This is a genomic window from Cupriavidus sp. GW821-FHT02F09 (genome assembly GCF_059421605.1).
Map to the genome: position 1 here is coordinate 205861 of NZ_JBWKVH010000002.1, position 114295 is coordinate 320155.

A 114295-nucleotide genomic window follows, 5' to 3' on the forward strand; every position below is an offset into this window, starting at 1 on the left:
TCCGCGCCGTTTCACCCCGGGCGAAGGCCAGGATCGGCCTCGCCGCTTTGCTGGCGAAGGCAACGACCGCCCGCGCAATTTCGGCTCCGGCGAAGGCCAGGACCGTCCGCGCCGTTTCACCCCGGGTGAAGGCCAGGATCGCCCCCGCCGCTTTGCTGGCGAAGGCAATGACCGCCCGCGCAATTTCGGCTCCGGCGAAGGCCAGGACCGTCCGCGCCGTTTCACCCCGGGCGAAGGCCAGGATCGGCCTCGCCGCTTTGCTGGCGAAGGCAACGACCGCCCGCGCAGTTTCGGCTCCGGCGAAGGCCAGGACCGTCCGCGCCGTTTCACCCCTGGCGAAGGCCAGGATCGCCCCCGCCGCTTTGCTGGCGAAGGCAATGACCGTCCGCGGCGTTTCGCCCCAGGCGAAGGCCAGGACCGTCCCCGCCGCTTTGCCGGTGAAGGCAATGATCGTCCACGCAATTTCGGCCCAGGCGAAGGCAACGATCGTCCACGCCGCTTCAGCCCCGGCGAAGGCCAGGACCGTCCGCGCCGCTTTGCGGGCCAGGGCGACGACCGCCCTCGCCGTCCCGCTCACGGTGGCGACAATGACCGTCCGCGCCGCGCCGGCGATGCCGGCCAGCGTGACTACCAGGGCGCCCGTGCGGAACGTACGGAACGTGGCGCACCCGTACAGAACGCGCCCCAGCCCAGCTCGGATGGCCTGGTACGCCTGTCCAAGCGGATGTCGGAACTCGGCCTGTGCTCGCGCCGCGAAGCCGATGAATGGATTCCGCGCGGCTGGGTACTGGTCGACGGGCAGCCCGTCACCGAACTGGGCTCGCGCATCAGCCCGGACGCCAATATCGAGATCCACCAGGCTGCACGCTCCGAGCAAGGCGAACGCGTGACCGTGCTGCTGCACAAGCCGGTCGGTTACGTGTCGGGCCAGGCCGAAGATGGCTATGAGCCCGCCGCCGTGCTGTTCGCGCCGGAAAACCAGTGGGAGCTGGACCCCACCCGCAAGCGCTTTGCCCCGTGGCAGCGCAAGAGCCTGGCACCTGCCGGCCGGCTCGACATCGACTCCACCGGCCTGCTGGTGCTGACCCAGGACGGCCGCGTTGCGCGCCACCTGATCGGCGAGGATTCGACCGTCGAGAAGGAATACCTGGTGCGGGTGAGCTGGGATTCGCCGGAAGGCCTGGTCGAGCGCGACATCTCGCACGTGTTCCCGGTGGAACTGATCGAGAAGCTGCGCCACGGCCTGTCGCTGGATGGCGAAGCGCTCAAGCCGGCCAAGGTGAGCTGGCAGAACGAGGAGCAATTGCGCTTCGTCCTGCGCGAAGGCAAGAAGCGCCAGATCCGCCGCATGTGCGAACAGGTTGGCCTGCGGGTCGTGGGACTGAAGCGCGTGCGCATGGGCCGCATCGTGCTGGGCGACCTGCCGGTGGGCCAGTGGCGCTTCCTCGGCGCCTTCGAGAAGTTCTGAGCGCCAGGCGAAAAAGCAAGCTGGCGGCCGCCATGGCCACCAGCGCGCATCTGCCGAGCCGCATACTCACCGGCTCGATCGCATGATGCCACGCGCCGTGCCATTGCCAGGCACGTGGCACTCGACACCCTAGCATCGCTTGCCCGGTCTGGCCGCCGGGACAAACCCAGCGGCCTCGCATAGCCAATGCCTCAAGCCATGCCTCAAGCGGGCGCCCTGCCCTGCGCCAATCGCTTCACAGCCGCGGCGCACGGCAAGCCGCGCCGTCCGCATTGGCCGTCTCCGCCAGCCCGAACACTGCCTTGGCGCCGCATTGCGAGCCAAGCATCCGGTGCTGGTTGTGCCCGACGCCTACCACCTCGAACGCCTGGTGGCGCACCGGCGGGCGCTGGCTGCCCATCGGCGCAGCAAGGTACTGCGCGTAGCGCAGGTAGCCGCGCGCGCGCTCCAGCCGGGTCGGGCCTTCGGCCTCGGCGCCGCAGGCCTTGTCGAGCACGCGGTGGTTGGGGTCGTTATCTTCCGAGCCCACAAGGTAGGTCACCTGGCGCTGGAGATAGCGGCGGAACAGCGCATCGCCGGTCGCACCGCGCGCATAGGGCACCATGTCGCGCATGCCGTAGCGGTATTTGTCGTAGTCCGCGCAAATGGCCGTGTCATAGGGCGCAAAGCCCTTGCCGCGTGGGCGCTCCGGCGTGAAATACAGATACGACGAAGGATTCGCCACTACGTAGCGCAGATCGATGCCGCCCGCGCGGATACGCTCGTCGACATTGTTCAGCACCGCATAGCGATGCACCAGTTGCGCGCCACCGGAGTGGCCGGCCACCGTCACGCGGGTCACCGCCGGAAAACGGGCCTTGTTGGTCACCATGCCGACGAGATCGTCCAGCACCTGCAGCGAGCTGACCGAGAACGGCGGGTTGACCGCATCCTCCCCGCTCATCCAGCCCTGCACGCTCCATATCGGCATGCCGTCGAAATGCTTGCCCTTGGCCGCATCCGGCGTGCCGGGGAAGTTCGGCGCGATGAGCAGCACCTCGTCGGGATTGCGCCCGGTTTGCTTGAGCAGCGCCGCGCCGGCCGCGAAGTAGTCGTCGCCGTTACGCTGCAGCCCGTGCTGGACGAAGATCACCTCGCGGATGCCGCGCAGGTCCGCGTCCAGCGGATGGTTGGCGTAGACCGGAAAATCGTAGGCGCCAGCGCCCGCGCCGAGCCTGACCCGCTGCCATTGGGGCGCGGCAGCTTGCGCCGCCGTGCCGGGCGCCGGCGCGGCCTGCTTCGCGCTCGCGGCACTGTCCACGCCCGGGGCGGCGCAGCCAAACTGGGCCGCCCCGGCTAGCGCAATCAGTGCAATCGATGCGCAATGCGCAAGGCGAAGTGTTTTCATGTCCTGTCTCCCGGTGCTCGATGCGGCGCGCCGCCTGGCGCGCGCCCGTGTTTTCGTTCGTAAAGCCGTGTCATCCTAGGCTCCCGCGACCTGGATGTAAAATATATGCCACAGTGGAAATACATATCGAAAAGATATGCCTTCTACAGCGCCCGGCCCGCAAAGACACCATGGAACTGAGACACCTTCGCTACTTTCTCGCGGTAGCCGAAACCGGCCACATCACGCGCGCCGCCGAGCAGCTCGGCATCCAGCAACCTCCGCTGTCGCAACAGTTGAAGGCGCTCGAGACGGAGCTAGGCGTGATCCTGTTCGAGCGCCAGCCGCGCGGTGTGGCGCTCACCGCCGCCGGGCACGCGCTGCGTACCGACGCGCTAGACATCTTCGCGCGCCTGGACCAGATGCGCCAGCGCATGCAACGCATGGCGCGCGGCGAGCAAGGCATGCTATCGGTCGGATTCACCAGCTCGGCAGCCGCGCATAAGCTGACGCCCGAGGTACTGCGCGCCTGCCGCCGCCGCTTTCCCGGCATCGCGCTCAAGCTCAGCGAGAACAACGCCGCCGAGGTCATCGAGCAACTCACCGCGGGCACGCTCGATGTCGCACTGCTGCGCGCGCCGGTGGGACGCCCCGAAGGCCTGCGTTTCGAGTTGCTGCTGGAAGAGGAAATGGTGATCGCGCTGCCGCTGGACCATCCGCTGCTGCGCAAGCGCGGCGCGCCGGCCCACGCTGCAGCCCAGGAAGCCATCTCGCTGCGCGCGCTGGCAGACGATGCGTTCATCCTGGTGCGGCGCCCGGGCGCGCCGGGCATGTATGGCGATCTGCTGAAGGTGTGCGAGCGGCTGGGCTTCACGCCGCGCGTGGGCGCTGAAGTCGAGCGCATGCTGAGCAACCTGAACCTGGTAGCCGCCGGCGCCGGCGTGACCGTGGTGCCAGCCTCGATGGCCGGGCTCAACCCGCACGGCGTGGCTTATCGCCGCATGGAAGAAGCCGACCAGCTGCGCGCGCCGCTGACGCTGGCTTACCGGGAGCGCGACGACAATCCCGCCTGCGCGGCACTGGTCGCCCTGACCCACCGCATCGCGGCACGCCATCGCCGCCAGGGCAATCGCTGATCAGTCGTCGCGGGTCAGTCGTCGCCAGTCAGTCATCGCTATTCGGAGGCAGGTCGGGGAACAGCACATCGGTAAATCCGAAGCGCGTGAAGTCCGTCACCCGCATGGGATAGAGGATGCCCTGCAGGTGGTCGCATTCATGCTGCACCACGCGCGCGTGGAAATCCTCGGCCACGCGCTCGATGCGCCCGCCCATCAAGTCAAAGCCGGTGTACTTCAGGCGCGTGAAACGCGGCACCACCCCGCGCAGCCCCGGCACCGACAGGCAGCCTTCCCAGGCTTCATCCTGCTCCTCGCCAAGCGGCGTCAGCTCGGGATTGATCAGTACGGTCTTGGGCACGGTGGGGGCGTCGGGATAGCGCGGATTGCGGTCGAAGCCGAAGATCACCACCTGCAGGTCCACGCCGATCTGCGGCGCGGCCAGGCCAGCACCATTGGCGTGATCCATGGTGTCGAACATATCGTCGATCAGGATGCGCAACTCGGGCGTGTTGAAGCGCGTGACAGGGCGCGCTACCTGCAGCAGGCGCGGGTCGCCCATCTTGAGAATGTCACGGATCATGCTTGATCTCCGGTATTAAGCTCGGCCAGCAAAGCCAGCAAGGCGGCCTCGTCCAGCACGGGCACGCCGAGCGCCTCGGCCTTTTCCAGTTTGCTGCCGGCTTCCGCGCCAGCCACCACATAGTCGGTCTTCTTCGACACCGAGCCGGCCACCTTGGCGCCGGCCGCTTCCAGCTTTTCCTTGGCGTCTTCGCGCGACAGCGTGGGCAGCGTGCCAGTCAGCACGAACGTCTTGCCGGCCAGCGGCGCGGGCGCGGCGCGCTCCGCCGGCTCGCTTTCCGGCCAGTGCACGCCGGCTGCACGCAGTTGCTCGATGACTTCCACATTGTGCGGCTCGGCCAGGAAGTTGGCGATGGACTGCGCCACCACCGGCCCCACGTCGTTGACCTCCAGCAAGGCGGCCTCGTCGGCTGCCAGCAGCCCATCGAGCTTGCCGAAATGCTTGGCCAGGTCCTTGGCCGTCGCTTCGCCCACATGGCGGATGCCAAGCGAGAAGATAAAGCGGTTGAACGTGGTCTCGCGCGACGCCTCGATGGCTGCCACCAGGTTGGTGGCCGACTTGTCGGCCATCCGGTCCAGCGCGGCCAGCTTGGCGACGCCGAGCTTGTAGAGATCGGCCGGCGTGTGCACGATAGCCATGTCGACCAGTTGCTCGACCACCTTGTCGCCCAGGCCTTCGATATCCATGGCGCGGCGCTGCGCGAAATGCAGCAGCGCCTGCTTGCGCTGAGCCGCGCAGATCAGCCCACCAGTGCAGCGCGCGATCACCTCGCCTTCCAGCTTCTCGATGTGCGATCCGCACACCGGGCATGCGGTGGGCATGACGAAGGCGCGTGCGTCGGCGGGCCGGCGCTCCGGCACCACCGCCACCACTTCGGGAATCACGTCGCCCGCGCGCCGCACAATCACGGTATCGCCGATATGCACGTCCTTGCGGCGGATTTCGTCCTCGTTGTGCAACGTGGCATTGGTCACCGTCACGCCGCCCACGAACACCGGCGCCAACCGCGCTACCGGCGTGATGGCGCCGGTGCGGCCAACCTGCACCTCGATGTCTTCAACCACCGTGGTCATTTCCTGGGCCGGGAACTTGTGCGCCAGCGCGAAGCGCGGCGCGCGCGACACGAAGCCAAGGCGCTCCTGCTCGGCCAGCGCATTGACCTTGTACACCACGCCGTCGATGTCGTAGGGCAACGCCGCGCGCCGCTCGCCCACGCCGCGATAAAAGCTCAGCAAGCCGTCCGCGCCCCGCACGACTTCGCGCTCCGTGCAGACCGGCATGCCAAACCCGGCGAACCAGTCGAGCATGGCGCTGTGCGTCTCGGGACGCGGCGCGCCTTGCAGCTCGCCCAGCCCGTAGGCAAAGAACGACAACGGACGCTTGGCGGTGATGCGTGGATCCAGCTGGCGCAGGCTGCCGGCGGCGGCATTACGCGGATTGACGAAGGTCTTTTCCCCGGCCTCGGCCTGCCGCGCATTGAGCTTGTCGAATTCGCGGCGATACATGAAGACTTCCCCGCGCACTTCCAGCACCGCCGGCAAGGCCTCAGCTTCCCCGCGCAAGCGCAGCGGAATCGCCTTGATGGTGCGCACGTTGACGGTCACGTCCTCGCCGGTTTCGCCGTCGCCGCGGGTGGCGGCCTGCACCAGCCGGCCGGCCTCGTAGCGCAAGGACATGGCCAGGCCATCGAACTTCAGCTCGCAGGCATACTCCACCGCCTCGGCGGCGCTGAACAGGTCGGCCGCGCCCTCGGCTGGGGCGGCACGCCCCAGCCCCTGCGCGCAACGACGGTCGAAGGCCAGCACATCCTCATCCTCGAAGCCGTTGTTGAGCGACAGCATCGGGATGGCGTGGCGCACCGTATCGAAGGCTGACAGCGGCTGGCCGCCCACGCGCTGCGTGGGCGACTCAGGTGTCAGCAATTCGGGATGCCTGGTCTCGATGTCCTGCAATTCGCGGAACAGCGCGTCGTACTCGGCATCGGGCACCGACGGCGCATCGAGGACGTAGTACTGGTAATTGTGGCGCTCCAGCTCGGCGCGCAGCCAGTCGGCGCGCGCGGCGGGAGAATCGCTGACAGGCGCGGGGGCTTGCGCCGCCGCACCTTCTGGTTTGGTGCTCATGCTGAAGGGCTGAATCCGTTGTCGTCGTTATCGTCGATGCCGAACTGGCGTATCAGAGACTGAACAAACGTAGCGTCACCGGCGAGCCCGCGGGCATGCCGCGGGCTTCCAGCTTGTCGTAGAGTGTTTGAAGCTGGCCGAAGATGGCGACGAAGGACGATTCGCTCAACGGCCGCATATTGTCGTCGACCAGTTGCGCGCCCATGCGCTGCGCCAGGCTGTAGCCGTACTCGCACACGGTCTTGAACGGCTTGGTCGCCTGCGCCGCGGACGGCACATCGAGCAGCAGCGTGATCTGGCGGCCGGCCTTGGCCGTGAGGTCATCGCGCAGGAAGTTGGTATCGCCGAACTGCAGCGTAAACAGCGCCCGCTGCACGCCCTCGGCGTTGGCCTGATAGCGCGTGAAGCGAGTGCCGTCCCGCGACAGGACCAGCCCGTCCTGGGTCGCCACCGTCTGCACATAAGCGGCCGACCACGGCGCGCCGTCGGAGATCACGTTGACGCCAAGCTGCACATCGCAACTGGCGGCAAACGCATCCAGCTCGCGGCCGTTGGCGACCGTCTCGGTCATGTCGGGCAGATCGGCCGAGGCGTCGAGCGCTTCTGCCAGCGCTTCCACCGCATTGACGAACTCCGAAAACTCGAGCGCATTGAGCGCGCCGCCGCGGTTGGCAAGCTGCACCGCTACCTGCAGGTCTTCGTACTGATGGCCGGCGGTGACCGGCTCCCAGGCATTGGCTTCGCTGCGTAGGCCTTCGATGTGCACCTGCTTGGTCCCCGCACGGCGCAGGCGGCCGGTGAGCGGCAGGATGCGATCGCCCGAGCTTTTGCGCTCCAGGTGCAGCGGCACGATGCAGTCGATCAGCGGATCGATGACGGCCGGTGTGGGCTGGCCATCGAGCGCAACGGCCTCCAGCTGCGCTGCCTTGGCAGGCGCGGCCTCTTGCTTGGGCTTTATCTGTTCGGTTCGTTCCGCGTGCTCCGCATGTTCTGCGTATTCTTCATGGTCTGCAACGTCATGCGATTCGGCGGGCCCGGCAGACTCTCCCGCCTCCTCGGCATGCACGGGCTTGCCGGCAGCCGCATGGGGCGCATGGACCGACGACGGCGCCGCGGCAACGGCGACTTCATCCGCCAGGGCTTCGTCGGCATCGGCTGAGCTGGCGGCCATGCCAGCCGCCACGGCGGCGGCGTCCAGCGGCGAAGCCGACAACGTGGGCTCGCGCCGCTCGACCTGATGCTCGGGCAATGGCTCGTGCAGCTTGGCGCTGACTTCCGGCTTGACCACCGGGCTTACCACCGGCTCGCGCATCGGCGGCAGGTCGTCTTCGGGCTGCAGCGCGCGCGGGCGGCGCGCCTTGCGGATCTGCCACTGGTTGTAGGCGACTACCAGCAGCAGCAGGACAATGCCTGCAACGATCAGGGCGGTCTGGAGCGTCATGCTGCCTCCGCCATCGAGAGCGCTGCGTCCATATCCACGGCGACGATACGCGATACACCTTGCTCTTGCATCGTCACGCCAATCAACTGGTGTGCCATTTCCATTGCGATTTTATTGTGGGAAATGAAGACGAACTGGGTCTTGTCCGACATGCGCGCCACCATATTGGCGTAGCGCTCCGTATTGGCATCGTCCAGCGGCGCGTCCACCTCGTCGAGCAGGCAGAACGGCGCCGGGTTGAGCTGGAACATGGCGAACACCAGCGCGATGGCCGTCAGGGCCTTCTCACCGCCCGACAGCAGGTGGATGGTCGAGTTCTTCTTGCCTGGCGGCTGCGCCATCACCTGCACGCCGGCGTCGAGGATTTCGTCGCCGGTCATGATCAGCTTGGCTTGCCCGCCACCGAAGAGCGACGGGAACAGCTCGCCGAAGTGATGGTTGACCTGGTCGAAGGTCCCTTGCAGCATCGCGCGGGTTTCCTGGTCGATCTTGTGGATCGCGTCTTCCAGCGTGGTGATGGCGTCGATCAGGTCGGCCGACTGCGCATCGAGGAAAGTCTTGCGCTCGCGCGCCGCCGCCAGTTCGTCCAGCGCGGCCATGTTCACCGGCCCGAGCGCGTTGATGGCGTTGTTCAGGCGCGTGACCTCACCCTGCAGGTAGGAGGGCTTGAGATCGGGCGTGAGCTTCTCGGCCAGCACTGCCTCGTCCACCTCGGCGGTCGTCAGTTGCTCGCTGAACTGCTCCTGGTTCAGGCGCGCGGCCTGTTCCTTCAACTGGTACTCGGTGATGCGGTCGCGCAGCGGCTGCAGGCTACGCTCGGCGGCCAGGCGCTGGTCGTCGTACTGGCGCAACTGCGCCGACAGCGCATCGAGCTCGGTGCGGGCGAGCTGGAGTTTTTCTTCCTTCTCGGCACGGCGCTCCAGCGCATCCTGCAGGCCAGTGTGGGCGGTCTGCTCATTGATGGTTTCCAGCTCGACGCGGGCATCTTCCAGCGACTGGGCAAGACGCTCCGACTGGTCGCCCGCGGTCTGGATATTGCGGCGCAGCTCGTCGATGCGGTTAGCCAGGTTGCGCTCGGCGAACAGCGCTTCCTGCGCCGCGCGCTCGAAGTCGCGCAGCTGGTGCCGCGCCGATGACAGCTTGCTGTCCAGCGCCTCGAAGGCCATCTGGTGGTCTTCGTGCGTGGACTGCATCTCCGCCAGCGCGGCGTCGTGCTGCTCGAAGCTGGCTTCGGACTCGGCGCGGATGGCGCGCTGCTCTTCGATCTGCGCGGCGATTTCGGCCAGTTCCTCACGGATCTGGCCGCTGCGCGCGGCGTAGCGCTCCATGGCCTGCGACAGCTTGAGCACATCCATCTGCAGCGCGTGCACGCGGCGTGTGGCCTGCTCGCTGCGTCCGCGGGCCTCGGTGAGCGCGGCGCTGGCCTGGGTGTAGGCAGCCTCGGCGCGAACCGCCTGGCTCTTGGCTTCGTCGGACAGCAGCAGCTGGGCGCGCGCCTGCTTCTGCAGGTTTTCGATTTCCTGCTCGCGGGCCAGCATGCCGGCCTGTTCGGAATCGGCCGCATAGAGGTGGACCGAGCTGCGGCCCACCAGATGGCCCTCGGCCACGACGAACGACGCGCCTTCGGGCAGCGTGGCACGCTGGGCCAGCGCCGACGCCATGTCGGTGGCGATGTAGATATCGGCCAGCCAGTCCTGCATCACGGCCCGGATGCCGGGCTCGGTGATCTGCACCAGCGCCATCAGCGGACGCATGCCGGCGGGGATTTCCTGCGGGCGCGCGGCCGGCGGCGGCGAGTAGAAGGCCAGCTTGGCGGGCGGCGCGTCGGACAGGAAGGACTTGATCCAGTCCAGGTTGGAGACTTCGAGCGCGCCGAGCTTTTCGCGCAGCACGGATTCCAGCGCGCTTTCCCAGCCCGGCTCGATATGGAGCTTCTTCCACAGGCGCGGCAGTTCGGCCAGGCCGTGCTTGGCCAGCCAGGGCTGCACCTTGCCTTCGGTCTGCACGTTTTCCTGCAACTGCTTTAGCGCGGCCAGGCGCGCTTCCAGCGATCCGATCGCGGCGGCCTCGCGCTGCACGCGTTCCTGCGCGCTGCGGCGCTCGCCGTCCAGGCGCGGCACGCTGTCGGCGGAGTCAGCCAGGATGGCCTGCGCCTCTTCCAGCACGGCTTCCTGTTCGGCCAGCTCGGCGCGTTGCTCTTCCAGGCGGGTTTCATCGGGGCGGTCCAGCCCCTTTTCTTCCCCGGACAAGCGCTCGCGGCGTTGCTCCAGCTGCTGCAGCATCTGGTCGGCGCTGCGCTGCTGCGCGGCCTCCAGCTTGAGCGCCTGCTCAGCCTGCATGATGCTGGCGCGCTGCTCGTTGGACAGCACCTGGGCATCGCGCCACTGGGCTTCCAGCGTGGGCAGCTCATCGGTCTTGTGCGCCACGGCCTCCTGGGCTTCGATGGTGCGGCCTTCGGCCACCGCCAGCTCTTCCTCGGCCTGCGCCAGGGCATCGGTAGCCTGCTCGGCCTTGCCTTGCCACTGCTCGCGCTGCGCCGTCAGTGCGGCGATCTGCGCCTGCACACGGTTGCGCGACTCCACCACATAGCGGATCTCGGCCTCGAGCTTGCTGACCTCGGCATTGGCCTCGTACAAGCCGCCCTGCGCGGTGTGCATATTGTCAGAGGCGGCGTAATGCGCTGCGCGCATGGTCTCGAGCTCGGCCTCGACGTGACGCAGTTGCGCGGTTTGCGCTTCCAGGTCGATCTGTGCCTGCTCGATGGCACGCGTGTGCCGCTCCTGCTCGGCCTGGGCCTCGCGCTTGCGCAGCAGCCACAGCAGGTGCTGCTTTTCCTCGCCGTCGGACTGCAAGGTCTTGAAGCGCTGGGCCACTTCGGCCTGCCCTTCGAGCTTGTCCAGGTTGGTGCCGAGCTCGCGCAGGATGTCTTCCACGCGGGTCAGGTTCTCGCGCGTGTCGGACAGGCGGTTTTCGGTTTCGCGGCGGCGTTCCTTGTACTTGGACACTCCTGCGGCTTCTTCCAGGAAGATCCGCATGTCATCGGGCTTGGCCTCGATGATGCGCGAGATCATGCCCTGCCCGATGATGGCGTAGGCGCGCGGCCCCAGGCCGGTGCCCAGGAAGATGTCCTGGATATCGCGGCGGCGCACGGCTTGGTTATTGATGTAGTAGGAGGACGTGCCGTCGCGGGTCAGCACCCGCTTGACGGCGATTTCGGCGTATTGGCTCCATTGCCCGCCGGCGCGCCCCTCAGGGTTGTCGAACACCAGTTCGACGCTGGCGCGGCCAGCCTGTTTGCGCGCGGTGGAGCCATTGAAGATCACGTCCTGCATGGACTCGCCGCGCAGCTCGGAGGCGCGCGACTCGCCCAGCACCCAGCGCACCGCATCGATGATGTTCGATTTGCCGCAGCCGTTGGGACCGACGATGCCGACCAGTTGGCCGGGCACTTGAAAATTGGTGGGATCGACGAAGGACTTGAAGCCCGCCAGCTTGATCGAGGACAGTCGCACGGTTGGTCGTGGGGTATCTAGCGTAATGCAGCGTTCAGGAGAGCCGGGCCCCAACGAGAAGCGGGGCCGACGCGTGCCGGTTGCGCCCCATGCCTTCTCTCTTGTGCCCGATAGATGGCGCTAATCATACCATCGCGCCTTCGGCGTCCGGGCGCTTTCCGGGCTAAGCGCAAGCCATTTCCCCAAGGGAGTTTGGGCCGCTTCCGATACACCCCGTGCGGTTCACGCCCCACACTTGCGGCGATGCTGCCATGCGGCTAAAGACCACCACCCTGCGCTTAACGTCGTCGCACTTCTTGGCACCGGCGGGAAACTTCCAAGGGTTAGTGCTAGTCTCTTATTGTCAGCGTGATCCTTGAGGCCCATTGCACCTGCCGCCCCGTTCCCGGCGCAATGGCTGCCTCCGGCCAACACGGAACCCGGCTTCGCGACCCTTCTGGGAGTGTCCAGCATGACCGCCTTCTTACCGGCGATATCCGACAGCAGCTTGCCCGGCCAAGATGCCGTGAATGTGCCCAAAACGCCACAATGGTCCTTGAGCGACATCGATTTCCAGGCCATCGACACCGCCCTTGTCCGGCCCGATCGGGAGTTGTTCTACCTGCTGGTGTCGGCGTCCTTTGTCGAAAGCGGCTCGGACACGTACGCCGGCAACCTAGCCAACTACTACGCCGCCAATCCCGAGGCCTCCGGCTGGCTGTCCGAACACTGGGAGGCGGAGGAGCTGCAGCACGGCCTGGCCCTGCGGCGCTACGTGGAACATGTCTGGCCCGAGTTCGACTGGGAGCGCGGCTATGCGCGGTTCTTCGACGAATACCGCCATACCTGCTCGATCGACAATTTCGAACCCACGAAAGCCCTTGAGATGGCAGCGCGCTGCGTGGTCGAGACGGGCACCGCAGCCCTCTACCGCTCTCTGGAGCAAGCCAGCGACGAGCCGGTGCTGCGCAACCTGACGCGGCGCATCGCTGACGACGAGGTGCGCCACTACAAGCACTTCTACCGCTACTTCAACACCTTCAACGGCGTGGAACGGCTCGGCCGCCTGCGCGTACTGGGCGCCTTGGTGCGCCGCTTGCTGGAAATCAAGAACGAAGACGCGGAGATCGCGCTGCGCAATGTGCTGCGCATCGAGCGCGGCACCGAGGATATCCCGCAACGGGACGTGCGCAAGCTCAACTCCCGGGTGAGCGCCGTGATCCGGCGCAACCTGCCGATCGAGATGACGGTCAAGATGCTGCTCCGCCCGCTGCACCTGCATGCCGGCGTGGAACGCGCCATCCGCAAGCCGCTGGTGGCGGTGGTGTCGCGGGCGATGCTTTATTGAGGCGCGGCGCCAGCTATTGCGGCTGTAGCGCCTGGTCCGCCGCACCGGCGGCATCGTTGCCGCGACGCGCCTTGGTGCGGTGCACCAGCCCCGACAAGGCGCCAGCCGCCACGATGCACAGGCCGCCGGCGGCCTCCTTCCAGCTCAGCGTCTCGGTCGCCAGCCACCACGACGACACCGCCGCGATCACGATCTCGAACAGCATCAGCAGCGATACCCGGTTGGCCGGCAGGCGCTGCAGTCCGTACTGGACCACCGAATTGCTCAGCACCAGCGTGGCGGCGAGGCCCAGCATCAGCGCCACGCCGCCCCAGCCGATCACCGGCGCCAGCGCCACACCGCCCGGCTCCAGCAACAGCGCGCACGGCAGGCCGACCGCGGTGCAGCCCACGTAGACCATCACGGTGCGCAGGCGCGCATCCATCTCCGGGTAAAGCTGCCCGGCCCGGCGCGACAGCACATTGTTGACGGCAAAACCCATGCCGCCGATCAGGCCGGACCATTCCGCCGCGTGCGTTGGCAGCGGCAGGCCCACTTCCGGCGTCCACAGCATCAGCCCCGCGCCAAACAGCGCCAGCACCACCAGCAGCAAGCCGGATGCCGACAGTTTCTCGCCCAGGAAGACGCGGGCAAACAAGGCCGTCCATACCGGCGTCAGGTAGAACAGCAGCAACACCCGCATCACATGGCCGTTGACGCTGCCCCATACAAAGCCGGCGTTGGTCACACCCGCCGCCAGCCCGATCGCCACGAACAGCCACGACCAGCGCAGGCCGCCCAGGTGGCGGGCGAAGGCCACCAGGGCGATCAGCGCGGCCATGGCGCTCACCAGCGCGGCTGCCGTCATGCCACCCAGCCCCCAGCCGGCGAGCAGCCGGTAGGGGAACCAGGCGATGCCCCAGACCGAGGCGCCCAGCAGGATGGACAAGGTGGATTTGAAGGCATGCGGGTCGGCCGGGGCCGAAGCGGTGGAAGTGACGGGCAGATTGCTCATGGGAAAACGGTTAAGGCTGCCACTTGGGCAGCCAGTCAGCATTCGGTATCGGAAAAGCACCGCGGCGCGACCGGGGCCGGTCGCGGACGGCCGGGGATAGGCAGGGACAAGCCGGCGCGGCGTGCCGGCAAGGCCTTGCCGGCACGCGGGAATGCGCGGCAATCCTTTATAATGACCGGCTTTGAGCTTGGCCCTACCGGCCTGAACCCGATCGTGAATCCCCGCCTCGACCTGCTCCAGCCCTATCCGTTCGAGAAACTGCGCGCGCTGCTGGCTGACGTCAAGCCAAACGGCGCGCTGCCCGCGATCAGCTTCGGCATCGGCGAACCCAAGCACCCCACGCCCGAATTCATCAAGACAGCGCTGTCAAACGCGCTGCAAGGGCTGGCGAATTATCCCACAACGGCCGGATCGGATGCACTACGACAGTGCATGGCCACGTGGATCCAGCGCCGCTACAACCTGCCGGCGGTCAATGCCGCCACCCAGGTGCTGCCGGTCACCGGCTCGCGCGAGGCCTTGTTCGCCTTCGCCCAGACCGTGGTCGACGCCAGCCAGCCCGGCGCGCTGGTGCTGTGCCCCAACCCGTTCTATCAGATCTATGAAGGCGCGGCCCTGCTGGCCGGTGCCACGCCGGTATTTGCAAACAGCGATCCGGCGCGCAACTTCGCGCCCGCTTTCGACCGCATTAGCGCCGAGACCTGGGCCAAGGTGCAGCTGGTCTTTGTGTGCTCTCCGGGCAACCCGACCGGTGCCGTGCTGTCGCTGGAAGACTGGCGCGAGCTGTTCGCGCTGTCCGACCGCTATGGCTTCGTGATCGCCTCGGACGAGTGCTACTCCGAGATCTACTTCAAGGAAGGCGAGCCGCCGCTGGGCGCGCTGGAAGCCGCGCACAAGCTGGGCCGTGCCGAAGGCGCCCATCCCTTCGAGCGCCTGGTGATGTTCTCCAGCCTGTCCAAGCGCTCCAACGTACCGGGCCTGCGCTCGGGCTTCGTGGCCGGCGATGCCGCCCTGCTGAAGAAATTCCTGCTATACCGTACCTATCACGGCGGCGCCATGAACCCGGCGGTGCAGACCGCCAGCATGGCGGCCTGGAACGACGAGGCCCATGTGCGCGACAATCGCGCCGCCTACGTACGCAAGTTTGCCGAGGTCACGCCGATGCTGGCCGAGGTGCTGGACGTGGCCTTGCCCGATGCCGGCTTCTACCTGTGGGCGGATGTCTCGCGCACCGGCCTGTCCGACACCGAGTTTGCCGCGCGGCTGCTGGCCGAGCAGAACGTTACCGTGCTGCCGGGCAGCTACCTGGCGCGCGAGGCCGACGGCATCAACCCGGGCGCCAACCGCGTGCGCATGGCGCTGGTGGCCACGCCCGAGGAGTGCCTGGAAGGCGCGCGCCGCATCGTCGCCTTCTGCAAGTCGCTGGGCTGAAACCAGCGGATGCGGGCAAAGTGCACCGCGCCGCACACACCGTATTTTGTTGTAGACAACGATCAACCACTGAAAACACGCATATGACGCAAGCACTGCAAGCCCTGATCGACCAGGCATGGGAAGACCGCGCAAGCCTCTCGCCCAAGTCCGCCCCCAACGACATCCGCGAAGCCGTGGCCAACGTGATCGGCCAGCTCGACACCGGCGCCCTGCGCGTAGCCGAGAAGCAAGGCAAGGAATGGATCGTCAACCAGTGGATCAAGAAGGCCGTGCTGCTGTCGTTCCGCCTGGAAGACAACGCGCCGATGTCCGCTGGCGGCTTCGCCCAGTTCTACGACAAGGTCCCGACCAAGTTCGCCAACTGGACCGCTGACGACTTCGCCAAGGGCGGCTTCCGCGTGGTGCCCCCGGCGGTCGCCCGCCGTGGCTCGTTCATCGCCAAGAACGCCGTGCTGATGCCTTCGTACGTCAACATCGGCGCCTACGTCGATGAAGGCACCATGGTCGACACCTGGGCCACCGTCGGCTCGTGCGCCCAGATCGGCAAGAACGTCCACCTGTCCGGCGGCGTCGGCATCGGCGGCGTGCTCGAGCCGCTGCAGGCCAACCCGGTCATCATCGAAGACAACTGCTTCATCGGCGCGCGCTCGGAAGTGGTCGAAGGCGTGATCGTGGAAGAAAACTCGGTGATCTCGATGGGCGTGTACCTCGGCCAGTCGACCAAGATCTATGACCGCGAAACCGGCGAGATCCACTACGGCCGCGTGCCGGCTGGCTCGGTGGTGGTGGCGGGCAACCTGCCCTCCAAGGATGGCAAGTACAGCCTGTACTGCGCCGTGATCGTCAAGAAGGTGGACGCGCAAACCCGCGCCAAGACCAGCCTGAACGACCTGCTGCGCGGCGACTGATCTCGCCCGCTGCATCGAGGGGAGCGCCCCTGGCCCGCAAACGTGCGCGTGCACGGCCGGCCTGAACCGGAATGCCGGATCAGAACGCTAACGCTCCCCTCACCCCTTTTTCCTTTTCCCTTTTCCCGCTCTCCAACGGTTCCCGCTCAATGGATACCGCCGCCGGCCGCCGCTGGCCCGCCCTTCGCAAGCGACTCATGGCCCTGGACCCGACCACTGTCACCACCGTTCTCTCGCTGCTGCCCACGATCCTCGAACAGGCCAACAAGACCATCGAGAAGATCAAGAAAGGCAAGCGCCGCGATGGCAGCGCCGACATGCCCGGCCAGGACGCGCGTGACCCTGCCGCGCGCATTGCGGAGCTGGAGAACGCCGCCATGCAGCAGGCCGAGGCCGTCAAGCTGCTGGCCGAGCAACACGCCATCACCATCGAGGCCCTGCGCCGCGAAGCCGCACGGCTGGACCGCCGGCTGCGCCTGATGACGGCGGTGGCCATGGCTGGTTTCGCGCTGGGCCTCGCCGGCCTGGTGGTCGCCCTCAACCTCTTGCTGCGCTAGCCCCGGCTGGCCCCGAATTCGCCATGACTGTCCTGCTCTACGGCATTCCCAACTGCGATACCGTCAAGAAAGCCCGCACCTGGCTGGAATCCAACGGTGTGGATTACACCTTCCACGACTTCAAGAAGCAAGGCGTGGACGAAGCCATGCTGCGCGGCTGGCTCGCGCATGTGCCGCTCGCCACCCTGCTCAACCGCAAAGGCACCACCTGGCGCGCGCTGTCCGACGCGGACAAGGCGCTTGCAGAACAGGAAGCCGGCGCGATTGCGCTGATGCAGCAAAGCCCGTCGCTGATCAAGCGGCCGGTGCTGGCCCACAAGGGCAGCGTCAGCGTGGGGTTTTCACCGGATAATTACGCCAGCCTTTTTTAAGCCCGATGGCAGCGCCAGGACATGCGCGCTGCCAGGACGCAAGACTCGAACCATGCACCCCGCCGGACTCCGGCGCCACGCGCCTCCTCGCTGCCACCATGAACCCCACCCTCGCCCTCACCGAAGACCTGATCCGCCGCCGCTCCGTCACGCCCGCCGATGAAGGCTGCCAGGCCGTGCTGGAAACCCGCCTGAAGGCGCTGGGCTTCGCCTGCGAAGCCATCGTCAGCGGCCCGGACGACTTCCGCGTGACCAACCTGTGGGCCGTCAAGCGCGGCACGCGCGGCCAGGACGGCAAGCTGCTGGCCTTTGCCGGCCACACCGACGTGGTGCCCACCGGCCCGCTGGAGCAATGGGGCTCCGACCCCTTCCTGCCCAGCCACCGCGACGGCAAGCTGTACGGCCGCGGCGCCGCCGACATGAAGACCTCCATCGCTGGCTTCGTGGTAGCGGTCGAAGAATTCGTGCAGGCCCACCCGGACCACGCCGGCTCCATCGCCTTGCTGATCACCAGCGACGAGGAAGGCCCCGCGCACGATGGCACCGTCAAGGTGGTCGAAGCGCTGAAGGCGCGCGGCGAGCGACTCGATTACTGCGTGATCGGCGAGCCCACCTCGGTCGACACGCTCGGCGACATGGTCAAGAACGGCCGGCGCGGCTCGCTCTCGGGCAAGCTCAGCGTCAAGGGCGTGCAAGGCCATATCGCCTACCCGCATCTGGCCAAGAACCCCATCCACCTGGCCGTGCCCGCATTGACCGACCTGGTGAACGAGCGCTGGGACGAAGGCAACGAGTACTTCCCCGCCACCAGCTGGCAGATGTCGAATATCCACGGCGGCACCGGCGCCACCAACGTGATCCCCGGCCATGTCACCGTCGATTTCAATTTCCGCTTCTCCACCGCCAGCACGCCCGACGGCCTGAAGGCGCGCGTGCATGCCATCCTGGACCGCCACCAGCTCGACTACGACCTGGACTGGACCCTGGGCGGCGAGCCCTTCCTGACCGCGCGCGGCGACCTTTCCGAAGCGCTGGCTGGCGCCATCGCGGCGGAAACGGGCATCAAGACCGAGCTGTCCACCACCGGCGGCACCTCGGATGGCCGCTTTATCGCCAAGATCTGCCCGCAGGTGATCGAGTTCGGGCCGCCCAATGCAAGCATCCACAAGATCGACGAGCACGTGGAAGTGCGATTTATCGAACCCCTCAAGAACATTTACCGTGGCGTGCTGGAACGCCTGATCGCCTGATCGCCGCGGACCAGAAAAAGACGTTATGGCAACCTCCTCCCCCCTGCTCACCGTGCGCGACCTGCTGCGCTTCGCGGTATCGCGCTTCACCCAGGCCAAGCTGTCCTTTGGCCACGGCAGCGCCAATGCCTACGACGAAGCCGCGTACCTGACGCTGCATACGCTGCACCTGCCGCTGGACACGCTCGACCCGTTCCTCGACGCGCGCCTGCTGCCCGAAGAAGTCGACGCCGTGCTGCAGGTCATCGAGCGCCGCGTGACCGAGCGCGTGCCCGCGGCCTATATCACCAACGAGGCCTTCATGCACGGCCTGCGCTTCTACGTGGACTCGCGCGTGATCGTGCCGCGCAGCTTCGTTGGCGAACTGCTGCATGAAGGACTGGAACCGTGGGTAGGCGACAGCGCCGAAATCGGCCCGGTGCTGGAGCTGTGCACCGGCTCGGGCTGCCTGCCCATCATCGCCGCGCATGTCTGGCCGAAGGCCCGCATCGATGCGGTCGACATCTCGCCGGATGCGCTGGCTGTGGCCCGCCGCAATGTGGCGGACTACAAGATGGAAGACCGCATCAGCCTGTATGAGGGCGACCTGTACGCACCGCTGCCCGCGGGCGCCAAGTACGATGTGATCCTCACCAACCCGCCCTACGTCAACGAAACCTCCATGCAAGCGCTGCCGGCCGAATACCAGGCCGAGCCGCGCATCGCACTGGCTGGCGGCGACGACGGCATGGACGTGGTACGGCGCATCATCGATGGCGCCAAAGCGCACCTGAACCCGGGCGGCGCGCTGGTGGTGGAGATCGGCAACGAGCACGCCAATGTGGAGGCCGCGTTCCCCGGACTGGAGATCGTCTGGCTGCCGGTCAGCGCTGGCGAGGAACAGGTGTTCCTGCTGACTTACGAAGCACTGCCAGGTTGAAGGCGTGCACAAGACACGGCCGCAGATTCCTGCGGCCGTCTTTCTTCGCAATGGATGCCAGCCGCGACGGCCGGATAGTTCGCTCAGTCCCTCACCATCCCGCCAGCCCCTTCACCACCGCCTCCCTGACCTGCTCCACCACGCTCGCCCGCCAGTCGTCCGCATCCCCATAAAAGGCATGCCACATCGCCTGCCGAATCAAATTCCGCTGGCCTTCATCCGCCTCCGGGTGCAGGTGCAGCCAATGATCGCCACGTAATGCCTCCAACACCTCGGTAACAGGCAAGGTGCCGAACTCCAGCGCGATGCCGCTATACGCCAGCGTCGGCAACGTCTGCGGCGCGGCCACCCAGGCCATGCCGTTGAGATTGGCCGATGCCGACGAGCCATCGTAGATCGAGGTGACATTGCTGCCCCAGATAGCGCGCACCTTGCCGATTGCCTCTTCGCGGTCCGGCCCCATGTAAATCGGCTCACCGTAGCCCCAAGGCCCCAGGCCGGTATGCAGGTCGATCCAGCGCAGGGCTTCGCGCCCGGCGCCGAAGCGCGCCAGGATGCGGCGCAGCGTGTAATTGCTCCAGGTCGCCTTGTTGCCGCCGAAGAACAGCCCTTCGGGCGCCTGATACTGGCCCGCGCTCACCGCCGCCTGGTACCAGGGCAGGCCTTTCTCGGCCACCGCCTTCATCAGCGCGGCCTGGTCGGTCTCGGAGGGCGGCCAGTGCTCGGGCAGCAGCATGGGCGCCACCTCGGCATACGGCGCGTTGTCGGGCAGCGGCTGGGTGAAATCCATGAAATTGCGGTTGAGATCAACGTTGTCTTCGTTGACCCGGCGCATATGCGAGAAGCCGTAGGGATTGACCGCATGCACCAGCAGCAGCGCCACGCCCGCGCCGGCGCACGCCTGCAGCAGATCCGCGTCGCCCAGCATGGCGACCTGCGCCCCGGAGCCGCAGAAGCCTTCCACGCCGTGCATGCCTGAAGTCACCATGAGCACGCGCCCGGCCTCGGCGCCGCCCACCCAGGCGACATCCATGGCGAGTTCCTCGTCGGCGCAGCCGCGCTTGGTGGGATGGGGAAAATCGGTCAGGGTGCCGCCGGCAGCCTGGGCCGCGTCACGGAATTTCTGCCGGGCTTCGACATAACTGCGGGAAAAGCTGGTGTGCAAGGACATGACAGCAGATTTCGCGCTTGGCGAGGAGTGGGGGTGCCGCTATTAAACGCCAACTTGGCCGGCATTGCCATCCGAAGCCGCCCGAAGCCGGGCAGCTAGCCTTTGCCGCCCTTGGCGCCCTTCTCGCCTTTGGCTCCCATATCGCCCTTGCCGCCCTTGCCGCCCTTCTCCCCCTTGGCGGCATCCGCCGGCACCGCCTCACGCAGCAACAGGGAGCGGAACGCATGCGGATGCATCTGGATGCCTGCCGCGGCGATCTGGGCGGCGGACAGCACCAGGTGGCGCGCCAGCCAGTCATGGATGCTGCGCAGGAACCGGCGCTGCTCGACGCGGTTGGACTCCTGGATCACGCGCTCCAGCTTGACGTGCGCGGTGTAGACATCGAGCAGGTTGATGGTCTTGAGCTTGGGCGGCGTGGTTGCGCTGCGCTCGATGGCGAGAATGCGCTTGACCTGGGCATCCGGCAGTTCGCCGGTTTCAAGGTAGGACTGATACACCGCTTCGAGCGCAGGAAAACGCACGGTGGGTTGCACGCGCGGCACGCCGGCCACCTTTTCCATGCGCAACACGAGGTAACGAATGGCGGCTGTACGCCGCAGCGCGGCGTCGCTGGCCTTGCCTTGGCGGCCGCCGCCCGCCGCGCCGCGGGAACGCGGAGCGGCCGGACCGGTGGCCTCGAACTCGTCGTTGTCCGGCGCGGTCGCTTCGGGCACGGGCTGGCCGGCGTCCCGCTCGGTGTAGTCTGGCACCAGGTACAACAGGTCTGGCTCAGCAAGCACGGCCCGCGCGCAGGCCTCGCCAAAGGGGTACTCGTGGCCTTGCCCGTCGCGCAGGATAAAGGCCTGGCCGTTACCGAAGCCGTGGTGCCGCCCACGGCCGACCTGCTGCCGGCAGCGCGTGCCGGGCTCGACAAAATCCTTGCGTACGGGAGTCCAGCTCCCGTCGTTGACTGCGATCATGAATCTGCTTGTACCTGCCGTGATGAGTGCTGCAAAGTGGCTTATGGCTTGCGGGGCGCCGCCGGCGGCTGCCACCCGCCATTGTCCACCATGCGGCCAGCAGCGGCACAACCGGGCACAACAGGGCACAACAGGGCACAACAGGGCACAACAGGGCACAACAGGGCACAACAGGGCACAACAGGGCACAACAGGCCAGGGCGCAGCCTACTTCAGCATGAACGACATCGCCGACAGGCAGTTCAGCATGCGCACGGCCGCCTGCACCGAGGCGGCGTCGAATACCAGCGTGACGCCGTCCACGCGCTCCAGCGTGGGCCACTGGCAGAACAGGTCGGCGAACGCCGGGCTCTGGGTCTGCAGGCGGCAACGGATCGGGCCGTCGATCTTCAGGGGGCGCCCGTCCGCATTGCGCACCGCCACTTCGGCGGCAGCAGCGATGGCCTCGCGCGAGGCGGCCAGCGACAGCGTGGTGCCGCTGCCCTGCCCGCCGGCCTCCTTGGTCTGTACGTAGCGCACCCAGGGCATCAGCGGTCGGGTCTCTTCCACGAAGATATCGTCACCGCTGGCCATCAGCACCGGCACGCCGAATTCGCCCGCCAGGGCGCCGTAGATCCCGGCCTCGCCCAGCTCCTGGCCGTTGAGCCAGATGCGGGCGAACGCGCTGCTGTTGATGGTGTGGGCGAGGATACCGCGGCTTTGCGCGCGGCCGTGGTAGCCGATCATGAAGACGCCGTCGCAGCCGTGCACCCCGGCCATCATGCCAAGGTAGCGCGGCTTGCCCAGCACCAGGCGCGCGCGCGGGTCGAGCTGATCCGGCAGCAGGTTGCGAAAGCCGCCGTGGGAGTCGTTGACCAGCACTTCGGCCGCGCCGCCCGCGAAGGCGCCCTGCACGGCGGCATTGGCTTCGGCCGTCATCCAGGCGCGGGCGCGTTCGTACTCGCCGTTGTCGGCGCGGGTCTGCTCGGGATGGAATACCCCGGCTACGCCTTCGATGTCGGTGGAAATCAGGATCTTCATGGCTTGTGGAAATTCAGTTCGTCGGTGCCGCGCGCAGCAGCCATTGTGGCAGCTCGGGCATCAGTTCGCGCAGCGCGACACGCTGGTGCCCATCACGGCCACGTACGGTTTCGGCCTGCCACAGCGCATGCAGGATGGCCTGCTCAATGCTGTCGGCGGCGGCATGGAACAGCGCATCGAGCCGGGTTTCATGCAGCATGGCCAGCGCCGGCATGGGCGCGCCGGCTTGTTGCGGCACGGTGTAGGCGGTGGAAAAAGCGAGCGCGATGTCGCCCGAGCCGTGGCCGAATACCGAGCCGGTGCGCGCCAGGCCCGCCCCCGCGCGTAGCGACAGGCGGCGCAGCTGGCGGGCGTCGAGCGGCGCGTCGGTGGCCAGGATCATGATGATCGAGCCTTTCTCCGGCCCTGACTCCGCCGGCGTTTGCGTATGCGCCTGGAGCCGTTCGGCCAGCAAGCCGCCAAGGCGTGCGCCGGCCACGGTAAAGCTGGGCAAGGTGCCGAAGTTCGCCTGCACCAGCACGCCCACATGGTATTCGCCCACCTGGCGGGAGGCGGAGCCGATGCCGCCTTTCAGTCCGAACGACGACATGCCGCGCCCTGCCCCGACCGCGCCCTGCGCGAAATCCACGCTGGCCGCGGCGCAGGCTTGCGCATAGTGCGCCTCCTGCACGGCCATCGCCTGTATGTCGTTCAGGTAGCCGTCATTGCACTCGAACACCAGCGGGTTGACCGTTGGCCAGGCACGCCCGATCTCCGGATTGGCCGCGATGGCCTGCCGGATCTGCGCCTGCGACAGCGCGCCCACGGCAAAGGTGTTACTCAGCGCGATGGGCGTCTCCAGCACGCCGAGCTCTTCCACCTGCACCAGGCCTACGCTCTTGCCGAAGCCATTGAGCACGGTCGCGGCGGCCGGCACCTTGTCGGTGAACAGGTTGCCGCCGTGCGGCAGCACCACCGTCACACCGGTCTGGCAGGCGCCGTCGGCCAGCGTGCATTGGCCAACCGCCACGCCCGGCACGTCGGTGATGCTGTTGCGCGCGCCGGCTGGCAACGCGCCGATATGCGGCATGGATCCGGACATCCGCGTGCGCTCCTTAGCGCCGGTCGATCTTCGGGTCCAGCGCGTCGCGCAGGCCGTCGCCCAGCAGGTTGAACGCCAGCACGGTCAGGAAGATGGCCAGGCTGGGGAAAATCGCCACATGCGGCGCGGTCACCATGTCGGCGCGGGCTTCGTTGAGCATCGCGCCCCACTCCGGCGTGGGCGGCTGCGCGCCCAGGCCCAGGAAAGACAGGCTGGCCGCGGTGATGATCGAGGTGCCGATACGCATCGAGAAATACACCACGATGGACGAGATGGTGCCCGGCAGGATGTGGCGCATCAGGATGGTGAAGTCGGACGCGCCGATGCTGCGCGCGGCTTCTACATACGTCAGGCGCTTGAGCATCAGCGTATTGCCGCGCACCAGGCGGGCGAACGCCGGGATGCTGAACACCGCCACCGCGAAGATCACGTTGGTCATGCCGTTGCCGAGGATGGCGACGATGCCGATCGCCAGCAGGATGCCGGGGAAGGCGAACAGCACATCGGAGATACGCATCACGATGCGGTCCCACCAGCCTTCGTAGTAGCCGGCCAGCAGGCCGAGCACGGTGCCCACGATGGCGCCGATGATCACCGAGAAGAAGCCCGCCGCCAGCGAGATGCGGGCACCGGCCAGGATGCGGCTGAAGATGTCACGCCCGAGCGAATCGACGCCAAACCAGTGCGCGGCGGAGGGGCCGGCATTGAGCGCGTCGTAGTCGAAGAAATTCTCCGGATCGTAAGGCACCAGGTGCGGGGCGAGGACCGCCACCGCCACCAGCAGCAGCACGAACACGCCCGCGCCGAGCGCCAGGTGCTGCTTGCGGAATTTGCGCCAGAACTCGGTCCAGGGCGTGCGCACGGCTTCTTGCGTGGCGGCTGCGGCCGGAACGGCGGGCTCGCCGTTGGCGGGCGTGGATAGCTGGGTCATGCCGGCCTCACTTACTTGTAACGAATGGCGGGGTTGATGACGGTGTACAGCACGTCGACCACCAGGTTGATCAGGATGAACTCGAGCGAGAACAGCAGCACCTCGGCCTGGATGACCGGGTAGTCGCGCATCTCGACCGCGTCCACCAGCAGGCGTCCGAGGCCAGGCCAGTTGAACACCTTTTCCACCACGATCGAGCCGCCCAGCAGGAAGCCGAACTGCAGGCCCATCATGGTCACCACGGGAATCATGGCGTTGCGCAGGCAGTGCTTGGCCACCACCAGGAACTCGCCCACGCCCTTGGCGCGCGCGGTCCGCACGAAATCTTCATTCAGCACCTCGACAAAGGAGGCGCGGGTAAAACGTGCCATCACGGCGGCCACCGCGGCGCCCAGCGTGATCGACGGCAGGATGTAGTGCTTCCAGGTATCGGCGCCGATCGACGGCAGCCAGCCCAGCTGCACCGAGAACACCTCCATCAGCAGCATGCCCAGCGCGAAGGCGGGAAACGAAATGCCGGACACGGCGAGCGTCATGCCGAAGCGGTCGGGCCAGCGGTTGCGCCAGACGGCCGAGCTGATCCCGATCACCATGCCGAAGATCACCGCCCAAACCATCGAGGCCAGCGTCAGGTACAGGGTCGGCATGAAGCGGTCGCCGATTTCCTCGCTGACCGGCCGCTTGGTGCGCAGCGAATTGCCAAACTCCCAGCGCACGGCGTTCGAGAAGAATTGCACGAACTGCTCGGGCAGCGGCTTGTCCAGGCCGAGATCGCGGCGCACCAGTTCCACCGTGGCCTGGTCGGCCTCGGGGCCGGCCGCGAGCCGGGCGGGATCGCCGGGCAACAGGTGGACGAACAGGAACACCAGCACTGCCACGATCAGCAATGTGGGGATCACGCCCAGGAATCGTTTGAGAAAGTAATTCAGCATGATGCACCGGATGATTAAAGACCGCGGGCCGCCCGCCCTGCCCCCGCGACTGTGGGCAGGCGGCCGTGCACGGCTTACTGCGCTGTACCGCTAAGCGATGACTGAGCACGTGGCACCGCGCTGATGGGACGCGCCACGCGTCAAGCCAATGCGCTTACTGCTTGATGTCGATCTCGTCGAAGCTGAACGAGCCGTCCGGCGTCACGTAGGCGCCCGTCAGGCGCTTGCTGCGCGCATACAGCACCTTTTCAGTCACCAGGAACGCCCAGGGCGCATCCTTCCAGATGTGTTCCTGCGCATCCTTGTACAGACGGGCCTTCTCGCCACGGTCGGTGGTACGCAGGGCGCCGGCGATGTCGGCGTCGACCTGGTCGTTCTTGTAGTACGCGGTGTTCAGCAGCTTGGGCGGCATCGATTCCGAGGCCAGCAGCGGACGCAGCGCCCAGTCGGACTCGCCGGTCGATGACGACCAGCCTACGTAGTACATGCGCACGCCGGCATCTTCCGGCTTCTGCACGCTCTCCACCTTCTCGACGCGCTGGCCGGCCTCAAGCGCTTGCACGGTCGCCTTGATGCCGACTTGCTGCAGTTGCTGCTGCACGAACTGGATCACCTTCTGCGCGGTGGTGTGGTTGTACGCGGACCACAGCGTGGTCTCGAAGCCGTTCGGGTAGCCGGCTTCCTTGAGCAGCGCGCGTGCCTTGGCCGGGTCATACGGCCACGGGCCCAGCTTCTCGGCGTAGTCCACGCCCGCGGGCACCACGCCGTCCATCGGCGTGGCGTAACCGGCGAAGGCTACCTTGGCCAGCGCGTCCTTGTTGATGGCGTAGTTGATGGCCTGGCGCACCTTGGGGTCGTTGAACGGCTTGACCATGGTGTTCATGCTCAGGTAGCGCTGGATGATCGAGGGCGAGGCGATCAGGTCCACCTTGGCACTGCCCTTGAGCACGGCCGCCTGTTCGAACGGAATGCTGAAGGCAAAGTCCGCTTCGCCGGTCTGCATGATGGCGGCACGCGTGTTGTTGTCCACCACCGGCTTCCAGGTGATGGAATCGATCTTGGGATAGCCGGTCTTCCAGAAACCGGCGAATTTCTTGCCCTTCAGGTGATCGGGCTGCTTCCACTCGACGAACTCGAACGGGCCGGTGCCGACCGGATGGAAAGCGATGTCCTTGCCGTACTTCTGCAGCGCTGCGGGCGAGATCATCACGGCGGACGGGTGGGCCAGCACATTGATGAACGGCGAGAACGGCTCCTTCAGCGTGACCTTGACGGTGTTGGCGTCGACCACTTCCGTCTTGGCCACGCGGTTGAACAGCGTGTAGCGCTTGAGCTTGTTGGCCGGGTTGGTGACACGGTCGAAGTTGGCCTTGACGGCGGCGGCATCGAAGGCTGTGCCGTCGTGGAACTTCACGTTCTTCTTCAGCTTGATGGTGTACGTCAGGCCGTCCTTGCTGGCTTCATAGCTCTCGGCCAGCACGTTGATCAGCTTCATGTCCTTGTCAAAGCCGAACAGGCCTTGGTAGAAGGACTTGGCGGCGGCTTGCGACAGCGTGTCGTTGGCGTCGTACGGATCGAGCGTGGTGAAGGTGGAGTACACCGCCATCACGGCATCCTTGGCGGCAAAGGCGGGACCTGCGCCGAACGCGGCCAGGGCCAGGCCACCGGCGATCAACTTGGAAGGGGCCAAACGGGTCATCATCGATTCTCCTTGGTTTCGTCAGTTCAGTAGGCGCCGCCGATGGCGTGCCGGGCTACAAAATGATGGGATGCGGCGTTGCCGCCAACTGCTACGAGCGGTTGCACCACCGGCTCGTCGCCAAGCGCGCGGATCGGGCTGGGCATTTCGTCCGAGAGCGGCTCGCGCTTGAGGTGGCGGCGCGCCGGATCGGCGATCGGCACCGCCGACATCAGCTTCCTGGTGTACGGGTGCTGCGGGTTTTCAAAAATGGCGCGGCGCGGGCCGATCTCGACGATCTGGCCCAGGTACATCACCGCCACGCGGTGGCTTACGCGCTCCACCACGGCCATGTCATGCGAAATGAAGAGGAACGCAATGCCCATCTCGCGCTGCAGGTCCAGCATCAGGTTGACGATCTGCGCCTGGATGGAAACGTCGAGCGCGGAGACCGATTCGTCGGCGACCACCACCTTCGGGTTCAAGGCGAGCGCGCGCGCAATGCAGATGCGCTGGCGCTGCCCGCCCGAGAACTCGTGCGGGTAGCGCGAGGCGTGCGCGGCCGACAGGCCCACCTTTTCCAGCAGCCAGGCCACGCGCTGCTCGGCCTCCTTGCCGCTGGCCACCTTGTGCACCAGCAGCGGCTCCATGATGGAGTAGCCCACCGGCACGCGCGGGTCGAGCGAGGCGAACGGGTCCTGGAAGATGAACTGGATATTGCGGCGCAGGGTCTGCAAGGCGCCGCCACGCATCTGGCTGATGTCCTGTCCGTTGAACTCGATGGTGCCACTCTGGCTGTCGACCAGGCGCAGCAGCGAGCGGCCGGTGGTGGACTTGCCACAGCCGGACTCGCCCACCAGCGCCAGGGTCTCGCCGGGGTAGAGGTCAAAGCTCACGCGCTCCACCGCGTGCACGCGGCGCGCCACGCGGCCCAGCAGGCCACCCGGCACGTCGAAGCGGGTCACCAGGTCGCGCACGCGCAGGATCGGCGAGGCGTCCACCGCCACCGTATCCTGCGGCACCGGCGCCACCGGCTCGCCCTGGTCCAGCTGCACCAGCGGGAACTTGGCCGGCCAGTCGGTGCCGCGCATGGCGCCCAGCTTGGGCACCGCGGACAGCAGCGCACGGGTGTAGGGATGCGCGGGCTTGCCGAAGACTTGCTCGGAGGTGCCCTCCTCCACCTTCTCGCCGCGGTACATCACCAGCACGCGGTCGGCCACCTCGGCCACCACGCCCATGTCGTGGGTGATGAAGACCACGGCCATGTCCATCTCGGACTGCAGGTTGCGGATCAGTTGCAGGATCTCGGCCTGGATGGTGACGTCGAGCGCCGTGGTGGGCTCGTCGGCGATCAGCAGCGCCGGCTTGCACGACAGCGCCATGGCGATCATCACGCGCTGGCGCATGCCGCCGGAGAGCTGGTGCGGGAAGCGGTCCAGCACGCGGCGCGCCTCGGGAATGCGCACGATCTCCAGCATGCGCAGGGCTTCGGCGCGCGCCTCGGCGCGGCTCTTGCCCTGGTGCAGGCGGATCGATTCGGCAATCTGCTCGCCCACCGGAAATACCGGGTTGAGCGAGGTCATCGGCTCCTGGAAAATCATCGCCACGTCGCTGCCACGCACGCGGCGCATGGCAGCGCCATCGGCGGTGGCGAGATCGAGCACCTGGCCATTGCGCCGTCGCAGCGCCATGCTGCCGGTGGCGATCTTGCCGCCGCCGTGTTCCACCAGGCGCATCAGCGCGAGCGAGGTCACCGACTTGCCCGAGCCCGACTCGCCCACCACGGCCAGCGTCTCGCCACGATCGACGTGGAAAGACAGGTTGCGCACGGCTTGCACCGTGCGCTCCGAGGTGGAGAAACGCACGGTGAGATCGTTGACGGCTACCACGCGTTGCGCTGGCAGGACGATGGTCGACTGGGAAGAGGATGCAGCCACTGGGCCCCCTTTAGTGCCTAGGTTGATGCTTTGTTGGTGCTTTGTTGGTGCTTTGCTTGGTGCTTTGCTTGGTGCTTTGCTTGGTGCTTTGCTTGGTGCTTTGCTTGGTGCGTTGCTTGCCATGCGGGTGCCGCTGCCGTACTCGCGCACGCTCAGCCGTAGATCCACACATTGACCGGCTCGCCAACCCGGGCGAAGCCGCGGTACATGCCTTCGGTATTGAACGGCAGCGTGACGTTGCCGTCACGGTCCACGGCGATGAGGCCGCCGCGCCCTTCGATGGCAGGCAGCTTTTCCATCACCACGCGGCGTGCGGCTTCTTCCAGCGGCACGCCCGCGTAGCGCATCTGCGCCGCCACGTCGTACGCGGCCACGGTGCGGATGAACATTTCACCGGTGCCGGTGGCGGACACCGCCGCCACATCGTCGGCAAAGCAGCCGGCGCCGACGATGGGCGTATCGCCCACCCGGCCTACCTGCTTGTTGGTCACGCCGCCGGTGGAAGTCGCTGCGGCCAGGCGCCCCTGCGCATCGAACGCCACCGCGCCGACCGTGCCGAACTTGGTGTCCGGGTCAATGGGTTCCGCAGCCAGCGTGGCGGCGTCGTGGTCCAGCAGGGTCGTGCCACTGGCGGCGCGGGCGCGCGCCCACTGATCGGTGCGCGCCTGCGTGAAGTAATAGTCCGGTGTCACCAGTTCCAGGCCCTGCGCTTGCGCGAAGGCCTCGGCGCCCTCGCCGGCGAACAGCACGTGCTGGCTCTTCTCCATCACAGCGCGCGCGGCCAGCACCGGGTTGCGCAGGTGCTTGACGCAGGCCACCGCGCCGGCGCCCAGCGTGGCGCCGTCCATGATCGCGGCGTCCAGCTCATAGGTGCCGGCGTGGGTCAGCACCGAGCCGCGCCCGGCATTGAACAACGGGCAATCTTCCAGCAGGCGCACGGCCTCGGTGACAGCGTCGAGCGCGCTACCGCCATCGGCCAGCACGCGCTGGCCGGCCTCAAGCACAGCGCTCAGCGCGGCGGTGTATTCGGCTTCCTTGGCGGGGCTCATGGCGGCACGGGTGATGGTGCCGGCGCCGCCGTGGATAGCAATGACTGGGGTGTTCATGAGGTTCACGATGCGTTCGGGGAAGTCTTTTTGCGGCGTGCCGTGGCCGCCTTGGCGCGGCCTTCGGCCGCTTCGTCGTGGCGTTGTTCGCGTTGGTCACGCGGCTCGCGCCCATCCCGCCCTTGTCCGGGGGGCGCGCCGTGCAGCCACGGCAGCAGGAAGTCGGTCATCTCGGCGGCGGCCTTGACGGCATGCGCGGCGCGATACGCCACCGCGCCGCACAGCGCCTCGATAAAGGCCAGCACAGCCGCATCCGAATTGGCGGAAAGCTGGCGCCCGGTCTGGGCGTACAGCGCGATGTCGGCCAGCGGCGCCAGCGGCGAAGTGGGCCCGTCGGTCAGCGCCAGGATATGGGCGCCATGCGAGCGTGCACGCTTGGCGATGGCCACGGTGTCATACACATAGCGCGGGAAGCCGATCACGATCAGCAGGTCGCGCGGCTGCAACTTGAACAACTGGCGCGCCGCGGTGGACGCGCCGCCCGCGCCCGAGACCGAGATCACGGTGCGGCAGGACATATCCAGCCCATGCTGCAACAGCCCTGCCAGGAAGCCGCTGGCGCCGAAGCCCACCACGAAGACGCGCTCCGCCGCCAGGATGGCCGCCACCGCGCGCTCGCAGGTCTCGGCATCGAGCGCGCGCCGCGAGGCTTCGAGGTTGCGCACATCCTCCTCCAGCGACGCGGCAAACACTTCGGCCACCGTGGCGGGACGCGCCAGTTCGGTGCGCAATTTCTCAACTGGTGCAAGCGTTGCCTCGAAACCGCGCACCAGTTCGGCGCGGAACTGCGGGAAGCCTTCGAAGCCCAGCGCATGCGCGAAGCGGTTCGCGGTGGCCACCGACACCGCCACGGCATCGGCAAATTCGTCGATGCGCATGGTGGCGGCGCGGAACGGGTTGCCCAGCACGTACTCCGCCATGCGCTGGTGCGCTGGCGTGAGCGTGGGCAAGGCGCGGGCGATGCGCTCCGCGATCGAAGCGCTGCCGTTACTGCCGTTACTGCCGTTTTTTCCGGCAGAGCCGTGGGTACCGTTACCGTTGGTCATGGCGCGTGCATTGGGTTGGTCGGAGATGCGCGCGGCGGGAAACAGCGTTTTCATCCAGCGCGGATCTATGTAAATAAATTTACACGCAAACCCCATGCCATGAAAATAGAGTTTTACCAGCCCAAGGGTTTTCACCTAGGAACATCGAAAACGAAGACGGCCATACGCCATGCGCCGAGCGTTGCGGGGGCGCCGCCATACGAAGCGGCTACAATGCCGGGTTGCCCCGTGCCATGCCGGGGCAGGTTAGATTTCGAGCTACAAGGGCAACCGCCCCAGACCCGCAGCCTTCTTCAGCCTTTCCCCTCCCGTGATCCGAATCGACCAGCTAGTCCTCCAGCGCGGCACCAAGGTGCTGTTCGACCACACCAGCGTGACGCTGAACCCCGGCGAGCGCGTCGGCCTTGTCGGTGCCAACGGCAGCGGCAAGTCGACCCTGTTCGCCATGCTGCGCGGCGAATTGCAGGCGGACGGCGGCGACGTGGCCATCCCGCCGCAGTGGCGTACTGCCCACGTTGCGCAGGAAACCCCCGCGGTCATGCGCAGTGCAGTGGATTACACGATCGACGGCGATACCCGGCTGCGCGACATCGAAGCGCGCATCGCCGCGGCCCAGGCCAGCGGCGATGGCAGCGCAGAGGGCGAAGCCCACGCCGCCTTTGCCGATGCCGACGGCTACACCGCGCCGGCACGTGCGGAGGCCCTGCTGCTGGGGCTGGGCTTTACGCTGGCGCAGGTATCGCAACCGGTGGCCTCGTTCTCCGGCGGCTGGCGCATGCGGCTGAACCTGGCGCAGGCGCTGATGTGCCCGTCCGACCTGCTGCTGCTCGATGAGCCCACCAACCACCTGGACCTGGACGCCATCGTCTGGCTGGAAGACTGGCTGGCGCGCTATCCGGGCACGCTGGTGATGATTTCCCACGATCGCGAATTCCTCGATGCGATCTGCAATGTCACCGTGCACATCGAGAACCAGCAATTGCGCCGCTATGGCGGCAACTACAGCCAGTTCGAGACGCTGCGCCTGCAGCAGATGGCCTTGCAGCAATCCGCCTACTCGCGCCAGCAAAAGGAAATCGCCCACCTCGAATCCTTCATCACCCGCTTCAAGGCCAAGGCCAGCAAGGCACGCCAGGCGCAGAGCCGGGTCAAGGCACTGGAGAAGATGGAACGGCTGGCGCCGGTGCATATCGCTGCGGGCTTTGCGTTCGAGTTCCGCGAGCCGGATTCGGCGCCCAACCCGATGATGGTGCTCGAAGGCGTGGACTGCGGCTATCCCGCTCCCGCGCCGGACGCGCCGCCCGTGACCATCCTGCACAACCTCACGCTGTCGATCCAGACCGGCCAGCGCATCGGCCTGCTGGGCGCCAACGGCCAGGGCAAATCAACCCTGGTCAAGACGCTGGCCGCCTCGCAGGAAGCGCTGGCCGGCACGCTGCGCCAGGGCAAGGGCCTGCAGATCGGCTACTTTGCCCAGCACCAGCTGGAAACGCTGCGCGATCACGAGTCGCCGCTGCAGCACTTGGCCCGGCTCGCGCCGGACACCCGCGAGCAGGAACTGCGCGACTTCCTCGGCAGCTTCAATTTCCGCGGCGAAATGGCCACCGCGTCGATCGAGCCGTTCTCCGGCGGCGAGAAGGCGCGCCTGGCGCTATCGCTGATCGTCTGGCAAAAGCCCAACCTGTTGCTGCTGGATGAGCCAACCAACCACCTGGACCTCGACACCCGCGAGGCCCTCACCATGGCGCTGGCGCAGTTCGAAGGCACGCTGATCGTGGTCTCCCACGACCGACACCTGCTGCGCGCCACCACCGACCAGTTTCTGCTGGTGGCCGACGGCACCATCCAGCCCTTCGATGGTGACCTGGACGATTACCGCGACTGGCTGCTCAAGCAAGCCGCGGCCAAGCGCAACGCGGCCACCGCCGCGCACGCACAGGAAGACGGCGAAGCACCAGCGGCCTCCACCGCCAACCGCCGCGACCAGCGCCGCGCCGAGGCCGACGAGCGCCAGCGCCTGACGCAATTGCGCAAGCCGCTGGCCAAGGAGCTGGAAAAGGTGGAAAAGCGCATGGCCGTGCTGCAGCAGGCCAAGAGCGAGATCGACACCTTCATGGCCGACGAAGCCAGCTACGCGGAGGCCAACAAGGCAAAGCTGCTGGAAATGCTCAAGCGCCAGGGCGAGGTCGGTGGCGAGCTGGACACGCTGGAAGAGCGCTGGCTGGAGCTGCAGGAGCAGATCGAGCTGATCGTTTGATCGTTGGATCGTGCGAGGGGTGCCGGGGGCGGCAGCCCCCGGGATGCGCGCGCCGGCAGCCGCCGGTGCGCGCCAGGCAGATCAGCGGTAGTTCTTCTCGCGCCGGATCATGCCGACCGCCAGCGTGGCGGACAGGATGAACAGCCAGATCAGCGACCATGCCGGGATCGACAGGCCGAAGATCGGGGGCAGCGGCGTGGTGCACATGCCATCCGAGTAGAACACCTGCGGCAAGATCTTGGCCGTGGGCAACTGGTTGACCCAGTTCTCCAGCGGATCGATGCCGCAGCTGGCCTTGGGGTTGAGCAGCAGCGACACGTGATAGCCCGCCACCGCGATGCCGGCCACGCCGGACAACATGCCCAGGCCCTGCCACAGGCTGCGCGTGTTCTGCGCAATGGCGGCCAGCAGCGAGAACAGGCCGATGCCGACGAAGGCAAAACGCTGCATCACGCAAAGCGGGCAAGGCTGGTAGCCCTCCACATGCTGCAGGTAGAGGGCATAGCCGACCAGGCCGAACGAAATCGCGGCGATCAGCAAAAAGAAACTACGGGAATTGGCTTGCATGGCTCACTAGCAGAAAAGGGCCGGGCGACATGCGCCGGCGCGCAATACGAGGCACATTATTACCGATTTTGCGGACCGCGCCCGCCCAATCCGTTGCGATGGGCAAGGCGCTGCTTGCGGCGGATTGACGCATGCCAGCGCGCCAACGGCAAGCGGTAGAGCCAATGCTTGCGCAACGGGCTGTCCGGCGCGACCGCCGGGTGCTCGAAGGTGCCATCCGCCACCATGCCCAGGCGCTCCATCACGGCCCGCGAACGGACGTTGGGCAGCGCGGTGAACGAGACGATTTCCGCCAGCGCCAGTTGCTCGAAGCCCAAGCGCAGCGCGGCCTGCGCCGCCTCAGAGGCATAGCCCTGCCCCCAGTACGCCTGCGCCAGGCGCCAGCCGATTTCCACACAGGGCGAAAACGGCAACGCAGCGGCAGGCTCGTGCAGGCCGACAAAGCCGATGAATGCGCCATCGGCCTTGCGCTCGACCGCCCAAAAGCCCCAGCCCCGCTGCGCGATCAGCGCCTGGCAGCGCAGCGCCATCGCGTCGCTGGCCGCGCGGTCTAGCGGCGCGGGGAAACACGCCATCACCACAGGATCGGCATTGAGCGCGGCAAAGGGTGCGAAATCCGCCTCACGCCACTGGCGCAGGCGCAGCCGCGCGGTTTCCAGCACGACCGGCTCATGGCCAGCCGTGCCTGGCGCCGAAGGGCATTGATCGGGCATGGTGGCAACTTCTCCTGGGCCAGTGTCAGCGCGCAGCGGCGCCCTGCTCCGCCCGGCTGCGCTCGTAGGCTTTGAGCGCCCGCGCATCCGCGTGGCTGACAAGCTCGCAGAGCAGCAACGTCTTGCCAGGCAGCGCGGCGCTTTCGCGCGCCACGATGGAAACGGTGCCGAGATCGGGCAGGGGCTGCTGAGCGGCCGGCAGAGCGCGGGCAAAGCCCTTGGTGGCGGTGCCGAGCAACGTCGAAGGCTCCTGCTTGAGCTTGTAGCGCGCGGCCAGCGCCTCAGCCTGCAGGCCTTGCACCAGCACACCCGCCGACGTACCGGCGAATACCACTTCATCACTTTGGAAACCGTCCTGCCCGATGGGCTGCGGCAGCTTGTAGATGGCCGCGCCCAGCCTGGACAGATCCGGCTTGGCGAGCTTCTCGGCGGCCTCATAAAGCGCGGTGGCGGATTTCGTCGTGTAGGGCGGCTTGCACAGCGCTGCGTCAAAGAACGCCTTGCTGGCATCGGCCGCGGCGGCGGCGCCGGACACCGAGAGCAGCGTGGCGCCGCAGCCGATCGCGGCTAGCAGGCCGGCGTGGCGTCGGACGTTGAAAGTGAGCATGGATGAACTCCGATTAAAAAGTGCTTCGGAATATACCCAAAGTTGCTGGAAAAAGGGCAGGAATGGGCCGAAAGCCTCACTCCATATGCCGAACCCGGTCGATCGCCTGCTCCAGCCGCTCCACCGCGATCACTTCCAGGCCCTCGATCTTCTGCTTGGGCGCGTTGGCCTTGGGGATCACCGCGATCGAGAAGCCCAGCTTGGCCGCCTCGCGCAAGCGGTCCTGCCCGCGCGGGCTGGGCCGGATCTCACCGGCCAGGCCGATTTCGCCAAACACCACCAGGCCGCGTGGCAGCGGCTTGTTGCGCATGGAGGAGTGAATGGCCAGCAGCACCGCCAGGTCGGCCGCCGGCTCGGTGATCTTGACCCCGCCCACGGCGTTGAGGAAGACGTCCTGGTCAAAGCAGGCAATGCCGGCATGGCGGTGCAGCACCGCCAGCAGCATGGCCAGCCGGTTCTGCTCCAGACCCACCGCCAGGCGCCGCGGGTTCGGCACGTTAGCCGTATCGACCAGCGCCTGCACCTCCACCAGCAGCGGGCGCGTGCCCTCCTGCGTCACCAGCACGCAGGAGCCGGGCACCACCTGCTCATGCTGCGACAGGAACAGTGCTGACGGGTTGCTGACCCCGCGCAGGCCGCGCTCGGTCATGGCGAACACGCCCAGCTCGTTGACCGCGCCAAAACGGTTCTTGAAGGCACGGATCAGGCGGTGCGAGGAATGCGTGTCGCCCTCGAAATACAGCACGGTATCGACGATGTGCTCCAGCACGCGCGGGCCGGCCAGGCTGCCGTCCTTGGTCACGTGGCCGACCAGGATGATGGTGGTGCCGGTGCTCTTGGCAATCCGGGTCAGCTGGGCCGCGCACTCGCGCACCTGGGCGACCGAGCCTGGGGCCGAGGTCAGCGCATCCGAGAACAAGGTCTGGATCGAATCGATCACCGCGACCTCGGGCTTTTCCACCTCCAGCGTGGCCTGGATCTTCTCGAGCTGGATCTCGGCCAGCAGCGCCAGGTGCGGGCTGTCCACGCCCAGGCGCTGCGCCCGCAGTGCGATCTGCGCGCCGGACTCCTCGCCGCTGACGTACAGCACGCGGCGCTGCGCGGACAGGTTGGCCAGGGCTTGCAGCAGCAAGGTGGACTTGCCGATGCCGGGATCGCCGCCGATCAGCACCACCCCACCCGACACCAGACCACCGCCGAGCACGCGGTCGAACTCCTCGATGCCGCTGGAAAAGCGCGGCACGTCGGCGGCGTCGATCTCCGACAGGCGCTGCACCATGGCCGAGGCCGCCAGCGGCTGGAAGCGCTTGGTCGAAGGGGTTTCCGCCACGCTCTCCACCAGCGTGTTCCATTGCTGGCACTGTGGGCACTGGCCTTGCCAGCGCGGCGAGGTGCCGCCGCACTCGGTGCAGGTATAGACGTTCTTGGGCTTGGCCAACTGAGGTCCTAGGGGATGCTGAAGGGGATGCTGAAAAGGATGCGCAAGGAAATGGCGGGGGCTCGGGATCGGTCGCCTGGGCCGGGACGAAAGCCCCGGCCCCTGCCCTGCATGGCCGCTCAGGTCAGCGCAGGCTGCTCCGGCGCGGTCAGGGTCGCCACGGTGACGGGCACCCGGGGCGCCAGCGCGCACATCAGTTCGTAGCCCACGGTGCCGCTGGCCACGGCGACGTCGTCGATCGGCAAGCCCTGGCCCCACAGGGTCACGGCGCTGCCCACCTTGGCTTTCGGACAAGGCGTCAGGTCGACGCAGATCATGTCCATGGAGACCCGGCCCACCAGATGGGTGCGCACGCCGTCGACCAGCACCGGCGCCGGCTTGTCGCCCCAGCCTGCGGCGTGGCGCGGATAGCCGTCGGCATAGCCGCAGGCCACCACGCCGATGCGCATCGGCCGCTCGGCCGTGAACAGCGAGCCATAGCCTACGGTATCGCCCGGCTGCAGGTCCTGCACCGAAATCAGCTCGCTGTGCAGCGACATGGCCGGCTGCAGCCCAAAGCTGGCCACATCGGCCGCGACGCCCGAGGGCGAGGCACCGTACAGCACCACCCCGGGACGGACCCATGCGCGATGGGCCTGGGGATGCCACAGCGTGGCGGCCGAGTTGGACAAGCTGGCCTCGCCCGGCAGGTTGGCGGTGGTGGCGTCGAAGACTTCCAACTGGTGCGCGACGCCGCGCGCGCTGTCGGCGTCCGAGAAATGGGTCATGTGCACAATGCTGCCTACGCATGGCAGGGTTCGCGCACGCTCCCAGGCTGTGCGGTACTGCTCCGGGCGGAAGCCCAGCCGGTTCATGCCGGTGTTGAGCTTGAGCTGGATGCCCAGCGGCCCCTTGGGACGCGCCACTTCCAGCATGCGCAGTTGTTCCTCGCAATGCACCGCGGTGGTGAGACGGTACTGCTCCAGCAAGGGCACGTCCTGCGGCTGGAAGAAACCCTCTAGCAGCAGGATCGGGCCTTGCCAGCCCAGTTCGCGCAGCAGCACGGCTTCGTTCAGGTCGAGCAGGCCGAAGCCGTCGGCAGCGCGCAGGCCGGCGAATGCCCGGCGGATGCCGTGGCCATAGGCGTTGGCCTTGATCACAGCCCAGACGCGCGACTGGGGTGCGCAACGGCGCACTACGTCCAGGTTGTTGGCCAGGGCCGGTTGATGAATGACGGCGTGAATGGGTCTTGGCATGGGATCGCTTCTAGTGCTTTCTAGTGCTTTCTACTGCTTCTAGTGGCTTGCGGCGCGGCGGATCGGCGGGGATCCTGGCTGTCTGGCCGGATCACTTCCGCCGGGTGGATGCACCATATCCGGGAAGACCCGGTACGCGCAGCGCGTCGCACAGACGTTATTTGAACACATTAGGGCAAACATTTAGGGAATCGCCGCGCGCTTGCGCTGTCCAACCGGCGGCCCGCGGAAGCTCGGAATCGCCTTATTTTCGTGTTATAAAGCCGGACGTTCCGGCCATGTTTTAAAAGTGATGCAATATGTCGAACACGGTCAGGCAAACTGCGCAGCGATCCCACGGCTGGCCCGGGCATCACTTTGACAACGACGCGGGCCCAGGTTCCCTACAGGCAACAACAGCACCCAGCGGCGCGCTGCTGCCTGACATGTACGGTGATAGCGATGGAGATAGAGTCCAAAGTATGAAGAAGGGTTTTTATACCATCATGGCCGCGCAGTTCTTCTCCTCGCTGGCCGACAATGCGCTCCTCATCGCCGCTATCGCCCTTCTGACCGAGCTGCACTCCCCACAGTGGATGACGCCGCTGCTCAAATTGTTCTTCGTGCTGTCCTACGTCGTGCTGGCCGCCTTCGTGGGCGCCTTCGCCGACTCGATGCCCAAGGGCAAGGTGATGTTCATCACCAACACCATCAAGATAGCGGGGTGCGCCATCATGATGTTCGGGTTGCACCCGCTGCTGGCCTACGGCATCGTCGGGTTCGGCGCAGCGGCATACTCGCCCGCCAAGTACGGCATCCTCACCGAGTTGCTGCCGCCCGAGAAACTGGTCGCCGCCAACGGCTGGATTGAAGGCCTGACGGTGTGCTCGATCATCCTGGGCACGGTGGTGGGCGGGGCACTGATCTCGGTGCACATCTCGCATCTTCTGCTCGGCATCGACGTTCCCTACGTCAACACGGGCATCAACACCCCGGCCGAGGCAGCCATGGTGGTGATCATGCTGTTCTACGTGATCGCAGCCGTGTTCAACCTGTTCATCCCCGAGACGGGCGCCCGCTACCCGCAGCAGGAAAAGAACCCGATCAAGCTGATCGCCGAGTTCGCTGATTGCTTTACCGCCCTGTGGCGCGACAAGCTCGGCCAGATCTCGCTGGCCGTGACCACGCTGTTCTGGGGTGCCGGCGCCACCCTGCAATTCATCGTGCTGAAATGGGCGGAAAAATCGCTCGGCCTGAACCTGTCGCAAGGCGCCCTGCTGCAAGCGGTGGTGGCGGTGGGCGTGGCGGTAGGCGCGATCATGGCGGCCATGCGCATCCCCTTGCGCAAGTCGCTGTCGGTGCTGCCGTTTGGCGTGGCGATGGGCGTGGTGGTGATGCTGATGGCCTTCTACACCAAGAACAGCCTGCCCGAAATTTCGCTGGATGTGCTTGGCATGCACATGCCGCTGTACATGGCGATCGCCTACGTCTTCCTGATGCTGGTGGGAGGCATGTCCGGCTACTTCGTGGTGCCGATGAACGCGCTGCTGCAACACCGCGGGCACGTCCTGCTGTCGGCCGGCCATTCGATCGCCGTGCAGAACTTCAACGAGAACGTCTCGGTGCTGCTGATGCTGTGCCTGTACGCGCTGCTGATCAAGCTCAATGTGCCGATCGGCATTGTCATCGTGGCCTTCGGCATCTTCGTATGCGCCACCATGCTGCTGGTGATGCGCCAGCACCGCTACAACGTGCGCAACTTCAATTCACTCGCCATGATCGGCGAGGACAAGCACCACTAAGAGGCTGTTTCAAAATGAAGCGAAGCGGTTCTGGCTAGGCGCGCGGCCGCAGACAGTACAAGTGGATCGGCCAAGGCCGCGCAACGACGCCAGCATCTTTTTGAAACGGCCTCTAAGCGTCGCTTGCGCCGCGGGCCGGTTCAGCCCACCGGCCTGGCGATGCGCTCGCGCGCCCGCTCCTCCCAGCCCGGCGGCACCACAAACCCACGGGTACGCTCGCGCCACACGCCGGGCTGCCCCGCCGGCTCTACCTCGCACAGCATCACCGGCGCTTCCCGGCGCCAGTTCTTCTCGTGATGCGTCTCCGCAAAACGCAGTGCCAGTGCCTCATGAATCGCCTCGGCGGTTTCCGTGTGCGCTTGCGCCACCCTGGCCGGCGCCATCCACGCCGAGCGCGGCAGCCGGTACCAGCGCGAGCCTTCGCGCTTGCCAGCCCAGGCCAGCCAGTCCGGCAAGGTGGACCACCATCCGTGCAGGTGATCCGGCGCTATGCCCAGGCTTTCGATGGATAGCGGCACCACGCCGTCCCGGTAGAAGAGCCAGCCGAGCAGGTAGACCTCGCTGCGGTCGACAGGGCGGCCCAGGAGTGCCAGGGCCTCGGGGGTGCGTGACAGCGGCAGTTGCCTGCGCACAATATGTTCGAGCTTGTCACCCAGGCGGTCCACCAGGTTGGGACCGACGAAGCAATGGCGGTCCAACACGGCAGCGCCGGGCCCGCCGCCGCGCGGCGCGCCGTGCGCCGCAGGCTCGACCAGCAAGTAGAACTTGGCCGCCATCTCCCAGTGCACGGTGGCGCCGCTGGCCACGTCGCGCCAGACAAAATCGAGCTCGCCCAGCGTCTGCACGCCATGCGCGCCGGCACGGCGCACCGGCAGGTTCGCCGCAAGCAGCTCCAGCCCCTCGGCGTGTTCCAGTGTGAATTGCAGCAGGCGCTCGGCATGCCGGCCCAGCCGCAGGCTGGGCGCGGGCGACGGGCCGCGCACGCGTTGCTGCTCCAGGCCCGCGGCAAGTTCGGCAATGGTGGGAGGCAGCGCGGCGGGGTCGGCGGCGGGCAGCCAACGCTGCCAGGCGGCCAGCGCGCCTTCCGGCCAGCGCGCGAGCGCCGCTGGCGAATGCCCGGGGGCGTTGCCATTGATGATGGCGTTGCCTGCGTCGTCCGTCGGCAGGAATGCCAGCAGCGGAGGCGACAGCGAGCACCAGGCGAGCTCGCGCAGGCGCTGCGAGACGGCATGGCGCCAGAGCGGCGCCATCTCGATGGCGCCGCCGGGGCTCAGCGAGAACTCAGGCCTTGGCTCCCGCACGGGCATGTACCTCGCGGGCCAGGCACAGGTCTTCCCAGGCACGCGCCTTGTCGGACAAGGTGCGCAACAGGTAGGCCGGGTGGTAGGTCACCACCACCGGAATGCCTTCGTAGCTATGGACGGTGCCACGCAGCTTGCCGATCGGCGTGGTGGTGCGCAGCAGGGACTGGGCGGCAAAGCGCCCCAGCACCACGATCAGCTTGGGCTGGATCAGCGCGATCTGCCGGCGCAGGTAAGGCTCGCACTGGGCGACCTCCTCCGGCTCGGGATTGCGGTTGCCGGGCGGGCGGCACTTCAGCACGTTGGCGATAAACACGTTGCGCCCGCGCGCCAGGCCGACCGCCGCCAGCATATTGTCGAGCAGCTTGCCGGCCTGGCCCACGAAAGGCTCGCCTTGCAGGTCCTCGTTTTCGCCGGGGGCTTCGCCGACCAGCATCCATTCGGCCTGGCGGTCGCCCACGCCGAACACGGTCTGGGTGCGGCCATCGCACAACTGGCAATCGGTGCAGCCGGAGACCCGCTGCGCAAGCGCGGCCCAGTCCAGGCGCGCAATCACGGCTTCGCGCGTGCCGGTATCTGCCACCGCCGCCGCAGGCTCTGGCGGCATGCGCGCGACGGCGGCTTCGGCCGTGGCCGACACTCCCGCGTCCATATCGGCTTGTGCCGACCATGCGCAAGGCGCTGCTTCGGCCTGCGCTTTGGCATCCCCTTCGTCCTGCGCTTCGGGCTGGGCTTCGTCCACGCCAGCGTCGGCCACAGCGGCGAGCGTCACGGCGGCCTGGGCCGCTTCGCGCGAGGCCGTGTCGTCATTGACGACGGGATCTTCGGCGCTCGGGTCGGCGAGCCCCGCCATGGCGGATGGCTCGACCGCCTCCGGCAGGGCTGGCGCGCGGCGCAGCACCCATTCATCGGCAATGCCGAGCACTTCGAGGAACCTGGCGCGGCGGCTCATGGCACGGCCTCCGTGGGCGCCCACGCGCGGCGCAGCACAAGCGCATCCTCGCGCGTCTGGCCGGCTGCGGGGTAATAGCCCTTGCGCCGGCCGATCTCGGCAAAGCCTGCCTGACGGTACAGCTCGATGGCACCCACATTGGAGGGACGCACTTCGAGCAGCATGGTGTGCAGATGATGCGCGTGCGAGGTAGCCATGGCAGCGGCCAGCAGCAGCCGGCCAAGGCCGCCGCGCTGGCGCGCCGGGTCCACGGTGATATTGAGCAGGTGCATCTCGTCGACAACCGGCATCAGCACCGTGTAGGCGACCAGCACGCCCCCGTTATCCCGCAAGGTCAGGCCGATGTGACCGGCCTTGACGGAATTCTCGAAATTAGCACGGGTCCATGGGTGGGTGTAGGCCCGGGCTTCGATCTGCGCCACGGCTTCCACATCCAGCGCCGTCATGCGGCCAATGCTCCAGCCCGCCGGCACGCTTGGCATCACCGGCACCTCGGGCCATGCGTACCCGCTGCCGCACGCTGCATGCGCGCCCTGGCCGGGATTGGCCGAGCCGGCGTCCGGTGGCGGGTTGCGCTCCACGCTCACGGCTGGTCTCCCGCCGCCAGCGCAGCGCGCTGCGCCGCCACGGCCTGGCGCTCGGCGATGGTCTGGGCGACCTTGTCGCGCAGATAGATCGGCATGGCATCGGACGGCGCAACGGTTTCGTTGCGGGCCAGCGCGCGCAAGGCAATCGATACCAGGGCCGGCGCGGCGGGCAAGGCCTCGGGCACGCTGTGCAGCGCCAGCGCCGTGGCCTTGAGGCGCTCGCCAAACACGGCAGCGGCACTGCCAGCGAGCCAGAACGGCCCGGTGGGCAGGCTGACGGCCTCCGGCGGGCACACCTGCATGTCGGTCGCCGCCTGCCACGCCTGCGCGGCGCCATCCCAGCGAAACGCGCCTGCGTAGGCTTCGTCCATGCGGGCGTCCAGCGCCACCAGCACGGATACGTCGAGCGGCAGCGCCGGCATCCCTTCCCCGCCCAGGCGCACGCGTTCGGCGCAAGCCATCAGCGAATTGACGGGAATCACAGGCAGATCGGCGCCAAAGGCCAGGCCCTGGGCCACGCCGCAGGCGGTGCGCAGGCCCGTGAAGGAGCCCGGCCCGGCGCCAAAGGCGATGGCGGCACAGTCCGACAGGGCAATGCCGGCTTCGGCCAGCAACTCGCCGGCGGCCGGCAGCACGCGCGAAGACGAGCGCGGGCCGGTGTGTTCATGACGAACCAGGCACTCCAGGGCGCCGCCATCGGCAATGCGCCCGAGCGCGACGGAACACCACTCGGTGGAGGTTTCAACTGCAAGAATCCAGGACATGGCGAGATTGTATCCGGAGCGGCCCCAAAAGCTGAACTAGCGCGCGGTGCGCACGCCTCGCCCGGGGTGCGCCGGACTGAAGCGTTCTTCGGTTTCTTTCGGCTCAAACGCGCGGTGGCGGGCGCTATCATCGCGGCTACCGGGTTTTTCCCGAACACCGAACCCAAGACGCATCCCCCCATCCAGCCAGGAGAACCCCATGAGCGACCTGCAGGCACGCTTTGCCCAAGCCCAGATCGACGTCAAGCAATTGACCGAGCGCCCCAGCAACATGACCCTGCTGCGCCTCTACGCGCTGTTCAAGCAAGGCAGCGAGGGTGACGCCCATGGCGACAAGCCGGGCATGACCGATTTCGTCGGCCGCTACAAGTTCGAAGCCTGGGAAACGCTCAAGGGCACCGCCCAGGAAGACGCGCAGGAAAAATACATCGCGCTGGTGGAAGAACTGCGCAGCGGCGCCACCGCCTGAAGCCATATGCCATATGGGTTAGCCGGCGCTCGGCCGGCTAACCCTTCAGGCCTCGGCCAGCGGCCTAGGCCGTATCCGCCAGGCTGCCAGGATGGCGGTGGCAATGACAAGGCCAACCGCCAGGAAGGTCTCGTCGAAGGCGCGAATGCGCGCGGCCGGGTCGCCGTCGGTACCGAGCACCGCACCCTGCGCGGCCAGCCGCCATTGCAGGCCGACGCCGGCCAGGCTTACCCCGATCGCACCGCCCAGTTGCCGGATGAAGTTGATGCAACTGGAACCCTGCGCAATCAGCGAATAATCCACGCCCCGCATCGAGCCCAGCGTCAGCGACGGCAGGATGCAGCCAAGCCCGATCCGCCCCAGCACCGCAAACCCCACCAGCAGCAAGTAAGGCGTGGCCTGGGACCCCATCGCCATCAGCAGGAACGAAGCCGACAGCAGCGCGAGCCCGAACGACACCTGCAGGTGTGGCGGGATGCGATGAGTCAGCCGCCCCGCCGCGGCAATGGTCAGGGCCAGCGCGATGCCGGCCGGCAGCAGCACCAGCCCGGCGCGCGACGGCGTATAGGCCAGCGCCATCTGCATGTAGACGGGCAGCAGGTAGGTCGATCCGAACAGCCCCGCGCCATAGATGAACGCCACCACCGCCCCGGCCGAAAACTGCCGGTAGCTGTACAGGCGCATGTTCATCAGCGGGTTCTCCGCGCGCAACTGCCACAGCACGAACACCACCAGCATCAGCACGCCAAAGCCTGCCAGCGCCATGCCGGCAGGCACGCTCTCGCGCATCTGCACCAGGCCGTTGAGCAGGCTCACGGTGGCAATGCCGGCCAGGCCCAGGCCCTGCCAGTCGAGCGGCTTGCGCTCGCCCATCATGGCCGAGTCCACCGCCATGAAGCGGCGCGCCATCCACAGCCCGATCAGCGTCAGCGGCACTACCACGAAGAAGATCGAGCGCCAGCCGAAGGCCTCCACCAGGAAGCCGCCCACGCTGGGGCCGAGCGCCGGCGCCAGCACCACCCCAAAGCCAAACATGCTGATCGCCTTGCCCTGCTCGCGCTCCTCGAACACCCGCAGGATCAGGATATTGGGCAACGGCTGCAGGATCCCCGCCGCAATGCCCTCGGCCACCCGCATGGCGATCATCACGCCATAGGTGGGCGAGAATCCGCCGACCAGCCCGCCCATGCCCAGCAGCAGCAAGCTGCCAATGAACGTGCGGCGCAAGCCGTAGCGGTTAAGCAGCCAGGGCGTGAGCAGCATCGACAGCGTCATGGCAATCATGAAGCTGGCCGCCACCCATTGCGCGCTGTCCTGCCCCAGCACGAAATGCCGGCTCAGGTCAGGAATGGCTACATTGACGATGGTCGACGACACGATCGAGGAGACCGTGCCCAGCATCAGCGTCAGCAGCACCAGCCAGCGCAGCTGGCTGCCATAGCGTGCCCGCAGCGATTCCCGGGTCGGACCGCCCGGCTGCCCGCGGGAGGCGGGCGACGAGGGCTGCTCGCTCACCCCAGCCGTCCGAGGGCGGCCAGTTCGCGGATTTTGCGCACGGTGTCGAGGTCGGCCTCGTGATAAGCCGACTTGACGATTTCGGCGAAACGATCGTCGCCGCTGTCGTCCACCGCGGGCATGGTGGTTTCGTAGACAAAGCGCAGCAGCAAGGCGCCAGGGCCCGGCGTCTCGATCGCCATGGTCAGGGTGCCGCCGGCGTGCTCGTCGGTAGGGGCGGTTTCATAGCGCACGACGCGGCGCGGCTCGAAGACGACGCGGTCGCGAATCGTGGCCTTGCCGAAATGCAGCTTGCGCTCGACCCAGTCGTCGCCGCGCTCCACGATCTCCGCGCGGTCCAGCCCCATGACAAACAGCTCGGGCTCGGCACTGCGCAGCACCAGCCCTTGCCAGAGCTGCTCCGGCGTGAGCGTGTCCAACTGGATATTTTGTGGATCGTTGATCTCCACCAGGTGCTCGAAACGCAACTTAACTCTCCCGATCTATAGTTAGCCGATATTATGAAGGTCTGTGCCAAGGTCCGCAGCAAAACTTCCCGGAGCCCACCCATGAGCGCCCTGCCGTCTCCCGACACACGAACCGACGTCCTTAGCGCCATCGATCCGCTGCAGGTACTGGTCTACGCCGACTCGCTATCGTGGGGCATCGTGCCGGGCACGCGGCAGCGCCTGCCCTGGCCGGTGCGCTGGCCCGGCCGGCTGGAGCTTGCACTGAACGGTGCCAAGGCCGGCGGGCAGCGCACCGTGCGGATACTGGAAGACTGCCTCAACGGCCGCCGCACGGTCTGGGACGATCCCTTCAAGCCGGGCCGCAACGGCATCCAGGGCCTGGCGCAGCGCATGGAGATGCACGCGCCACTGGCGCTGGTGATCCTGATGCTCGGCAGCAACGATTTCCAGTCCATGCACCCACATAACGCCTGGCACGCCGCGCAAGGCATCGGCGCCCTGCTCGACACCATCCGCGGCGCACCCATCGAGCCGGGCATGCCCGTGCCACCGGTGCTGGTGCTGGTGCCCCCGCCCATCACCACGCCGCGCGGGCCGCTGGCGCCGAAGTTTGCCGGCGGCGAGCACAAATGCGCGGGGCTGGCGCAAGCCTTCCAGGAAGTTTGCCGCGCGCGCGGCTGCGACTGGTTCGACACCGGCACGGTCATCCATAGCAGCGAAGTCGACGGCGTGCACCTGGACGCCGCCGACCACATCGCGCTGGGCGATGCGCTGGCACCCGTGGTCGATGCCCTGCTGGCGCCAATGCGCGCCTGAGGCCCTCCGGGGGCCCTCCCGGGGCCGCTTTCAGCCTTGCGCGTCACAGGCGCCGAGTAGAACACTCCTGACAGTACGTGTCAGGAGTGCCGGCGCACAATCCTGATCTTCGGGCGAAGTGCTTCCTTGCGGGCCGCGCCCCCCATTCCAAGCAGGAGACCGCGATGCAATTGCTGATCAATATCGACGTCGACGACCTCGCGCACGGCATCCGCTTCTACCAGCACGGCCTTGGCCTGCGCCTGGCGCGCAAGCTGTTCGACGGCTCCGTGGCGGAAATGCTGGGCGGCGGCGCGCCGATCTACCTGCTGGCCAAGGCACCGGGCACCAGGCCCAGCACGCGCGCCGACGGCCGGCGCGACGATCGCCGGCACTGGACGCCGGCGCATCTCGATTTCGTGGTGGCGGACCTGGAAAGCGCGGTGGAGCGTGCGCTGGAAGCCGGCGCCGAGCTGGAGGACTGGCCGCAGGATTTCGCCTGGGGGCGGCAGGCGATGCTGTCCGACCCTTTTGGCCACGGGCTCTGCCTTATCGAGTGGAAGGGTGACGGTTATAGCGCCGCCGAAACGGGAAAGGAAGCCAGGGTGCCGGCGTTGCAGGATCAATAGCGCCATAGCCCGGCCATGCCCGCGCGGCCGGGCCAAAGGAAGTACGCCGGCTCGCGGCGCAAGGCCATCCACAAAAGTGGATATGCAAGCGCGGTTTGCTTCGTTGGTGGCGCGCAAGCCTTGCTCTATCGTCTCTCGGGTGCAACTTCGAGAAGACAACGCGGCATGTCCAACTTCGACCCGGATCTGAACGATCCCTTCGTCGCCCGCGCGGTGGTACTGCGCGAGACCTTCCATACCGATGCCGTCGCCCGCGACAAGGCTGGCGGCCGGCCTACCGAGCAAATCCGCTTGCTCAAGGAAAGCGGCCTGCTTTCAGCGGGCATTCCCACGGCCTACGGCGGGGGCGGTGCTTCGTGGCTTTCACTGCTGCGCGTGGTGCGCGAATTCGCACGTACCGATGGCTCGCTGGCCCACCTCTTCGGCTACCACCATCTGCCCGTGCACGCCGTGCAGGCGCGCGGCACGCCGGCGCAGCAGGAGCGCTGGCTGCGCGCCGCCGCCAAGGCGCAATGGCTGTGGAGCAACTCGGGCAATGCGCTGTCGAAGACGTCCAGTGCACAGCGCGCCCCCGGCAACGAGGGCTGGGTGGTCACCGGTTTCCGGCCCTTCTCCAGCGGCAGCCATGTGGCCGACGTGATCCAGCTGGCATGGGAGAACGCGCTGGGCCAACGCCTGATGGGCGTGGTGCCCGCCGATCGCGCGGGCATCGTGATCGAGGATGACTGGGATGGCATCGGCCAGCGCCAGACCGGCAGCGGCACCGTGACGTTCAACAGCGTGCTGGTACGCGACGATGAACTGCTCGGCAAACCCGACGATCCGCTCACCCCTTTCGCATCGCTGACCACGCTGCTGCAGCAAAGCGTGCTGCTCAACGTGTTTGTCGGCACGGCACAGGGCGCGCTCGACGAAGGCCGCGCCTATACCGCCACGCAGTCGCGCCCATGGATCCACTCAGGCGTGGAGCGCCATGTCGATGATCCGTGGGTCCAGCGCAAATACGGCGAGCTTGCCATCCGCACCTTGGCGGCAACCGAGCTGGCCGACCAGGCGGCGCGCAGCCTGGATGCCATTTACGGCTACGGACAGGCGCTGACGCTGGAGCAGCGCGGGCCGGTAGCCATCGCGCTGGCTACCGCGAACCTGTACGCAGGGGAAACCGGCCTGGCCGTATCGAACGAGATCTTCGAGGTGATGGGCGCGCGTTCGGCCACCAACGCCAACGGCTTCGACCGTTTCTGGCGCAACGTGCGCACCCACACGCTGCACAACCCGGCCGAGTACAAGAAGCGCACGGTGGGCACGTGGTTGCTCACGGGCGAGTTCCCCTCGCCTGCCATCTATCGCTGACCCCGCCGAACCTGCCGACCCCACCAAACATCATGAGCCGCGACCGACTGTTCCTGCTGCAACCCGGATTTACCGACCCCAAGCATCCCGGCGAACACTTCGTCTGCCCGGACTGCCTGCCGATCGAAGGCCTGCTGGCCAGCGCGCCCGCACTGGCAGCGCGCCTGGACATTTCACGCGAGCCGTTTGCGCGACCGCGCGAGGCGGTGGCCGCCCTGCTGGGCGAGGCGCACCAGGGCCTGCCGGTGCTGATCCTGGGCGACGCCGCGCCGGCACCTGCCGACGCCCAGCGGCATGGCGGACTGCGCTTCGTCACCGATACCCGCCGCATCCTTGCCTTGCTGGCGGAGCGCCATGGCTTTGCCAAGGTGCATTGAGCCTTCGATGACGGCTACCGACCGAGACCCAACATGACCGCCAACGTCGCCTTTCTTCACACGCCGGGCGAACCAGCGCCCGCGCTGTTCGAGCCGGACACCGGCAACCCCTTCATCGCCCGCGCGGTCTCGCTGCGCGAGCGCTTCGCCGACGACGCCATCGCCCGCGACCAGGCCGGCGGGAAACCCGCCGAGCAGATCCGCTTGCTCAAGGAACACGGCCTGCTTACGCTGCTGCTGCCGCGCGAAGTCGGCGGCCAGGGCGAAACCTGGTCGACCGTGCTGCGCATCACGCGCCTGTTCGCGCAGGTGGACGGCTCGCTCGGCCATCTGTTCGGCTATCACTACAGCAGCCTGCTGAGCCCGCGCTTGCGCAACGCACCGGAGAAGGCCGCCAGCCTGTGGCGCCGCTCGGCCGAAGGCAACTGGTTCTGGGGCAACACGGCGAACAGCTTTTCCAGGAGCCTGTTTGGACGGCGCGATGGCGAGTGGTTCGTGCTGGACGGCTATCGCCCCTTCACCTCCGGCTCGCACGTGGCCGACTTCCTGGCGATTGCCTGGGAAGACGCCGACAGCGGCGAACGCCGCTTTGCCGCGATTCCCGCGGACCGCGCAGGCATCGTGATCGAGGACGACTGGGACGGCATCGGCCAGCGCCAGACCGGCAGTGGCCGCGTCACCTACCAGGGTGTGCGCGTGCACGAGAGCGAAGTGCTCGGGCAGCCGGTGCCCTTGAACCCCACCGGCGCGCCGGCCGAGCCCTACCGCACGGTCACGCCGCTGCAGCAGCAAAGCGTGCTGCTCAATGTGTTCATCGGCACGGCGCAAGGCGCGCTGCGCGCCGGGCGTGAATACACGGTGCATGAGTCGCGCCCATGGATTCACTCTGGCGTGGAGCGCCATGTGGACGACCCGTGGGTGCGCCGGCAATACGGCGAGCTCTGGGTCAAGACCCAGGCCGCCACCGCGCTGGCCGACCGCGCGCTGCTCGCGCTCGACGCCGTGATCGCACGCGGCGAAGCGCTCAGCGCCGAGGAGCGCGGCGAAGCAGCCGTGGCCATTGCGGCGGCCAACGTGCTGGCCGGCGAGGTCGCGCTGCAGGTCTCCAGCGAGATCTTCGAGGTCACGGGCGCGCGCTCGGCGGTGCGCAAGACCGGCCTGGACCGCTTCTGGCGCAACGTGCGCATCCATACCCTGCACAACCCGTCCGAGTACAAGACCCGCAATGTCGGCCGCTGGGTGCTGGGCGAAGGCCATCCGGAACCGGGGACCTACCAATGAGTGCATCGAACGGGGCGCGCCAGCGCCAGCTCCACCTCAACATCAACATCCTGCACTCGGGCTTCGTGCCCTCGGCGTGGCGGCTGCCCGACAGCGATCCCGCCGCCTTTACCGACGTGCGGCACTACATCCGCGTGGCGCAGATCGCCGAAGCCGGCAGGCTCGACGCGGTGTTCCTGGCGGACAACGCCGCTATCGTCGACCAGATTCATTTCCGCCCGATCCCGGCGCTGGAACCCACGGTGCTGCTGGCCAGCATCGCGGCAGCGACCACGCATATCGGCCTGATCGGCACGGCGTCCACCAGCTACAACGAGCCCTACAACATCGCGCGGCGCTTCGCCACGCTAGACCATGTGAGCGCGGGGCGCGCCGGCTGGAACGTGGTCACCACGGCCGATGTGCCGTCGGCGCGCAATTTCGGGCGCGATGCGGCGCCGGACCACGCGCAGCGCTATGCGCGGGCGGCCGAATTCACGTCCGTGGTCAAGGCCCTGTGGGACAGCTGGGAGGACGACGCCTTTATCGGCGACAAGGCATCGGGCCGCTTCGTCGACACCGCCAAGGTGCAGCCGATTGCGCACCAGGGCGAGCATTTCAGCGTGCAGGGGCCACTCAACCTGCCGCGCTCGCCGCAAGGCCATCCGGTGGTGGTGCAGGCCGGCGGCTCCGCCGACGGGCGCGAGCTGGCCGCACGCCATGCCGAGGCTGTGTTCTCGGCATCCCAATCGTTCGAGGAATCGCTGGCCTACGGGCGCGAGCTCAAGGCGCGCGCACAAGCGCTTGGGCGCGGGCCCGATGCCGTGCAGGTGCTGGCCGGCCTGACCACCATCATCGGCGCCACCGAAGCCCAGGCCCGCCGGCGGCGCGACGAGCTGATCGACCTGATCCCCTGGGACTACAGCCTGGCGCGGCTGGCCGGCACGCTCGGCATCACGCCGGACCGCCTGAAGCTGGACGAGCGGCTGCCGGACAACCTCGCCCTGCCCGCCAACGGCAATGGCAACCACACCTTCTTCAACGCCACGCTCGCGCTGGCGCGGCGCCATGGCTACACCGTGCGCGAACTGATCCGCGAGCTGGCGGGCGGCGGCGGCCACCGCGTGATCGTGGGCACGCCCGAGCAGATTGCCGACGACATCGAGCACTGGTTCCGCCACGGCGCGGCCGATGGCTTCAACCTGATGCCCGATGCGCTGCCCGACGGGCTGCAGGACTTTGTCGACGGCGTGGTGCCGATCCTGCAGCGGCGCGGCATTTTTCGCACGCAGTACGAAGGCAGCACGCTGCGCGAGCACCTGGGGCTGGCACGGCCGCAGGGCCGGCAAGGCACACGCATAGCCGCCTGATATCCCTCAACAACCGATAAGCAATCGATAAGCAATCATGGCTCAACGTAGCGGTTTCCTCAGCCTGGGCGCCTTCCTTTACCCCAGCGGCCACCATATCGCCGCCTGGCGCCATCCCGATGCCAAGGCCGACGCGGGCATCGACTTCAAGCACTACATCGCGCTCGCCCAGGCCGCCGAGGCGGCGAAGTTCGATCTGGTCTTCCTGGCCGACGGCGTAGGCACGCGCGGCGACGATGTCGAGTTCCTCAGCCGTACCGCGCACAGCTACCAGGCGCAGTTCGAGCCTATTACGCTGCTGTCCGCGCTGGCTGCGGTGACGCAGCGCATCGGCCTGGTCGGCACCGCCTCGACGAGCTTCAACGAGCCGTATCACGTGGCGCGCAAGTTCGCCTCGCTGGACCATATCTCGGGCGGGCGAGCCGGCTGGAACCTGGTCACCTCATCCAACGAGCACGAAGCGCGCAACTTCAACCGCGACCACCATTTCGCCCACGCCGAGCGCTACGAGCGCGCGGCGGAGTTCGCCGATGTGGTCACCGGGCTGTGGAACAGCTGGGAGGACGATGCCTTCCTGCGCGACAAGGCCAGCGGCCGCTACTACGAGCCCGCCAGGCGCCATGTGCTGGGCCATAAGGGGAAGCATTTCTCGGTGCAGGGGCCGCTCAACGTGTCGCGCACGCCGCAGGGCCATCCGGTCGTGGTGCAAGCCGGCTCCTCCGAAGCCGGCAAGGAACTGGCCGCACGCACGGGCGAAGCCGTGTTCACGGCGCAGCAGACGGTGGAGGATGCCGTGGCGTTCTACGCTGACGTCAAAGGCCGGCTCGCCCGCTACGGGCGCGAGCCGGATGACCTGAAGATCCTGCCCGGCGTATTCCCGGTGGTGGGCCAGAGTGAAAGCGAAGCCAAAGAGAAATTCGAGCAACTGCAAGCGCTGATCGACCCGGTGGTCGGCCTGGCACTGGTGTCTGGCCTGACGGGCGGCTTCGACCTGTCAGGCTATCCGCTCGACGGCCCGATTCCCGAGTTGCCCGAGACCAATGCCAGCAAGAGCCGCCAGCGCCTGGTGATCGACCTTGCGCGGCGCGAGAACCTGACCATCCGCCAGCTTTACCAGCGCGTTGCGGGTGCGCGCGGCCACTGGCAGGTGATCGGCACGCCCGGGCAGATCGTCGACCAGCTCGAAGAGCGCTTCCGCAAATACGGCGCCGACGGCTACAACATCATGTCGCCGGTGCTGCCGGGCGGACTCACCGATTTCATCGCGCTGGTGCTGCCTGAGCTGCGCCGCCGCGGCCTGTTCCGCGCGGAGTACGACGGCCGCACGCTGCGCGAGCACCTTGGGCTCAAGCGCCCCGCGCATCCAGCCGCTTCCTCCAGGCCCTCCGCCTCAACCCTTGCCGCTGCAGCATGACGACAACCTCTTCCTTCCCCGGCTCCGATCCCGATTTCCTCGCGCGCGAAACGCTGCGCCTGCTCGGCCCCGCGCCCGACAACTGGGTGCCGGACCATGCCGGCATCGACCACAACATGGCCATCGTTGGTGGCGGCCAGAGCGGCAGCGCCTATGCCTTCGCGCTGCGCCGCGCGGGCATCGGCCGCGTGACGGTGCTCGACGCCGCGCCAGACGGTGCGCTGGCCGGCGTCTGGCGCACGCGCGCCCGCATGCAGAAGCTGCGCACGCCCAAGAACCTGGTCGGGCCGGAGCTCGGCCTGCCGACGCTGGGCTTCCAGGCCTGGTATGAAGCGCGGCACGGCGCCGAGGCCTATGCCGCCATCGACCGCATTGCGCGCCTGGACTGGGCCGATTACCTGGACTGGTACCGCAACTTCCTCGGCGTGCCGGTGCGCTACGCCACGCGTGTGGTACGCATCGAGCCCGTAACCGGCGCCGCGCTGCAGCACTTCCGGCTGCATCTTGACGTGAATGGGCAGCCGCGCGTCGAGACTGCGCGCAAGGTCATCCTGGCCAATGGCGTGGCCGGCAATGGCGCGCCGTTCGTGCCCGCTGTGTTGTCGCAGGCCGTGGCCGCCGGGCTGGCCGCGCATACGGCCGATGCCATCGACTTCGGCGCGCTGCGTGGCAAGACGGTAGCCGTGCTGGGCGCGGCGGCCTCCGCCTTCGACGCCGCCGCCGTGGCGCTGGAATCCGGCGCGGCCGCCGTGCACCTGTTCGCGCGCCGCGACCATATCGCCGCCACGCCGGTATCGCGCGTGCGCGCCTACCCCGGCCTTTACGACAATTACCACGCCCTGCCCGATGCCACGCGCTGGGAGCAAGCCATCCGCTATCGGCGCGCCGGATCCACGCCACCGGCCGACTCGGTGGAGCGGGTGCTCAAATTCCCGCAGTTCCATTTGCACCTGAGCACCTCACTGTGCGCCGCCGAAGTGGAGTCCGGCCGCATCGTCACCGAGGTGCAAGGGCAGACCCTTCGCTTCGACTTTGCGATTGCCGGCACGGGCTACCTGGTGGATCCGTCGGCGCGGGCGGAACTGGCCGACATTGCGCCGCATATCCTGCGCTGGCGCGACCGCTACCAGCCTCCGGCCGATGCGCGCGACGACGAACTCGCCGCGTCGCCTTATCTGGGCAGCGGCCTTGAGTACCTTGAGAAAACACCGGGTGCCGCGCCGTGGCTACGCAATCTCCACGTGCATAACCCAGCAGGCTTTGCCAGCGTCGGCGTGCCGCTGGGCGATGTGCCCAGCATGCGGCGCGATATTCCCGCCTCGGTCGCCCGCATCAGCCGGGATCTGCTGCTGGCCGACCTGGCGCTACATGAGCAGCGGATTCGTGGAGACGTGCCGGCGGATTTTGGCGCGGAGTTTTATGCCGGCGCGGTCTGGAAGCCCGCGGGCGCAGCGCTCGCTGCGGCTTGAGGCGGCTTGAGGCGGCTGTCAGCGCCACCGGACGACCCGCCTGGGGTGCGTGCTGCGTCAAGCGGATGCCGCGTGCGCCCATATGGCGGGTTGTAGCTTTCGAACGGCAGGTAGAGGTCGATGCGCCACTGCTTGGATAGCGGCTTGCCCGAAGCGTCGAGAACTTGAAGAGATCAAGCCAGAAATCCCATCAAGATCCAATGTACTTGTAGTACAGATCCAGTTTTTCGTTGTCTTCTGAAACTTCAATATGGAGAATAGCCTCACCGGGCCTGCCATTTTCAAAGAGTACACACTCCATTCCTAATGCCTTTCCATTGGTTTCATAGACATCAATGCATGGCCTTTTCTGCGTACGCGAATCAAAGGCCACCTCCAGTGGCGCAATGGATAGGATCACCCCCTCATCGAAGTATTCATCGATGCACTCGAATATCTCTTCGGCCACTGCGCTGGAAATGCCAAACTTGTGCCGTAGCGCCTGCGCATCTCGCAGGCCGATGGCCTCGATAAATCGCTTCGCCTCGTCATAGGCTTGCTGCCTTGTTGGCGTTCGCATGGGTCGGCTCCGTGATGGCAAGACATCGAGGCGCCAATCTAGCACGCCAAGGACTTGGCGTAAATTCTGCAGGGAGTCCCGTGGATAGGCTCCAAGATCAGCAGAGAAAGAAGGCTGCAAGCTCAGCACAGGTCCTCGCCAGCGCAGCAGTCACCACAGTCACCTTGCCGATCCGCCACGCAAGTCAGCCGGAGCCCCGCTGCCGCCATCACGATCTGCCGTCAACTGGCATCGTCCGGGCCCTTCCTGCATGCCGGGATATGATCCGGGGCTATTGAGCAATCGTCGGATCTGGTGTACACATCGAGTTGCCCCACTTTCAGTGACACGTCCAGTGACGCTTATGTATTGCTCGGGGCAGAGCAGGCCATTCTCCGTCCTTTGGCGTGTGCGCGATGCCGGCCACACCGGGCTGCAGCGTGGTGCTGCCGTAGAGGTTTCCAATTTCCCCGGGTATCCATCGCAGACACGATGCCTTTCACCACCTGCCGCGCTAATGGAAAGCAGTCCGATCCGCCACCTTGCCCGCATGCAGAGGCAACTGAGTCTCGTCCTGTTCGTCGTCATTCCGTTGGCGCTGATGTTGGCCGGCACGCTTGGCTGGGGCATGTTCCGCGTTGTGGAGGATCAGGAAGAACGGATCGCCATCCATTTTTCCAGACTCACTGGCTATATCCGGGAGCAGGAGGCCTTCCTGATACGCCTGCGCACGCGAGTCCAGAGCTTGCATCCCGATGATTACACGGGCGATGTCAAGCTGCGGCGCATCGATTCGAGCGTCCATGGCGGCGTGATGCTGTTCGAGGCGCGGGTTCCGCGCACGTCGGTCATGTTCAGCATTGCCTGCAGGGGCACGGCGGACTGTCCTCCGCAAGACAGATCCGTACTCCGGTTTGGCACATTTTTTTTCGATTACTACAGCGCGTACTGGGCAGCATCCCAACATCCTCCGGCAGATGTCTTCCTGATCGCGACGCACGCCGATACCAGTGTCGGCATGCAGGCGTTCCGCTCCAATTCGGACAACAGGTCCGAGGAGTACGGCGTAGTGTTCTCGATGGGCTCGCAGCATGCCGGCACGCACGCAGGCGGGCGCGACGTTGCATCGGAGGCTGTCAGCTGGCTCCGCGCAGATCCGGCGGCCGGGGGGGCAGGCAAGATGCTCGCCGTCCTGCCTCTTGATGCCGCGGCGGCCATACCGCGAGAGACGCAATCCGGGAACGATACGCTCTACGCTGCCGCGCTGTTGAACCTGGATAGCATTGGCAGTGTTCGGGGTTCTCTGGAAACACCCGGCTACGACGATTTCTGGCTGGAAGACAAGGCCCGCACCGCCTTTGCAGGCAAGGCGCCGATGCCCGCATCGAAGGCGGATGGCGTTAGCTTTGCCGCCGATGGACTGTACTTCCGGCTAAAGGACCCGAGCGGCTCGTGGCACGCGCTATATCGCATCAGCTATCCGACCTTCTTCCGCCATAACAAGGGCCTGCCAGTCATCCTCGCAATGCTGGTGCTATTCGGGCTGGGCGGCGGTTTGTCCTTCGTCCGCTGGCACAACCGGCGCGTGGTAGTGCCGGCGCGCCGGGCGCACGAGCGGCTGGCGGAAACCGACTCATTCATCCACGCGCTCATCGAGACCGCGCCTGTGGCGCTGTGCATTTACAACCGGGCGGACGGAACGGCGCTGTGCGGCAACCATCTGGCAAAGCAATGGCTGAACCTGGACCCGGGCCTGGATCCGGACCTGGATCCGGACCTGGATACGCACCAGGACCTGCAGTGCGTTCTCGACAATGCCTCCCAGGCCACGCAAGTGCTTGCTGCTACCCTGCCCGGCGCGATCGAGGAAATCCGGGGCGATGGCAGCAGGCCGCTCTCCCTGGCTTTCGCGCCGACCCGCTACCGTGGTCAAGCCGTGCTGCTGTGCGCGTTTGCCGATATCAGCGCACGCAAGGAAATCGAACGCGCCCTGGCCAAGGGAAAGCAGGACGCCGACAACGCGAGCGAGGCCAAGACCACCTTCCTGGCCTCGATGAGCCACGAAATCCGGACGCCGCTGTATGGCGTAATGGGCGCGTTGGAACTCCTGGATCTCACCGGCCTCGGCAACGCGCAGAGGCAGTATGTCCAGACGATCCGTAACTCGTCGGAAATACTGATGCAAATCATCAGCGACGTCCTGGATATCGCCAAGATCGAAGCGCGGCAGCTGTCAGTCGAGGCGGACGACTTCTGCCTGCTATCGCTGGTGGAGGCTAGCGTCAGCCGCTTTGCCGCCAGCGCCCGGCAAAAGGGCCTGCTCCTGTACGCCTGCGTTGCGCCCGATCTGCCTGAGCACCTGCGTGGCGACACCATGCGGATTCAGCAAATGCTGAACCATCTCCTGAGCAACGCCATCAAATTTACCGAAACCGGTCACGTGATTCTCCGCGTCCGGCAAGATTCAGCAGAGCGCGATGGCGTGACGCTCGTGTTCCAGGTGGTGGACACGGGGGTCGGGATCGCGCGGGAACGTCAAGCGGAACTCTTCACCCCGTTCTACCGGATCGACAGCAATATGCATACGGTAAGCGGCGCCGGATTGGGCTTGTCCATCTGCATGCGCCTGGCAAGGCTGATGCATGGGGACATCCGGGTGTTCAGCGATCCTGGCCTGGGAAGCAGCGTTTCGCTGATGCTCCCCTTGTCGCACGCTGCGGTGCAGGTACCGTCGCAAGCGCCCGTGCTGACGGGGGAAGCCGTCTACGTGCGATCCCCGAGCAAGGAGTTGACCGACAATGTGTGCGCATGGCTGAAGCGCTGGGGGGCCACCACGCACACGGCAGACGATGTTCCTGTCGATGCTGCGCGGCACGTGCGTGTGCTGGACCTTCTCGTCGCCTACCCGGTGCCCGAGGGCTGGACCGGGAATTATCTGTTTGCCGGCAGCGAGCCTGCCGCGGCGGACGCGGCGTTGTCGGCGGGACGTGGCTACCTGAGTGCGCACAGCATTCAAGCGATCGGCAGCGCCATCGCCCTCGCGGTGCCGGGTATATCCGAGCCAGTTGACAGGCAGGCGGAGCCGCTCGCTGCCTGCGCACAGCTTCGGGTCCTCGTGGCCGAGGATAACGCTATCAACGGCATGATCCTGAAGGAGCAACTTGAACAAATCGGCTGCCTGGTTGTCCTGGTCTGCGATGGGGTGGATGCGCTGGCCCGATGGCACCCCGATCTGTTCGATGTCGTGATCACGGACATCAACATGCCGAGGGCAAATGGCTACGAGTTGGCCGAAGCGTTGAGACAACAAGGCTACGAGGGCCCTATTATCGGGATCACCGCCAATGCGATGCGCGAAGAGGAGCAACGCTGCATGGACGCAGGCATGACGTCCTGGCTGGTCAAGCCATTTGACCTGGGGGCGCTACGGTCTCATCTGCGCTCGCCTGCGGTCATACGGCACGCGCCGGAGGCAGTCCCGGAGTCCCCGGCCAGCCATGATGAAATCGGGATCGTGCCGCTCAGGTTCCGCGACGTATTCTCCGAGACCATGCGTGGCGATATCACGGCGCTCAATCGAGCAAGCGTGAATTCGTCCACCGACACTGCCCTGGATACGTTGCATCGTATCCGCGGAGCACTTGCTACCGTAAAATTGTTCAGACTCGTGAAATACTGTGAAGCCCTGGAGGAAGACATTCGCAGCGAAGGCCTTCAGCAAAAGCAGAAGGCAGGCATAACGCTGGTTGCCTCGCAGATCGAGGCCATTCTCGCTGAGTTTTGACAATCGACCAGGCGGCGGCTTCCCTTTATCCGATTTTTTGAACTCCATGAAAAAGACCAAAATCATCTTAGCGGACGATCATCCCCTGGTACTCATGGGAATACGCGAAGTCATCGAACGGGACCTGCGTTTCGTGGTGGTGGATTCCGCCTCGGGCCCCTCGGACCTGATCGCCAAGATTCCCCTTGCCCGTCCGGATATTATTGTCACCGACTTTGCCATGCCCGGTGATCCGGTCTTCGGGGATGGACTGAAGCTCATCGCATACCTGGCCAGGACGTTCCCCGGCGTCAAGCTGCTGGTGCTGACAATGCTCACCAACCCGATCATCGTATCGGCCCTTTACGATACCGGCGTGCACGGCGTGGTGTTCAAGGGCGACTCTCTCAACGACATCCTCGCCGCCCTGTTCGCGATCCGGAGTGGCCGCAGATACATTCCGGCATCCCTCCAGGGGTCTCTTCGCGAGAACTCGGGGTCGGATTCCATTGGCGAGCGAATCAAGACGCTGTCGCCGCGGGAATATGAAGTGCTTCGCCATTTCGTTGGCGGGGAATCGGTTCAGGACATCGCCAGGCAGTTCAACCGCAGTATCAAGACCGTGAGTGGCCACAAGGTGGCAGCAATGCAGAAGCTCGGTGTCACAACCGACCAGCAGCTCATTACCTTCTGCATTGCTACCGAGCTTTTTCAGTAGCGGGGCGCTATGGATGCGCCCTGCCGGGCGCACAAAAAAAACCCAAGCTGCCCGCGAGGGTCGCTTGGGTGGGTAGAAGTCCGGGCAGAGGGGGGGGAATCCTCGCCGGAATCGGGAGTCGGCATCACCAGGGAATGTTGATGCCGACGACCTCAAGAATACTGAAGTCATCACGCCTCTTCTACCAGAATAATCTGGTTCTGCAGCAACGAGCCGGCACACAGCCAGTTCGACATTGACAGCCGCCGGGCGGCTGGCTAGCGGGGATGGTTGATCATCATCGACCAGAACGACGCAAGAATCCCCACCACTTGGCAGGTGCGCGCCGGATAACTTCCCTGACTTCATCCGCACCGTAGAAGCCTATTTTCTTTAATTTCCAAGCCGACAATATCACAATTCCAAATTCATTATAATTTAAGTATTTTGTATACTTTATTACAATTTTATTAGCGAAAAAGAATTGTAATTTCAAGATAGACAGAATCTCGATATCTGACGCGCGCAAAGAACAGCGCGCGTTCCAGATGAGGTTAAGGTCTTTGTGCACACCAGATGACCAACTCGGGATGGATTTTTCGAATGGGGCCACACCTGACCTTGATGAGAGGCTGACTTGCACTGGCGGGCACCCGATCTCACATGCGTTGTTAAGCGTGGCGATAATCTCAATTCATTTATTTTTACCGAAAACAAGAACTGTCCTGTGTCGCTACCGGGGAATTCTGGCGAATATCTGCTGACACATGCGATCCATACCGGGGCTTTGGCGGCCAATATGCACTTTCATGTAACCAAGCCATCGGAAGGTCTTGCCCGCCCCCGATTGATCTGGGTCACGCCTTGCCGCTACCCGCAGGAGGATTGGCTTGCTGTCAGGCCCTGCCGCCTTGAAGCAGGGGCGAGATATTGCTACGCCATTCCGGTCATCGTTATTTGCCGTGCCGCTGTTACGCGGCTGGAGATTTACAACCCCTTGCCATACCGATCGCCCGAAATAATCGAAGTGGCCCGCCAGGCCGGCCGCGCCAGCCTGTGTGTGCTGCTGCCAGCCGGCGGCTACGCGGCCGCCGCCGCGCCAGAGATTTCCGAGACCGAATATCCGGGAGCCGTTCATCCGAGTGCAGGCCAACGTGTAGTGGATGGTCGCGGCATCCCGGATGGGCCGGCTCTACGGAGCGGGGCGCGCCGCGCCGGGCACGGTCCGCCGGGCGCCGGATCGGTTTTACACAGATTCGTTGATCGGAGGGCTTAGTTGTGCCAATCAGAGTGCTTCTTGCGGATGACCATTCCACGTCGCGGAAAAAGACGCGCCAGGTGTTAGCGCTGATGGATGAAGTCCAGATCGTTGGAGAACCCGTGGATTCCGCCGAACTGATGCAGTGGCCGGGCAGAGCCAGGGCCGATGTCCTGCTCTGCGCCTTTCATCGTCCGGGCCGGCGACATGACGACAATATCGCATTGCTGGATCTTCTGCATGGCACCTGTCCTCGCTTGAAGGTTGTGATCATCACGAAGGTATCCAGCCCCTTGGTCCTGCGAGCCATGATCGTCTCGGGTGCCCATGGTCTGCTGCTGAGGAGCGACCCGGCCAGGGAGATCGCGGCTGCCATCCGGGCCGTCGCGCGAGGGCGAATGTACATCGCGCAATCGGTGCGCAAGTTGATGGCTCACTCCCGGATGGCGGAGGAGCCGATCGACGTCTTTGCCAACGACTGCATTTCGGCACGGGAGACCGAAGTGCTGCGCCGCTATACGCGAGGCATGACCGTCGGTGAGATCGCCACGGCGCTGGGGCGCAGCGTCAAGACCGTGAGCACGCAGCGCATTGCGGGCATGAAAAAACTGGGCCTTGCGAACGACCGCGAGCTGTACGAGTACGCGTTCGCATTTCGGTTTGCCCCTGCCAACGAGGATACCGCTGCAGTGGAGACCGTCAAGTCGCTGCGTGGATAACGACACTCCGGGGTCTTGCCAGCGGCATTGCGGGGGGGATGGGGGGCTATGGCAAATCACTGCTGAAATCAAAGATTGAGAATTGTCCGATAGGAAAGAATTCCGATCGACGGCAATATTCAATCATGCATTTCCACCGACTTCGTGCTGGGCGCCGTAGCGTCAAGATATCGCCGCCGCGCGTAGCCGTTGTGATGCTATATCTCCTGGCAGCGACGTTGCTGCTGTGCGCGGGCATGGCCGCGGTGCTGTACCTGGAGTCTCAATTCGAGAGAAGTATTTCTGCCTATCGGCGCCAGATGAATGCTGCGGCGTATAACGCGCAGATTTTCCTGGGGCGACGTAGCTCGCTGCTGAGATCCTTGATCGACTCCATATCCGAAGGCAGCGGCGAGCCTGTCCAGTTGCCGACAAGCGCGGCCCATCGCATCGAAGGGATTTCGCTCGCCATCGATCGGCAAGCCGGGAAGAGCTGGACCTTGTATGTGACTGAACGGGACAGGGACGCCATCGCGCGTTCAGGCGCCCATCTGGTCTACTGGACCGCTGCCAAGTCCACTCAGGTAGGGCTGGAGAGCGACCGCCGTGGAATCCGGGAGGCTCTCTCGCCCGAGGTGACAAACATGCTGGTTGCGCGGCACGCGCAATCGGCTGACACCGGGTCGATTATCTGGGCCAGCGATCGCACGCATCACCGTCTTTACATGTTTGGCCGGGTCGATCCTGGCGAGAAAACAGCCGGCTGGCTTGGATTGGCGTTGGACAATGTCGAGCCGGGTCTTCTGCTGTCCAAGCCTGGCCTAAGCTATATGCTGCTGGACCGTCAGGATAACGTTGTTCTCGAAAGCACGGGAGATGCCGAATTAAGGCGCGATCTGGCGAGAATGACGCGCGAGGATGCGTTTATTCGATACGGAATGGGCCCAATACCCAAGTACCTAACGCTCAGCAAGGCGGTAGGCGACGACGGCTGGCGTGTTGTGTATGTCATTCGTGCGAGCGCGCTGCTGAACGCATGCATGCCGGCTATCCGGCTGGCACTGGGGGGCTTCGTTCTGCTGATCATCGGCATGGGCATCGGCATCGTGTATATCAATCGGCACCAGGTGCGGCCGGCGCAGCGGCAATTTGACAGCCTGATTGAAAGCGAAGCGTTTAGCCGATCCATTATCGAGGCGGCACCGGTGGCATTGTGTGTGCTTCGCCGCCGCGACGGCAACGTGCCACTTGCCAACGGATTGGCGCGAAGCTGGTTTGATCCCGACGTCTCGTGGCGCGAAGCCGCACTGTCCAATGACCGCCATCCGGGCACCGGCCGCGAACTGGTGCTGCATGACGGCCGCAGCGTCTATGTATCTTTCGCGTCGGCGCGCTACCAGGGCGAAGACGTGGTGATCTGCGCGTTCAGCGACATCACCGCCCACAAGGAAATGGAAGCAGCAACGCAGCTGGCCATTCAACGGGCGGAAGCCGCCAATGAGGCCAAGACCGTTTTCCTGACCACCATGAGTCATGAAATTCGTACGCCACTTTACGGCATCCTGGGAACACTTGAGCTCCTGGCCTTGAGCGGCGCGTCAGGGCAGCAGCGGGAGTACATCAAGGCCATCGAAGGGGCCTCGGCTTCACTATTGCAGGTAGTGGATAACGCGCTGGACATCTCGAGGATCGAAGCCGGGAGCCTGATGCTCGAACCGGCTGCCTTCTCGCCGCTCGACCTGACGGAAGACGTGCTTTGCTCGTACGCTGCGCGCGCGCAAGGCAAGGGCCTGCTCATCTACGCCTGTATCGATGCGGACATTCCCGGGAGCGTACTGGGCGACGCGGTTCGCGTGCGCCAGATCCTGAACAACCTGCTGAGCAACGCCATCAAGTTCACGCAGATGGGCCGGGTGGTGCTGCGCGCGCGGATGGTGGCAACCCGGCCGGAAGGCGTCGAGCTGATGTGGCAAGTGGCGGACACCGGCGTCGGCATTGCCGCGCAAAGCCAGGAGCGCATCTTCGAGTCGTATTATCAGGCAAGCGGCAGCCGGCAGCCGGCCGCCAGTTCTGGACTCGGGCTTTCGATCTGCCATCGGCTTGCCCAGTTGATGGGCGGCGCTATCCAGGTGGTAAGCGAGCCTGGGCTCGGAAGCCTCTTCTCGGCTACGTTGCCCTTCTCGTTGTCCATCGATGCACCGGATATCGAGATGCCTCAACTACGGCCTGGCGTGGTGTACGTGCGCTCGGACGTGAGGGAGGTCGCCACGCACCTGTGTGCCTGGCTACGCCGTTGGGGTGCCATCGCACAGCCTTACTCCGAAACGCGGGGTGGCTTGCATCGGGACGACATATTGATCGACGTGCGGCCATCGGCGCGCATTGAGATCCCCTGGGCGGGGCTCAGGATCCTGGCGATACCGTTTGGCCCCGATCATCCGCAGAGGACCGGGGGTGGCTGGCAGGTGAACGGATACAGCCTACGGGCGATCGGCCTTGCAGTCCAGTTTGCGCAGAACGATGTTGGCGAAGGCCGCTGATCACGCCCAGGCACCCGTGGCTCGCGTTAGCCTGGCATGATGTTGGCAAGGGATTGCCATCCAATCCGCCCAAGATAGGCCGCTAAAGAAGGCTGCAATGGATACACGCGAGGCCTTGGCAGACGACGAGAGTTGAGCGACCCAATCGGCTCCGGGTTTTGGACTTCATCTACGTCTGCGCTTGGCAGTCTACCCACTATCCATCGCCACCCTCCCCCTCATCGTCCTGCGCGGCCAACTCGCTCAACACCAGCGTTTCATGCGCGAGCACGGCCGCCAGCGAAAGCAGATGGCTCTGCGTATCCTCGGTGATGTTGCACAAGGAGCCGCCGGCGGCGTTCTCGACCGCCACCGACAGCAGCGCGTTGAGTTGCGCGGTTTTTTCCGCGGCGAGGCTTAGCGGGCTTTCGGAAGGCGCGTGGGCCGTGAGGAAGGTGTCGCGCCCGGCGCGCTGGGCGGTGATGTTGTAGTGCGGATACCTATGCATCGGGCGCCCTCCGTTGGGAGGCGCGCAGGCGCTGGCAGAGGATGGCTGGCTTGGAGGATACGATTTGCCCGGGATGGGCGAGCGAAGACTGGGGCATGGGTGTGCCTCCTACTTAAGCGATGTCAACCCGCTCCCCGCTGTCAAATGGGGTTGACAGCCGGAAAGAAGGAACCGGTGAGCTCGAAAGCTCCCCCGCCCAGGCCCGCCCGTAGGGGCGCGCAAAGGCAAGACGAACAAAAGCCATATAGAGGCACATGTCCGCGTTCTTAGCAGGCTGTCAAACCCGGTCGCTGTGTTTGCAACGACCTGCGCAGTATAAGGGCACAAAGTACGCTCCAAACCGCCCGCTACAAAAAGTCACAGTGCTACGCCATCGGTGGGTAGAAAACACCGAATCAACGCTTTCCAAGCGACAGATCAGTTTTACGGAAGCGGAAAGCCACGGCAACAAACGGGGGACGCGACGCCAGCGCTTCCTGACGGAGATGGAAAGCGTGGTGCCGTGGTCGCGCCAGATTGCGGCTGTCGAGCCGTACTACCCCAAGGGCAAACGTGGACGGCAGCCGATGGTTGGTGGCCATGAATTATCCACGTCACCAAATCAAGGCGTAGTACCCCAGATAGAACAGGGCAGTGCCTGCCAACAGCGAGAGCATTGTCCAAGCGAACCTCCCGGCAGTCGGCTGACGCGAGTACTTCCACCCCGCCGATGCCCAAGCCACAGCAGGGCCGACCAAAAAAAGGACGATCGCGGCTTGGCCCCGCCATGACACCGAACAATGCTTGATGTCCCAACAGCCGTGCCACTGCTCGATGAGCGGCCATGCGTATTTCTCTGCCAATTTCGCGGCTAGTAGAGCCGACTGCCTCATCGCTACCAGCGCCATGGCGAAAAAAGCCACACACCAAGCGAGGCGCGTCATGCGACTTCCCACAGCAGGATCTTTTTCGATTTTCCTAAATCCGAGTACCACGCCGACCCAAGCCCCACGGTAAAGCGCAGGAAGTTATTGAGCCGGCCGCGGCCAGTACCGCGACGATGCGTGGACTCGGGTGAGGTAGCGCCTCGATTTCATCTGATGGCGCTCATATGGTCAGCGCAGCGTTGCCAACCTGGTTCTGGACACCATCCTCAGGGGAAAGTGAAGGTGAATTCGGCGGAGCCTCCCGCATAGCCGGCCTTGATCTCGGCGTCGCCACCGGTGCGGATGTACTGCGCCGACAGCGGGAGCTTTGCTGTCCTGCCCGGCTTGTCAAGCGTCATCTCGTACTTCTTGGCAGCGCCCGGATCGCCATAGGCGATGCGCTCCCGGCTGCCATCCTCGCGCGTCATGATGATGCCGAACCCCTGGGCCAGGCTTTGCCCGCCCGGCGCGCTGAGCCGCAACACCGTCTTGTCTGCATTGGGCGGCGTCGCCTTGTCCCTGAAGCTGATCGTGGGCTTGGCGTTGGCCGCGCAATTGCTCAGGGCGATCTCGAAGTGCTTCGGCGGGGAAGTGTCGTTGAGCTTCTTGAACCGATCGATGGGGATACTCCCCAGATCGACCGGAATGATCTGATTGGCCACCACATCGCATTTGTTCGGAATCGGGGGCGGCGGGCCGCCGCCAATGCCGACGATACCCGTGCTGTCGTAGGTAATGGACTGATGGCATCCCGGGCCCAAGGTGGGCACATGGAACGTGCTGCCCAGGCTCACTCCCACCGACTTCAGAAAATCCGCCGCATAGATCTTCACCTGGAGACCACCCGCAACATGGGTCACCTTGATCTCGCCCGGGGGGAGCGCATTCGGGTCCTTGGTCAGCACCAGGTACTGTTTGTAGCTGGCGATGGTGGACCCGGTCTTTATCCCCAGATTGGGCTGAAACAAGACATCGATCTTCTCGACGGCAAGCGGGTCGGCCTCTTTGCGCAGGGTTCTGGCGACACCGTCCGACGATAGTGCTTCCCACTTGAAGCCGATGCCGTCAATATTCGTTGGCACAATGCCATCCGCACCGACGGGCGGCCCGAACCCCATTGCCCAGTGGGCGCCCGTGACCAGATCGTGAGCGACCACTGCCGACGTCGCACCAAAGGTGAAGGACGTCGACAACGCGAACCGCCGCTCCATCAGGATCGTGCCGATGGCCGTACTGCTGGTCAGGGGATTGGTGACCGTCCACGGCTGGATCTCCTGCGGATTGGGGTTCGTGCAGTTGATGGCCATGCGGTTTTCAAATTGTGCCTGGGCGCTGCCGCTCACCAACCCCAGCATCAGCATTAGCGCGGCAATGAACAGGCGTACCGGTTGGCGCGCCGCCCGTGCAATTCCCGGCAGCCCGGCAATAGGCAGTACATTCGTATTCATGCAGCTCTCCATCTCCCCCCCTGTCTCGCCAGCCTTTCGAGGTGGCGTCAAAATCCATGGTGCGCGCGGCCGACAGGACCCGCCACCTGCGCCGCCAGCAACGCATATCCGTCCTTGTGTTCCATGGCGCGGTACTGAAATGCCCTTGCATGCCATGCCGAAACACGGCACGCAAGGGGCCTGCCTGCTAGGCAGGCAGGTCAGTGGACTGCTTCAGCAACTTACTGAATGATGGTGCCGTAGTTGATGCCGGCCTGCGGCAGCAGGGCAGCATTGCCGGAAACCCGGTTGCCTTGCATGAGACCGAAGTTCACACCGACCAGGCCACCATAGCTCTGGGCGTAGCTCGACACGAAGTCGACCTTGCCGCTGGCCGTCGAGTAATTGACTTCGCCCTGATTCAGGCCAACCAGGCCGCCCATCGTCACGTAGTTGCCACCGCTGACCGTGCCGGAAGCCGACGAAGCACTGACCGCGCCGTGGTTCTGTCCAACCAGGCCACCCACCACGCTGCGGCTTTCACCCTTGACGTTGCCGCTGGCTACGCCCGACACGATCGCGGCGCCATTGCTGGCGACGTTGGTGCCGACCAGGCCGCCGACAAAGCTGTTGGTGTTGGCATAGACTTCGCCGCTCGCTTCCACCGCCAGCAGGTTGCCGCCGTTGTAGCCGACCAGGCCGCCGGTGTGGCTGTTGCTGCCGCCCGAGGTCTTGCCTCGCGCCACCGAACTCTGGATGGTGCCGCTGTAGTTGCTGCCGACCAGGCCGCCCACGCGGTTGTTGGCGCCGCCGATCACGGCGCCGGTGGCTTCCGCGCCGAAGATGGTGCCGCCCTCGTTGCTGCCGGCCAGGCCGCCCACATCGATGCCCGAAGTATCCCTGACCAGGCCGCTGGTCTTGACATTGATCAGGCTACCGTTCCGGTTCTGCCCCACCAGGCCGCCGATGGCCGCGGCACCGCTGCCGTCTACGCGGCCACTGGTGCTGGCATCGGCAATCCGGCCGCCGCTGTCGTTGAGGCCAACCAGGCCACCGATCACGGCGTTGCTGGAAGAGCCTGTGTCGCCGGCGGAGAAGACCCGCTCGATGACGCCACCGTTGTTGTAGCCCACCAGGCCGCCCACGTTCAGGCCGCCGTTGGATGTGCCGACGGTGCCCCGGCTGGACGAATCGGCGATATAGGCGTTAGGCCCGGCGTTCAGCCCGACCAGGCCGCCCACGCCGCCCATGGCCGTGCGCTGCATGTATCCCCCGATCTTGGCATCCGACCTGCTGCGTGTCACGCTGCCCGCGTTTTCGCCGACCAGGCCACCGATCGACTGGGTCAGGTTGCTGCCGGACAGATTGGAGGCGCTCACCGAAGCGCGGTCGATGGAGCCGTCGATGAGGTTCTTCCCCACCAGGCCACCCATTGAATGGGCCCGCCCGCTGTTGCTAGACAGGCATACGCCAGTGGCGTTGACGTTGGAGATGGTGCCGGAATTCTGCCCCACCAGCCCGCCCAGCGCAGCGGCGCCGGCATTGCCAGACGTCGCGTTGACCGTCAACGCCGCCAGGCCGAGGTTGCTGATGCTGCCGGACGATGCCGAGAACAGGCCGGACAAAGGCCCGGTGCTGGTCACCTTGAGATTGCTCAAGGTATTGCCCAGGCCGTCGAAGGTGCCGTAGAACGTGCCGTAGTCGCCGCCGATCGACTTCAGGCTGCCGCCGCTGATCTTGTTGCCCAGCACGTAGTAGCCGCCCAGATTGTCGTTGATGCCCTGCAGCTGCGCGAGGTTCTGGATCACGTTATAGGAAAAGCCGTTCGACCTGAACGACGCCCCCGTCCCGGACAAGGTGACCACCGCGCCGTTGTTCAGGTTCAGCGAACGGCCATAGTTCAACGCCAGGCCGTTGCCGGCTCCGCTGAGCGTGACCTTGTTGTTCAGGTTGATATCCTTGGCGTCGCCGGCGGTCATGGCCAGGCTGGCGTTGACGCCGGTGGCGCTCAGCGCTCCGTTCACATTGACATCGCCAGCCGAGGTCAGCGTCAGCTTGTTGCCGCTGCTCCACTCGATCGGCGCGTTGACCAAAAGATTGCCAACGGTGCTGGCCAGCTCGATATTGGTGGTGCCGAGGTTGCGCGAGAGCGTGTCACTATATGCGGTAATTTCGCCACTGCCGGCGGTCTGGCCGACGTTGACATCCATCCCGCTGAGCTTCCAGGTGCCCGTCTGCCCGTTATTGGCCTGGGTGTTGACCTGGGTGCCCAACTGCACCTGCACATCGGCGCCGCGGGTCTCGATGGTGCCGCCGTTGCCCGGGCCGGCCATCGCGCTGGCGTTCAGGTTGCCGGCCACGCGCACGACGCCGGCGCTGCCGCCGTCCAGCGTGATCTTGCCGGCATTGCCGCGCAAGGTCTTGGCCTCGATCATTCCCGTATTGTTCACCACCGCCTGCTGCAAGCTGCCGGCGGCACGGGCCGTCATCAGCACCTGGCCACCGTCGGCCTTGAGCAGGCCGCCGTTTTGCACCAGCGAGCCTACCAGGCCGCCATTCACCTGCAGGTTGAGCAGGTTGCTGGCGTCGAAGCTCACGGTGAAGTCATTGCCGGCGCCTAGCGCCACCCGGCCCATCTGCGCCTGGATAAGGCCAGTGTTGTTCACCGTCGTGCCCAGCAGCGCCACGCTGCCACCCGGCGCGGCGGTAATCCGGCCGGCATTGATGATCGACGCACCCGCGCCGCCGGCAAAGCGGTAGGTCCCGCTGTTGAAATCCGCGTTGGTGATGTCCTGCGTCGAGGCCACCAGGCCGCCCACGTTGACCTGGGCGGTCTGCCCGAACACCATCCCGTTGGGGTTGACCAGGAAAACGCGGCCATTGGCATCGATCTGGCCCTGGATATTGCTGGCATTCGCACTGATCACGCGGTTGAGCGCGATCGAGTTGCTGTCGGGCTGGTTGAAGGTGACTCTCTCCCCCGCGCCAACGCTGAACCCGTTCCAGTTGATGATCAGCTTGTCGCTCGACTGGTTGATCGACATGTCCTTGCCATTGTTGAAGGACGCGACATTGCCGGTGCCCGATACGATCACATTGCCGGTCGGCAAGGCATGCGCCGGCGCAAGCGCCCCCAGCCCCAACAGTGCAACAGCGGCGGCAATCACGCGCCTGGCACCGCCAGACTTGCCGCGACGGCGAGCCCCTTCGCTGGCGACGTTCCAGCATCCCTGGGCCTGATTCCAGACCAGTGCATAGCTTTTGTTCATATTGACCTCTTTCCTTGTTATTGAAATGCTGCAACCATCCCGGCAGCACGGGTACTGCACCGACACGGTCCACGGCGCGCTCAGAAGTACTGCGCGCCCTGAACCCAAAACCTGGGGCTGCGCACCGGCCCCCCGCTTGCGTCGCGCTGGCCCAGCGGCCAGGCCAGCGCCAGGCTGATCTGATGTCCCTGCCCGGCCCAGGCGCCACCGATGCCCGCCCCCGTCAACCGGCGCGTATTGCGCTCCCTGGTCCAGGGCTGCTTGTTGGTGTCCACCACGCTCTTGTCCACGAAGGCGCTCAACTGCCAGCCAGGGGCCACCGCGTAGCGCAGCTCCAGGCTGGCCTGCCAGCCCTGGTCGCCGCTGCCGGCGCCGAGCGCGTAGGCGCGCACGCCATAGGGCCCGCCCATGCCGAACTTCTCCGAGCCGTCCAGGTTGCCGGACGCCCATTGCGCATTGGCCTGGGCATAGAGCTGGAAGCGATTGCTCAGCCGCTGCAGGCGCGCCGCGCTCAGGTTCATCTTGCTGAAGCTGCCGCCGGTTCTCGCGCTGACCTGGTCGATGAACTCGGTGTACGGATCGTCGATGCGAAGCCGTCCCGTGCTGTAGCTCGCCGAGAACATGGTCTGCCCGCCGCCGAATACGTTGTCCTGGCCATTGCCGTTCACGCCAGCGGTCCACAGCCCCACGCGCTTGCCGACGTTGCTCTCGAAGAGATCCATCTCGTCGCGCAGCCGCTTGTCGTCGTACTGCAGCTGGGCGCTCAGGTTGAAGGCGCGGCCGCGCAGCAGCGGCTGCGAGACGAAGACGCTGCGGATGCTGGCGCGGCCGTGCGCTTCCAGCACCGCGAAATTCTTGCCGAGGTGATAGCCCATATCCGAGTACGACACGCCCACGCGTGTGGACCAGGGACCGGCCGCCAACTGGTAGCCGGCGCGGTAGTAGCGCTGCCGCTTGTCGCTGCCAAGCACGCGCAGGCTCAACTGGTCCCCCAGCCGCAACGGGTTGTTCAGGTAGAAGCTGCCGCCCAGGCGGTATTCGCCGGTGTAGTAGCCGCCGTAGTTGTCCGCCTCCAGACTGCCGCCGGCCAGCGGCCCGGGCTCTGCCTCGACCAGCAGGTCGGTGGTACCGGGCTCGGTGCCGGACTGCAAGGTACCCCTGGCCTCGGCGCCGGGGATATCGTTGAGCAGCAGCAGGCTGCTTTCCAGTTCCGCGCTATGCACCGCCTCGCCGCGCCTGAGCCTCGACAGCGGCTGGCGCAGCACGCCGTCGAACGCGCGCGATTTATTCTGCAGCACGACCTGCCCGTACCTGCCCTCCATCACTTCGAGCCGGATCAAGCCATCTTCGATATCCTGCGGCGGCAGGAAGGCGCGCGCCAGCAGGTAGCCGTGCGCGTGGTAATACGCGGTGATGCGGTCCGCCGCCGCGCGCAGGCCTGCGAGGTCCTGCTCGCTGCCGTTCAGGTCGCTCAGCAAGGGCAGCAGTTGCGCCGAGTCGAATACCTTGTTCCCGTCGATGCGAAAGCCCTGCACCTTCAGGCGTATCCCCGGGTCGGCGGACGCGGTGGGCACGCTGCGCTCGTCCGCCTTGGGCAGGTCCAGCTCCAGACTGGACGGCGCAGGGAGTTCCGGACGCACGGTCTCGAGATCGCGCATGGTCTGCCCGGCCCTGGGTATGCTGGGTACATTCGCCGCATTGGGCGCATTGGGCGCACCGGGCACCTGCGCATACCCCGCGACCGGCAGCAGCAACATCAGGCCGACACCGCAGGCACGCAGCCCGAAGGCGCGGCGCGCGGCCCGGTCACCGACCGCCCGGCGGGCTTGTGCATCGACATCGACATCGACATCGACAAAAGTTTCACGGCCAGCAGTCACTTGATTTCTTCTCATGGCAATCCATTCATTTCACGAGCGGCCCAATCGATGTGCATGCGCCGCTCTCAGCCCGATGGCGTTGGACTTCCTCATCGAGCCACCCATCAACCTGCGTCGAAACTACCTTTTGACATTTGCATTGCCGACGATCAGTTCGCCGCTGTCCCTGACGGCTTCGTAATGCACCACCGCCTCGTCCGAGGCGGCGCCCTTCAAGCCGGGCAGCGTGAACCGCGTGACGCCAAGCGGCGCGATGGTCTGGCCGTCCAGTTCCACCGATGCGCCCCCGCGCCCGACGGCCATCCGCGCCAGCGACACGTGGTAAGGCGTAGGGTTGCTTGCTTCCAGGACGGCGCCGCCCGCCTTGCCTGCCCTGCCGAACGCCCATGTCACCTGTCCGATGGCCTCGTCCGCGGTGCCGGGCAATCCCGCCGGCCGGAACAGCAGCTTCATGCGCGTGCGGTAAGACAGGCGCAGCAGACTGGCGGTGTCCCCGGCCAGCGGCGGCACCTCCAGAAAGTTGATCCAGAACACCGACTCGCGATCCCCGGGCAGCGGCTCACCGGTGTAGCGCAGCCGGAGCACCGTCTTGCGCTCCGGGTCCAGCCTGAGCAAGGGTGGCGACAAGATGAAGGGCACGCTCAGCGTGGCCGGATCGGCATTGACCTCCCCCTGGTCCAGCCAGGCCTGGACCAGGATCGGGCTGTCGCCGGCATTGCGCAGCCTCACGCTCAGCGCCGACAGCTCGGCGGGGTAGACGAAGCGGGTGCCGATGATCGACAACGCCGCCAGCGCCCCGGCCGGCGCCAGGCAAAGCAGCAAGGCCAGCATGGCCCCAGCGCCGCGCCACCGCCGCTCGCAGCGCTGCCTGCGATCGCTGCCGCCCGCAATGATCGGATGGGTCATGCAGCTCGGCCTTCCCTGGTTCAGCATGCCGGCCGGATTGCCTTGCGCTGCCGTCCTGGTGCTCAACGGTTGCCCGGCTCCGGGTTGATTCGGCCTCACGGACGCGCCGCCAGCTCTTTGCTGCCCACGCCGCCGGCCGGCAATGGAAGGCATGGCAGGTCCAGCATCTCGTAGCCGCTGCGTTTGCCCTGCACGCGCGCGGGCAGCGTGTAGTCGATCACGCAGCGCTCTTCGGGCTTCTTGCCCCATTCGACGCGGATCGAGCCGCGGTCCTTCTCGGTGCGCACCACCAGGCGGCTGCCCTGGCCCACGGCGCCGATCGCCATGCCGCCTTCGGCATCGATGGCGGTGGCGGCGAAGGGCAGCAGTTCGCCATTGGGCATGCGGCTGTTGATGAGCACGGCGCGCGCCTTGCGGGTTTCGTAGGTGAGCATCACCACCGAGCCAGCGCGCGGCGCGACGCTGCGCGAGGTCACCTTCAATTCGACGTCGTCGGGGATGCCCTTGGGATCGACATCGATGCTGTTCAACTGATAAGGGATCAGGCTGGGTACGACCGCGTAGCCGCGCCGGTCCACGCTGGCGCCGCCGTAGCCGACCCGGGCGCCCTGCGCATCCGCCGCATGGACCACGCCGATGGTCTCGCCAAGGGTCTGTGCCATGGAAATGCCGCCCGGATGAACGACCAGGCCGCCCTGCGCGCTGGCCGACGCCTGCCGATAGCCTTGACCCTGGCCAATGCTGGCGCCCAGTGTGACGTCGGACAGGCGCCAGTTGATGCTGGCGTTGCCCGAGGCGGCATTGCGCCGGTCGTCATAAGTGCCGGAGAGCGAGTACGAGCCCTTGCCCTGCTGGTCGATGATCCCCGAAACGCCGGAAGACACCTGCGTGCCGGCACTGTCGTCGTGCGTGACGAAGGCGTTCAGGACGGGAGCGCCGCGGGCGGACTTTCCCAGTGGAATCGACAGGTTGAGGCTGACCAGCGTGCTGCTGCCGCTGCTCGCTCCCCCATACAAGGCCCCACCGCCCCCCGCGTTCTGCACGCGCTGCACGGACACGGAATAGGTGTTGCCGCGCCACTGGTTGCTATAGCCCAGCGTGAAACTGAGCGCCTGGCCACGCTGGTTCCAGTACTGGAGCGAAGAGCCGTTGAGGTAGACATTGCCGCCGCTCGCGCCGAGCTGCTGGCTGATATTGGCATCCACTCTGCTGCGCGTGCGCGCGAACGAATCGGCCGCCGCGCCGCGCTCGACGGCATCGTGCAGCATCAGCGCATCGCGCAGGCCAAGATAGCCACGCGTGGAATAGCGGTACGCCAGCAGCGAGAAGTTGGTACCGCTGTTCGGCAAATTCTTGCTGTACGAAACACGGAAGCTGGAGCCACGCAGGCTATCGCCGTTTGGCACGGCGGCCCTGGCCCACGTGACGTCGGCGCCAAAGCCACCGAAGCGCGTGTTGAGCGCCCCGCCCAGCAGCCCGGACACATAGTTGCTGGCGAAGGCCACACCACCGTAGCCGGTGACCATATTGTTGATGCCGTGTTGCAGCGTGCCCTGCATGACGTACTGTCCGCTGCCTTGCAGAGCGGGGTCGCTAGCCCTGCCCGCGGTCACGCTGTAGCGCGTGACGCCGGGCCGCAACAATTGCACGGTGGTGGCAAAGGGCACCAGGAAGGTGCGCGCCTGCCCGTTGGCCTCGGTCACGGTCACCTGCAGGTCGCCGCCGTAGCTGGCAACCTGCAGGTCATTGATCTCGAACGGCCCCGGTGCCACGGTGGTCTCGTAGACCAGGAAACCGCGCTGGTGGACCGAGACCCGGGCGTTCGAGCCGGCGGTACCGCGCACCACAGGTGCGTAGTAGCGCTGCGTCTCGGGCAGCATGCGGTCGTCGCTGAAGATCTGCGCGCCGCGGAAAGACACCGAATCGAACAGCTCGCCGCTGGTCGAGCTCTCGCCGACCAGCAATTGCGAGCGCAGCTCGGGCAGATCGGTCTGGCCATAGATATAGCCACGCTGATAGCGCGTGCCAGTCGGCGCCGACCAGGTAACCGAGCCGTTGTGGCGCAATCGCAGCGGCCCGAGGTTTGCCCCCAGGTTCAGGCCCGCGTAGGCCTGGGTGGTGTTGCGTCCCTGGCTCTGCGTGGTGAAGACATTGGTGTTGTAGTTGAGGAGCAGCGCCGGAACGCCACTGTCCCAACGCTGCGGATCGACATAGTTCTTCGATGTGGTCAGCCGCAGATAGTATTGCGGCACGGAAAGATAGATCGCCTGCTCTGCCTGGTCGAACTTGAGTTCGGCGCCGGGAACATAGTTGCCGATGTCGGCACAGACCGGGCCTTCCGGCATCGGGTTGGGCGGCCGCGCGGGATCCTGGCCGCGCGCGCTCTTGCGCAGATCGACACCTGCGCGGGTGAGCAGATCGCGGTCGTAGCATGCCTGCGCGCTTTCCCGGCCCGCAACCTGCCGGAACTCGATATCCTCGGTGCCGCGCCATTGGCCATTGACATGCAGTTCGACGCGGTACTTGCCCGGCGCGACAATATCCAGCCGCTCGAAACGACTGGTATCGATCGTGATGCCCTCGGTGCCCTGCGCCAGCATGTAGGAGTCGAATATCACCCGTTTGCCGTCCAGGGCGGACAGCAGCCGCGGCTCGGGCCCGTTTCCATCGCTGCCGGCACTTCGCGCGCGCTCCGGGTCACCATCCTGTGCCCCTTTACGTTCCTGCGCCGGGGTCTCGCCAATCGGCGCGCCAAGATCCATGGACTGGCGCGTCCCCGCGCCCTGCCCACCCACAACGGTCGCCGCCGCCCAGGCGGCAGGCGACATCGCGATCGCCGCCACGGCGCCGATCAGGCGAGGCGCAAGGCGCCCCGGCCTGGAGGCCGGCAGCGCAGCCACGCTGCCGGCGCGAGCCGGGCCAGCGGGTTGAACAAGGCGAACTGAGGATTGCATAGACCGACGAATTTGTCCTATCTGCGGAAGCTGGAGGCCGCTGTGCAACGGACACAGTGAAAGGAATCGGGACAGGCGTGCTTAGCGGCTAATTTGCCAATGCCTTCTCTTCCGTGTACCGGCCACCGTAGTCGTTGATGACTTCGTATCGGACCAGGGCACCGGGGTGATTTCCGGGCTTTGCTTCGGGTAGCACAAAGGTCTCCTTGCCGAGCGGGGCCACCATGCCACCACCCGCGGCGACAAACTTGCCCTCCAGCCTGGCGTCGACCCGGCCAAAGGAAACGTAGTAGGGCGTAGGGTTGCTGACCTCCACGGCAAGCTGCTTCGCCGTCTTTCCGGCCGGCCCCTGGCCATCCACGGTGACCAGCTTCCAGGCAAGCTTGCCGGGAGCGGCATCGACGTCCTTCAGTTGCACAGGCCGGAAGAAAACCTTGATACGGCTGCGGAAGGCGAACAGAAGCGCATTCTCGGCGTCCTCCTTCTTCGAGGGCACCTCCAGCACATTGAGCCAGAACACCGTCTCGCGGTCGGCCGGCAGTGGTTCCTGCGTATAGACGATACGCAGCACCGCGCCCTTGCTCGGCTCTACCCGGCCCACCGCCGGCGCGAGCATGAAGGGAACGCGGACTTTCTCGGGCGGCATGTCCGGCTGGCCATCGTCCAGCCAGTTCTGCACGAGAACGGGCTCGCTGCCGATGTTGTTCAGCCTTACGGTAACCTCCCGGGCATCGGACGGGAATACCAGTCGCGTACCCTGTATGACAATGGAAGCCTGCGCCACGCTGGCGCAGGCGGCGAGCGCCACGACACCGGCGGCAAGAAGTGAAGAGATGCGAGCGACCGACGTCATGGCATTCCTGGCAATGAAACCTGGCTCGATTTAGTAGTAGGCCATCGTGTAGCGGATGAACGAGTTACCCGCACCCGCAGTGACGGCGGCAGCGGTCTGGACATAGGCCGCGCTGTAGGTCAGCGTTGCGGTGTTGTCCGCGATCGTGGCCACCTGCGGGTTCGTCTGAGCCAGGTGCAGCGGGATCTTGCCGGTGGCCTTGTTGCCGTTGTCGCTGATCTCGATCTGCACGCCCTTTGCCGCAGCGGTGCCCTGCAGGATCAGGTTGCCGGTGGCGGGATCGATGTTGGCCGAGCCCGTATCAAAGGAGATAGAGGCCTTCGTTTTATCCTTGCAGGCCGTGCCGCCGCCCAGCACCAGGCTGAACGGTACTGCGGGAGATTTCGTGCCAACGGCGGTGAAGATGATCGGGTCCACGCTGCCCAGATCCACGGTGGTGCGGTTGTTGGGCCCGGCCGGCTTGCCGTTGATGGTGCAGGTCACGTCCGTGATGGAGCCGGTGAAGTCCAGATGGCCGTCGAACGCATGCGACAACGAGGGAGCCATGGCGGCCATGACCACACAGCCTGCTGCGAGAGAACCGAGAACAGTACGTTTCCCGAGAATAGTACGCTTCATGTGATTTCCTTCTTCCGTTGGTAATGGGGCAATGCATCAAACTATTAGATGCACCCAGGTTTAAATGCAGGTCCACAGGGGACCGATGCACCGGCTTCCGAATCGAACCGCACCCTGCCTGACGCATTCCACGCCAGAGGCAGTCACGGAAAGATACGCAATGGCACTGAGGCCACTCGACGGTGACCAAATCATAGATCTCATGAAATAAAATAAGCCCAAGACAATTCTTGTTTTTCTGAAAAACAATTAAATCAATACCTGGATACTTCAAGCCCTATCGTCATAGGAAAGTCGAAGCCCCGCCTCGACAGCATGCGGCCGGTCACTAGTGGAATCTGGGCACAGCGGGCTGTGAGCATGCGCGGACTCGCCTTCACGCTCGAATTTTTTGGCGCGAATGGACAACGAGCCGGGGCGCGCGGGCGGACAAAGAATTCGAGGGGCTGGATCTCAGCGATCCAAGGCGGGATCGACGTGCAAAGGCGCTGCGCAAACGGCTTGCGGCCAGGCCGACGGCAAGCATTCGGGGCGCGTGTGATGGATGCGTGGAGACCACCCATCACTACCTATCGATTTCCCGCCGACGAGGAGATCGAGTGAGTGCGCCCTGCCGGGCGCACCATAAAAAAAACCGCAGCACCAGGCTGCGGTTTGCTGCGGTTTTTTTTGCACCGGGGAAAAAGCCCCGGCCAGGCAAGTGCTACCGCCCGATCAGATCTCTTCGTACAGCGGCAGCGTCAGGAACTCGGCAAAGTCCTCCGACGTGGACATCTGCTCGAAGATCTCGCCGGCGCGGTCATACGTCGTGGTGTCGCCACCGACGAAAGCCTTGACCTTGGCCAGCTCTTCCGGGATCAGCGCGCGCACCATCTCGGCGGTCACCTTGCGGCCGTCTTCCAGCTTGCCCTTGGGCGAGCGGATCCACTGCCACACCTGCGAGCGCGAGATTTCGGCGGTGGCGGCGTCTTCCATCAGGTTGTGAATGGGCACGCAGCCGTTGCCTGCCAGCCAGGAGCCGAGGTAGTGGATGCCGACGTTGATGTTCATGCGCAGGCCGGCTTCGGTGATCGGGGTTTCCGGCTGGAAGTCCAGCAGGTCCTTGGCCGCCACGTTGACGTCGTCGCGCTGCTTGTCGAACTGGTTGGGCTTGTCGCCCAGCACGGCCACGAATTCCTTCATGGCCGGCTCGACCAGGCCCGGGTGAGCCACCCAGCCGCCGTCGTAGCCGTCGGTGGCGTCACGCTTCTTGTCGTTGATGATGCCTTGCATGGCGATGGCGTTCTTCTCCGGATCGTTCTTGATCGGGATCAGTGCGCTCATGCCGCCGATGGCGGGCGCGCCGCGCTTGTGGCAGGTCTTGAGCAGCAGCAGTGCGTACGAGCGCATGAACGGCGCGGTCATGGTGACCTTGGCGCGGTCGGCCAGGCAGAAGTTCTTGTCGACCTTGAACTTCTTGATGCACGAGAAGATGTAGTCCCAGCGGCCAGCGTTCAGGCCGGCGCTGTGCTCGCGCAGCTCATACAGGATTTCTTCCATCTCGAAGGCGGCCAGGATCGTTTCGATCAGCACGGTTGCCTTGACGGTGCCTTGCGGCAAGCCGATTTCGTTCTGGGCCATGACGAAGACGTCGTTCCACAGACGCGCTTCGAGGTGGCTTTCCATCTTCGGCAGGTAGAAGAAGGGGCCGGCGCCGCGAGCGATCTGTTCCTTGGCGTTATGGAACAGGAACAGCGCGAAATCGAAGATGCCGCCGGAAACACGCTGGCCGTCGATGGTGACGTGCTTCTCGTCCAGGTGCCAGCCGCGCGGGCGCACTTGCAGCGTGGCGATCTTGTCGTTGAGCTTGTAGTGCTTGCCGTTGGAATCCAGCGTGAGGGTGCGGCGCACGGCGGCCTTGAGGTTGACCTGGCCCTGCAACTGGTTGTGCCAGTTGGGGGTGTTGGAGTCCTCGAAGTCGGTCATGTAGCTGTCCGCGCCGGAGTTGAACGCGTTGATGACCATCTTGGCTTCGACCGGGCCGGTGATTTCCACGCGGCGGCAATGCAGTGCCGGCGGCACCGGCGCGACCTTCCAGTCGCCTTCGCGCACGCTCTTGGTCTGCGCAAGGAAGTCGGGCAGCTCGCCGGCGTCCAGGCGCTTGGTGCGCTCGACGCGGGCAGCCAGCAGTTCCTGGCGGCGCGGCTCGAAGGCGCGGTGCAGTTTGTCCACCAGGGCCAGGGCCGCCGGCGTGAGGATGTCTTCGTAGGCCGGCAGGATTTCGCCGGTAATCTTCATGCCCGCAGGCAGCGTGATGGCCATCAGTGTTCTCCTGTGATCGATGGTTGATTTAAGGTGCCCGCCGTCAAACCGCCGCACCTTGGATGCGGACGAATTCGAGCAGGTCATTCATGTCGTGCCCGGTGCCGGAAGGGCTCACATCGAGCCGCTCCGCCGGATGACCGGCACGGTTGATCCAGAACGTGGTGTAGCCGTACCAGGTGGCGCCGCAAGCGTCCCAGCCATTGGACGAGACGAAGAGGATCTCCCCTGCCGGCACGCCAAACGCCTTGGGGCCCAGCGCGTAGGCCTCGGGCGCCGTCTTGTACATGCGCACCGCGTCGACCGACAGCACGTGGTCGAACAGCCCGTGCATGCCTGCGCTCTTGACCGAGATATCCAGCATCTGCGGATTGCCGTTGGAGAGAATGCCCAGCGGCAACCCGGCTGCCCGCAGGCGCTTGAGCGCGCCGAGGTTTTCCGGGAAGGCCGACAAGCACGCGTACTCCTTGAGCAGCTGCGCCTCCAGGGCCGGGTCCAGCTCCAGTTGCAGGCGCTCGGCCGCATAGCGCAGCGCATCCACCGTCAGCGCCCAGAACGGCTTGTAGTAGGCGCCGTCGGGCGCGGCCATCGAGCGGATGCGGGTGTAGTCGATCTGACGCTCGCGCCACAGCAGCGCCAGCGCCTCGCCCTTGCCCGGAAACAATTGCTCCGCGCGCGCGGTGACGGAATACACGTCGAACAGCGTGCCATAGGCATCGAAGACGACTGCGCGGATCTTTTGCATGAGCTGGAGCGGTTCCTTTGGACAAATCCGACAAACCCGGCATACCCGGCAGGCCAGCGCCACTGCGTGGGCCTGTACACCAATGAATGCATAGCATTGTAGGGAGACGTTGCAGTGCGGCAAAGTCGGTCAGGGTCACTTGATCTTTTACTTTTACCCCACTAATCTTCGCTAACGGTGTAAAGATAAGGCACCAAATCCACCCCATTGCCTCACCCACCCCTTGCTTTGGGCGGCATGAGGCACAAAACTGGCGAGCTTCGTGGATCATTTCAAACAATTGGAGACATTCGTCTCGGTAGCCGCGCGCGGCAGCCTTTCGGCGGCCGCGGCGGCTGAAGGCGTGGCGCCGGCCATCATCGGCCGGCGCATCGATGCGCTGGAAGAGCGCCTGGGCGTCAAGCTGCTGCTGCGCACCACGCGCAAGATCAGCCTGACCTTCGAAGGCTCGGCCTTCCTGGAAGACTGCCAGCGCATCCTCAACGACCTGCACAACGCCGAGGCCAGCGTCTCGGCGGGCGGCGTCAAGGCCAGCGGCCACCTGCGCGTGACCGCGCCGGCAGGCTACGGACGCAAGCACGTGGCGCCGCTGGTGCCGTTGTTCATCGAATCGCACCCGGACGTGACCATCACGCTGGACCTGTCGGACCGCGTGGTGGATCTCGTCAATGAGGGCTTCGACTGCGCCATCCGCCTGGGCGACCTGCCCGACTCCAGCCTGGTGTCGATCCGCCTGGCGGAGAACCGGCGCGTGGTGGTGGCGTCCCCCGACTACCTGGCGCGCCATGGCGTGCCCGCCCTGCCCGAGGATCTCACCCGTCACAACTGCCTGGCCTTCGGCGCCAGCGCCAACGTGCAGCGCGGCTGGGCCTTCCAGCAGGAAGGCCGCGCGGTCACGGTCAAGGTGGGCGGCACCATGGAATGCACCGATGGCGCGGTGCTGCACGCATGGTGCCTGCATGGCCACGGGCTGGCATGGCGCTCCTGGTGGGAAGTCGGGCAGGAAATCGCTAGCGGCCGGCTGGTCACGGTGCTCGACGAGTTCCAGGCGCCACCCATCGGCATCCACGCTGTCTTCCCGCAGCGCAAGCACCTGCCGCTGCGGGTACGGCTGTTCATCGACCACCTGAAGAACACCTATGGGAACCCGGCCTACTGGCGCCGCGCGGAACAGGCATCTGCCGCCGGCAAGCCGCAACTGGCGGTCAATTCCTAGTTCGATTTGATTTAGGGCAATGCCGCATGCGCCACCCCTGCCTACAATGAAAGCTGACAGGTGCCGTGCGGCCTGCCTCCGTCCAAAGGTAAATCCGGTCCATTCGCCCCAAAGGAGTCCAGCATGTTCAAGCACATCCTGCTACCCACCGACGGTTCGGAACTGTCCAAGAAGGCCATCGACGGCGCGCTGGAGCTGGCCAAGACAATCAACGCGCGGGTCACCGCCTATGTCTGCCTGGAGGAGTATCCCTACACGCCGTTCAGCGAGATCGTGGTGGAGGCGCCACAGGCCTTCAGGGACCGCATCGAAAGCCAGGCCAAGCTATACCTGAAGGAAGTGGAAACCGCCGCCCGGGCCGACGGCATCAGCTTTGACGCCGACATGTCCACCTTTGCGGTGCCCTACCTGGGCATCATCGACGCGGCCGAGCGCCATGGCTGCGACGTGATCTTCATGGCCTCGCACGGCAGGCGCGGCTTGTCGGGCTTGCTGCTGGGCAGCGAAACCCAGAAGGTGCTGACGCACACCGACATCCCGGTGATCGTGTATCGCTGAGCGCGCCCTGGCGACAGACGACGAACGATAAACGACAAAAAGGCTGGCCACCCCGAACAGGGCAGCCAGCCTTTTTGCCTGCCCGGCCCGCCTATGCGGCAAGGCCGGCCCGGATCAGCTGCCCTTATTGATACGGTCTTCGATGTGCTTGGCGCGGTCGTCCGAGCCAGGGTGCGACGAGAACATGCTGGACTTGCCGCCATCGAGCTTGGCCAGCTTCTGGAACGCCGTGACCAGGCCGCGGGTATTGGCCTTGTTCTTGGTCAGCACGTCGAACGAGTAGTCGTCGGCGGCGCTTTCCTGCGTTTGCGAGAATTGCGCGTTGATCAGTTGCTCGCCCATTTCGCCCAGTTGCGAGGCCGACAGCGCAGCCACCGTGCCACCGGCGGCGGCCAGCGCGCCGCGCGCCGCCATGGCGGTGTACGCCACCTGCATCTTGTTCTTGGTGTGGCCCAGCGCCACGTGGCCCAGCTCATGCCCCACCACGCCGCGCACTTCGTCGTCGGTCATCATGTCCATCAGGCCGCTGTACACGCGCACGCAGCCGTTGGCCATGGCCCAGGCGTTGACGTCCTTGGTCAGGTAGACCTTGGCGTTGACGCTGGGCAGGCCGCTCGACTGCAGGCCCGCCATGATCTTGGTCAGGCGCTTGTTGTAGGTGCTGCCAGGGGCCGCGATCTTGTTGGCCTTGTCGAGCTCGGCGCAAGACTGGTCGGACATGGCCTTGACGTCGCCATCGCTCAGCGAGGCCGCCTTGAACAGCGAGGTGCCGGCGCCCATCATGCCGTCGACATTGGTGCCGGCACAGCCGGCCAATGCAGCGCAGAGCGCGACGATAGCGGCCAGGGAAAGTTTGTGCTTCATGTTTGTTGCCTTCTTGGGATCGACACCGGCCGGGTTGCTCGCCAGTGACTTGAGTGGAGATGTGCCGGCGGCTGGCCGGCGACCTGCGGTGTGGCGCTGCTTACACACGGGCAGCATCATATCGCCTAAAACATCTCAATCGGCACACAAATGACATAATTGCTACAGACACAATTTTTAACATTCTTCGCAGGCCGACCCCAAAAAGCAAAAAACCGCGCCGTCCCTGAGAGGGAGACGGCGCGGCGCCTAATTGAGGGGCGTGATGGTCGCACGCCCTTCAAGATGACCGGCTATCGGGCCAGTCAGCCATTCAGCTTTTCGATCTCGCGATCTGAAGCCTCAGGCTACTTTCTTGTCGAAGAATTGTTCGTCTTCGGTCGAACCCTTGAGGGCGGTCGTGGACGACTGGCCGCCTTCGATGGTCTGGGTCACGGCGTCGAAGTAACCGGTGCCGACTTCGCGCTGGTGCTTGACGGCGGTGAAGCCCTTCTCAGCGGCCGTGAACTCATTTTCCTGCAGTTCGACGAATGCGCTCATATGGTTGCGGGCATAGCCGTAGGCCAGGTTGAACATCGAGTAATTCAGCGAGTGGAAGCCGGCCAGCGTGATGAACTGGAACTTGTAGCCCATGGCGCCCAGTTCCTTCTGGAACTTGGCGATGGTGGCATCGTCCAGGTTTTTCTTCCAGTTGAACGACGGCGAGCAGTTGTAGGCCAGCATCTTGCCCGGGAACTTGGCGTGAACAGCTTCGGCAAACTTCTTGGCGAATTCCAGGTCAGGCTTGCCGGTTTCGCACCACACCAGGTCGGCCACTTCGGCGTAGGCCAGGGCACGGGAGATCGATTGCTCGATGCCCGGCTTGACGCGGTAGAAGCCTTCCACCGTGCGCTCGCCGGTGCAGAACGGGCGATCGCGCTCGTCCACGTCGGACGTCAGCAAATCCGCGGCCTCGGCATCGGTACGGGCGATCACCAGGGTCGGCACGCCGGACACGTCGGCGGCCAGGCGCGCGGCGGTCAGCTTGGCAACGGCTTCACGCGTCGGCACCAGCACCTTGCCACCCATGTGGCCGCACTTCTTGACCGAAGCCAGCTGGTCTTCGAAGTGAACGCCGGCAGCGCCTGCGTCGATCATCGACTTCATCAGTTCGAAGGCATTGAGCACGCCGCCGAAACCGGCTTCGGCATCAGCCACGATCGGCGCGAAGAAATCAGTATCGCCCTTGCCTTCGCTCCACTGGATCTGGTCGGCGCGCTGGAAGGTGTTGTTGATGCGGCGCACCACTTGCGGCACCGAGTTGGCCGGGTACAGCGACTGGTCGGGGTACATTTCGCCGGCCAGGTTGGCGTCGCCTGCGACTTGCCAGCCCGACAGGTAGATGGCCTTGAGGCCAGCCTTGACCTGTTGCATGGCCTGGTTGCCGGTCAGCGCGCCCAGCGTGTTGACGAACGGCTCGGTGTTCAGCAGGTGCCACAGCTTCTCGGCGCCGCGGCGGGCCAAGGTGTGCTCGATCTGCACGGAGCCGCGCAGGCGCACGACGTCATCCGCCGTGTAGTGACGCGCGACGCCCTTCCAGCGAGGATTGGTATCCCATTCTTTTTGCAGGTTCTTTGCTTCGGTTTCGCGGGACATTTCACTCTCCTAGTGTGTAGGGCGGGGATGGCATTGAAAACTTGCGACAGGCTTGGCGGACCGTGGTGCCGACTTGCCGACCGGGGCACTTTCGGGGGGTGTTTCGGCGGCGCTGCTCTGCTGGCCTCGCCACCCCTGTTTTTTGCCGCTCAGGTCATGTGTCTTATATAAGAGTGTAGGGAAACACCTCGCGTCGCAACAGCTCGGAATGCAATCCTTGTTTAGTTTTTTTCTCTTTTATAATCAATGATTTACAATATATTTTCCACGATGCGGCAGGCAATCTTCCATCATGAGAAATGCCCGTTGTGCTACGCATCACCATTTTTTGCCGCGCAGAACAGCTTTCCGCATTATGAAATTCCGGGATTTGGCGCCATCCGTGCCTGCCGCAATGCCAGCGACTCGGGGCCACCATCGATATGCCCGGCCAGGTCGCGCACCATCGCCGCCATGCCGGCGGGGTCCGCCAGCGGCAGCCAGTGGCGCGCGCAGACCTCCCGGCGCCACCAGCGCTCCACCCAGCGCGACAGATCCTCGGACAGCGCCGGCCTGACATAGCGATCCAGCAGCGGCACGATCACCTGCACCGGCGCGTGCGCGTGGCGCTCGCCCGGTGAAAGCAGGCGCGGCAGCATATTGGCGCGGTACAACGCCAGCCCGTGACGGCCGTCCGCCGCCTGGGTGGGGTTGGGATCCGCCTCGATACCCTCGGTCCGTCTCAGGTAAAGCGGCCAGGCGCGGCCCATCCAGAGCCGCCAGCTCAGCTCGGGCAGCCACGGCAGGTGGAAGATATAGATATACCAGGACGAGGCCATCTGCCGCAGCGAGCGCGAAAGCGCCGTGAACGACAGGCGCCGGTTTCCCCGCATCCAGTGGCCGACATGGTCCAGGCAAGGCCCGGAGCACGACGTGAACGAAGCGATGCGGCCGCGCAGGCGTGGCTCGGTGACAAACTCCCAGCACTGGATCGAGCCCCAGTCATGGCCGACCAGGTGGACGGGCGCATCGGGAGAAACGGCGTCGATCACCGCGCTGAAATCTTCCGCCAGGCGCTCCAGGCGATAGGCCGCCATGCCCTTTGGCGCCGAAGAGCTGCCGGCGCCGCGCACATCGTAGGCCACGACATAATAGTCATTGGCCAGCAGAGGCGCCACGCCGTGCCAGACCGCGCTGTTGTCCGGATAGCCGTGCACCAGCACCATGGCCGGGTGCGCGGGATCGCCCCAGGTCTTGATGGCAAGCCGCACGCCGCCGGACTGGACGAATCGCTGGTTGGGAAGGGAATGGGGAGCGTGCATGCTTAACCATGACATCGGACGATGGAATGGTTGCCGATGCTACGCCAAGACCGGCCGCGCGGCGAGCGCGCGGCATGGCGTTTCAAACGCAAGCGGACTAACGGGCTAGCGGGCGCGCCGGTAGGCCACCCAGTCTCCGGATGCAATGCGCGGCAGGCCCGCGACCGCGTCCTCGCCCACCGGGTAAAGCAGGCAGGTGACGGCTTGACCGCCAACCGCCACCACGCGCTCCTCGCGCACGAACAATGAGGCCTGGCCCGGATAGACCTCCTCGATCTCGTCGAGCACCGGCACCAGCGCGGCATCGACCTCGTACAAGTCGCCGGCCACGCCGGGCGCGGCGGCATCCAGCACCAGCCCGGGATACGTGCCGAAGTCATAGAGCCGCCCCGCCACGGTCGCGCTGCCGATCAGGCGCGGCGCGGCAATGCCGTGCCTGCGCGCGGCCGCGTTGAGGTCGTTGACTTCGCCCGCGCGCAGCGTGCCATAGACAAAGACCACCGGCATGCTCAGCCCTCCAGCTTGGTGTCCGCCACCAGCACGCCATCGGCGTCAACATAGATCCAGTTGCCAGGTCGCACCACGGCGCCGGGCATTTGCACCGTGCCCTCGCGCTCGCCCACATTGCGCCTCTGGCTCTTTTGCGGATGCAGGGCCAGGGCGCGCACGCCGATGTCGCACACCGCAAGCTCCCCGCTGTCACGCACGCAGCCATTGACGAGGATGCCGGCCCAGCCGTTCTTCTCGGCCAGCACGCCGAGGTTGCCGCCCACCAGCGCGCAGCGCAGCGAGCCGCCGCCATCGACCACCAGCACGCGGCCGTTGCCCGGTGATTCAACCGCCTCGCGCACCAGGGAATTGTCCTCGAACACCTTGAGCGTGGCCGCCGGGCCAGAGAACGCGGCGCGCTTGCCGAAATGCTGGAATACCGGCGACAGCACGCGCAGCGAGCCGTCGGCCAGGCGCGCCTCATTGGCATCGCACAGATCAGTGGTAGCAAAGCTCATGAAGGACTCCCGAATCGGAAAAGTGGAAATTGGATGAGGTACGGGTGCGTGCGTCAGTCCGTGTCAGCCGGCGGCCGCCCGCTTGCCTGCCACCTCGCGGCGGGAGCGGTTGCCATTGCCAACCGTGACAGCGGTGAAGATCGCCAGCATCTGGAAGGCGCCGATCATGAAGAACACCCAGCTCGGCCAGTGCGCGTCCATCAGCATGCCGAAGAACAGCGGCCCGCTGGCCAGGCCGATATCCAGGCCAGAGTAGACCACGCCATAAACCCGGCCCGTGGCGCCGGCAGGCGCTGCCGCACGTACCAGCAGGTCGCGCGAAGGCCCAGCCGTGCCCGCGCCAAAGCCGATCACACCCATCAGCACCGGCACCATCACGGCCGGCAGCACGCCCAGCCCCACCACGATCGCGACCAAGCCCGACAGCGTGAAGCTCATTGCGATCAGGCGGTCGTGGTTGCTGGTGCGTCCCGCGGCAAAGCCACCCACGATCATGCCGCCCGCGCTGCATAACATATAGACGGTGTACGACGCCGTGGCGAGCGTCAGCGGCATGGCGTAGAGCTGGGTCAGCGCGGTCGGCGCGAAGCTCTGGATGCCGGAAAACGAAAAGGTGGTGACGAGGAAGAAGGCCCAGCAGATCCACACTTGCGGCAGCTTCAGGAACGCCAGCATGCTGCCGCCCGCCTTGGCCGCCGCGGTGGCTGCCCTGGGCGCCGCGCCGGCGCCAGCGCGGGGATCCAGCACATGCCGAAAAGCCAGCAGCACGGCCAGCGCGCCAAAGGCCACCGCCGAGGCGCTGGCGAGCGCGGTGCGCCAGCTGCCGAGCTCTGCAATGGTGACCAGGAAGATCGGCGCCGCGGCCCAGCCTAGGTTGCCCGAGATGCCATGCACCGAGAACGCATGCCCCAGCCGCGGCTGGGAAACATGCTTGTTGAGCAAGGTGAAATCGGCCGGATGGAACACGCCGTTGCCAATCCCGGCAACGCCCGCGCCAAGCAGCAGCATCGCGTAGCTCGGGCTGATCGACAGCAGCAAGGCCGCCGCGCCCAGCAGCCCGAGGCCGCCAAACAGCACCGGCGTCGCGCCAAAACGGTCCACCACGAAGCCCGACGCGGTCTGCACCACGGCCGACACGGCAAAGAACACCGTCATCAGCAAGCCCAGCTCCGCATAGCTCAGGCCGAACTCGGCCTTGATCCACGGGAACAGGGGCGCCAGCAGCAGGTGAAAGAAGTGGGAAACGCCGTGGGCCAGGCCGACCAGGCCGATGACCTGGGCGTCGTGGCGCAGCGGATTGCGAACGGGATCGAGGGTGGCGGCAGTCATCGGGCGGCTATCAGGCTGGGCTTGGCATGGCGCGCCGGCCATGCTGCCAGGCGCAACAGGCGCGCTGCGAATACCGCATCATAGAGTAAAACAACCCGTGACAGGGGTGCCCTGCGCGTTACATCTGTTTAAACAGATAGGCGTACTGACGCGCCACCGGCAAGGTTTCAGAGCGATTGCGCAGCTTGAGCGCGAGCCGCCCCAGCGACTGGTTCACGGCACTGGCCACGCAGTCGATATTGACCACCGTGCCGCGATGGATCTGCCAGAAGCGCTCGGGGTCGAGCTGCTGCGACAGCTCGCGCAGGCTGGTGCGGATCAACGCCTCGCCGCTGGCGGACACCACGTTGACGTACTTGTCCGTCGCCTCCAGGTAGATCACCTCATCCACCGGAATGATGCGGATCTCCTGGCCGACCAGCGCCTTGATAAAGCGCAGGTAGCCATGTTGCGGCGCGCCCACCGGCGCATGCTGCCCGGGCCCACCGCCTGGCTCCATGGTCTCCAGGCGCGCCAGCAATTGCGCCAGGCGATCGGTATCGAGGGCGGCGCCGCCCTCCTCGCTGGCCTGCGCCTGGGCCGCCAGCCTCGCCTTGAGGCGGTGCACCGTGGCCTCCAGCCGCTCGGGCTGCACCGGCTTGAGCACGTAATCGACCGCCTCGCGCTCGAAGGCTTCCAGCGCGAACTGGTCGTATGCCGTGACGAACACCACCAGCGGCGCCGGATCGAACTCCATCAGCTCGCGCGCCACGTCCATGCCGCTCATGCCTGGCATGCGGATATCGAGAAACGCGACCTGGGGGTGGTGCTGGCGGGCCGCCTCCAGCGCGGACACGCCGTCATGGACCACGCAGACGATCTGCGCCTCGGGCCAGAGGCTGGACAATTCGGCATGCAAGGCGCGCGCGAGCAGCGGCTCGTCGTCGGCGATCAACAGGGTCGGGGCCATGGAAACGGAAGTAAGGGGCGGATGGGTCGATGCAGTCTAAGCAGTCGATGCAGTCTAAGCAGTCGAAGAAGTCGAAGCCGCTAAGCAGCGAGGTGCCTCAAGAATGGGAAATGCCTTGCGTGGCAGCGCTCACGGGGGGGATGGCGCGCGCGCCGGCGGCCTTGCACGCGGGCACCGGCATGGGTGCGTGGGCGGCGGCAGGCGCCGCCGTGCGCACAACGGGCAACGTCAGCCGGACGATCACGCCGCGTGGCGTGTTTTCTTCCATCTGCATGCTGGCCGCCGCCCCGAAAATCCGCGCCAGCCGCTCGCGCACATGGGTCAGCCCAAGGCCGGAGCCCTTGGTCACGGCATGTCCGAAACCCACCCCGGTATCGGTGATGATCACCTGCACGGCGTTGTCGCCCTGCGCCCGGGCCGACAGCACGATCCTGCCGCCATGCATGCACGGCTCGATGCCGTGGCTGACCGCGTTCTCCACCAGCGGCTGGATCAGCATGGGCGGGATCTCGACCTCCGCCAGCTCGGGCGGAAGCTCGATCTCATAGGCCAGGCGCGTGCCGAAACGCAGCGCCTGGATGTCCAGGTAGCTGCGCAGCAACTCGAACTCCTGGCGCAGCGTGCATTGCTCGGCGCGCGTGTGGGACAGCGACATGCGCAGGAAGCCGATCAGCCGCTGCAGCAGGCGCCTTGCGGCCTGCTGGTCGGTGGCAATCAGGCAATCCAGGTTGGCCAGGGAGTTGAACAGGAAATGCGGCTCGATCTGCGCCTGCAGGGCCATCAGCTGCGCGCGCACCAGCTGCTTCTCGGCCTCTTCGCGCTGCAGCGCGTCGAGCGCGGCCTGCCGTTCGAGATGGGCGAGCTTCTCGCGCGACCAGTAGAAGTAAATCATGCTGGCCGACGCAAGCATGCCCACTACCAGGCACATGCGCAGCATATCGGTAGCTTCCTCGAAGGACTTCGCCGGCTCGCTCAGTACCACGCGCGTGGTCCAGCTGCCCATGATCACGCCCAGCGGCACGGCAACGGCGGTCAGGCACAGGAAGGGCCAGCGCCTGGGGCGATCATTCCACCAGATCAGTACGCGGGCGATGTCGATCAGCAGCCAGATCGACAGGCCGATAAGCTGACTGTAGACGAAGTTGTGCCACAGCGAGCCGCCCGTGCGAAAACCGTAGTTCAGGCTGACCGCGATGATGGTGTTCGCGCACAGCACGAACACCAGGTCGCGCGCGAGGATCGAGATCCTGGAGGGAATGGCGGCGGGACAGCGATCCAGCGCTTTCATAGGGGCAAGGTCGAGGATAACTGAGCGTTATTGTAAAGGCCGATCACAGGCGCTGACAGCCGTCGCCCGGCTCGCATGTACGCTGCGGCACGTTGGCGTCATCAATCGCGGGATCGGCACCGTGGCCGTGCAACGCGGCCCACCACTGCCCCGACAGCACATAGCGCGGAAACGTGATCCATTGCTCGGCCAGGATGCGCCGGGCGATGTCGAGCGGGCCGGCAAACGGCTCGGGCCTGACCGCCTCGAGCCGGTGCCCGCGCCCTTGCAGCATCATCGACAAGGCCATGCACAGCACACCAAGCCCTACAGCAGGCACGGACAGCGACAGCACGCCATAGACCAGCAGCACATTGCCGGCCATGAACATCGGCACCGCGACGATGTGCAGCAGCAGGCTGCGAGGGTGATTGTGATTGCGGGCGTAACCGCGCCATTGCCAGCTCAGCAGCCCTTCAGGGCGCGCGCTCATGGCTTCGGGCCGCGCTGGTCGACGCGCCGCCAGGCCAGGCGGCGCACAAGCACGATGGCGCCCAGGGCGATCAGCAGCACGGGCCAGCCATCCCGCACCAGGTAAGCCGGCAGCAGGCCGCCGTTTTGCGCGAGGAACACCGCGCCCAATGCAATCAGGATGATCGGGGCGATCAGCCCCTTGCCGCCACGGCCTTGTTTCATCTCGCTCTCCTCTCGTGCGGACCCGCGCACCGTCGATATTGCGGTGCATCAAGCCATGTGACGGTATCAACGTATTCCGCCACGGACAGTAGCGACTTTACGCGGACACCGGTCGCTACGAAAGTAGCGTGCGACGAATGGAAAGCGGATGGCGCGAATCGCGAGGATGCGGCGCGATCGGCACCGGGCCTGCCCAGGTGCCGCTAGCCCGGGCTGTCTGCCGTCAGGCCTCGACCACCTGCCCGCCCGCCGGCTCGGACAGCGCGCTGCTGACCGTGTCGCGCGAGAGGTGCGGCGCGAACATGTTGATGAAGGCGTGCGCGTAGCCGCGCAGGTAGGCGCCGCGGCGCACGGCCACGCTGGTGGTGTTGGGCTCGAACAGATGGTCGGCCGCGATCCGCACCAGCCCGGCGTCCTTGCGTTCGTCGTATGCCATCGAGGCGATGATGCCCACGCCCAGCTCCAGCTCCGCGTAGGTCTTGATGACGTCCGCGTCCATCGCGGTCAGCACGATCTCCGGCTGCAGGCCGGCGGCGGCAAAGGCGCCATCGATCTTGCGGCGCCCGGTGAAGCCGGCATCGTAGGTAATGATCGGGAAGCCGGCGATGTCTTCCAGCGTCGGCTCCGGCAGGTGCGTCAGCGGATGATCCGGCGAAACCACCAGCACGTGGCGCCAGGTATAGGCCTCGAACGAGGTCAGCCCGGCCTCGCTGGCCACCGCCTCGGTTGCGATGCCGATATCGGCCTGGCCGCTCAGCACCAGCTCCACGATGTGCGCGGGCGAGGCTTCCTGCAGCGCCAGCGTCACATGGGGGTAGGCACGGCGAAAACTCTGCACCACCTTGGGCAAGGCATAGCGCGCCTGGGTGTGGGTGGTGGCCACCGTCAGGCGACCGGTATGGCGCCCGGCGAATTCGTCGCCCGCCTGGCGCAGGTTCTCGGCCTCGAGCAACAGGCGCTCGACGATGCGCACGATTTCGCGCCCGGGCTCGGTCAGGCCGGTCAGGCGCTTGCCGTAGCGCTCGAAGATCTCGACGCCGAGCTCTTCCTCCAGCTCGCGGATCTGGCGCGAGACGCCGGGCTGCGAGGTGTAGAGCGCATTGGCCACCTCAGTCAGGTTGAATTGGCGGCGCACCGCCTCGCGGATGGAACGCAGTTGCTGGAAGTTCATTGTGCGGCTCCTGCCGGCGTGCCCCTGGCGCTAGCCGGAGCGGATGAATGGGGTTGGACGAAGACACGCAGCCGGCGCGGCCGCACGGCGAGCAGCTCGCCCTCGCGGAAGCCCTGGTGGCGGAAACGCTCGAGCGGCAGCGCCACTTCGATGACTTCCTGGGTGTCTTCACGCTCCAGTTCGAGCTGGGCCACGGGGCCCAGGGTGAGCGCGCGGCGCAGCGTCACGGCAATGCCGTCGGTGCCGGGCGAATAGCGCTCGAGGTCGAGATCGTGCGGGCGGACATAGGCCACGGCGTCGCCGGCGGTCTCATGGCCGCTGCCGATCACCGGCAGGATCGAGTCGCCGGTATGCAGCAAGCCGCCCCGCTCCCCGACCTCAAGCCGGCCGTGGAACAGGTTGACGTTGCCGAGAAAGCCGAACACGAACGGCGTGGCCGGATGGTTGTAGACCGCCTCCGGCGTGCCCGCCTGCTCCACATGGCCGCGGTTCATCAGCACCACCTGGTCGGCCACTTCGAGCGCCTCTTCCTGGTCGTGGGTGACGAACACGCTGGTGACATGGAGCTCGTCGTGCAGGCGGCGCAGCCAGCGGCGCAGTTCCTTGCGCACCTTGGCGTCGAGCGCGCCGAACGGCTCGTCGAGCAGCAGCACGCGCGGCTCCACCGCCAGCGCGCGGGCCAGCGCAATGCGCTGGCGCTGGCCGCCGGACAACTGCGGCGGATAGCGCTCGGCCAGCCAGTCGAGCTGCACCAGTTCCAGCAGCGCGCGCACCTTGTCGCGGATCTGCGCCTCGCTGGGACGCTCGGCACGCGGCTTGACGCGCAGGCCGAAAGCCACGTTCTCGAACACCGTCATGTGCTTGAACAGCGCGTAATGCTGAAACACAAAACCGACCTGGCGCTGGCGCACATGCTGGTGCGAGGCATCGCGCCCTTCCAGCAGGATCTGGCCGGCGTCCGCGCGTTCCAGGCCGGCGATGATCCGCAGCAGCGTGGTCTTGCCGCAGCCCGAGGGCCCCAGCAACGCCGTCAGCTGGCCTTCATCGAAATCGAGGGTGACGTCGTCGAGCGCAACGAAATTGCCGAAGCGCTTCTGCACATTCTTGACCTGGATGCTCATGATGCCTGTCCTTGCAATTTGCCAGCGCTCGGGTTCTCCGGCGCAAAGTTCTCGTCTTCCCTGTGCTCGCGGCTCGCCCGGTACTCCACCAGCGTCTTGATGCCAAGCGTGACCAGGGCCAGCAGTGTGAGCAGCGACGCCACCGCAAAGGCGGCCGCGAAGTTGTATTCGTTGTAGAGAATCTCCACGTGCAGCGGCATGGTGTTGGTCAGGCCGCGGATATGGCCCGATACCACCGAAACCGCGCCGAACTCGCCCATCGCCCGCGCATTGCACAGGATCACGCCATACAGCAGGCCCCAGCGGATGTTGGGCAGCGTGATGCGGCGGAAGGTCTGCCAGCCCGAGGCGCCCAGCACGATGGCGGCCTCCTCCTCCTCGCTGCCCTGCGCCTGCATCAGCGGGATCAACTCGCGCGCCACAAACGGAAAGGTGACGAAGATGGTGGCCAGCACGATGCCCGGCACCGCGAACATGATCTTGATGTCGTGCGCCTCCAGCCACGGCCCCAGCCAGCCCTGCGCGCCGAACAGCAGCACGTAGACCAGCCCGGAGATCACCGGCGACACCGAGAACGGCAGGTCGATCAGCGTGGTCAGCAGGCTCTTGCCGCGGAAATCGAACTTGGCGATGGCCCAGGACGCCGCCACGCCAAACACCACATTGAGCGGCACCGCGATGGCCGCCACCAGCAAGGTGAGCTCGATCGCGGCCACGGCATCGGGTTCCACCAGCGCATCGAAATAAGTCTGCACGCCTTTGCGCAGCGCTTCATAAAACACCGAAGCCAGCGGGATGAACAGGAACAGCGCGAGGAACAGCACCGCGATCGCGATCAGGGTGTAGCGCACCCACGGCGCTTCACCCGTGGCATCCCGGAAACGCGTGGCGGCGGGGGCAGCACGGCCGCCCAGGCCCTTGGTAACGACGCCAGCCATTTCAGCTCTCCTTGTCCGGCGAGACGGACGCACGCACGGCCTGGTGGTGGCGGCGCGTCCACGCTTGCAGCAGGTTGATCAGCAGCAGCAGCGCGAAGGAGATCACCAGCATCACCACCGCCACCGCGGTTGCGCCCGCGTAGTCGTATTGCTCCAGCTTGGAATAGATCATCAGCGGCGCGATCTCGGAGACCATCGGCATGTTGCCGGAGATGAATACCACCGAGCCGTACTCGCCGGTGCCTCGTGCGAACGACAGCGCAAACCCGGTCAGCAGCGCCGGCAGGATGGTTGGCAGGATCACGCGGACAAAGGTCTGCAGGCGCGTGGCGCCCAGGCTGGCCGCGGCTTCTTCCAGCTCCTGCTCCGCGTCTTCGAGCACCGGCTGCACCGTGCGCACCACGAACGGCAGCCCGATAAAGGTCAGCGCCACCACCACGCCCAGCGGGGTGAAGGCCACCTTGATGCCCAGCGGCTCCAGGTAGCGGCCGATCCAGCCGTTGCCGGCGAACAGCGCGGTCAGCGCAATGCCGGCCACCGCGGTGGGCAAGGCAAAGGGCAGATCGACCAGCGCATCGACCAGGCGCTTGCCGGGGAAGCGGTAGCGCACCAGCACCCAGGCCACGATCAGCCCGAACACCGTGTTCACGATGGCGGCGATCAGCGAGGCGCCGAAGCTCAGTTGCAGGGAGGCGACCACCCGGGGCGAGCTCACCGCGGCCCAGAAAGCCTCCCAGGTCATGGTGAAGGTCTTGAGGAAGGTGGCCGACAGCGGGATCAGGACGATCAGCGTCAGGTAGAACAGCGTGAAGCCCAGCGAGAGGCCAAAGCCTGGCAGCACGGTAAAGCGCTGCTTGCCTGGCTTGGGCGGCGCGCTCTTGCGCGCTTGGGGGGCATCCGGCCTCGCCGGGGGCGGATTGTCCGCCAGGGAAATCGAGGGTGGCATGTTGTCTCGTCTGTGCCGTCAGTGTCGTATCCGCCTCCGGAGAATGGCTTCCGGGCGGAATTCGCCGGAAACCGAAGCAGCGGGGGCGGCTTCTTTATGACGCCGGCGCATAACACACCGGCCTACGAGACAAATTTTGCAGATACCGCCTTATAAACAGAACGAATCTTTGCGTATGTTCTTAGGCGTTTTAGATATAAGGGAACGTGGACGACACTTCCAGCCCGCCTTCCCAAGGCCCGGCGCGGTCTCCGGACGGGCCGGCGCTGCCGTCCGCCTCGATCCGCTGGATCAAGGTATCGAGCAAGGCGAGCCCCTCGGGCCACTGGTCAAGCCCGGAATCGGCGTTAATGTGACCCAGCATGCCCGCGTCATGGAGCTCGCTGCCCCACAGCGTGCCCCAGCTGAACGCGGTGCGCTGCTGCATCCAGGGATCGTTGCGGCTGGCCACCAGGATGGTGGGAAACGGCAGCCGGTACGCGGGCAGCAGCCCGGCCACGCCAAACTTGTCGGGGTCTGCCGGCGCCACCAGCACCGCGCCCGCGATGCCCTCGGGGTCGAGCGCTGCCTGGCGCAAGGTGGCCAGGCAGCCGAAGCTGTGCGCCACCAGGATGGCCCCGCGCGGCGCCACGCGCTGCGCCCGCATGACGCTTTCCGACACGCGCTCGGCCCACAGCGGCAGGCTCGGGCGCGACCAGTCGTGCTGCTCCACGCGCTGCCAGTCCGGAAAGCGCTGCTCCCAACGGCTCTGCCAGTGGCCCGGGCCACTGCCATGCAACCCTGGCACTGTCAGGATCTGCAAGCCCTTGGGCACCTTCAACCGTACGTCGGCGGGTCGCGCGCTTGCGCCCGCCTGGCCGCCGCGCTGCTCCCGCGCGGCCGGCCTCTTCGTCTGCGTCATATCGGCTCCTTGGTCAACGCCATCGGGACGCCGCCGGATCCGCTCCGGGGCACCCCGCCCTTGAACTCCTGAATGCCAGCCTCGCCGGACACTGCATGCAGGTGGCGCGCGCTCACCGCCGCGCCGGTGAAGCTGCCCTGCCCCAGCACGATGCCAGCGGCCTGCAGCCGCTCGGCGTTCTCGGCGTTCTCCAGCCGGCGCCCGATCAGCGTCACGCCGGCGCTGTCGGCGCTGGCCTGCAGCCCCGCCAGCTGGCGGTCGGTCCAATTGCGGCGCATGTCCAGCTTGAGCCAGTCGGGCAACGCGTGCGCCATCAGCGCGCCGGCTTCCGCCGGGTCCGATGCCTGCAGGCTCACCGCAAAGCCGTTGCGGCGGTAGTTGCCCACCACATGCAGCAGCAGCGGCAGGTCGTCGTTGGCGCTGGCCGGCACCTGGATCACGAACCGGTCCAGCGGCAGGCCGAGCGACTGCAGCGCGCGCCGGAAGGCCGCGCCGTGATCGTCGGCCACGGCGGCCAGCAACCGGTTGTGCACGTTGAGCACCAGCTTGCGATCGCCATCGGCCGCGAAATAATTGATGGCATGCACCAGGCGCGAGAGCCGGTCAAGCGAGACCAGCGAGGCATCGTCCGCCGCCATCGCAAACAGCTTCCATGCGGTCAGGCCGACGCCGTCGCCAGCGTATGTGCGCAGCGTGCCTTCGTGCGCCACCACGTCGCGGCTGGACAGGGTGATGAGCGGCTCGAACGCGCTGGTCAGCGAGCAGTTATAGAACTGGCCCTGCACCTGCCCACGCTCGTCGCGCCACAGCTGGCGATCGCTCTCCGGGCGGCGCGGCAGCCCTTCCAGGTAGTGGGTGAGCGCCGTCGGTGCCGCGCCTGCTTCGTTCGCGCTTGCCATTGCGATTTCCTTTGCGTTGCGCTTGCGCCTCGGGCGAGGCTTCAAAGCTTGGCCAGGGATACCTCGGTAGCCTTGACCAGGGCAACGACTTCGCTGCCGATGGTAAGGCCGAGGTCCTTGACCGAGCGGGTGGTGATGACCGAGGTGACGATGCCGGCCGGCGTCTCGACGTCGACCTCCGAGACCACAGGGCCTTCGATGATGGCGGCAACCTTGCCGCGGAACTGGTTACGTACGTTGATTGCCTGAATGCTCATGATAGAAGTTCCTTTGCGTGAGTGAAAATGAGAAATGCGTAAAACCTGGGTTCAGCGGATGGCCCCGCGCGGGTGAGTGACGTTGCCCGCTCACCCATGAGCTGCCACCGCTTGCGCGGGTTGCGCCGGCATCGCTCGAGGCTGGCCGCGCGTCCGTCGTTTCATACTTGTTTGCTGCTTCCTTGGCGGGCTGCCCGCATTGCTGCCTGCGCCGCTGCTTGCACCCTAGATCGCCCAGCGCACTGAATCGAACGTGCGCGCCACCGACCAGTCCACTGCAGGCAACAATGCTTGCCCATGCTGGCGCTCATCGACAGCCGGCGCGCCCTCACGCCGCATCACCCGGCGCAGCACCGCGTCCTCCAGTTGCGCGAACGCCGCCGAGCCGCGCTGGCGCGGACGCGGCAGCGCCACCCTCTGGTCCAGCGCGATGCGGCCGTCTTCGATCAGCACCACGCGGTCGGCCAGCGCTACCGCTTCCGATACATCGTGGGTGACCAGCAGCGCCGTGAAGCCCAGGCGCTGCCACAAGGTTTCGATCAAGCCCTGCATCTCGATGCGGGTCAGCGCATCCAGCGCGCCCAGTGGCTCGTCCAGCAGCAGCAAGCGCGGGTGATGCACCAGCGCGCGCGCCAGTGCCACACGCTGGCGCTGGCCGCCCGACAGGCGCGCCGGCCACTCCCCTGCGCGCTCGGCCAGGCCGACCTGGCCCAGCACCCTGGCCGCATCGGCCAGCTGCGCGCGCGGCAGCCCCAGCGCCACGTTGTCCAGTACCGTCTTCCACGGCAGCAGGCGAGCGTCCTGGAACATCACCCGGACCGCCTCGCGCTGCTTGTTGCCAGGCGCGCCGTCCAGCGTCACGCCCCCGCCGTCGCTGGCTTCCAGGCCGGCCACCAGCCGCAGCAAGGTGCTCTTGCCGCAACCGCTGCGGCCCACGATGGCGAGGAACTCGCCAGGCGCGGCCTGCAGGTCGATGCCGTGCAGCACCTCGCGCCCGCCGTAGCGCTTCACCACCTGCTGCACGCGCAGCGCGAGGCCTTTGCCATCCTGGCTGGCGGGCACATCGGCCAGCGCGGCTTGCTCGATCGGGTTGCTTTGCATATCGGGTTCTCCTTGGCCGGCGGCGCTCAGTGCGCTTGGTAGCCGGGGTGCCAGCGCAGCCAGAACCGCTCCAGCCCGCGTGACAGCAGATCCGCCAGCTTGCCCAGCAGCGCGTAGAGCAGGATGCCCACCAGCACTACGTCGGTCTGCAGGAACTCGCGCGCATTCATGGTCATGTAGCCAATGCCCGACTGCGCCGAGATGGTCTCGGCCACGATCAGGATCACCCACATCAGGCCGAGCGAGAAACGCACGCCGACCAGGATGTTGGGCAAGGCGCCCGGCAGGATCACCTCGCGGTAAAGGCGCCAGCCCGACAGGCCGTAGCTCTTCGCCATCTCGATCAGCCCGGGGTCGACCGCGCGGATGCCGTGGTAGGTGTTCAGGTAGATCGGGAAAAACACGCCCAGCGAAACCAGGAACAGCTTGGCGGTCTCGTCGATGCCGAACCACAGGATCACCAGCGGGATCAGCGCCAGCGGCGGAATGTTGCGCACCATCTGCAAGGTGCTGTCGAGCAGGGTCGCGGCCGGCCGGAAGGTGCCCGTCAGCAGGCCCAGCGCCAGCCCGAAGCCGCCGCCGATGGTGAAGCCGAGCACGGCGCGCCAGGTACTGACCCACACGTGGCGCCACAGCTCGCCGGTCACGGACAGGCCCCAGGCGGCCTTCACGACGTCGAGCGGCGCCGGCAGGATGCGGTTGGACAGCCAGCCAAGCTGCGAGGCCAGTTGCCACGCCGCCACCAGCAGCACCGGCACGATCCAGGGCGCGGCCGAGCGAGCGGCATGGCGCAGCCAGTCAGGGTTGCGCGCGGGCAGGGTCAAGGGAGCGGACATGGTTGCCTCCTAAGCGCGCGCCGCGCGCGGCACGATGCCGGTTGCCATGACTTCGCCGAAGGGGCCGGACAGCACCTTGCCCTGCAGCTTGTCGCGCACCGAGCGCGGCAGCAGCGGAAAGACCAGTTCGGCGAAGCGATAGGCTTCTTCCAGATGCGGGTAGCCGGACAGCACGAAGGTATCGATGCCCAGCGCTGCGTACTCCTTGATGCGCGCCGCCACGATGTGCGGGTCGCCCACCAGTGCCGTGCCCGCGCCGCTGCGCACCAGGCCCACGCCGGCCCACAGGTTGGGGCTGATCTCCAGCTCCGCGCGGCTGCGTGCGCCGCCACCGGCATGCAGCGCGGCCATGCGGCGCTGCCCTTCGGAATCCATCTTGCCGATCACCGCCTGTGCGCGCGCCACCGTCGCATCGTCAAGCTTGCTGATCAACCGGTCGGCCGCGGCCCATGCCTCGTCCTCGGTCTCGCGCACGATCACGTGCAGGCGGATGCCGAACTTCACGCTACGCCCATGGCGCGCCGCGCGCTGGCGCACGTCGGCGAGTTTCTTGGCGACCTCCGCCGGCGGCTCGCCCCAGGTCAGGTAGGTATCCACCTGCTCGGCCGCGAGCTCGTGCGCGGCGGCCGAGGAGCCACCAAAGTACACCGGCGGATGCGGGCGCTGCAGCGGCGGGAACAACACCTTCGCGCCCTTGACCTTGAGATGCTTGCCCTCATAGTCGAGCTCGGCGCTTTCATGGCTGGCGGCCAACACCTCACGCCAGATACGGATGAACTCGGCCGAAGCTTCATAGCGCTCGGCATGGTCCAGGAACAGGCCATCGCCCTCCAGCTCTGATACATCGCCGCCCGTCACCAGGTTCACCAGCAGGCGTCCGCCCGAGAGGCGGTCGAATGTCGCCGCCATGCGCGCGGCCAGCGTGGGCGCCATCAGCCCCGGGCGCACCGCCACCAGGAAGCGCAGCCGGGTGGTGACCGCGGCCAGCGTGGAGGCCACCACCCACGGATCCTCGCAGGAGCGGCCGGTAGGAATCAGCACGCCTTCGTAGCCAAGCGTATCGGCCGCGGTAGCGATCTGCTTCAGGTAATCGATATTGACCTCGCGCGCCCCTTCGGAGGTGCCGAGGTAGCGGCTGTCGCCGTGCGTGGGGATAAACCAGAAGACCTGCATGTCCGTGTCTCTTCAGCTCTGTTTGTGGATCGTGGCCGTGCGGCCCTCGCCTGCCGCATCCAGGCCGATCACCAGCAAGGCAGCGCCCAGTGCGCCGGTGACTAGCGCCACCAGCAGTACATGCTTGGCAGGGCGCGGCGGGGCGCTGGCTCGCATCGGCATCGAAATAGGAATAGGAGTAGGAAGCGGGGATAAGGCACGGAAGCCGGCGGCTACGTCTTACTTCTTGCCAGGCTGGTAGACCTGGTCGAACGAGCCGCCGTCGGCGAAGTGCGCCTTCTGCGCTTTCTGCCAGCCGCCAAAGGCCTCATCGATGGTGAACAGCTTTACCTTGGGGAAGTTGCTCGCATACTTGGCGGCAATCTTCTCCGAGATCGGGCGGTAGTAATTCTTGGCCGCGATTTCCTGGCCCTCGTCGGTGTAAAGGAACTGCAGGTAGGCTTCGGCCACCTTGCGCGTGCCCTTCTTGTCCACCACCTTGTCCACCACCGCCACCGGCGGCTCGGCCAGGATGGAGATCGACGGCGCGACGATGTCGAACTTGTCCGGGCCCAGTTCCTTGATCGCCAGGATGGCCTCGTTTTCCCAGGCAATCAGCACATCGCCCAGGCCGCGCTCGACGAAGGTGGTGGTGGCGCCGCGGGCGCCGGAATCCAGCACCGGCACGTTCTTCAGCAACTGGCCGACGAACTCCTTGGCCTTTTGCTCGTTGCCGCCCGGCTGGCGCAGCGCGTAGCCCCAGGCCGCCAGGTAATTCCAGCGCGCGCCACCCGAGGTCTTCGGGTTAGGCGTGATCACCTGCACGCCCGGCTTGACCAGGTCGCTCCAGTCCTTGATGCCCTTGGGGTTGCCCTTGCGCACCAGGAACACGATGGTCGAGGTATAGGGCGACGCATTGTGCGGCAGGCGCTTTTGCCAGTCCGGCTTGAGCAAGCCCTTCTCGGCGATGGCGTCGATGTCATAGCCCAGCGCCAGCGTGACCACATCCGCATCCAGCCCATCGATCACCGAACGCGCCTGCTTGCCCGAGCCGCCATGCGACTGGCGGATGGTCAGCGTGTCGCCGCCCTTGGCCTTCCACGCCTTGGCGAAGGCGGCATTCACGTCCACATACAGCTCCCGCGTGGGATCGTACGAAACGTTCAGGAGGGCGGTGTTGGCCCAGGCGGTCTGGGTGGAACCGATGACGGCCAGTGCCGCGAGTCCGATGGCCAGCTTGCGAATCATGTGTCTTGCTCCCGTATTCTCGTCGTGAAATGGCGCGTGCGCGCCGCGTTTCATGGCCTTCCTTGTGTGGGAAGGCTTGCGTCAGGGATGAAGACTACCGAGGGGCCTATCTGAAAGGAACGAATGGTTTCGCCGATCCTTGCACGTTTTCCGCATAAGATTCGACGGAAATATGAACATGCTGGAGGGGGTGGTAGCGCGGCTCGCAGAGGCAAGACACTGGCACCGGCCACCAAAAAATGTGCATCAAACGACATATCACGCAGGTGAGGCAATTTCACGAGCCAGCTGCTAGCATGTCCGACATTCTGCGGCATGCAGCCGCCCTGCCCGCTTGAGCCCGGTTCCACGCGTCACCGGCGTGTTTCGCTTTCCAGGGGACATGCCTTCTGTAGTCCAACGCAGCAGAAGAAGACCATAACGGGAGAAGACAGATGATGAAGATCCGGATTCTGGGTGTGCTGGCGGGCATCGGCCTGTCGATCGCGTCCGGCGCCGTGCTGGCGCAGAACAGCGGCCTCACGCGCACGCTGGTCGGCAAGGCCGACGTTTCCGTGCCGGGGCGCGAAGCGGTAGTGGCGCGCGTGGAGCTGGCGCCAGGGATCTATGCCGGACGGCATACGCACCCGGGAGACGAGATCAGCTATGTGGCCGAGGGACAGGCCGAGTTGCTGGTCGAGGGGCAGCCACCTCGCCTCATCAAGGCGGGCGAGTCGTTCGTGGTGCCCGCGGGCGTTGTGCATGACGCCCACAATTCCGGCACGGCACCGACCCGGCTGATTGGCGTGTACGTTGTCGAGAAGGGCAAACCGCTGGCCACGCCCGCGCCCTGAGTTCAGCGCAGCGGCATCCCGGGGCGGCCAGCACACCAGCCTGTATCGACGCAGGCCGCCCCGGCTCACCACCTGGACATTGCCGTCAGCGGCCTGCGCTGTTGACGCGGGCCGGCCACTGTCCATCGGCGATCAGCGCGCGAACCGTTTCCATCAGCAGATCCAGCACCGCAGAGACCGCGATCGACAGTGGCATGGTGGCGGAGCGGCACAGATAGACCGGGCGCGACATGCTCGGATGGGTGATCCGCGCCGCGGACAGCAAGCCATTGCGCAACTCCTCGCAGACCGATGCGTAGGAGAGGATCGTGCACCCCACGCCTGCCGCGGCGAGATTGATGAGTTGCGGTATGGCATTCACCTCCGCCAGCACCGAGAGCGCGACCTGGTGAGCGCGCAGATACCCATCGATCAACGCGCGCAGGCCATGCTCGCCGGCGGGCAGGATCATGGGGAAGCGATGCAGGTCCTTGAACCGGACCGTCTTCGCCAGATCGGCTCCGCGCTTGCGGGCATCGGCGAACTGCCCCGGGGGCGCCAGCAAGACAAGATCCTCGTCGACCACGTGCTCGAACAGCAGGCCGGAGCCAGCGTCCGCCTGGAAGGTCAGGCCAATATCGACGCGCCCGCTCAGCAGATGGTCGGGGATGTACCCGGTGCTGAGCTCCACCACCTGCAACTGGACCTTAGGCCAGCGCCGGATGGCCTCGCGCACCAGCGGCACGGTCAGGATCTTTGCCATGGATTGCGGCAGGCCGATCGCGACCCTGCCCGCGGGATCGGTCACCAGGTCACGTACGTCCTCGCAGGCGACGTCGAGCCGCTTGAGGATATCCCTGGCGTGGCTCTCGAATCTCAGCCCGGCGGCAGTCAGGACGACACCCTTGTGGCTGCGCATGAAGAGGGCCACGCCAAGATCCTGCTCGACGTGCTTGATCTGGAGACTCAACGCCGGTTGCGCGAGATGCATGTTCTCCGCCGCCCGGGAGATCGATCCCGCCGACACCACCGCCAGAAAGCATCTGAGTCCACGTACATCGATCGGCATAAGCAAGTCTCCGCATGTGACACCACAGGGCCTGCCGGGGCGGCGGCACGATGGCAGCAAGGTCCAGCCGGGTATAGCATAAAAATATACCGCATATCAAAAATCTATCTTGGACATATAGCGGTACCGAAGCCCATAGTGATGCCAGCTGCCGCGCAACGCACGCGGATGCCAAGACCGATAATCCACGGAGACTCAATGGGACTCAGCCGCCGTACTTTCCTGACGGGCGCAGCCGCATCCTTGCTCGCCTCGTCGCTCCACGCCGAGCAATGGCCGTCGCGGCCAATCAAGCTTGTCGTCCCGTTCGCGGCGGGTGGCCCCGGCGACTTCGTGGCACGCCTGATTGCCATACCGCTGGGCAACCGGCTCGGCCAGCCCGTGGTGATCGAGAACAAGCCCGGCGCCGGCGGCAATCTCGGCACGCAGAATGTGCTCGACGCCAACGCCGATGGCTATACGCTGCTGCTGAACACGGTCGGCATGCATGCGGTCAACCCGCTGCTGTTTCCCGACTTGCGGTTTCGCCCGCAACGCGACCTGGTGGCCATCGGCGTGGTTGCAATGGTGCCGAACGTGCTGGTGGTGCATCCAACCAAGCTGGGGGTCAGCTCCCTGGCGGAACTGGTCCGTGTCGGCAAACAACGGCCGGACAATCTCACCTATGCCACCTTCGGCGCGGGAAGCTCCCCGCATATCTATGGCGCGCTGCTGCAGAAGGCCGCGGGCTTCACCGCGGTGGCCGTGCCCTACAAGGGCAGCGCGCCGGCAAGCACGGATGTCATGGCCGGGAATGTGGATTTCCTTTTCGACAGCATGACCACCTCCATCGGCCAGATACAGGGTGGCAAGCTCAAGGCCCTGGCGATCACTTCCGCTGCGCGATCGCCCCTGCTGCCGGATGTGCCGACGCTGCAGGAAGCCGGCTATCCGGCGCTGGACCTGAAGTTCTGGCTGTCGTTGCAGGCTTCCGCGAAGACGCCGCCCGCCATCGTCGAGACACTGCGCCAGGCCGTGGCGCAAAGCGCGGGCGATCCAGGCTACGGCCATGCGCTGATTGCGCGGGGAGCCGAGCCATTCCACATGGCGCCCGCCGATGTGCAGGCCTATGTGAATCGCGATACCGCCCGATGGACGGCCCTGGCCCGCTCCATCGATATCAAGCCCGAGTAGCCGCCCCGACTCACCCGGCATCCCATTGCCACAACACGACGCCGGACCTGCGCCCGCGACTCCGGGCGGCGTCCGCCGTCGATCCGGCCATTGATCCCGCCGTTGATCTGTTTTGGAGACACATCCATGATCGCATTGCAGGGCATTCGCGTCCTCGACTTGAGCAAAGTGCTCGCCGGCCCCTTGTGCGGACAGTATCTGGGCGAACTTGGCGCCGAAGTCATCAAGGTCGAGCCGCTCGGCAGCGGCGACGATACGCGTGCCTGGCTGCCGCAGGATCGCGGGCAGTCCGCCACCTTTCTCGCCGTCAATCACAACAAGCGCAGTCTCGCCGTTGACCTCAAGACCAGCGAGGGCAGGCAGATCGTCCAGACGCTGGCGGCCAAGGCGGACGTCGTGCTGCAAGGCTTCGGCAGTGGCGCCGCCGCCAGGCTCGGTGTTGACTACGACACGCTGTCCGCGTTGAACCCGGCCCTGATCTACTGCGAGATCTCTGGCTACGGACGCACGGGCCCGCTGGGCCAGGAACCCGGCTACGACGTCATGCTGCAGGCATTCAGCGGCATGATCAGCACGATGGGCCAGGCCGGCGGCCAGCATGCGCGCGCCAGCTTTTCGCCGGTGGACCTGGGCACCGGCATGCATGCGTTCAGTGGCATCCTGGCGGCACTGATCGAGCGCCAGAAGACCGGCCACGGCATGCACCTGGAGGTGTCCCTGCTGGATACGGCGATGGGTTTCATGGGCTATCTCGCCCAGAACTATTGGCTCGGCGGCAAGGTGCCGCGGGCCATGGGCACCGCGCATCCGGCCATGGCGCCCTACCAGGTGTTCGACGCAGCCGACGGGCCGGTGATGATCGGCGTCGGCAACGACGCGCAGTGGCGGCGCTTCTGCCCGGTCGCCGGGTTGCAGGATGTGGCCGACGCACCGCGGTTCGCCACCAATGCAGCCCGTGTCGCGCACTTCACCGAAACCGTCGAGATGGTCCAGGCGCGTATTCGGACCCAGCCGGTTGCCTACTGGATCGACGCATTGCGCAAGGCTGGCGTGGCTTGCTCCCCGATCCACACGCTGGACCAGGCGCTGGCGCACCCTCAAGTGGCCGAGCGCGCGCTGATCGCCGAGTCTGAGCATCCGGTGCTGGGCAAGGTAAGGAATATGGGCTTGCCCGTGCGCTTTCGCGGCGGCAGCCGGCAAGCGCACCGCGCGCCGCCTTTGCTGGGCCAGCACACCGACGAGATCCTGTTGCAAGCGGGCTATACGCCCGAGTCCATTGAACGATTCAAGGCGCGCGGCGTGATTGCCAGCGCCGATGCCAGCAAAACCGGCGGCCTTTGCACGGCCGCATGACATCAGGAGTCACCATGCCTTCAGTCAATTCAGTCAGATATGAAGTGCGCGACAGGGTCGCGGAAATCCTCCTCGATAGCGCGCCGGTCAATGCCTTGAACGAGGCGATGATCGACGACGTGCTGGCGGCGCTGCGACGCGCGGCCCAGGACGATTCGGTCAGGGCCGTCATCCTGGGCAGCGCCCTGCCCCGGCGCTTTTGCGCCGGGCTGCGCCTCGATGCGCTGCACGGGGCGCCGCCGGCCCGGATCTATGGCCTGGTCGACAAGCTGTACAACGAACTGTGCGACGCGCAATTCAACCTGGGCAAGCCATCCATTGCCGCCGTGAACGGCACCGCCCGCGGCGGCGGCATGACGCTCGCGATCTCCTGCGACATGATCGTCGCCGCCGACACGGCCACCTTCGGCTATCCGGAGATCGACGTCGGGCTGACGCCCGCCATCCACTACACGCACCTGCCGCGTGTGATTGGCCGTCACCGGGCCTTCGACCTGCTTTTCACCGGACGCGCGTTCGACGCCGCTGAAGCCATGTCCCTCGGACTGGTCAGCCGCGTGGTGCCCGAGCAGGACGTCATGCGCGAGGCTAGAGCGCTTGCCCAGACCTTGTGCGCGAAATCTCCGGTCGTCGTCAAGATGGGACGCAAGGCCTTCATGCGCGCCAATGACAACGACTACCGGCGCGGCGTCGCCGCGGCGGTGGAAAGCTTCGGCAATGTGGTGGCAACGGACGATGCAAAGGAAGGTATCGCCGCGTTCGTGGAAAAGCGCAAGCCATCCTGGCAAGCCTGAGCGTGCCGGCATCAACAATCATTTAACAATCGCCCTCAACGGAAGCGGAGTGAACGCATGCGATTCCTGAACACCCTGCGCCGGAGCGCCCCCGCCATCCTTGTGCTGCTCGCAGCGCACCCCGGTGGCGCCAGCGCGAAGGATGCATGGCCCGCCCAGGCCGTGAGGCTCGTGGTGCCGTATGCAGCCGGCGGACCGACCGATGCCTTTGCGCGCGTGCTGGCCGAGCAATGGGGCAAGCAGCTGGGCGAGCCGATGATCGTGGAGAACCGCACGGGCGCCGGCACGGTGGTTGGCACCGACTATGTGGCCAAGGCCAAGCCGGATGGCTATGTGGTCCTGTTGACGACGGTGGCGCACGCGGTCAACGAGAGTATCGTGCCCCGTCTGCCCTACCGCACCACGCAGGACTTCGCGCCTGTCGGACTGGCGGCCAAGGCGCCCCTGGTCCTGCTGGTGAACAAGAACTTCCCAGCCAGGAATCTCCCCGAATTCCTGGCGTACGTCAAAGCGCATCCTGGGCAGATCAACTATGGGTCCGCCGGCAATGGCAGCGCACCGCATGTCGCGACCGAGCTGCTGAACCTCAAAGCCGCGCTGAAGACCACGCACATCCCGTATCGCGGCACCGGGCCCGCCATGACCGACCTGATCGGCGGGCAAATCGGCTTCATGATCGACAGCGCGCCGACGGGACTCGCGCAGGTCCGCGCGGGAACAGTGCGGCTGATTGCCACGTCGATGCAAGCGCGCCTCGCACAGACACCGGACACGCCGGCCATCGCCGAAGCGGTACCCGGCTACGAAGCCTATACGTGGAATGGCGCCTTCGTCCCCGCGGGAACGCCGGCGGCGGTGATCACCACGCTCAATGGTGCGTTGCGCCGTGCGCTTGCCGACCCCGGCCTGAAGAAGCGAGCCTTCGAGATGGGCCTGGTTCTCGAGTCCGATCCGACGCCGCAGGCACTCGCCGCGCACGTGGGCAGTGAGATCGCCAAATGGCGGACCGTCGCGCAGGCGGCCGATATCAAGGAGCCGTGAAGCATGACCCGACCCGACTTTGCAAGCGCATTCGACCCCAGCCAGCACCGCATGTGCGCACAGCGGTATTTCGAGGATTTCACCGTCGGGGAGCGCTTCGTACTGCCATCCCGCACCATGACCGATGCCATGTTTGCCGCGTTTCAACTCGCCAGCGGCGATAACCATCCCGTGCACTACGACGTGGAATACTGCCGCGCGCACGGCATGCCGCAACTGCTCGCCCATGGCTTCCAGGTCGTGATCCAGACGGCCGCCGGCGCCGGGCTCTTTCCACATATGGTCGAGGAATCGTTGAAGGGGTTCATCGACCAGAGCAGCCGCTTCCTGCATCCCGTCTTTGCCGGCGATACCCTCTACAGCACGCTGGAAGTCAGCGAACTCGCGCCGAACCGGAGCACCGGCGTGCTGACGATGCGTTCCACGGTGCATAACCAGTCCGCGATGCTCGTGATGGAAGGCACACAGCGCTACCTGTTGAAGAAGCGCCAGCCGGACTAGGTTCCTGCCGCAACCTGGAGCCCAGGGCCAGCGGTGCTCTCCTTGCGGCACCAGGGCACGCAGCCACACCTGCCGCGCACTCCCTGGGCCGCCGTGGCTAGCCGGCGGTACCATTCCGCCGGTCTTGCTCACCCATCACACCGACACAGGATGGTGCTGCCCTTGCCTGCCGCCCTTGGCGTGGCGCAGCGCCGGCAACATCTCGGAAGGCTCCGGCCGGTGCGTGTAGTCAGGATTGACCTCGGCATACAGGATGGTCCCATCCTGCCCGATCACGTAGCGCGCCGGCATCGGCAGCGTCCAGCTCGCGTCGCCATTGAAGGCCGGCAAGTCGTTCTTCAGTTGCTTGTACAGATCCACCAGATAGTCCGGCAGTGCGAAGCGCAGGCCAAACGCGGCAGCCACGTCGTTATGCGTGTCGCTGAGGATGGGAAAGCTGAGCTTGTTGGTGCGCACGGACTTGCGGCTATTGACCGCGTTCTGCGGCGAAATGGCCACCACGCTGGCGCCGGCTTCCCTGAACGCCGGTACGGCCTCCTCCAGCGCCTGCAGTTCCATATTGCAATACGGGCACCACACCCCGCGGTAGAAGCTGACGATGAGAGGCCCTTGCGCCAGTAGTTCCTCCGAGGGAACCGGTGCGCCTTCCGGGTCCGTCAGCGTGAAGACGGGCGCCTTGTCCCCCGCCTTCAGCGCGCGGCCTGCTTGTCCCGAGGCAATCAGTTGAGCGGTGGCCCGCTCCATGATGGGATGGATTTCCGGCGGTGCGAAATACGGTGCCTTGCCGGCCTTGAAGTCCGCCTTGAAGGCGTCGAGTTTTTGCTGCAGTGACATGATGACTACTCCATCTGATCCAAGTAAGCTGCTCGATGCGAAGGTGCACGTTGCTGGAATCATGTTCGGTCAAGCCGCTTCACGGCGGTAGGCGAGCCGCGGGAATATGATTCATTCTTTCTGGGCATAACCCGGCGGCAATCCAATGAGAGGAAGCGCATCGTGGACAGGATGACTGCCATGGAAACACTGGTTGCCGTCGTCGAGGCAGGCTCTTTCTCGGGCGCCGCGCGGCTGCTGAAGGTCGGGCAGCCCTCCGTATCGAAGTCGGTCGCACAACTGGAAGAACAGCTCGGCGTGCGGCTGCTCGTGCGGTCCACCCGCGGCCTGTCGCCGACCGAAGCAGGAAAGAATTTCTACGAACACGCCAAGCGCGCGATCGAGCAAGCGGATGCGGCGGAGCATGCGGCCAGGGGCTCGGGCACCAGTCTCTCCGGCCGCCTGCGCGTGACCGCGGCCGTCACCTTCGCGCGGCTGCATATCGTCCCGCACCTCAAAGCCTTCCTGGCCGAGCATCCGCAACTGGTGGTGGACGTGCTGCTGGAGGATGGCAATATCGACCTGCTTGAGCATGGAGTGGATGTCGCTCTGCGCATGGGCGCGCTGCGAGATTCGGCCATGACCGCCAGGAAGATCGCGCAGAGCCGGCGGGTCGTGGTCGGCACGCCGCGCTACTTTGCCGCTGCCGGCGAGCCAAAGGTGCCCGCCGACTTGCTCGCGCATGAGGCCATCGTCTACGACCGTGAGGGCGGCGGCGATGCCTGGGCATTTCGCCGGGACGGCGCCGAGGTATCCGTCGGGGTGTCCGGCCGCTTGCGGGTCACGGCCGCCGAGGGCGTGCGCGCCGCGGTGCTCGCGGATATCGGTGTGGCGATCGGCTCCGAATGGATGTTCGCGCCGGAACTGGCCAGCGGCGAAGTCAGACAGGTGCTCGCCGAATGGACGCTGGCACCGGTCGACCTCTGGGCGGTATTTCCGACCGGCCGCATGGCCAGCGCGAAGGTCAAGGCTTTTGTCGCGTTCGTGGAAGCGGCACTGCGCCGCGACATCGCTTAGCGAAGAGAAAAAACTAGTCCGCGTGAAATGCCGGCAGGACCTCGACGGCCAATTCTTCAATCACCTCTCGCGGCGCACGTTCGGATGCCTGCAGGTTGAGCGAAACATGATGCGTGCCGCTGCCGCGCATGTCCCGCAGCAACTCCCTCAGCCCATTTCGCCCGGTGCGATAGCCAAGCGAGATTGCGGTAGGCGGCTCGCCGGCATCGGCGCTCAGGTCCAGTTGCATCGCCACGCCAAAGGCGCGGAACTGCCCGGGCGCGGCACGCTCAACCGCCGCGCGCCACATGCGATAGCGCTCCCGCTGCACCGCAGGCTCGCGGTGATAGGTCATCCAGCCGATGGAATGGCGCGCGATCCAGTCGACGCTCTGCCCGCCCGAGCCCACGGCCAGCAAGGGAATGGGCGCGGGGAGCTTGGGGAGCACGAAAAACTCGGGCGTGTCGTCATGGAACTGATCCGGGATCACCCGCGAAGGCTCTCCCACCGCCGCCGCCACCGTCTCCCAGTGACGCAGGTACAAATCGCGCCGTGCGGCCGTAGCCTGCCCAAACGCAGCGTACTCGGCAGGACGGTCGCCAGAGCCCAGGCCGAGCACGAAGCGGCCCTGCGACAACGCGCTGACTGAAATCGCCCCTTTGGCGACATGCAACGGATGCCGCAGCGTCAGCACGATAGCGCCGCTCACCAGCGCGATGCGCTCGGTCTGGCTGGCCAGCGCGCCAAGGAACACCCAGGGATCGAGATGCCCGACCGGGTCCGGGTAGCCGACGCTGTTCAGCGGCACGTCGCGCACCCACAGCGCGCGGAATCCGAGCGCGTCGGCGAGCTTGGCCAGCGCCACCTGCTCGCGGAAGTCCGCGACGACCTGACCGGATTGCAGCATCGGCAAGGTCAGGCCAAGCGAGAGGCGGCCTTCCTGGAACACGCGGTCTTGCACGGCGGCGTCATGCGGCGAAGGGGCTTCTGTCTGAGGCATTCGAGTCCTCCGGATATACCTGCGGGTCGCTGGCCCGTCTGCGGGGACCGTCTTGCATATTAGCAGTTGCCACGCGCTGGCCGCTGCGCACAACCGGATGAGCCGGGCCGATAGGAACCGATAGCGCCGGGCGGACAAGCGACAAGAAAAAAGCCCGCCCCACTTGCGTGGCGCGGGCCAAGTTTCCGTATTCTGGAAACGGGTAGACAAGTCATGAAGAGCGCCCCCGCATCTCCATGACGGAAATCATATTAGCGGGCGGCACCATTCGGGTTCTTGACCCATGTCAAATGGGCGTCCGGTTTGTGCGAAGGTAGTGCGAAGGCGGTGTGGCGATTGTATGGAGCTTGTACGGATTTGCCGGCGTCAAGCCAGGTCATCCAGCTTGACCGCAAAGCCGCGCTGCACGCCGGGACGCGCAAACAGGGCGTCGTACCAGCGCCCGACATTCGGAAACTGCTCCAGCGAGACCTGATGGCGCTCGTGGCGCCAGGCCCAGCCCAGGATCGCGAAATCCGCCACGGACAGGTCGCCGGCCACGTACTCCACCTCCGCCAGCCGCCGGTCCAGCACGCCGTAAAGGCGCCGCGTTTCTTCCGAATAGCGCTTGAGCCCATAGTGCCGGTCGGCCTCCGCCTCAACCGTGCGGAAGTGATGTACCTGGCCCGGCATGGGCCCAAAGCCGCCCATCTGCCACATCAGCCACTCCAGCACCGGCACACGGTCACGCAAGCTCGCAGGCAGGAACTTGCCGGTCTTCTCGGCCAGGTAAAGCAGGATCGCGCCGGATTCGAAGACGCTGATCGGCTGTCCATCGGGGCCATCCGCATCGACGATGGCCGGGATCCGGTTGTTGGGGCTGATGCGCAGGAAATCCGGCTGATGCTGCTCGCCCTTGGTGATGTTCACCGTCTTGACGGCATAAGGCAGCGCCATTTCCTCGAGCGCGACGCTGATCTTGCGTCCGTTCGGCGTATTCCAGGTGTGCAGGGTGATAGTCATGGAAATCGGTTCGCGATTTGTCGCAATTGGTTCGTGATGAGGGGATCCAGGCTCAGCTCAAGGGCGCCGCAACGTATTGGCGGAAGCCGGCGCGCTCGCCCACGTGCGCATACCAGCGTTCGAGATTGGGCAGCGCGGGACGATCGATCTGGGCGTCCAGGCCGAACCAGCGGCGTGCGTAGGCGCCCAGCACCAGGTCGGCCAGCGTGAAGCCGCCGCCTTCCATATAGTCGCGGCCTTCCAGGTGCTGGTCGAGCAAGCGCCACAGCCCGGCCACCACGCCGGCTTCGGCCGTCAGGCGAGCCACGTCGCGTTCGGCGGCGGGCGTGCGCACGAAACCCCAGAAGACCGGCCGTTCCGCCGGCTGCAAGGTCGACAGCGCCCAGTCCAGCCAGCGGTCCACGCTGGCGCGCACCTTAGGCCCGGCCGGGTACAGCGCACCTGACTTGCCGTACTCCATGGCGAGGTAGCGCAGAATGGAATTCGACTCCCACAGCACAAAATCGCCATCGATGATGGTCGGGACGCGCCCGTTGGGATTCATGGCGAGATAGTCGGGCTCGTTGTTGCCGCCGAACTGCATGCCGGCGTCGATCCGCCGGAACGGCAAGCCAAGTTCTTCGCAACCCCACAGTACCTTTTGCACATTGACCGAATTCGCACGGCCCCAGATCGTCAGCATTCGATGTATTCCCGTTGGAGATTCCCGCGTTTCGCGCAATCTTCAACGATACACCAAGGTGCGGATCGGAGCCGCGGCCGGGCCGTTACCGCTGCGGCATATCCGCCGCCGAATACCCCAGGCTGACCGTGGCATCCTCCGGAATCGGCGGCATGCCCGCATTCCATACCAGCCAAGCCTCGCGCATCGCCACCAGCCGCTGGGGCTCGCGCTTCGCCAGGTTGGCGCGCTCGCGCTCATCGCGGCTGAGATCGAACAGGTACTCGTGTCCGTCCACCTGCAGATACTTCCAGTCGCCGTCGCGCAGCGCGCGCTGGTCGCGGTGGTTCATGCGCCAGTGCAGCGGGCGGTGGAAGCGGTGCGCCGCATCGCGCAGCAACGGCATCAGCGACACGCCGTCCAGCGGGTAGCCGGGATCGGCCTGCACGCCCGCCGCATCCAGCATCGTGGCCGACCAGTCCATCGTCATGCAGTGCTGTGCGCTGGTGCCACCCGGCGCGATCATCGCGGGCCAGTGCGCGATCCATGGCACACGGATGCCGCCCTCGGTCAGGTCCATCTTGCCGCCCACCAGCGGCCAGTTGTCCGAGAAGCGCTCGCCGCCGTTGTCGCTGGTGAAGACGATCAGCGTGTTGTCGAGCTGGCCGAGCCGGCGCAGCGCGTCCACCAGCCAGCCGATGCCCTCGTCCATGTGGCCGATCATGCGCCGGTAGGTGTGGATGTTGCCGCCGTCGAGATGGAACAGGTTGTTGCTGACCTGCGGCGCCAGCGCGGCGTCATCGCGGGTTTCCCACGGCCAGTGCGGCGCGGTGTAATGCAGGCTCAGGAAAAACGGCGCGCCCTCCCCGCTCATGCGCGTCACGTAATCTACCGCGCGCCGCGACAGCAGATCGGTCAGGTAGCCGGGTTCCTGGTGCTGCGCGTCGTTGTGCCACAGATCGTGACGGCCGCTGGAATCACAATGCGTGAAGTAATCGACACCGCCCGCCATGGGGCCAAAAAATGCCTGATAGCCCGACAGCAGCGGCCCGAACGCTGGCGCAAAGCCCAGGTGCCATTTGCCGATCAGCGCCGTGCGGTAGCCCTGCGCCTGCAGCAGCGAGGGCAAGGTGGGATGCGCCGGCGGCAGGCCCAGCGTGTTGCTGCCCCGGCTTTTGCTGTTGATCGGCTCCTCGGCCGCGCCGCGCAGCCGGTACTGGTAGCGCGCCGTCATCAATGCAAAGCGCGTGGGAGAGCA

Annotated in this window: 100 protein-coding genes and 2 pseudogenes (1 of these 102 cut by a window edge); 35 read left to right on the plus strand and 67 right to left on the minus strand. The window is 65.9% G+C overall.

From position 1 onward, the window contains the following. Window positions 1-1468, plus strand: a 1468-nt coding sequence (locus AC07XB_RS03665; RefSeq protein ID WP_494752785.1) for a pseudouridine synthase, incomplete at its 5' end; no start/stop codon positions are given. 235 nt (window positions 1469-1703) lie between these two features. Here the strand turns inward: AC07XB_RS03665 and AC07XB_RS03670 are convergent. Beyond that, window positions 1704-2855 (minus strand): hypothetical protein, encoded by a 1152-nt coding sequence (locus AC07XB_RS03670; RefSeq protein WP_492826358.1) that lies wholly within the window; start codon window positions 2853-2855, stop codon window positions 1704-1706. Window positions 2856-3025: 170 nt separating this feature from the next. Between AC07XB_RS03670 and AC07XB_RS03675 the strand changes: the two genes are divergently transcribed. Then, on the plus strand, window positions 3026-3970 hold the full coding sequence (locus AC07XB_RS03675) for a LysR family transcriptional regulator (RefSeq protein WP_492826360.1): 945 nt from the start codon (window positions 3026-3028) through the stop codon (window positions 3968-3970). Between the two features lie 28 nt (window positions 3971-3998). On the opposite strand, the gene def is transcribed toward AC07XB_RS03675, so the two are convergent. Genes def through smc form a run of 4 tightly spaced genes read right to left on the minus strand, consistent with a single transcriptional unit; the run spans window position 3999 to window position 11608 of the window. Continuing rightward, window positions 3999-4532 (minus strand): peptide deformylase, encoded by a 534-nt coding sequence (gene def / locus AC07XB_RS03680; protein WP_492371695.1) that lies wholly within the window; start codon window positions 4530-4532, stop codon window positions 3999-4001. Continuing rightward, window positions 4529-6655 carry an NAD-dependent DNA ligase LigA gene (ligA, locus tag AC07XB_RS03685; protein ID WP_492826362.1) on the minus strand — a complete coding sequence of 709 codons (2127 nt, stop codon included), beginning with the start codon at window positions 6653-6655 and terminating at the stop codon, window positions 4529-4531. Before ligA ends, def begins: the two co-directional genes overlap by 4 nt. Window positions 6656-6707: 52 nt before the next feature. After that, entirely contained in the window at window positions 6708-8096 is a 1389-nt protein-coding gene (locus tag AC07XB_RS03690) for a cell division protein ZipA C-terminal FtsZ-binding domain-containing protein (protein WP_492826364.1), read from the minus strand. After that, entirely contained in the window at window positions 8093-11608 is a 3516-nt protein-coding gene (smc, locus tag AC07XB_RS03695) for a chromosome segregation protein SMC (protein WP_492808602.1), read from the minus strand. Before smc ends, AC07XB_RS03690 begins: the two co-directional genes overlap by 4 nt. 451 nt (window positions 11609-12059) lie before the next feature. Here smc and AC07XB_RS03700 point away from each other — a divergent pair, with 451 nt between their 5' ends. Continuing rightward, a complete protein-coding gene (locus tag AC07XB_RS03700; protein WP_492371691.1) occupies window positions 12060-12935 on the plus strand; it encodes a ferritin-like domain-containing protein in 876 nt (291 codons plus the stop codon). 13 nt (window positions 12936-12948) lie between these two features. Here the strand turns inward: AC07XB_RS03700 and AC07XB_RS03705 are convergent, their stop codons facing one another. Then, window positions 12949-13929, minus strand: a complete 981-nt coding sequence (locus AC07XB_RS03705; RefSeq protein ID WP_492808606.1) for a DMT family transporter — start codon at window positions 13927-13929, stop codon at window positions 12949-12951. Between the two features lie 213 nt (window positions 13930-14142). Between AC07XB_RS03705 and dapC the strand changes: the two genes are divergently transcribed. The 6 genes from dapC to prmB all read left to right on the plus strand — a co-directional run bounded on the left by dapC (window position 14143) and on the right by prmB (window position 19368). Continuing rightward, window positions 14143-15360 carry a succinyldiaminopimelate transaminase gene (dapC, locus tag AC07XB_RS03710; RefSeq protein ID WP_492826509.1) on the plus strand — a complete coding sequence of 406 codons (1218 nt, stop codon included), beginning with the start codon at window positions 14143-14145 and terminating at the stop codon, window positions 15358-15360. Window positions 15361-15443: 83 nt separating this feature from the next. Then, on the plus strand, window positions 15444-16271 hold the full coding sequence (dapD, locus tag AC07XB_RS03715; RefSeq protein WP_043346976.1) for a 2,3,4,5-tetrahydropyridine-2,6-dicarboxylate N-succinyltransferase: 828 nt from the start codon (window positions 15444-15446) through the stop codon (window positions 16269-16271). A 197-nt stretch (window positions 16272-16468) separates the two neighbouring features. Further along, complete coding sequence (locus tag AC07XB_RS03720; protein WP_492371689.1) at window positions 16469-16828, plus strand: hypothetical protein; 360 nt, start codon at window positions 16469-16471, stop codon at window positions 16826-16828. Window positions 16829-16851: 23 nt separating this feature from the next. After that, window positions 16852-17199 (plus strand): ArsC family reductase, encoded by a 348-nt coding sequence (locus tag AC07XB_RS03725; protein WP_150983508.1) that lies wholly within the window; start codon window positions 16852-16854, stop codon window positions 17197-17199. Between the two features lie 98 nt (window positions 17200-17297). Continuing rightward, the gene (gene dapE / locus AC07XB_RS03730; protein WP_492371688.1) at window positions 17298-18449 is read left to right on the plus strand and encodes a succinyl-diaminopimelate desuccinylase; all 1152 of its coding nucleotides are present in this window, start codon (window positions 17298-17300) and stop codon (window positions 18447-18449) included. Between the two features lie 25 nt (window positions 18450-18474). Continuing rightward, the gene (gene prmB / locus AC07XB_RS03735; RefSeq protein WP_492826367.1) at window positions 18475-19368 is read left to right on the plus strand and encodes a 50S ribosomal protein L3 N(5)-glutamine methyltransferase; all 894 of its coding nucleotides are present in this window, start codon (window positions 18475-18477) and stop codon (window positions 19366-19368) included. A gap of 91 nt (window positions 19369-19459) precedes the next feature. On the opposite strand, the gene AC07XB_RS03740 is transcribed toward prmB, so the two are convergent. From AC07XB_RS03740 to AC07XB_RS03785, 10 genes are all read right to left on the minus strand, one after another. Next, window positions 19460-20539: a M14 family metallopeptidase gene (locus AC07XB_RS03740; protein ID WP_492808610.1), complete on the minus strand. Its 1080-nt coding sequence runs from the start codon at window positions 20537-20539 to the stop codon at window positions 19460-19462. A gap of 95 nt (window positions 20540-20634) precedes the next feature. Further along, window positions 20635-21498, minus strand: a complete 864-nt coding sequence (locus tag AC07XB_RS03745; RefSeq protein ID WP_492826369.1) for a hypothetical protein — start codon at window positions 21496-21498, stop codon at window positions 20635-20637. 207 nt (window positions 21499-21705) lie between these two features. After that, window positions 21706-22518: a M55 family metallopeptidase gene (locus tag AC07XB_RS03750; RefSeq protein WP_492826371.1), complete on the minus strand. Its 813-nt coding sequence runs from the start codon at window positions 22516-22518 to the stop codon at window positions 21706-21708. Between the two features lie 13 nt (window positions 22519-22531). Further along, a complete protein-coding gene (locus AC07XB_RS03755) occupies window positions 22532-23599 on the minus strand; it encodes a DmpA family aminopeptidase (protein ID WP_492826373.1) in 1068 nt (355 codons plus the stop codon). Between the two features lie 13 nt (window positions 23600-23612). After that, window positions 23613-24530: a glutathione ABC transporter permease GsiD gene (gsiD, locus tag AC07XB_RS03760; protein ID WP_183031225.1), complete on the minus strand. Its 918-nt coding sequence runs from the start codon at window positions 24528-24530 to the stop codon at window positions 23613-23615. Between the two features lie 11 nt (window positions 24531-24541). Next, window positions 24542-25462 (minus strand): glutathione ABC transporter permease GsiC, encoded by a 921-nt coding sequence (gsiC, locus tag AC07XB_RS03765; protein WP_416048798.1) that lies wholly within the window; start codon window positions 25460-25462, stop codon window positions 24542-24544. A gap of 154 nt (window positions 25463-25616) precedes the next feature. Continuing rightward, a complete protein-coding gene (gsiB, locus tag AC07XB_RS03770) occupies window positions 25617-27164 on the minus strand; it encodes a glutathione ABC transporter substrate-binding protein GsiB (protein WP_492826375.1) in 1548 nt (515 codons plus the stop codon). Between the two features lie 23 nt (window positions 27165-27187). Continuing rightward, the gene (locus AC07XB_RS03775; protein WP_253928213.1) at window positions 27188-29077 is read right to left on the minus strand and encodes a dipeptide ABC transporter ATP-binding protein; all 1890 of its coding nucleotides are present in this window, start codon (window positions 29075-29077) and stop codon (window positions 27188-27190) included. Between the two features lie 152 nt (window positions 29078-29229). Beyond that, the gene (locus tag AC07XB_RS03780) at window positions 29230-30183 is read right to left on the minus strand and encodes an isoaspartyl peptidase/L-asparaginase family protein (RefSeq protein ID WP_492371683.1); all 954 of its coding nucleotides are present in this window, start codon (window positions 30181-30183) and stop codon (window positions 29230-29232) included. 5 nt (window positions 30184-30188) lie between these two features. Next, window positions 30189-31283 carry a MurR/RpiR family transcriptional regulator gene (locus tag AC07XB_RS03785; RefSeq protein ID WP_492826378.1) on the minus strand — a complete coding sequence of 365 codons (1095 nt, stop codon included), beginning with the start codon at window positions 31281-31283 and terminating at the stop codon, window positions 30189-30191. 256 nt (window positions 31284-31539) lie between these two features. Between AC07XB_RS03785 and AC07XB_RS03790 the strand changes: the two genes are divergently transcribed. Then, complete coding sequence (locus AC07XB_RS03790) at window positions 31540-33486, plus strand: ATP-binding cassette domain-containing protein (protein ID WP_492371681.1); 1947 nt, start codon at window positions 31540-31542, stop codon at window positions 33484-33486. 81 nt (window positions 33487-33567) lie between these two features. Here the strand turns inward: AC07XB_RS03790 and AC07XB_RS03795 are convergent, their stop codons facing one another. From AC07XB_RS03795 to alr, 5 genes are all read right to left on the minus strand, one after another. After that, a complete protein-coding gene (locus AC07XB_RS03795) occupies window positions 33568-34053 on the minus strand; it encodes a disulfide bond formation protein B (RefSeq protein WP_006161979.1) in 486 nt (161 codons plus the stop codon). 59 nt (window positions 34054-34112) lie between these two features. Further along, window positions 34113-34766, minus strand: a complete 654-nt coding sequence (locus AC07XB_RS03800; RefSeq protein WP_492371680.1) for a GNAT family N-acetyltransferase — start codon at window positions 34764-34766, stop codon at window positions 34113-34115. A gap of 25 nt (window positions 34767-34791) precedes the next feature. Next, entirely contained in the window at window positions 34792-35373 is a 582-nt protein-coding gene (locus tag AC07XB_RS03805; protein WP_492371679.1) for a hypothetical protein, read from the minus strand. 76 nt (window positions 35374-35449) lie between these two features. Further along, window positions 35450-36811 carry a DNA repair protein RadA gene (gene radA, locus AC07XB_RS03810; RefSeq protein ID WP_006161974.1) on the minus strand — a complete coding sequence of 454 codons (1362 nt, stop codon included), beginning with the start codon at window positions 36809-36811 and terminating at the stop codon, window positions 35450-35452. A 119-nt stretch (window positions 36812-36930) separates the two neighbouring features. Further along, the gene (gene alr, locus AC07XB_RS03815) at window positions 36931-38046 is read right to left on the minus strand and encodes an alanine racemase (protein ID WP_492371678.1); all 1116 of its coding nucleotides are present in this window, start codon (window positions 38044-38046) and stop codon (window positions 36931-36933) included. 461 nt (window positions 38047-38507) lie between these two features. On the opposite strand from alr, the gene lplT reads away from it, so the two are divergent. Then, on the plus strand, window positions 38508-39827 hold the full coding sequence (gene lplT, locus AC07XB_RS03820) for a lysophospholipid transporter LplT (RefSeq protein WP_492371677.1): 1320 nt from the start codon (window positions 38508-38510) through the stop codon (window positions 39825-39827). A 140-nt stretch (window positions 39828-39967) separates the two neighbouring features. Here the strand turns inward: lplT and AC07XB_RS03825 are convergent, their stop codons facing one another. From AC07XB_RS03825 to tsaB, 4 genes are all read right to left on the minus strand, one after another. After that, complete coding sequence (locus AC07XB_RS03825) at window positions 39968-41134, minus strand: DUF1853 family protein (protein WP_492826380.1); 1167 nt, start codon at window positions 41132-41134, stop codon at window positions 39968-39970. Continuing rightward, window positions 41109-42080 carry a uracil-DNA glycosylase gene (locus AC07XB_RS03830; protein WP_492826382.1) on the minus strand — a complete coding sequence of 324 codons (972 nt, stop codon included), beginning with the start codon at window positions 42078-42080 and terminating at the stop codon, window positions 41109-41111. Before AC07XB_RS03830 ends, AC07XB_RS03825 begins: the two co-directional genes overlap by 26 nt. Further along, window positions 42077-42562 carry a ribosomal protein S18-alanine N-acetyltransferase gene (rimI, locus tag AC07XB_RS03835; protein ID WP_416050501.1) on the minus strand — a complete coding sequence of 162 codons (486 nt, stop codon included), beginning with the start codon at window positions 42560-42562 and terminating at the stop codon, window positions 42077-42079. The genes AC07XB_RS03830 and rimI overlap by 4 nt, the downstream gene beginning before the upstream one ends. A 101-nt stretch (window positions 42563-42663) precedes the next feature. After that, entirely contained in the window at window positions 42664-43431 is a 768-nt protein-coding gene (gene tsaB / locus AC07XB_RS03840; RefSeq protein WP_492808625.1) for a tRNA (adenosine(37)-N6)-threonylcarbamoyltransferase complex dimerization subunit type 1 TsaB, read from the minus strand. 199 nt (window positions 43432-43630) lie between these two features. Between tsaB and AC07XB_RS03845 the strand changes: the two genes are divergently transcribed. Beyond that, the gene (locus AC07XB_RS03845; protein WP_150983548.1) at window positions 43631-43900 is read left to right on the plus strand and encodes an acyl-CoA-binding protein; all 270 of its coding nucleotides are present in this window, start codon (window positions 43631-43633) and stop codon (window positions 43898-43900) included. A gap of 45 nt (window positions 43901-43945) precedes the next feature. Here the strand turns inward: AC07XB_RS03845 and AC07XB_RS03850 are convergent, their stop codons facing one another. Then, complete coding sequence (locus AC07XB_RS03850; protein ID WP_492371673.1) at window positions 43946-45415, minus strand: DHA2 family efflux MFS transporter permease subunit; 1470 nt, start codon at window positions 45413-45415, stop codon at window positions 43946-43948. Beyond that, window positions 45412-45882, minus strand: coding sequence for an SRPBCC family protein (locus AC07XB_RS03855; RefSeq protein ID WP_492371672.1), 471 nt, complete (start codon window positions 45880-45882; stop codon window positions 45412-45414). The genes AC07XB_RS03850 and AC07XB_RS03855 overlap by 4 nt, the downstream gene beginning before the upstream one ends. Before the next feature lie 81 nt (window positions 45883-45963). Between AC07XB_RS03855 and AC07XB_RS03860 the strand changes: the two genes are divergently transcribed. The 8 genes from AC07XB_RS03860 to AC07XB_RS03895 all read left to right on the plus strand — a co-directional run bounded on the left by AC07XB_RS03860 (window position 45964) and on the right by AC07XB_RS03895 (window position 54531). Continuing rightward, window positions 45964-46680, plus strand: coding sequence for an SGNH/GDSL hydrolase family protein (locus AC07XB_RS03860; protein ID WP_492826385.1), 717 nt, complete (start codon window positions 45964-45966; stop codon window positions 46678-46680). Between the two features lie 164 nt (window positions 46681-46844). Continuing rightward, window positions 46845-47288 carry a VOC family protein gene (locus tag AC07XB_RS03865; RefSeq protein ID WP_492371670.1) on the plus strand — a complete coding sequence of 148 codons (444 nt, stop codon included), beginning with the start codon at window positions 46845-46847 and terminating at the stop codon, window positions 47286-47288. 165 nt (window positions 47289-47453) lie between these two features. Further along, entirely contained in the window at window positions 47454-48641 is a 1188-nt protein-coding gene (locus tag AC07XB_RS03870; RefSeq protein ID WP_492371669.1) for an acyl-CoA dehydrogenase family protein, read from the plus strand. 32 nt (window positions 48642-48673) lie between these two features. Next, window positions 48674-49018, plus strand: a complete 345-nt coding sequence (locus AC07XB_RS03875; RefSeq protein WP_492371668.1) for a DUF3088 domain-containing protein — start codon at window positions 48674-48676, stop codon at window positions 49016-49018. Between the two features lie 33 nt (window positions 49019-49051). Continuing rightward, window positions 49052-50299, plus strand: a complete 1248-nt coding sequence (locus tag AC07XB_RS03880; protein WP_492371667.1) for an acyl-CoA dehydrogenase family protein — start codon at window positions 49052-49054, stop codon at window positions 50297-50299. After that, complete coding sequence (locus tag AC07XB_RS03885; protein ID WP_492371666.1) at window positions 50296-51648, plus strand: LLM class flavin-dependent oxidoreductase; 1353 nt, start codon at window positions 50296-50298, stop codon at window positions 51646-51648. Before AC07XB_RS03880 ends, AC07XB_RS03885 begins: the two co-directional genes overlap by 4 nt. Window positions 51649-51685: 37 nt before the next feature. Further along, entirely contained in the window at window positions 51686-53062 is a 1377-nt protein-coding gene (locus tag AC07XB_RS03890) for an LLM class flavin-dependent oxidoreductase (protein WP_492826388.1), read from the plus strand. Then, window positions 53059-54531, plus strand: coding sequence for a SidA/IucD/PvdA family monooxygenase (locus AC07XB_RS03895; protein WP_492826390.1), 1473 nt, complete (start codon window positions 53059-53061; stop codon window positions 54529-54531). The genes AC07XB_RS03890 and AC07XB_RS03895 overlap by 4 nt, the downstream gene beginning before the upstream one ends. Here the strand turns inward: AC07XB_RS03895 and AC07XB_RS03900 are convergent. Beyond that, window positions 54480-54653 (minus strand): amidase family protein, encoded by a 174-nt coding sequence (locus AC07XB_RS03900; protein WP_492826511.1) that lies wholly within the window; start codon window positions 54651-54653, stop codon window positions 54480-54482. The two genes, AC07XB_RS03895 and AC07XB_RS03900, sit on opposite strands and share 52 nt — an antisense overlap. A gap of 68 nt (window positions 54654-54721) precedes the next feature. Beyond that, window positions 54722-55090, minus strand: coding sequence for a hypothetical protein (locus tag AC07XB_RS03905; RefSeq protein ID WP_492826391.1), 369 nt, complete (start codon window positions 55088-55090; stop codon window positions 54722-54724). 496 nt (window positions 55091-55586) lie between these two features. On the opposite strand from AC07XB_RS03905, the gene AC07XB_RS03910 reads away from it, so the two are divergent. From AC07XB_RS03910 to AC07XB_RS03925, 4 genes are all read left to right on the plus strand, one after another. Continuing rightward, the gene (locus AC07XB_RS03910; RefSeq protein ID WP_492826393.1) at window positions 55587-58853 is read left to right on the plus strand and encodes a hybrid sensor histidine kinase/response regulator; all 3267 of its coding nucleotides are present in this window, start codon (window positions 55587-55589) and stop codon (window positions 58851-58853) included. Window positions 58854-58899: 46 nt separating this feature from the next. Next, window positions 58900-59550 carry a response regulator gene (locus AC07XB_RS03915; RefSeq protein WP_492371661.1) on the plus strand — a complete coding sequence of 217 codons (651 nt, stop codon included), beginning with the start codon at window positions 58900-58902 and terminating at the stop codon, window positions 59548-59550. Between the two features lie 1329 nt (window positions 59551-60879). Beyond that, entirely contained in the window at window positions 60880-61506 is a 627-nt protein-coding gene (locus AC07XB_RS03920) for a LuxR C-terminal-related transcriptional regulator (protein WP_492826395.1), read from the plus strand. Between the two features lie 194 nt (window positions 61507-61700). Further along, window positions 61701-64025 (plus strand): ATP-binding protein, encoded by a 2325-nt coding sequence (locus AC07XB_RS03925; RefSeq protein ID WP_492826397.1) that lies wholly within the window; start codon window positions 61701-61703, stop codon window positions 64023-64025. Window positions 64026-64221: 196 nt separating this feature from the next. Here the strand turns inward: AC07XB_RS03925 and AC07XB_RS03930 are convergent, their stop codons facing one another. Then, window positions 64222-64512, minus strand: a complete 291-nt coding sequence (locus tag AC07XB_RS03930; protein ID WP_492826399.1) for a hypothetical protein — start codon at window positions 64510-64512, stop codon at window positions 64222-64224. A gap of 362 nt (window positions 64513-64874) precedes the next feature. Between AC07XB_RS03930 and AC07XB_RS03935 the strand changes: the two are divergent. Further along, window positions 64875-65081 (plus strand): annotated as a pseudogene (locus AC07XB_RS03935) (hypothetical protein); the annotation flags it as partial. A gap of 563 nt (window positions 65082-65644) precedes the next feature. On the opposite strand, the gene AC07XB_RS03940 reads toward AC07XB_RS03935, so the two are convergent. From AC07XB_RS03940 to AC07XB_RS03970, 7 genes are all read right to left on the minus strand, one after another. Then, complete coding sequence (locus tag AC07XB_RS03940) at window positions 65645-66865, minus strand: fimbrial protein (protein ID WP_492826401.1); 1221 nt, start codon at window positions 66863-66865, stop codon at window positions 65645-65647. A 221-nt stretch (window positions 66866-67086) separates the two neighbouring features. Further along, a complete protein-coding gene (locus AC07XB_RS03945; RefSeq protein ID WP_492826403.1) occupies window positions 67087-70113 on the minus strand; it encodes a two-partner secretion domain-containing protein in 3027 nt (1008 codons plus the stop codon). Window positions 70114-70193: 80 nt separating this feature from the next. Next, complete coding sequence (locus AC07XB_RS03950) at window positions 70194-72008, minus strand: ShlB/FhaC/HecB family hemolysin secretion/activation protein (RefSeq protein WP_492826404.1); 1815 nt, start codon at window positions 72006-72008, stop codon at window positions 70194-70196. 105 nt (window positions 72009-72113) lie between these two features. After that, window positions 72114-72965 carry a fimbria/pilus periplasmic chaperone gene (locus AC07XB_RS03955; protein WP_492826406.1) on the minus strand — a complete coding sequence of 284 codons (852 nt, stop codon included), beginning with the start codon at window positions 72963-72965 and terminating at the stop codon, window positions 72114-72116. Window positions 72966-72994: 29 nt separating this feature from the next. Continuing rightward, on the minus strand, window positions 72995-75853 hold the full coding sequence (locus AC07XB_RS03960) for a fimbria/pilus outer membrane usher protein (RefSeq protein ID WP_492826408.1): 2859 nt from the start codon (window positions 75851-75853) through the stop codon (window positions 72995-72997). A gap of 88 nt (window positions 75854-75941) precedes the next feature. Continuing rightward, window positions 75942-76706 carry a fimbria/pilus periplasmic chaperone gene (locus AC07XB_RS03965; RefSeq protein ID WP_492826410.1) on the minus strand — a complete coding sequence of 255 codons (765 nt, stop codon included), beginning with the start codon at window positions 76704-76706 and terminating at the stop codon, window positions 75942-75944. 30 nt (window positions 76707-76736) lie between these two features. Then, window positions 76737-77324, minus strand: coding sequence for a fimbrial protein (locus AC07XB_RS03970; RefSeq protein ID WP_492371650.1), 588 nt, complete (start codon window positions 77322-77324; stop codon window positions 76737-76739). 386 nt (window positions 77325-77710) lie between these two features. Here AC07XB_RS03970 and AC07XB_RS03975 point away from each other — a divergent pair. After that, window positions 77711-77869: pseudogene (locus AC07XB_RS03975) on the plus strand (IS4/Tn5 family transposase DNA-binding protein); the annotation flags it as partial. A gap of 169 nt (window positions 77870-78038) precedes the next feature. On the opposite strand, the gene aceB reads toward AC07XB_RS03975, so the two are convergent. Further along, window positions 78039-79625, minus strand: a complete 1587-nt coding sequence (gene aceB, locus AC07XB_RS03980; RefSeq protein WP_174427333.1) for a malate synthase A — start codon at window positions 79623-79625, stop codon at window positions 78039-78041. A gap of 43 nt (window positions 79626-79668) precedes the next feature. Beyond that, window positions 79669-80370 (minus strand): haloacid dehalogenase type II, encoded by a 702-nt coding sequence (locus AC07XB_RS03985; protein ID WP_492371649.1) that lies wholly within the window; start codon window positions 80368-80370, stop codon window positions 79669-79671. Between the two features lie 262 nt (window positions 80371-80632). On the opposite strand from AC07XB_RS03985, the gene AC07XB_RS03990 reads away from it, so the two are divergent. Continuing rightward, a complete protein-coding gene (locus tag AC07XB_RS03990) occupies window positions 80633-81586 on the plus strand; it encodes a LysR family transcriptional regulator (RefSeq protein ID WP_150983570.1) in 954 nt (317 codons plus the stop codon). 123 nt (window positions 81587-81709) lie between these two features. Next, window positions 81710-82144, plus strand: coding sequence for a universal stress protein (locus tag AC07XB_RS03995; protein ID WP_006161942.1), 435 nt, complete (start codon window positions 81710-81712; stop codon window positions 82142-82144). 114 nt (window positions 82145-82258) lie between these two features. Here the strand turns inward: AC07XB_RS03995 and loiP are convergent, their stop codons facing one another. The 22 genes from loiP to AC07XB_RS04105 form a co-directional block, all read right to left on the minus strand. Next, window positions 82259-83008, minus strand: a complete 750-nt coding sequence (loiP, locus tag AC07XB_RS04000; protein ID WP_150983571.1) for a metalloprotease LoiP — start codon at window positions 83006-83008, stop codon at window positions 82259-82261. Window positions 83009-83350: 342 nt separating this feature from the next. Then, the gene (aceA, locus tag AC07XB_RS04005) at window positions 83351-84643 is read right to left on the minus strand and encodes an isocitrate lyase (protein ID WP_416048836.1); all 1293 of its coding nucleotides are present in this window, start codon (window positions 84641-84643) and stop codon (window positions 83351-83353) included. A 353-nt stretch (window positions 84644-84996) separates the two neighbouring features. Then, a complete protein-coding gene (locus AC07XB_RS04010; RefSeq protein ID WP_492371648.1) occupies window positions 84997-85944 on the minus strand; it encodes an alpha/beta fold hydrolase in 948 nt (315 codons plus the stop codon). A gap of 105 nt (window positions 85945-86049) precedes the next feature. After that, window positions 86050-86451, minus strand: coding sequence for a gamma-glutamylcyclotransferase family protein (locus tag AC07XB_RS04015; protein WP_492808651.1), 402 nt, complete (start codon window positions 86449-86451; stop codon window positions 86050-86052). 2 nt (window positions 86452-86453) lie between these two features. Beyond that, the gene (gene rraA / locus AC07XB_RS04020; protein WP_492371646.1) at window positions 86454-86951 is read right to left on the minus strand and encodes a ribonuclease E activity regulator RraA; all 498 of its coding nucleotides are present in this window, start codon (window positions 86949-86951) and stop codon (window positions 86454-86456) included. Window positions 86952-87014: 63 nt separating this feature from the next. Next, window positions 87015-88280 carry an MFS transporter gene (locus AC07XB_RS04025; RefSeq protein ID WP_492371645.1) on the minus strand — a complete coding sequence of 422 codons (1266 nt, stop codon included), beginning with the start codon at window positions 88278-88280 and terminating at the stop codon, window positions 87015-87017. A 118-nt stretch (window positions 88281-88398) separates the two neighbouring features. Next, the gene (locus tag AC07XB_RS04030; protein ID WP_492826413.1) at window positions 88399-89229 is read right to left on the minus strand and encodes a LytR/AlgR family response regulator transcription factor; all 831 of its coding nucleotides are present in this window, start codon (window positions 89227-89229) and stop codon (window positions 88399-88401) included. Between the two features lie 97 nt (window positions 89230-89326). Further along, window positions 89327-90517 (minus strand): sensor histidine kinase, encoded by a 1191-nt coding sequence (locus AC07XB_RS04035; RefSeq protein WP_492808656.1) that lies wholly within the window; start codon window positions 90515-90517, stop codon window positions 89327-89329. A gap of 43 nt (window positions 90518-90560) precedes the next feature. After that, complete coding sequence (locus AC07XB_RS04040) at window positions 90561-90989, minus strand: terminase (protein ID WP_492371642.1); 429 nt, start codon at window positions 90987-90989, stop codon at window positions 90561-90563. Continuing rightward, window positions 90986-91192, minus strand: coding sequence for a LiaI-LiaF-like domain-containing protein (locus tag AC07XB_RS04045; protein WP_150983578.1), 207 nt, complete (start codon window positions 91190-91192; stop codon window positions 90986-90988). The genes AC07XB_RS04040 and AC07XB_RS04045 overlap by 4 nt, the downstream gene beginning before the upstream one ends. 223 nt (window positions 91193-91415) lie before the next feature. Continuing rightward, the gene (locus AC07XB_RS04050; RefSeq protein ID WP_441630199.1) at window positions 91416-92363 is read right to left on the minus strand and encodes a CysB family HTH-type transcriptional regulator; all 948 of its coding nucleotides are present in this window, start codon (window positions 92361-92363) and stop codon (window positions 91416-91418) included. Next, window positions 92360-93484 (minus strand): sulfate/molybdate ABC transporter ATP-binding protein, encoded by a 1125-nt coding sequence (locus AC07XB_RS04055; RefSeq protein ID WP_174427321.1) that lies wholly within the window; start codon window positions 93482-93484, stop codon window positions 92360-92362. Before AC07XB_RS04055 ends, AC07XB_RS04050 begins: the two co-directional genes overlap by 4 nt. Next, window positions 93481-94422 carry a sulfate ABC transporter permease subunit CysW gene (cysW, locus tag AC07XB_RS04060; RefSeq protein ID WP_492826415.1) on the minus strand — a complete coding sequence of 314 codons (942 nt, stop codon included), beginning with the start codon at window positions 94420-94422 and terminating at the stop codon, window positions 93481-93483. Before cysW ends, AC07XB_RS04055 begins: the two co-directional genes overlap by 4 nt. 1 nt (window position 94423) lies before the next feature. Further along, complete coding sequence (cysT, locus tag AC07XB_RS04065; protein ID WP_043347100.1) at window positions 94424-95368, minus strand: sulfate ABC transporter permease subunit CysT; 945 nt, start codon at window positions 95366-95368, stop codon at window positions 94424-94426. A gap of 190 nt (window positions 95369-95558) precedes the next feature. Further along, window positions 95559-96269 (minus strand): RBBP9/YdeN family alpha/beta hydrolase, encoded by a 711-nt coding sequence (locus AC07XB_RS04070; RefSeq protein ID WP_416048847.1) that lies wholly within the window; start codon window positions 96267-96269, stop codon window positions 95559-95561. Beyond that, a complete protein-coding gene (locus AC07XB_RS04075) occupies window positions 96266-97168 on the minus strand; it encodes an EAL domain-containing protein (RefSeq protein ID WP_492371640.1) in 903 nt (300 codons plus the stop codon). The genes AC07XB_RS04070 and AC07XB_RS04075 overlap by 4 nt, the downstream gene beginning before the upstream one ends. 41 nt (window positions 97169-97209) lie before the next feature. Beyond that, entirely contained in the window at window positions 97210-97425 is a 216-nt protein-coding gene (locus AC07XB_RS04080) for a TOBE domain-containing protein (RefSeq protein WP_006161487.1), read from the minus strand. Window positions 97426-97650: 225 nt separating this feature from the next. Then, window positions 97651-98526: an ATP-binding cassette domain-containing protein gene (locus AC07XB_RS04085; protein ID WP_492826417.1), complete on the minus strand. Its 876-nt coding sequence runs from the start codon at window positions 98524-98526 to the stop codon at window positions 97651-97653. A 26-nt stretch (window positions 98527-98552) separates the two neighbouring features. After that, a complete protein-coding gene (gene ssuC / locus AC07XB_RS04090) occupies window positions 98553-99362 on the minus strand; it encodes an aliphatic sulfonate ABC transporter permease SsuC (protein ID WP_043347110.1) in 810 nt (269 codons plus the stop codon). A 9-nt stretch (window positions 99363-99371) separates the two neighbouring features. Then, complete coding sequence (gene ssuD / locus AC07XB_RS04095) at window positions 99372-100535, minus strand: FMNH2-dependent alkanesulfonate monooxygenase (protein ID WP_492826419.1); 1164 nt, start codon at window positions 100533-100535, stop codon at window positions 99372-99374. A 12-nt stretch (window positions 100536-100547) separates the two neighbouring features. Next, a complete protein-coding gene (locus AC07XB_RS04100; RefSeq protein ID WP_492371637.1) occupies window positions 100548-100691 on the minus strand; it encodes a hypothetical protein in 144 nt (47 codons plus the stop codon). A gap of 63 nt (window positions 100692-100754) precedes the next feature. Further along, window positions 100755-101762 (minus strand): sulfate ABC transporter substrate-binding protein, encoded by a 1008-nt coding sequence (locus AC07XB_RS04105; RefSeq protein WP_492371636.1) that lies wholly within the window; start codon window positions 101760-101762, stop codon window positions 100755-100757. A gap of 437 nt (window positions 101763-102199) precedes the next feature. Here AC07XB_RS04105 and AC07XB_RS04110 point away from each other — a divergent pair, with 437 nt between their 5' ends. Next, window positions 102200-102595 carry a cupin domain-containing protein gene (locus AC07XB_RS04110; RefSeq protein ID WP_416050504.1) on the plus strand — a complete coding sequence of 132 codons (396 nt, stop codon included), beginning with the start codon at window positions 102200-102202 and terminating at the stop codon, window positions 102593-102595. 85 nt (window positions 102596-102680) lie between these two features. On the opposite strand, the gene AC07XB_RS04115 is transcribed toward AC07XB_RS04110, so the two are convergent. Beyond that, the gene (locus AC07XB_RS04115; protein ID WP_492826421.1) at window positions 102681-103643 is read right to left on the minus strand and encodes a LysR family transcriptional regulator; all 963 of its coding nucleotides are present in this window, start codon (window positions 103641-103643) and stop codon (window positions 102681-102683) included. 198 nt (window positions 103644-103841) lie between these two features. Between AC07XB_RS04115 and AC07XB_RS04120 the strand changes: the two genes are divergently transcribed. From AC07XB_RS04120 to AC07XB_RS04140, 5 genes are all read left to right on the plus strand, one after another. Continuing rightward, window positions 103842-104816, plus strand: a complete 975-nt coding sequence (locus AC07XB_RS04120; protein WP_492826423.1) for a Bug family tripartite tricarboxylate transporter substrate binding protein — start codon at window positions 103842-103844, stop codon at window positions 104814-104816. A gap of 126 nt (window positions 104817-104942) precedes the next feature. Beyond that, a complete protein-coding gene (locus AC07XB_RS04125) occupies window positions 104943-106169 on the plus strand; it encodes a CaiB/BaiF CoA transferase family protein (RefSeq protein WP_492826425.1) in 1227 nt (408 codons plus the stop codon). Between the two features lie 14 nt (window positions 106170-106183). Further along, complete coding sequence (locus AC07XB_RS04130) at window positions 106184-106963, plus strand: enoyl-CoA hydratase/isomerase family protein (protein WP_492826427.1); 780 nt, start codon at window positions 106184-106186, stop codon at window positions 106961-106963. Between the two features lie 57 nt (window positions 106964-107020). After that, a complete protein-coding gene (locus AC07XB_RS04135) occupies window positions 107021-108004 on the plus strand; it encodes a tripartite tricarboxylate transporter substrate binding protein (RefSeq protein WP_492826429.1) in 984 nt (327 codons plus the stop codon). Window positions 108005-108007: 3 nt separating this feature from the next. After that, window positions 108008-108505: a MaoC family dehydratase gene (locus AC07XB_RS04140; protein ID WP_492371630.1), complete on the plus strand. Its 498-nt coding sequence runs from the start codon at window positions 108008-108010 to the stop codon at window positions 108503-108505. Window positions 108506-108640: 135 nt separating this feature from the next. Here AC07XB_RS04140 and AC07XB_RS04145 read toward each other — a convergent pair whose 3' ends face one another. Further along, window positions 108641-109339, minus strand: coding sequence for a peroxiredoxin-like family protein (locus tag AC07XB_RS04145; protein ID WP_492808671.1), 699 nt, complete (start codon window positions 109337-109339; stop codon window positions 108641-108643). A 162-nt stretch (window positions 109340-109501) separates the two neighbouring features. On the opposite strand from AC07XB_RS04145, the gene AC07XB_RS04150 reads away from it, so the two are divergent. Beyond that, complete coding sequence (locus AC07XB_RS04150) at window positions 109502-110395, plus strand: LysR family transcriptional regulator (protein ID WP_492371628.1); 894 nt, start codon at window positions 109502-109504, stop codon at window positions 110393-110395. Between the two features lie 13 nt (window positions 110396-110408). Here AC07XB_RS04150 and AC07XB_RS04155 read toward each other — a convergent pair whose 3' ends face one another. The 4 genes from AC07XB_RS04155 to AC07XB_RS04170 all read right to left on the minus strand — a co-directional run. Next, complete coding sequence (locus tag AC07XB_RS04155) at window positions 110409-111374, minus strand: LLM class oxidoreductase (protein WP_492371627.1); 966 nt, start codon at window positions 111372-111374, stop codon at window positions 110409-110411. A gap of 366 nt (window positions 111375-111740) precedes the next feature. After that, window positions 111741-112376, minus strand: coding sequence for a glutathione S-transferase family protein (locus AC07XB_RS04160; RefSeq protein ID WP_492814024.1), 636 nt, complete (start codon window positions 112374-112376; stop codon window positions 111741-111743). Window positions 112377-112428: 52 nt separating this feature from the next. Then, window positions 112429-113058 carry a glutathione S-transferase family protein gene (locus AC07XB_RS04165; protein ID WP_492371625.1) on the minus strand — a complete coding sequence of 210 codons (630 nt, stop codon included), beginning with the start codon at window positions 113056-113058 and terminating at the stop codon, window positions 112429-112431. Between the two features lie 85 nt (window positions 113059-113143). Then, window positions 113144-114295, minus strand: the 3' portion of a protein-coding gene (locus tag AC07XB_RS04170) for a sulfatase family protein (protein ID WP_492826431.1). It continues 150 nt past the right edge of the window; the window shows 1152 of its 1302 coding nt (coding positions 151-1302); the start codon falls outside the window, past its right edge; its stop codon occupies window positions 113144-113146.

Bases quoted from the DNA above. Each gene is read 5' to 3' on its own strand.
- AC07XB_RS03670 (WP_492826358.1), bottom strand. From the start codon at position 2,855: ATGAAAACACTTCGCCTTGCGCATTGCGCATCGATTGCACTGATTGCG.
- AC07XB_RS03675 (WP_492826360.1), top strand. From the start codon at position 3,026: ATGGAACTGAGACACCTTCGCTACTTTCTCGCGGTAGCCGAAACCGGC.
- def (WP_492371695.1), bottom strand. From the start codon at position 4,532: ATGATCCGTGACATTCTCAAGATGGGCGACCCGCGCCTGCTGCAGGTA.
- ligA (WP_492826362.1), bottom strand. From the start codon at position 6,655: ATGAGCACCAAACCAGAAGGTGCGGCGGCGCAAGCCCCCGCGCCTGTC.
- AC07XB_RS03690 (WP_492826364.1), bottom strand. From the start codon at position 8,096: ATGACGCTCCAGACCGCCCTGATCGTTGCAGGCATTGTCCTGCTGCTG.
- AC07XB_RS03700 (WP_492371691.1), top strand. From the start codon at position 12,060: ATGACCGCCTTCTTACCGGCGATATCCGACAGCAGCTTGCCCGGCCAA.
- AC07XB_RS03705 (WP_492808606.1), bottom strand. From the start codon at position 13,929: ATGAGCAATCTGCCCGTCACTTCCACCGCTTCGGCCCCGGCCGACCCG.
- dapD (WP_043346976.1), top strand. From the start codon at position 15,444: ATGACGCAAGCACTGCAAGCCCTGATCGACCAGGCATGGGAAGACCGC.
- AC07XB_RS03720 (WP_492371689.1), top strand. From the start codon at position 16,469: ATGGCCCTGGACCCGACCACTGTCACCACCGTTCTCTCGCTGCTGCCC.
- AC07XB_RS03725 (WP_150983508.1), top strand. From the start codon at position 16,852: ATGACTGTCCTGCTCTACGGCATTCCCAACTGCGATACCGTCAAGAAA.
- dapE (WP_492371688.1), top strand. From the start codon at position 17,298: ATGAACCCCACCCTCGCCCTCACCGAAGACCTGATCCGCCGCCGCTCC.
- prmB (WP_492826367.1), top strand. From the start codon at position 18,475: ATGGCAACCTCCTCCCCCCTGCTCACCGTGCGCGACCTGCTGCGCTTC.
- AC07XB_RS03740 (WP_492808610.1), bottom strand. From the start codon at position 20,539: ATGTCCTTGCACACCAGCTTTTCCCGCAGTTATGTCGAAGCCCGGCAG.
- AC07XB_RS03745 (WP_492826369.1), bottom strand. From the start codon at position 21,498: ATGATCGCAGTCAACGACGGGAGCTGGACTCCCGTACGCAAGGATTTT.
- AC07XB_RS03750 (WP_492826371.1), bottom strand. From the start codon at position 22,518: ATGAAGATCCTGATTTCCACCGACATCGAAGGCGTAGCCGGGGTATTC.
- AC07XB_RS03755 (WP_492826373.1), bottom strand. From the start codon at position 23,599: ATGTCCGGATCCATGCCGCATATCGGCGCGTTGCCAGCCGGCGCGCGC.
- gsiD (WP_183031225.1), bottom strand. From the start codon at position 24,530: ATGACCCAGCTATCCACGCCCGCCAACGGCGAGCCCGCCGTTCCGGCC.
- gsiC (WP_416048798.1), bottom strand. From the start codon at position 25,462: ATGCTGAATTACTTTCTCAAACGATTCCTGGGCGTGATCCCCACATTG.
- gsiB (WP_492826375.1), bottom strand. From the start codon at position 27,164: ATGATGACCCGTTTGGCCCCTTCCAAGTTGATCGCCGGTGGCCTGGCC.
- AC07XB_RS03780 (WP_492371683.1), bottom strand. From the start codon at position 30,183: ATGAACACCCCAGTCATTGCTATCCACGGCGGCGCCGGCACCATCACC.
- AC07XB_RS03785 (WP_492826378.1), bottom strand. From the start codon at position 31,283: ATGAAAACGCTGTTTCCCGCCGCGCGCATCTCCGACCAACCCAATGCA.
- AC07XB_RS03795 (WP_006161979.1), bottom strand. From the start codon at position 34,053: ATGCAAGCCAATTCCCGTAGTTTCTTTTTGCTGATCGCCGCGATTTCG.
- AC07XB_RS03800 (WP_492371680.1), bottom strand. From the start codon at position 34,766: ATGCCCGATCAATGCCCTTCGGCGCCAGGCACGGCTGGCCATGAGCCG.
- AC07XB_RS03805 (WP_492371679.1), bottom strand. From the start codon at position 35,373: ATGCTCACTTTCAACGTCCGACGCCACGCCGGCCTGCTAGCCGCGATC.
- alr (WP_492371678.1), bottom strand. From the start codon at position 38,046: ATGCCAAGACCCATTCACGCCGTCATTCATCAACCGGCCCTGGCCAAC.
- lplT (WP_492371677.1), top strand. From the start codon at position 38,508: ATGAAGAAGGGTTTTTATACCATCATGGCCGCGCAGTTCTTCTCCTCG.
- AC07XB_RS03825 (WP_492826380.1), bottom strand. From the start codon at position 41,134: ATGCCCGTGCGGGAGCCAAGGCCTGAGTTCTCGCTGAGCCCCGGCGGC.
- AC07XB_RS03830 (WP_492826382.1), bottom strand. From the start codon at position 42,080: ATGAGCCGCCGCGCCAGGTTCCTCGAAGTGCTCGGCATTGCCGATGAA.
- rimI (WP_416050501.1), bottom strand. From the start codon at position 42,562: ATGCCAAGCGTGCCGGCGGGCTGGAGCATTGGCCGCATGACGGCGCTG.
- tsaB (WP_492808625.1), bottom strand. From the start codon at position 43,431: ATGTCCTGGATTCTTGCAGTTGAAACCTCCACCGAGTGGTGTTCCGTC.
- AC07XB_RS03845 (WP_150983548.1), top strand. From the start codon at position 43,631: ATGAGCGACCTGCAGGCACGCTTTGCCCAAGCCCAGATCGACGTCAAG.
- AC07XB_RS03860 (WP_492826385.1), top strand. From the start codon at position 45,964: ATGAGCGCCCTGCCGTCTCCCGACACACGAACCGACGTCCTTAGCGCC.
- AC07XB_RS03865 (WP_492371670.1), top strand. From the start codon at position 46,845: ATGCAATTGCTGATCAATATCGACGTCGACGACCTCGCGCACGGCATC.
- AC07XB_RS03870 (WP_492371669.1), top strand. From the start codon at position 47,454: ATGTCCAACTTCGACCCGGATCTGAACGATCCCTTCGTCGCCCGCGCG.
- AC07XB_RS03875 (WP_492371668.1), top strand. From the start codon at position 48,674: ATGAGCCGCGACCGACTGTTCCTGCTGCAACCCGGATTTACCGACCCC.
- AC07XB_RS03880 (WP_492371667.1), top strand. From the start codon at position 49,052: ATGACCGCCAACGTCGCCTTTCTTCACACGCCGGGCGAACCAGCGCCC.
- AC07XB_RS03885 (WP_492371666.1), top strand. From the start codon at position 50,296: ATGAGTGCATCGAACGGGGCGCGCCAGCGCCAGCTCCACCTCAACATC.
- AC07XB_RS03890 (WP_492826388.1), top strand. From the start codon at position 51,686: ATGGCTCAACGTAGCGGTTTCCTCAGCCTGGGCGCCTTCCTTTACCCC.
- AC07XB_RS03895 (WP_492826390.1), top strand. From the start codon at position 53,059: ATGACGACAACCTCTTCCTTCCCCGGCTCCGATCCCGATTTCCTCGCG.
- AC07XB_RS03905 (WP_492826391.1), bottom strand. From the start codon at position 55,090: ATGCGAACGCCAACAAGGCAGCAAGCCTATGACGAGGCGAAGCGATTT.
- AC07XB_RS03910 (WP_492826393.1), top strand. From the start codon at position 55,587: ATGGAAAGCAGTCCGATCCGCCACCTTGCCCGCATGCAGAGGCAACTG.
- AC07XB_RS03915 (WP_492371661.1), top strand. From the start codon at position 58,900: ATGAAAAAGACCAAAATCATCTTAGCGGACGATCATCCCCTGGTACTC.
- AC07XB_RS03920 (WP_492826395.1), top strand. From the start codon at position 60,880: ATGGATGAAGTCCAGATCGTTGGAGAACCCGTGGATTCCGCCGAACTG.
- AC07XB_RS03925 (WP_492826397.1), top strand. From the start codon at position 61,701: ATGCTATATCTCCTGGCAGCGACGTTGCTGCTGTGCGCGGGCATGGCC.
- AC07XB_RS03930 (WP_492826399.1), bottom strand. From the start codon at position 64,512: ATGCATAGGTATCCGCACTACAACATCACCGCCCAGCGCGCCGGGCGC.
- AC07XB_RS03940 (WP_492826401.1), bottom strand. From the start codon at position 66,865: ATGAATACGAATGTACTGCCTATTGCCGGGCTGCCGGGAATTGCACGG.
- AC07XB_RS03945 (WP_492826403.1), bottom strand. From the start codon at position 70,113: ATGAACAAAAGCTATGCACTGGTCTGGAATCAGGCCCAGGGATGCTGG.
- AC07XB_RS03950 (WP_492826404.1), bottom strand. From the start codon at position 72,008: ATGAGAAGAAATCAAGTGACTGCTGGCCGTGAAACTTTTGTCGATGTC.
- AC07XB_RS03960 (WP_492826408.1), bottom strand. From the start codon at position 75,853: ATGCAATCCTCAGTTCGCCTTGTTCAACCCGCTGGCCCGGCTCGCGCC.
- AC07XB_RS03965 (WP_492826410.1), bottom strand. From the start codon at position 76,706: ATGACGTCGGTCGCTCGCATCTCTTCACTTCTTGCCGCCGGTGTCGTG.
- AC07XB_RS03970 (WP_492371650.1), bottom strand. From the start codon at position 77,324: ATGAAGCGTACTATTCTCGGGAAACGTACTGTTCTCGGTTCTCTCGCA.
- aceB (WP_174427333.1), bottom strand. From the start codon at position 79,625: ATGGCCATCACGCTGCCTGCGGGCATGAAGATTACCGGCGAAATCCTG.
- AC07XB_RS03985 (WP_492371649.1), bottom strand. From the start codon at position 80,370: ATGCAAAAGATCCGCGCAGTCGTCTTCGATGCCTATGGCACGCTGTTC.
- AC07XB_RS03995 (WP_006161942.1), top strand. From the start codon at position 81,710: ATGTTCAAGCACATCCTGCTACCCACCGACGGTTCGGAACTGTCCAAG.
- loiP (WP_150983571.1), bottom strand. From the start codon at position 83,008: ATGAAGCACAAACTTTCCCTGGCCGCTATCGTCGCGCTCTGCGCTGCA.
- aceA (WP_416048836.1), bottom strand. From the start codon at position 84,643: ATGTCCCGCGAAACCGAAGCAAAGAACCTGCAAAAAGAATGGGATACC.
- AC07XB_RS04010 (WP_492371648.1), bottom strand. From the start codon at position 85,944: ATGCACGCTCCCCATTCCCTTCCCAACCAGCGATTCGTCCAGTCCGGC.
- AC07XB_RS04015 (WP_492808651.1), bottom strand. From the start codon at position 86,451: ATGCCGGTGGTCTTTGTCTATGGCACGCTGCGCGCGGGCGAAGTCAAC.
- rraA (WP_492371646.1), bottom strand. From the start codon at position 86,951: ATGAGCTTTGCTACCACTGATCTGTGCGATGCCAATGAGGCGCGCCTG.
- AC07XB_RS04025 (WP_492371645.1), bottom strand. From the start codon at position 88,280: ATGACTGCCGCCACCCTCGATCCCGTTCGCAATCCGCTGCGCCACGAC.
- AC07XB_RS04030 (WP_492826413.1), bottom strand. From the start codon at position 89,229: ATGGCCCCGACCCTGTTGATCGCCGACGACGAGCCGCTGCTCGCGCGC.
- AC07XB_RS04035 (WP_492808656.1), bottom strand. From the start codon at position 90,517: ATGAAAGCGCTGGATCGCTGTCCCGCCGCCATTCCCTCCAGGATCTCG.
- AC07XB_RS04040 (WP_492371642.1), bottom strand. From the start codon at position 90,989: ATGAGCGCGCGCCCTGAAGGGCTGCTGAGCTGGCAATGGCGCGGTTAC.
- AC07XB_RS04045 (WP_150983578.1), bottom strand. From the start codon at position 91,192: ATGAAACAAGGCCGTGGCGGCAAGGGGCTGATCGCCCCGATCATCCTG.
- AC07XB_RS04050 (WP_441630199.1), bottom strand. From the start codon at position 92,363: ATGAACTTCCAGCAACTGCGTTCCATCCGCGAGGCGGTGCGCCGCCAA.
- AC07XB_RS04055 (WP_174427321.1), bottom strand. From the start codon at position 93,484: ATGAGCATCCAGGTCAAGAATGTGCAGAAGCGCTTCGGCAATTTCGTT.
- cysW (WP_492826415.1), bottom strand. From the start codon at position 94,422: ATGGCTGGCGTCGTTACCAAGGGCCTGGGCGGCCGTGCTGCCCCCGCC.
- cysT (WP_043347100.1), bottom strand. From the start codon at position 95,368: ATGCCACCCTCGATTTCCCTGGCGGACAATCCGCCCCCGGCGAGGCCG.
- AC07XB_RS04070 (WP_416048847.1), bottom strand. From the start codon at position 96,269: ATGACGCAGACGAAGAGGCCGGCCGCGCGGGAGCAGCGCGGCGGCCAG.
- AC07XB_RS04075 (WP_492371640.1), bottom strand. From the start codon at position 97,168: ATGGCAAGCGCGAACGAAGCAGGCGCGGCACCGACGGCGCTCACCCAC.
- AC07XB_RS04080 (WP_006161487.1), bottom strand. From the start codon at position 97,425: ATGAGCATTCAGGCAATCAACGTACGTAACCAGTTCCGCGGCAAGGTT.
- AC07XB_RS04085 (WP_492826417.1), bottom strand. From the start codon at position 98,526: ATGCAAAGCAACCCGATCGAGCAAGCCGCGCTGGCCGATGTGCCCGCC.
- ssuC (WP_043347110.1), bottom strand. From the start codon at position 99,362: ATGTCCGCTCCCTTGACCCTGCCCGCGCGCAACCCTGACTGGCTGCGC.
- ssuD (WP_492826419.1), bottom strand. From the start codon at position 100,535: ATGCAGGTCTTCTGGTTTATCCCCACGCACGGCGACAGCCGCTACCTC.
- AC07XB_RS04100 (WP_492371637.1), bottom strand. From the start codon at position 100,691: ATGCGAGCCAGCGCCCCGCCGCGCCCTGCCAAGCATGTACTGCTGGTG.
- AC07XB_RS04105 (WP_492371636.1), bottom strand. From the start codon at position 101,762: ATGATTCGCAAGCTGGCCATCGGACTCGCGGCACTGGCCGTCATCGGT.
- AC07XB_RS04110 (WP_416050504.1), top strand. From the start codon at position 102,200: ATGAAGATCCGGATTCTGGGTGTGCTGGCGGGCATCGGCCTGTCGATC.
- AC07XB_RS04115 (WP_492826421.1), bottom strand. From the start codon at position 103,643: ATGCCGATCGATGTACGTGGACTCAGATGCTTTCTGGCGGTGGTGTCG.
- AC07XB_RS04120 (WP_492826423.1), top strand. From the start codon at position 103,842: ATGGGACTCAGCCGCCGTACTTTCCTGACGGGCGCAGCCGCATCCTTG.
- AC07XB_RS04125 (WP_492826425.1), top strand. From the start codon at position 104,943: ATGATCGCATTGCAGGGCATTCGCGTCCTCGACTTGAGCAAAGTGCTC.
- AC07XB_RS04130 (WP_492826427.1), top strand. From the start codon at position 106,184: ATGCCTTCAGTCAATTCAGTCAGATATGAAGTGCGCGACAGGGTCGCG.
- AC07XB_RS04135 (WP_492826429.1), top strand. From the start codon at position 107,021: ATGCGATTCCTGAACACCCTGCGCCGGAGCGCCCCCGCCATCCTTGTG.
- AC07XB_RS04140 (WP_492371630.1), top strand. From the start codon at position 108,008: ATGACCCGACCCGACTTTGCAAGCGCATTCGACCCCAGCCAGCACCGC.
- AC07XB_RS04145 (WP_492808671.1), bottom strand. From the start codon at position 109,339: ATGTCACTGCAGCAAAAACTCGACGCCTTCAAGGCGGACTTCAAGGCC.
- AC07XB_RS04155 (WP_492371627.1), bottom strand. From the start codon at position 111,374: ATGCCTCAGACAGAAGCCCCTTCGCCGCATGACGCCGCCGTGCAAGAC.
- AC07XB_RS04160 (WP_492814024.1), bottom strand. From the start codon at position 112,376: ATGACTATCACCCTGCACACCTGGAATACGCCGAACGGACGCAAGATC.
- AC07XB_RS04165 (WP_492371625.1), bottom strand. From the start codon at position 113,058: ATGCTGACGATCTGGGGCCGTGCGAATTCGGTCAATGTGCAAAAGGTA.